Annotated in this window: 92 protein-coding genes and 1 pseudogene; 80 read left to right on the forward strand and 13 right to left on the reverse strand. The window is 39.1% G+C overall.

The window, feature by feature from the left end:
- Positions 1 to 263 precede the first annotated feature (263 nt).
- From D8Q48_RS04745 to D8Q48_RS04760, 4 genes are all read left to right on the forward strand, one after another.
- Positions 264 to 1,517, forward strand: a complete 1,254-nt coding sequence (locus tag D8Q48_RS04745; protein WP_121055616.1) for an ATP-binding protein — start codon at positions 264 to 266, stop codon at positions 1,515 to 1,517.
- 19 nt (positions 1,518 to 1,536) lie between these two features.
- Positions 1,537 to 2,295, forward strand: coding sequence for a site-specific integrase (locus tag D8Q48_RS04750; RefSeq protein ID WP_243116228.1), 759 nt, complete (start codon positions 1,537 to 1,539; stop codon positions 2,293 to 2,295).
- 204 nt (positions 2,296 to 2,499) lie between these two features.
- Positions 2,500 to 3,078: an ATP-binding protein gene (locus D8Q48_RS04755; protein ID WP_243116229.1), complete on the forward strand. Its 579-nt coding sequence runs from the start codon at positions 2,500 to 2,502 to the stop codon at positions 3,076 to 3,078.
- 531 nt (positions 3,079 to 3,609) lie between these two features.
- Positions 3,610 to 4,452 (forward strand): type II CAAX endopeptidase family protein, encoded by an 843-nt coding sequence (locus tag D8Q48_RS04760; protein ID WP_121055724.1) that lies wholly within the window; start codon positions 3,610 to 3,612, stop codon positions 4,450 to 4,452.
- A 173-nt stretch (positions 4,453 to 4,625) separates the two neighbouring features.
- Here the strand turns inward: D8Q48_RS04760 and D8Q48_RS04770 are convergent, their stop codons facing one another.
- Positions 4,626 to 5,138 carry a GNAT family N-acetyltransferase gene (locus D8Q48_RS04770; RefSeq protein ID WP_330514376.1) on the reverse strand — a complete coding sequence of 171 codons (513 nt, stop codon included), beginning with the start codon at positions 5,136 to 5,138 and terminating at the stop codon, positions 4,626 to 4,628.
- Positions 5,139 to 5,236: 98 nt separating this feature from the next.
- Between D8Q48_RS04770 and D8Q48_RS04775 the strand changes: the two genes are divergently transcribed.
- The 8 genes from D8Q48_RS04775 (at position 5,237) to D8Q48_RS04805 (ending at position 11,658) form a co-directional block, all read left to right on the forward strand.
- Positions 5,237 to 6,064, forward strand: coding sequence for an RNA methyltransferase (locus tag D8Q48_RS04775; RefSeq protein ID WP_118688690.1), 828 nt, complete (start codon positions 5,237 to 5,239; stop codon positions 6,062 to 6,064).
- 230 nt (positions 6,065 to 6,294) lie between these two features.
- Positions 6,295 to 7,053 (forward strand): EFR1 family ferrodoxin, encoded by a 759-nt coding sequence (locus D8Q48_RS04780; protein ID WP_117990284.1) that lies wholly within the window; start codon positions 6,295 to 6,297, stop codon positions 7,051 to 7,053.
- Positions 7,054 to 7,385: 332 nt separating this feature from the next.
- Positions 7,386 to 7,796 carry a peptide deformylase gene (locus D8Q48_RS04785; RefSeq protein WP_117990283.1) on the forward strand — a complete coding sequence of 137 codons (411 nt, stop codon included), beginning with the start codon at positions 7,386 to 7,388 and terminating at the stop codon, positions 7,794 to 7,796.
- 27 nt (positions 7,797 to 7,823) lie between these two features.
- Entirely contained in the window at positions 7,824 to 8,192 is a 369-nt protein-coding gene (locus D8Q48_RS04790; RefSeq protein ID WP_118688691.1) for a VOC family protein, read from the forward strand.
- Between the two features lie 79 nt (positions 8,193 to 8,271).
- The gene (locus D8Q48_RS04795) at positions 8,272 to 9,798 is read left to right on the forward strand and encodes a DNA methylase (protein ID WP_121055726.1); all 1,527 of its coding nucleotides are present in this window, start codon (positions 8,272 to 8,274) and stop codon (positions 9,796 to 9,798) included.
- Between the two features lie 15 nt (positions 9,799 to 9,813).
- Positions 9,814 to 10,233 (forward strand): hypothetical protein, encoded by a 420-nt coding sequence (locus D8Q48_RS04800; protein ID WP_121055620.1) that lies wholly within the window; start codon positions 9,814 to 9,816, stop codon positions 10,231 to 10,233.
- 50 nt (positions 10,234 to 10,283) lie between these two features.
- The gene (locus D8Q48_RS17780; protein WP_279230729.1) at positions 10,284 to 10,418 is read left to right on the forward strand and encodes a hypothetical protein; all 135 of its coding nucleotides are present in this window, start codon (positions 10,284 to 10,286) and stop codon (positions 10,416 to 10,418) included.
- Positions 10,419 to 10,491: 73 nt separating this feature from the next.
- Positions 10,492 to 11,658: a glycerate kinase gene (locus D8Q48_RS04805; RefSeq protein WP_121055622.1), complete on the forward strand. Its 1,167-nt coding sequence runs from the start codon at positions 10,492 to 10,494 to the stop codon at positions 11,656 to 11,658.
- Positions 11,659 to 11,826: 168 nt separating this feature from the next.
- On the opposite strand, the pseudogene D8Q48_RS04810 reads toward D8Q48_RS04805, so the two are convergent.
- Positions 11,827 to 12,075, reverse strand: a pseudogene (locus D8Q48_RS04810) (Lrp/AsnC ligand binding domain-containing protein); the annotation flags it as partial.
- Between the two features lie 174 nt (positions 12,076 to 12,249).
- Between D8Q48_RS04810 and D8Q48_RS04815 the strand changes: the two are divergent.
- The 9 genes from D8Q48_RS04815 to D8Q48_RS04855 all read left to right on the forward strand — a co-directional run bounded on the left by D8Q48_RS04815 (position 12,250) and on the right by D8Q48_RS04855 (position 20,378).
- The gene (locus D8Q48_RS04815) at positions 12,250 to 13,602 is read left to right on the forward strand and encodes an MATE family efflux transporter (protein ID WP_117990279.1); all 1,353 of its coding nucleotides are present in this window, start codon (positions 12,250 to 12,252) and stop codon (positions 13,600 to 13,602) included.
- 263 nt (positions 13,603 to 13,865) lie between these two features.
- Positions 13,866 to 15,287, forward strand: coding sequence for an alanine/glycine:cation symporter family protein (locus D8Q48_RS04820; RefSeq protein WP_121055624.1), 1,422 nt, complete (start codon positions 13,866 to 13,868; stop codon positions 15,285 to 15,287).
- 294 nt (positions 15,288 to 15,581) lie between these two features.
- Complete coding sequence (locus D8Q48_RS04825) at positions 15,582 to 16,904, forward strand: MATE family efflux transporter (protein ID WP_121055626.1); 1,323 nt, start codon at positions 15,582 to 15,584, stop codon at positions 16,902 to 16,904.
- A gap of 77 nt (positions 16,905 to 16,981) precedes the next feature.
- Positions 16,982 to 17,857 carry a YitT family protein gene (locus D8Q48_RS04830; protein ID WP_117990265.1) on the forward strand — a complete coding sequence of 292 codons (876 nt, stop codon included), beginning with the start codon at positions 16,982 to 16,984 and terminating at the stop codon, positions 17,855 to 17,857.
- Positions 17,858 to 17,965: 108 nt separating this feature from the next.
- Positions 17,966 to 18,652 carry an MBL fold metallo-hydrolase gene (locus D8Q48_RS04835; RefSeq protein ID WP_117990264.1) on the forward strand — a complete coding sequence of 229 codons (687 nt, stop codon included), beginning with the start codon at positions 17,966 to 17,968 and terminating at the stop codon, positions 18,650 to 18,652.
- The gene (locus D8Q48_RS04840; RefSeq protein WP_117990263.1) at positions 18,649 to 19,005 is read left to right on the forward strand and encodes a VOC family protein; all 357 of its coding nucleotides are present in this window, start codon (positions 18,649 to 18,651) and stop codon (positions 19,003 to 19,005) included. Before D8Q48_RS04835 ends, D8Q48_RS04840 begins: the two co-directional genes overlap by 4 nt.
- Before the next feature lie 70 nt (positions 19,006 to 19,075).
- Positions 19,076 to 19,342 (forward strand): heavy-metal-associated domain-containing protein, encoded by a 267-nt coding sequence (locus D8Q48_RS04845; protein WP_117990262.1) that lies wholly within the window; start codon positions 19,076 to 19,078, stop codon positions 19,340 to 19,342.
- Between the two features lie 154 nt (positions 19,343 to 19,496).
- Positions 19,497 to 19,694 carry a helix-turn-helix domain-containing protein gene (locus D8Q48_RS04850; RefSeq protein ID WP_022075193.1) on the forward strand — a complete coding sequence of 66 codons (198 nt, stop codon included), beginning with the start codon at positions 19,497 to 19,499 and terminating at the stop codon, positions 19,692 to 19,694.
- 129 nt (positions 19,695 to 19,823) lie between these two features.
- Complete coding sequence (locus D8Q48_RS04855) at positions 19,824 to 20,378, forward strand: hypothetical protein (protein WP_121055628.1); 555 nt, start codon at positions 19,824 to 19,826, stop codon at positions 20,376 to 20,378.
- A gap of 153 nt (positions 20,379 to 20,531) precedes the next feature.
- On the opposite strand, the gene D8Q48_RS04860 is transcribed toward D8Q48_RS04855, so the two are convergent.
- Complete coding sequence (locus D8Q48_RS04860) at positions 20,532 to 20,735, reverse strand: hypothetical protein (RefSeq protein ID WP_118725021.1); 204 nt, start codon at positions 20,733 to 20,735, stop codon at positions 20,532 to 20,534.
- Between the two features lie 95 nt (positions 20,736 to 20,830).
- Here D8Q48_RS04860 and D8Q48_RS04865 point away from each other — a divergent pair, with 95 nt between their 5' ends.
- The 4 genes from D8Q48_RS04865 to D8Q48_RS04885 all read left to right on the forward strand — a co-directional run bounded on the left by D8Q48_RS04865 (position 20,831) and on the right by D8Q48_RS04885 (position 24,629).
- Positions 20,831 to 21,376 (forward strand): SprT family zinc-dependent metalloprotease, encoded by a 546-nt coding sequence (locus D8Q48_RS04865; protein WP_121055630.1) that lies wholly within the window; start codon positions 20,831 to 20,833, stop codon positions 21,374 to 21,376.
- Positions 21,377 to 21,562: 186 nt separating this feature from the next.
- Entirely contained in the window at positions 21,563 to 22,495 is a 933-nt protein-coding gene (locus D8Q48_RS04875; RefSeq protein ID WP_121055632.1) for a DUF4349 domain-containing protein, read from the forward strand.
- Positions 22,492 to 23,829, forward strand: a complete 1,338-nt coding sequence (locus D8Q48_RS04880) for an L-serine ammonia-lyase, iron-sulfur-dependent, subunit alpha (protein ID WP_330514384.1) — start codon at positions 22,492 to 22,494, stop codon at positions 23,827 to 23,829. The genes D8Q48_RS04875 and D8Q48_RS04880 overlap by 4 nt, the downstream gene beginning before the upstream one ends.
- Positions 23,830 to 23,846: 17 nt before the next feature.
- A complete protein-coding gene (locus tag D8Q48_RS04885; RefSeq protein WP_117990257.1) occupies positions 23,847 to 24,629 on the forward strand; it encodes a hypothetical protein in 783 nt (260 codons plus the stop codon).
- A gap of 10 nt (positions 24,630 to 24,639) precedes the next feature.
- On the opposite strand, the gene D8Q48_RS04890 is transcribed toward D8Q48_RS04885, so the two are convergent.
- Positions 24,640 to 25,053, reverse strand: coding sequence for a potassium channel family protein (locus D8Q48_RS04890; protein WP_117990256.1), 414 nt, complete (start codon positions 25,051 to 25,053; stop codon positions 24,640 to 24,642).
- 171 nt (positions 25,054 to 25,224) lie between these two features.
- Between D8Q48_RS04890 and D8Q48_RS04895 the strand changes: the two genes are divergently transcribed.
- From D8Q48_RS04895 to D8Q48_RS04925, 7 genes are all read left to right on the forward strand, one after another.
- Positions 25,225 to 26,241, forward strand: coding sequence for an acyltransferase family protein (locus D8Q48_RS04895; RefSeq protein WP_117990255.1), 1,017 nt, complete (start codon positions 25,225 to 25,227; stop codon positions 26,239 to 26,241).
- A gap of 115 nt (positions 26,242 to 26,356) precedes the next feature.
- A complete protein-coding gene (locus D8Q48_RS04900; protein ID WP_243116230.1) occupies positions 26,357 to 27,595 on the forward strand; it encodes a chloride channel protein in 1,239 nt (412 codons plus the stop codon).
- Positions 27,596 to 27,939: 344 nt separating this feature from the next.
- The gene (locus tag D8Q48_RS04905; RefSeq protein ID WP_121055634.1) at positions 27,940 to 28,407 is read left to right on the forward strand and encodes a hypothetical protein; all 468 of its coding nucleotides are present in this window, start codon (positions 27,940 to 27,942) and stop codon (positions 28,405 to 28,407) included.
- Positions 28,397 to 28,747, forward strand: coding sequence for a hypothetical protein (locus D8Q48_RS04910; protein WP_121055635.1), 351 nt, complete (start codon positions 28,397 to 28,399; stop codon positions 28,745 to 28,747). The genes D8Q48_RS04905 and D8Q48_RS04910 overlap by 11 nt, the downstream gene beginning before the upstream one ends.
- 62 nt (positions 28,748 to 28,809) lie before the next feature.
- Positions 28,810 to 29,349 (forward strand): DUF308 domain-containing protein, encoded by a 540-nt coding sequence (locus D8Q48_RS04915; protein ID WP_243116231.1) that lies wholly within the window; start codon positions 28,810 to 28,812, stop codon positions 29,347 to 29,349.
- A gap of 156 nt (positions 29,350 to 29,505) precedes the next feature.
- Positions 29,506 to 30,378: an NAD(P)/FAD-dependent oxidoreductase gene (locus D8Q48_RS04920; RefSeq protein WP_121055637.1), complete on the forward strand. Its 873-nt coding sequence runs from the start codon at positions 29,506 to 29,508 to the stop codon at positions 30,376 to 30,378.
- Positions 30,379 to 31,038, forward strand: a complete 660-nt coding sequence (locus D8Q48_RS04925; RefSeq protein WP_121055639.1) for an HAD family hydrolase — start codon at positions 30,379 to 30,381, stop codon at positions 31,036 to 31,038.
- A 145-nt stretch (positions 31,039 to 31,183) separates the two neighbouring features.
- Here the strand turns inward: D8Q48_RS04925 and D8Q48_RS04930 are convergent, their stop codons facing one another.
- Positions 31,184 to 32,635: a sodium:solute symporter family protein gene (locus D8Q48_RS04930; protein WP_121055641.1), complete on the reverse strand. Its 1,452-nt coding sequence runs from the start codon at positions 32,633 to 32,635 to the stop codon at positions 31,184 to 31,186.
- Positions 32,636 to 32,936: 301 nt separating this feature from the next.
- On the opposite strand from D8Q48_RS04930, the gene D8Q48_RS04935 reads away from it, so the two are divergent.
- From D8Q48_RS04935 to D8Q48_RS05000, 14 genes are all read left to right on the forward strand, one after another.
- Positions 32,937 to 34,010 (forward strand): FAD:protein FMN transferase, encoded by a 1,074-nt coding sequence (locus D8Q48_RS04935; RefSeq protein WP_118687845.1) that lies wholly within the window; start codon positions 32,937 to 32,939, stop codon positions 34,008 to 34,010.
- Positions 34,011 to 34,028: 18 nt separating this feature from the next.
- Entirely contained in the window at positions 34,029 to 35,795 is a 1,767-nt protein-coding gene (locus tag D8Q48_RS04940) for an FMN-binding protein (RefSeq protein WP_117991821.1), read from the forward strand.
- A 2-nt stretch (positions 35,796 to 35,797) separates the two neighbouring features.
- On the forward strand, positions 35,798 to 36,226 hold the full coding sequence (locus tag D8Q48_RS04945; protein WP_117991820.1) for an FMN-binding protein: 429 nt from the start codon (positions 35,798 to 35,800) through the stop codon (positions 36,224 to 36,226).
- Position 36,227: 1 nt separating this feature from the next.
- Positions 36,228 to 37,100, forward strand: coding sequence for a 4Fe-4S binding protein (locus D8Q48_RS04950; protein WP_243116232.1), 873 nt, complete (start codon positions 36,228 to 36,230; stop codon positions 37,098 to 37,100).
- Position 37,101: 1 nt separating this feature from the next.
- Positions 37,102 to 37,491: a NusG domain II-containing protein gene (locus D8Q48_RS04955; RefSeq protein ID WP_121055643.1), complete on the forward strand. Its 390-nt coding sequence runs from the start codon at positions 37,102 to 37,104 to the stop codon at positions 37,489 to 37,491.
- 83 nt (positions 37,492 to 37,574) lie between these two features.
- Positions 37,575 to 38,090: a Gx transporter family protein gene (locus tag D8Q48_RS04960; protein ID WP_121055645.1), complete on the forward strand. Its 516-nt coding sequence runs from the start codon at positions 37,575 to 37,577 to the stop codon at positions 38,088 to 38,090.
- Between the two features lie 110 nt (positions 38,091 to 38,200).
- Positions 38,201 to 42,013 carry a penicillin-binding Tp47 domain C-containing protein gene (locus D8Q48_RS04965; protein ID WP_121055647.1) on the forward strand — a complete coding sequence of 1,271 codons (3,813 nt, stop codon included), beginning with the start codon at positions 38,201 to 38,203 and terminating at the stop codon, positions 42,011 to 42,013.
- A gap of 226 nt (positions 42,014 to 42,239) precedes the next feature.
- Positions 42,240 to 43,583, forward strand: coding sequence for an ABC transporter substrate-binding protein (locus D8Q48_RS04970; RefSeq protein WP_118725201.1), 1,344 nt, complete (start codon positions 42,240 to 42,242; stop codon positions 43,581 to 43,583).
- Positions 43,584 to 43,616: 33 nt separating this feature from the next.
- On the forward strand, positions 43,617 to 44,459 hold the full coding sequence (locus D8Q48_RS04975; RefSeq protein ID WP_117991816.1) for a sugar ABC transporter permease: 843 nt from the start codon (positions 43,617 to 43,619) through the stop codon (positions 44,457 to 44,459).
- Complete coding sequence (locus D8Q48_RS04980; RefSeq protein ID WP_118687851.1) at positions 44,459 to 45,298, forward strand: carbohydrate ABC transporter permease; 840 nt, start codon at positions 44,459 to 44,461, stop codon at positions 45,296 to 45,298. The genes D8Q48_RS04975 and D8Q48_RS04980 overlap by 1 nt, the downstream gene beginning before the upstream one ends.
- A 124-nt stretch (positions 45,299 to 45,422) precedes the next feature.
- The gene (locus D8Q48_RS04985) at positions 45,423 to 46,967 is read left to right on the forward strand and encodes a response regulator (protein WP_121055649.1); all 1,545 of its coding nucleotides are present in this window, start codon (positions 45,423 to 45,425) and stop codon (positions 46,965 to 46,967) included.
- Positions 46,939 to 48,648 carry a sensor histidine kinase gene (locus tag D8Q48_RS04990; protein WP_243116233.1) on the forward strand — a complete coding sequence of 570 codons (1,710 nt, stop codon included), beginning with the start codon at positions 46,939 to 46,941 and terminating at the stop codon, positions 48,646 to 48,648. Before D8Q48_RS04985 ends, D8Q48_RS04990 begins: the two co-directional genes overlap by 29 nt.
- Positions 48,649 to 48,668: 20 nt before the next feature.
- Positions 48,669 to 50,384, forward strand: a complete 1,716-nt coding sequence (locus tag D8Q48_RS04995; RefSeq protein WP_121055652.1) for an extracellular solute-binding protein — start codon at positions 48,669 to 48,671, stop codon at positions 50,382 to 50,384.
- A gap of 28 nt (positions 50,385 to 50,412) precedes the next feature.
- Positions 50,413 to 51,855, forward strand: coding sequence for a D-alanyl-D-alanine carboxypeptidase family protein (locus D8Q48_RS05000; RefSeq protein ID WP_243116234.1), 1,443 nt, complete (start codon positions 50,413 to 50,415; stop codon positions 51,853 to 51,855).
- Positions 51,856 to 51,920: 65 nt separating this feature from the next.
- Here D8Q48_RS05000 and mtnA read toward each other — a convergent pair whose 3' ends face one another.
- Positions 51,921 to 52,970: an S-methyl-5-thioribose-1-phosphate isomerase gene (mtnA, locus tag D8Q48_RS05005; RefSeq protein WP_121055654.1), complete on the reverse strand. Its 1,050-nt coding sequence runs from the start codon at positions 52,968 to 52,970 to the stop codon at positions 51,921 to 51,923.
- Positions 52,971 to 53,491: 521 nt separating this feature from the next.
- Between mtnA and ileS the strand changes: the two genes are divergently transcribed.
- The 5 genes from ileS (at position 53,492) to D8Q48_RS05030 (ending at position 61,785) form a co-directional block, all read left to right on the forward strand.
- Complete coding sequence (ileS, locus tag D8Q48_RS05010; RefSeq protein ID WP_118725207.1) at positions 53,492 to 56,647, forward strand: isoleucine--tRNA ligase; 3,156 nt, start codon at positions 53,492 to 53,494, stop codon at positions 56,645 to 56,647.
- A 4-nt stretch (positions 56,648 to 56,651) separates the two neighbouring features.
- A complete protein-coding gene (locus tag D8Q48_RS05015; RefSeq protein WP_117991810.1) occupies positions 56,652 to 59,126 on the forward strand; it encodes a glycogen/starch/alpha-glucan phosphorylase in 2,475 nt (824 codons plus the stop codon).
- 17 nt (positions 59,127 to 59,143) lie between these two features.
- Complete coding sequence (locus D8Q48_RS05020; RefSeq protein ID WP_121055656.1) at positions 59,144 to 59,917, forward strand: hypothetical protein; 774 nt, start codon at positions 59,144 to 59,146, stop codon at positions 59,915 to 59,917.
- A gap of 55 nt (positions 59,918 to 59,972) precedes the next feature.
- Positions 59,973 to 60,959: a SpoIID/LytB domain-containing protein gene (locus D8Q48_RS05025; RefSeq protein ID WP_121055658.1), complete on the forward strand. Its 987-nt coding sequence runs from the start codon at positions 59,973 to 59,975 to the stop codon at positions 60,957 to 60,959.
- 61 nt (positions 60,960 to 61,020) lie between these two features.
- Positions 61,021 to 61,785 (forward strand): M23 family metallopeptidase, encoded by a 765-nt coding sequence (locus tag D8Q48_RS05030; protein ID WP_121055660.1) that lies wholly within the window; start codon positions 61,021 to 61,023, stop codon positions 61,783 to 61,785.
- 967 nt (positions 61,786 to 62,752) lie between these two features.
- On the opposite strand, the gene D8Q48_RS05035 is transcribed toward D8Q48_RS05030, so the two are convergent.
- From D8Q48_RS05035 to D8Q48_RS17500, 4 genes are all read right to left on the reverse strand, one after another.
- On the reverse strand, positions 62,753 to 63,589 hold the full coding sequence (locus D8Q48_RS05035; protein ID WP_117991806.1) for a formate/nitrite transporter family protein: 837 nt from the start codon (positions 63,587 to 63,589) through the stop codon (positions 62,753 to 62,755).
- A gap of 186 nt (positions 63,590 to 63,775) precedes the next feature.
- Positions 63,776 to 64,705, reverse strand: coding sequence for a redoxin family protein (locus D8Q48_RS05040; protein ID WP_330514393.1), 930 nt, complete (start codon positions 64,703 to 64,705; stop codon positions 63,776 to 63,778).
- A 70-nt stretch (positions 64,706 to 64,775) separates the two neighbouring features.
- Positions 64,776 to 65,669, reverse strand: coding sequence for a 4Fe-4S binding protein (locus D8Q48_RS05045; RefSeq protein WP_117991804.1), 894 nt, complete (start codon positions 65,667 to 65,669; stop codon positions 64,776 to 64,778).
- Positions 65,662 to 65,823: a CD1871A family CXXC motif-containing protein gene (locus D8Q48_RS17500; protein WP_347562282.1), complete on the reverse strand. Its 162-nt coding sequence runs from the start codon at positions 65,821 to 65,823 to the stop codon at positions 65,662 to 65,664. The genes D8Q48_RS05045 and D8Q48_RS17500 overlap by 8 nt, the downstream gene beginning before the upstream one ends.
- An 81-nt stretch (positions 65,824 to 65,904) precedes the next feature.
- On the opposite strand from D8Q48_RS17500, the gene D8Q48_RS05055 reads away from it, so the two are divergent.
- The 7 genes from D8Q48_RS05055 (at position 65,905) to D8Q48_RS05085 (ending at position 75,469) form a co-directional block, all read left to right on the forward strand.
- Entirely contained in the window at positions 65,905 to 66,582 is a 678-nt protein-coding gene (locus tag D8Q48_RS05055) for a response regulator transcription factor (RefSeq protein ID WP_117991802.1), read from the forward strand.
- Complete coding sequence (locus D8Q48_RS05060; protein ID WP_121055662.1) at positions 66,579 to 67,709, forward strand: HAMP domain-containing sensor histidine kinase; 1,131 nt, start codon at positions 66,579 to 66,581, stop codon at positions 67,707 to 67,709. The genes D8Q48_RS05055 and D8Q48_RS05060 overlap by 4 nt, the downstream gene beginning before the upstream one ends.
- Before the next feature lie 140 nt (positions 67,710 to 67,849).
- Positions 67,850 to 69,424, forward strand: a complete 1,575-nt coding sequence (locus D8Q48_RS05065) for an AAA family ATPase (RefSeq protein ID WP_121055664.1) — start codon at positions 67,850 to 67,852, stop codon at positions 69,422 to 69,424.
- 39 nt (positions 69,425 to 69,463) lie between these two features.
- Positions 69,464 to 70,519 carry a LacI family DNA-binding transcriptional regulator gene (locus D8Q48_RS05070; protein WP_121055666.1) on the forward strand — a complete coding sequence of 352 codons (1,056 nt, stop codon included), beginning with the start codon at positions 69,464 to 69,466 and terminating at the stop codon, positions 70,517 to 70,519.
- 271 nt (positions 70,520 to 70,790) lie between these two features.
- The gene (locus D8Q48_RS05075) at positions 70,791 to 72,659 is read left to right on the forward strand and encodes a beta-glucoside-specific PTS transporter subunit IIABC (protein WP_121055668.1); all 1,869 of its coding nucleotides are present in this window, start codon (positions 70,791 to 70,793) and stop codon (positions 72,657 to 72,659) included.
- Between the two features lie 114 nt (positions 72,660 to 72,773).
- The gene (locus D8Q48_RS05080; RefSeq protein WP_121055670.1) at positions 72,774 to 74,051 is read left to right on the forward strand and encodes a DUF4038 domain-containing protein; all 1,278 of its coding nucleotides are present in this window, start codon (positions 72,774 to 72,776) and stop codon (positions 74,049 to 74,051) included.
- Positions 74,052 to 74,062: 11 nt separating this feature from the next.
- Positions 74,063 to 75,469 carry a 6-phospho-beta-glucosidase gene (locus D8Q48_RS05085; protein ID WP_121055672.1) on the forward strand — a complete coding sequence of 469 codons (1,407 nt, stop codon included), beginning with the start codon at positions 74,063 to 74,065 and terminating at the stop codon, positions 75,467 to 75,469.
- Positions 75,470 to 75,611: 142 nt separating this feature from the next.
- On the opposite strand, the gene D8Q48_RS05090 is transcribed toward D8Q48_RS05085, so the two are convergent.
- A complete protein-coding gene (locus D8Q48_RS05090) occupies positions 75,612 to 76,805 on the reverse strand; it encodes an AraC family transcriptional regulator (protein ID WP_121055675.1) in 1,194 nt (397 codons plus the stop codon).
- 228 nt (positions 76,806 to 77,033) lie between these two features.
- On the opposite strand from D8Q48_RS05090, the gene D8Q48_RS05095 reads away from it, so the two are divergent.
- The 5 genes from D8Q48_RS05095 to D8Q48_RS05115 all read left to right on the forward strand — a co-directional run bounded on the left by D8Q48_RS05095 (position 77,034) and on the right by D8Q48_RS05115 (position 83,641).
- A complete protein-coding gene (locus tag D8Q48_RS05095) occupies positions 77,034 to 78,467 on the forward strand; it encodes a glycoside-pentoside-hexuronide (GPH):cation symporter (RefSeq protein WP_121055677.1) in 1,434 nt (477 codons plus the stop codon).
- A gap of 168 nt (positions 78,468 to 78,635) precedes the next feature.
- Positions 78,636 to 79,562, forward strand: a complete 927-nt coding sequence (locus D8Q48_RS05100) for a nucleoside hydrolase (RefSeq protein WP_121055679.1) — start codon at positions 78,636 to 78,638, stop codon at positions 79,560 to 79,562.
- Positions 79,563 to 79,607: 45 nt separating this feature from the next.
- A complete protein-coding gene (locus D8Q48_RS05105; RefSeq protein ID WP_121055681.1) occupies positions 79,608 to 80,534 on the forward strand; it encodes an ROK family protein in 927 nt (308 codons plus the stop codon).
- On the forward strand, positions 80,531 to 81,940 hold the full coding sequence (locus tag D8Q48_RS05110; protein WP_279230730.1) for a glycoside hydrolase family 1 protein: 1,410 nt from the start codon (positions 80,531 to 80,533) through the stop codon (positions 81,938 to 81,940). Before D8Q48_RS05105 ends, D8Q48_RS05110 begins: the two co-directional genes overlap by 4 nt.
- A 129-nt stretch (positions 81,941 to 82,069) precedes the next feature.
- The gene (locus D8Q48_RS05115; RefSeq protein WP_121055685.1) at positions 82,070 to 83,641 is read left to right on the forward strand and encodes a family 78 glycoside hydrolase catalytic domain; all 1,572 of its coding nucleotides are present in this window, start codon (positions 82,070 to 82,072) and stop codon (positions 83,639 to 83,641) included.
- 98 nt (positions 83,642 to 83,739) lie between these two features.
- Here D8Q48_RS05115 and D8Q48_RS05120 read toward each other — a convergent pair whose 3' ends face one another.
- Positions 83,740 to 84,744 (reverse strand): LacI family DNA-binding transcriptional regulator, encoded by a 1,005-nt coding sequence (locus D8Q48_RS05120; protein ID WP_121055687.1) that lies wholly within the window; start codon positions 84,742 to 84,744, stop codon positions 83,740 to 83,742.
- Between the two features lie 179 nt (positions 84,745 to 84,923).
- Here D8Q48_RS05120 and D8Q48_RS05125 point away from each other — a divergent pair, with 179 nt between their 5' ends.
- The 13 genes from D8Q48_RS05125 to D8Q48_RS05185 all read left to right on the forward strand — a co-directional run bounded on the left by D8Q48_RS05125 (position 84,924) and on the right by D8Q48_RS05185 (position 102,516).
- Entirely contained in the window at positions 84,924 to 86,456 is a 1,533-nt protein-coding gene (locus D8Q48_RS05125; protein WP_121055689.1) for a DUF5605 domain-containing protein, read from the forward strand.
- An 18-nt stretch (positions 86,457 to 86,474) separates the two neighbouring features.
- The gene (locus D8Q48_RS05130) at positions 86,475 to 87,152 is read left to right on the forward strand and encodes an aspartate/glutamate racemase family protein (protein WP_121055691.1); all 678 of its coding nucleotides are present in this window, start codon (positions 86,475 to 86,477) and stop codon (positions 87,150 to 87,152) included.
- Between the two features lie 17 nt (positions 87,153 to 87,169).
- The gene (locus D8Q48_RS17505; RefSeq protein WP_172696956.1) at positions 87,170 to 90,508 is read left to right on the forward strand and encodes a beta-L-arabinofuranosidase domain-containing protein; all 3,339 of its coding nucleotides are present in this window, start codon (positions 87,170 to 87,172) and stop codon (positions 90,506 to 90,508) included.
- A 17-nt stretch (positions 90,509 to 90,525) separates the two neighbouring features.
- The gene (locus D8Q48_RS05140; protein ID WP_121055693.1) at positions 90,526 to 91,323 is read left to right on the forward strand and encodes a 3-keto-5-aminohexanoate cleavage protein; all 798 of its coding nucleotides are present in this window, start codon (positions 90,526 to 90,528) and stop codon (positions 91,321 to 91,323) included.
- Positions 91,324 to 91,336: 13 nt separating this feature from the next.
- Positions 91,337 to 93,979, forward strand: coding sequence for an alpha-L-rhamnosidase (locus tag D8Q48_RS05145; RefSeq protein ID WP_121055695.1), 2,643 nt, complete (start codon positions 91,337 to 91,339; stop codon positions 93,977 to 93,979).
- Positions 93,980 to 94,083: 104 nt separating this feature from the next.
- Positions 94,084 to 95,835 carry a sensor histidine kinase gene (locus tag D8Q48_RS05150; RefSeq protein WP_121055697.1) on the forward strand — a complete coding sequence of 584 codons (1,752 nt, stop codon included), beginning with the start codon at positions 94,084 to 94,086 and terminating at the stop codon, positions 95,833 to 95,835.
- Between the two features lies 1 nt (position 95,836).
- Positions 95,837 to 96,898 (forward strand): response regulator, encoded by a 1,062-nt coding sequence (locus D8Q48_RS05155; RefSeq protein WP_121055699.1) that lies wholly within the window; start codon positions 95,837 to 95,839, stop codon positions 96,896 to 96,898.
- 140 nt (positions 96,899 to 97,038) lie between these two features.
- Entirely contained in the window at positions 97,039 to 98,409 is a 1,371-nt protein-coding gene (locus D8Q48_RS05160; RefSeq protein ID WP_121055736.1) for an extracellular solute-binding protein, read from the forward strand.
- 248 nt (positions 98,410 to 98,657) lie between these two features.
- Complete coding sequence (locus tag D8Q48_RS05165; RefSeq protein ID WP_121055701.1) at positions 98,658 to 99,539, forward strand: sugar ABC transporter permease; 882 nt, start codon at positions 98,658 to 98,660, stop codon at positions 99,537 to 99,539.
- A gap of 12 nt (positions 99,540 to 99,551) precedes the next feature.
- Complete coding sequence (locus D8Q48_RS05170; RefSeq protein ID WP_121055703.1) at positions 99,552 to 100,379, forward strand: carbohydrate ABC transporter permease; 828 nt, start codon at positions 99,552 to 99,554, stop codon at positions 100,377 to 100,379.
- Between the two features lie 2 nt (positions 100,380 to 100,381).
- The gene (locus D8Q48_RS05175) at positions 100,382 to 101,677 is read left to right on the forward strand and encodes a trehalase family glycosidase (RefSeq protein WP_121055705.1); all 1,296 of its coding nucleotides are present in this window, start codon (positions 100,382 to 100,384) and stop codon (positions 101,675 to 101,677) included.
- 43 nt (positions 101,678 to 101,720) lie between these two features.
- Positions 101,721 to 101,972 carry a VOC family protein gene (locus tag D8Q48_RS05180; protein WP_121055706.1) on the forward strand — a complete coding sequence of 84 codons (252 nt, stop codon included), beginning with the start codon at positions 101,721 to 101,723 and terminating at the stop codon, positions 101,970 to 101,972.
- Positions 101,973 to 102,333: 361 nt separating this feature from the next.
- Complete coding sequence (locus D8Q48_RS05185) at positions 102,334 to 102,516, forward strand: hypothetical protein (RefSeq protein WP_121055708.1); 183 nt, start codon at positions 102,334 to 102,336, stop codon at positions 102,514 to 102,516.
- Positions 102,517 to 102,716: 200 nt separating this feature from the next.
- Here the strand turns inward: D8Q48_RS05185 and D8Q48_RS05190 are convergent, their stop codons facing one another.
- Positions 102,717 to 103,730 carry a LacI family DNA-binding transcriptional regulator gene (locus tag D8Q48_RS05190; protein WP_121055710.1) on the reverse strand — a complete coding sequence of 338 codons (1,014 nt, stop codon included), beginning with the start codon at positions 103,728 to 103,730 and terminating at the stop codon, positions 102,717 to 102,719.
- A 311-nt stretch (positions 103,731 to 104,041) separates the two neighbouring features.
- On the opposite strand from D8Q48_RS05190, the gene D8Q48_RS05195 reads away from it, so the two are divergent.
- The 4 genes from D8Q48_RS05195 to D8Q48_RS05210 all read left to right on the forward strand — a co-directional run bounded on the left by D8Q48_RS05195 (position 104,042) and on the right by D8Q48_RS05210 (position 108,843).
- The gene (locus D8Q48_RS05195) at positions 104,042 to 105,442 is read left to right on the forward strand and encodes an L-fucose/L-arabinose isomerase family protein (RefSeq protein ID WP_121055712.1); all 1,401 of its coding nucleotides are present in this window, start codon (positions 104,042 to 104,044) and stop codon (positions 105,440 to 105,442) included.
- A 43-nt stretch (positions 105,443 to 105,485) separates the two neighbouring features.
- Entirely contained in the window at positions 105,486 to 106,310 is an 825-nt protein-coding gene (locus tag D8Q48_RS05200; RefSeq protein WP_121055714.1) for a transketolase, read from the forward strand.
- Positions 106,310 to 107,239 carry a transketolase C-terminal domain-containing protein gene (locus tag D8Q48_RS05205; RefSeq protein ID WP_121055716.1) on the forward strand — a complete coding sequence of 310 codons (930 nt, stop codon included), beginning with the start codon at positions 106,310 to 106,312 and terminating at the stop codon, positions 107,237 to 107,239. Before D8Q48_RS05200 ends, D8Q48_RS05205 begins: the two co-directional genes overlap by 1 nt.
- Positions 107,240 to 107,352: 113 nt before the next feature.
- On the forward strand, positions 107,353 to 108,843 hold the full coding sequence (locus D8Q48_RS05210; protein ID WP_121055718.1) for a glycerol kinase: 1,491 nt from the start codon (positions 107,353 to 107,355) through the stop codon (positions 108,841 to 108,843).
- Positions 108,844 to 109,020: the final 177 nt, after the last annotated feature.

The raw sequence follows: 109,020 nt of genomic DNA on the forward strand, positions 1-109,020 counted from the left end.
CAGCAGTGTCAAATTGCTGTCCTTAACGAACATATTTAATGAAATATCGGAACCATCTTCTTTTTGTTGTCTACCTATAATAATGATTGGAGTAATCGATTATAGACACTGCAATCAAAAAAATCTGAAAATATATTTATCAACATTACATAAAAATGTGTAGATGCACATAAAATGGGAATACATATTGAAATTCAGGTCGTTCTGTGATAGAATCTCATTACTAAAAAGTGTGTAGGTGCACGGAAATGGGGAGTGTAACGATGGAGATTAAAAGAGACGCTTACCTACAGCAGCTGATCGAGCGAAAAGATAATGGAATGATAAAGGTGATTACCGGCATTCGTAGATGTGGCAAATCCTTTTTGCTGTTTACCATCTTTAATAGATACTTACTGGAGAACGGCGTTGATGTTGATCATATTATTGAAATTGCATTGGATGGTATTGAGAACGAGGAATTAAGAGATCCCAAGGTATGCTTCAAGTACATCAAGGATGCCATGAAAGACGACGGGAAGTATTATCTCCTTTTGGATGAAGTGCAGTTCATGCCACGATTTGAGGAAGTGCTGAACAGCCTGCTCCGCATGAGCAATATTGATGTGTATGTCACCGGAAGTAATTCCAAGTTCCTGTCCAGCGACATTGTGACCGAATTCCGTGGCAGAGGTGATGAGATTAGAATCTACCCTCTCTCCTTTGCAGAGTTTTATTCTGTCTATGACGGCGATTATGATGATGCCTGGGATGACTACATGATCTACGGAGGATTGCCGCAGATCGTAAGTTTCCAGAGCGAACGACAGAAAGCGGACTATCTGAAGAACATCTTTGCAAATGTCTATCTGAAGGATGTTATTGAAAGAAATAAGATTCAGAACGTGGATGAGATTGGGATTCTGGTTGATGTGCTTGCATCTGCAATCGGCGCACCGACCAACCCTTCAAAGATTGCCAATACCTTTGCCAGTGAGCGCCAGATGACTTATGCTAATAAAACCATCTCCAAGCATATCGACCATTTGACAGATGCCTTTTTGATTTCCAAGGCAAGCCGATACGATATTAAGGGCAGAAAGTATATCGGTGCAAATCTGAAATACTACTTTACTGATCTGGGACTGAGAAATGCACGTCTGAATTTCAGACAGCAGGAGCCTACTCATATCATGGAGAACATTGTTTATAACGAGCTGCTGATCCGTGGCTACAATGTTGATGTGGGTGTCGTGGATATCTTCGATAAGGATAAAGAGGGCAAACGTGTTCGCAAGCAGTTGGAGGTTGACTTTGTGGTGAATCAAGGAAACCAGAGATACTATATCCAGGTTGCATATGACATGACTTCGGAAGAAAAACAGACGCAGGAGTTCAATTCTCTGCGTAATATCCCGGACTCTTTCAAGAAGATCGTCATTGTAAATGGCAGCAAAAAGCCTTGGAGAAATGATGAAGGTTTTGTCATCATGGGAATGAAGTATTTCTTGCTGAATGCGAATAGTCTGGAATTTTAAGTCGATTTGAGTTGTTGCTGTGGTGTTGTTCTATTTCAAAAAAGAGTGGGATTGTGTAGATATCTCTCCTGAGGCAATTGAAGAAAATCGTGCATATGTCTTCATCAATAAAGAATCACAGCGTATAAGAAAAGAATCTTTGAACGCACTGGATGGAAAAGATGTGTTGTTGGTATTCCCGACAAATCATAAGAAGAATTCTACGGTACGTATTTTGAAAACACCGAAGACAGAAAGCAGTGTACGTAAAATTTTCTTACCGAAAAATGTTGCTAATATGCTGGTAGACTGGAAAGCTGAACAGGATGAAATGAAAGAAGTCCTTGGTGACGAATATATGGACTACAACCTGGTTATGGCAAGTACCTTTGGTCTGTCTCTTGGTGATGGAGCAATCCGTGGTCCTTTAAAGAAATTGATCGAGGATTATAATCGCCCACCGGTTGTATTTCACAGTTTCCGTCATAGCAGTGTTACTTATAAGCTGAAATTGAATGGTGGAGACATCAAGGCGGTACAGGGTGATTCCGGCCATGCTCAGGTCAATATGGTTACGGATGTGTACTCTCATATTCTGGATGATGACCGAAGGAAAAATGCAGAGCTTTTTGAAGAAGCATTTTATGAGAAGAAGAATCTGAATCCACAGATGCATGTACAGCAGGAAAATAATAATGCACCTGTTGCTGATGAAGTCGATCCGGAACTTCTGGCAAAAGTATTGGCTAATCCGGAGATGCGAGCGTTGCTCAATTCACTGGCGAAGACGATGAAGTAATGAAAAATAGTGAAAAAATAGTGTAATTTTAGTGGAAATAAGAAACCCCTTCACAAGCGCTTTGAATCAATTCTAATAATAAAGATAGACTGACGAAGATATATTACAATAAAGATATTTTTTATATCAAGAATGTAAAAGAAAGTTAGGGAAGTACTTGTAAATGCATTAATTCATAGAGATTATCAAATTGTTGGTACAGAGGTGCATGTAGATATTTATGATGATCGTTTAGAAATAACATCTCCTGGTGGTATGCTAAATGGCAGTAGGATTCAGGATCTGGACTTAAAAAGAGTACCATCCATGAGGAGAAATGAAATAATATCTGATATATTTGGTAGATTACATTACATGGACCGAAGAGGAAGTGGTATTGGACGAATAATTAATTCGTATACAGATTTTACCGAAAAACCTGTCTTTTATTCAAATGAGTTTTATCTTCAAGTTGTATTACCTAATCGAAGTGTAGCAGATCCGGCTCAGCTAAATTTAGATTTATATTCTGAAAGTCAATTTAATGATGAGAAAACTCAATTCAGTAATGAGAAAACTCAACTGACAAATAGAAAACTCAACTCAGATAAAGATTGGGAATTGATTTACTTCAAAGAAAAATTAATTGAACAAATTGATAATGCGTTTCGAAACAAAACTATTAATCAGATAGAGCAACTATTTAACAGATATAGATATGATTATTCATTTAATAGAAGAAATATTGCAGAAATGTTTTGTATATCTGAAAATGGAGCCTCTGGATTTATAAAAAATGTTTAGAAAAAAACATTATTAAAAAAGAAAAAATAGATTCCTATAGATTTGTCAATAAACAAAATGAATAAAAAAGTAGCCAGTCAAAAACGCATGGACAAACCGTCTCGTATGCGGCATATTAATTGTAGACAAGAAAATATCTTGTACTTACGATAGGAAGTTTAATTGAATACTGTTTACCATGATCGAACGTACGAAGCATGGTGGTCATATAATAGATGTCGATGGGTAATATCAAGGCATTCCCCGATTATTAGCTGGAGCAAACAATCAGCTAACTTTCAGAGCTTTACAGAGCTTGACAGAGGGGGTATTCAGAATAACTCAAATTGAATCGGAAACAGTTTTATATAGTGTCCCGCTTGGGTTTACCTTACCTCAGATTGACAGAGAGTGTTTTACAGTGGGGAAAAGAAAAAATATCAAAAAATGATGATTAATGGTGAGCTTGTGATAGAATGGAAAAAAGAGAAATCGGAATTTGTTAAGTTGGTAGTAAATTTTTACAATAATGAAGGTAAAGGAGAGCATTTTATGAGTACAAGAAAGACGATAGGAGGGGCTTTGGGAGCCATCATTGTATTGATAGTAGCTCAAATATTAGCTCAGTTAGTGGCAAGTTTGTTTGTTTTGATTAAAATTCCAGAAGGTATATGCAATATTATAGCAGGAATTATATATGTTGGATTAGCCTTTGTTTTAAGTGAATTATTTTCAAAAAGACTACTTAAAATAAAAATGGAAAATTTGGGAATGCCAAAATTTTCAATTAAAGCTAAATGGATTATTGTAGGTGTATTATTACCTGTGACAGTAAAAGCAGTTTATCTTTTTTTCTTTTCTGGAAAGTACGTTTCTTCTGGAATGAATAGTAATCAGATTTTTTCAACACTGAGTGCTGGTATTGTTTTTACAGGCATAGCCGCTGGTTTTGTTGAAGAAATGGTTTTTCGTGGAGTTATTCTAAATCTGTTAAAAGAGAAATGGAATATTAAAGTAGCTGTATTAATTCCATCAGTTTTATTTGGATTAGTACATATTATAGGAATGGATTTTTCCATTATAAGTAGCCTGTTGGTTCTTATTGCAGGAACAATGGTGGGAATAATGTTCTCAATGGTTGCTATTGAAAGTGGTTCTGTTTGGAACAGCGGAATTGTCCATTCACTTTGGAATATTTTAATTATTGGCGGCGGTTTATCAATAAGCGAAAAGGCAGATGAATATTCGGTTATGACATATGTACTTGATTCAAAAGTCTTTGTTTTCACTGGTGGAGAATTTGGAATTGAATCATCAATTATTGCACTATTAGGTTATATTATAGTTACTTTAGCAGCAATATGTATGATTAAGAAAAAAGCAAAAGTGCAATAAGTATCAAAAAACAATTCTACGGTACGCATTCTGAAAATACCGAAGACAGAAAGCAGTGTGCGTAAGATATTCTTGCCGAAGAGTGTCGCTAATATGCTGGTAGACTGGAAGGCTGGCAAATACACGAAATATTGCCCTTGAAAAAACGGAATTGCTGCGCCGCCCAATCTACTTCATCTAAGCTGACGGCTCATCTCATACCACTGCTCCCCGCCCCAGGAGGATGCGGCAATGCCGTCATTTTGAAATCCCATCTTCTCATACATCATAACCTTCGATTTCAGACAGGTCAGAATCAACTTCTTCCTGCCTTTCTTCCTTTCCCTCTGCGCATATAGGGACATAATCTCCTTTGCCAGTCCCTGTCCACGGTATTCAGGCAGAACGTCAAGCCCCAAAAGCATAACATTATCTCCCTTAGGATTATACAGACCGGCATCTGTAAAGAACTCATCTCTGAAAAGTTCTTCCTCTGTGGATAAGCCATTCAAGAATCCTGCTATCTTTCCTGTCTCCCTGTCAACTGCCACCAGAAATAACTCCGGCACCTTTGTTACTCTCTCCCGCATCATAGTCTCAGAACATGCTTCATTAGGTGGAAAACAAATCTGCTCAATCTGCACAGCCTGATCTACCTCCTCCGGGAGAATATTCCTGAATTCAAATTTTTTATTCATTGTATCCATTTATTCCTCGCTTTTTTCTAACTCATGTCTATTTATTATAGCGCATTTCCCGTAAAACTACTATAATATCTTTATATCAAATTACAAAGGAGTGTCTTATGCCAAATATTATAGAAATTACGGATTTTCTTGCACCGGAACTGGATCCTTATGCAAGGCTTACGGAGCATCAGCTTCTAAACAGAGATGAACCAGAAAAAGGACTCTTCATTGCTGAGAGTCCAAAAGTAATCGAACGTGCCCTGAACAGTGGCTGTATTCCCGTCTCCCTTTTACTAGAACGCAGACACATCACCGGAGAGGCTAAATATATTATTGAGCGCTGTGGTGATATCCCTGTATACACCGCTGATTTTGCACTTCTGACAAAACTTACCGGATTTAAACTGACCCGGGGAGCACTCTGCCTGATGCACCGCCCGCACCTTCTTTCGGCAGAATCTGTCTGCGCCGGAGCGCATCGTATTGTCATTCTAGAAAATGTGATGAACCCCACCAATATCGGTGCTATCTTCCGCTCTGCAGCAGCACTGAATATGGATGCGGTTCTTCTCACAGCGGGATGTTCAGACCCTCTCTATCGTCGTGCCATCCGTGTCAGCATGGGTTGCGTATTTCAGATTCCGTGGACATTTCTGGAAAAAGAAGAAGCCTGCTGGCCTGAGCCTGTGATCACGTCTCTTAAAACCGCCGGGTTCAAAACCGCAGCCCTTGCGTTAAACGACGACTCTGTAAGCATTGATCACCCTGATCTTATATCCGAAGAAAAACTTGCCATTATTCTTGGAACCGAAGGCGATGGTCTTGCTGCCAGTACGATCGCTAACTGTGATTATACTGTAAAAATACCCATGGCTCACGGCGTAGATTCATTGAATGTCGCAGCTGCCAGCGCAGTTGCGTTTTGGCAACTTGGAAAGCACTGAGCTAGACAGATTCTCTCTCAATCTGAACTGAGGCAATGGCGCCGTCTGCCACTGTCGTCACCACCTGCCTCAGACTCTTAATGCGATCTACAATTATTACAACTAATAGTCCGTTTTCAAAATGGGCAGATATTTTCCGGGAGCAGGCACAGCAGAGTTTGCAAGTAAGACTATTGATATATATTTATATGAGCAGAAGATAAATCGAAAGTCGTGGAGGTGATTTTATCATGATTTTGTGCTTTTCAGGAACCGGCAACAGCCGTTATATAGCGAAAAAAATTGCAGTTGAATTGCAGGACGAGATTGTAGATGTGAATGTGAAAATCAAGGCAGTAGATTATTCGCCAATAAAAACAGGTGAGAATGTAGTCGTTGTAACTCCGACTTATGCGTGGCGTATTCCCCGAATTGTGTCGGATTGGCTTTCCAAAACGAAATTGCTTTCTGCAAAACGTATTTGGTTTGTTATGAACTGCGGCAGTGAAATTGGCAATGCGTCAAAATATAATCGTAGTCTTGCTGAGCAAAAGCACTTATGTTATATGGGTACATCTCAAATTCTTATGCCGGAAAACTATATTGCCATGTTCGATGCACCCCAAGCAGAGGAAGCAAGAAAAATTGTAAAAAATGCTGAGCCTACTATTGTGGATACCATTGCCTGTATTAAGACAGAACAACCTTTCCCTGCACCACGAAACAATCTCTACGACCGTTTTATGAGTGGTCCGGTAAATCCGATTTTTTATCAGTTCTTCGTGAAAGCTACTGCATTTCAGACAGATGATACTTGTATCGGATGCGGTCAATGTGTTAAAAACTGCCCAAAGAATAACATTGCACTTGAAAACGGAAAGCCGATATGGGGGAATCAATGTACTCACTGTATGGCATGTATTTGTTATTGCCCCACAGAAGCAATAGAGTATGGCAAAAAGAGCATAGGAAAACCGCGTTATCATTTTGAGCAGTTAAAGATAAAATGATCACGATCAATAAAGCAATTAAAAACGCCGATACAGGATTTTTATAATCCTATACCGGCGTTTGTTGGTTACAAGAGAATGTGTTTTACGCTTACTTTCCAAATGTATTGCTGGATTTAGAGATGTTGGAACAAATGAAGGGAAAGTAAAAAAGAATGGGAAGAAATTTTGTTTTGTAGGAAAGACTCACTATAGGAATTGCATTTATGTTATACTTGAGTTGATATTGCGTGAGAGTATTTGATTGATGTTGTAAAATTAATCTTGAGTCGATGAGAAAGATTTCCACTCAAGATAAATAAGAATAATAAATGGAATACAGGAGAAAGTAAATGGTAAAACAAATTGTAAGAGATGTTTTCTTCTTAGGTCAGCCATCTGAACCTGCCACGAAAGCAGATATCCAGGTTGGGAAAGACCTGCAGGATACGCTGCAGGCGAACCGGGAGCGGTGCGTGGGTATGGCGGCGAACATGATTGGTGTAAAGAAGAATATCATCATTGTAAATATGGGATTCATAGATGTTGTGATGTTCAATCCGGTGATTGTTTCAAAACGTGACATGTATGAGACAGAAGAAGGCTGCCTATCCCTGGACGGTGTTCGCAAGACAACCAGATATCAGGAAATTGAAGTGGAATATTATGACTTCAACTGGAAAAAACAGCGTCAGAAGTTGTCCGGATGGACGGCACAGATTTGTCAGCATGAAATTGATCATTTGTCTGGGAAGATTATATAACCGAATGCGGATTGTGAGGTGGCCGGCATGTTAAAAAATGTACTGATTGTAGTAGATGATATAGAAAAATCCATAGAGTTTTATAGGGATTTATTTGGTCTGCAAGTGATCCTTCAGAACGAAGGGAATGTGATATTATCGGAGGGGCTTGTTTTGCAGGATGCCGATTTATGGGGAAAGACGTTGGATGAGATTTCTACTCCATTCAATAACAGGATGGAACTGTATTTTGAGGAATTTGATATAGATGGATTGCTTGCAAAATATGAATCCGGTAAGTATTTCGTCCGATATGCTACTGAACTAGCAGAAATTTCAGGTGGGCAGAAACTTGTAAGGCTGTATGATCCGAGCGGTAATCTCATCGAGGTTCGTACACCATTTATGTGTAATTAAAGGAGAAGATATGCAGCTTTTTGGTCAGGATAAATAAGAATTAGAAACGAAACATAGGAGAATCGGGAGGTGTAGAATGATGGAAAAGAAAAGGACCTATATTGCAATCGATCTTAAGTCATTCTACGCATCTGTGGAATGTAAAGAACGAAAAAGGGATCCTTTGACGACTAATCTTGTGGTTGCGGATAAAAGCAGAACAGAAAAAACGATCTGTCTTGCGGTATCGCCAGCTTTAAAGTGTTATGGGATACCCGGAAGGGCTCGTTTATTTGAGGTTGTCCAAAAAGTAAAAGAAGCCAACAGCACCCGCAGGTGGAAAGCGCCGAACAGAACTTTTATCGGAGCTTCTGATGACAGCAGAGAATTAGATAGCAATCCGGCACTGGAGATTGATTATATTGTTGCTCCACCCCGAATGGCTCTCTATCTGGAATACAGCACCAGAATTTACAGCATTTATCTGAAATACATTGCGCCGGAAGATATTTTCCCTTATTCGATCGACGAAGTATTTATGGATGTAACGGATTATCTGCATACCTATCAAATGACAGCAAGAGAACTTGCCATGACCATGATACAGGATGTGCTGAAGACGACAGGTATAACGGCAACTGCAGGAATTGGAACGAATATGTATCTGTGCAAGATTGCGATGGATATTGTGGCGAAGCATATTAAAGCAGATAAAGATGGTGTACGAATTGCGGAACTGGATGAAATGTCATACCGAAGGAAACTTTGGGGTCACAGACCGCTTACTGATTTCTGGAGAGTAGGAAAAGGATACGCAAAGAAGCTGGAAGAATACGGGCTTTATACAATGGGTGATATTGCAAGATGTTCCATCGGAAAAGCGAATGAATTATACAATGAAGATCTGTTATATAGGTTGTTTGGTGTTAATGCAGAGCTGTTGATCGATCATGCCTGGGGGTACGAACCCTGTACCATGGAAATGGTCAAGGCCTATAAACCAGAAACGAACAGTGTCTGTTCCGGACAGGTACTTCATTGTCCTTATGATTTTGAAAAAGCAAAACTGGTTGTAAAAGAGATGACGGACCAGATGGTTTTAGATTTGGTGGATAAGAAGCTTGTCACAGACCAGATCGTGTTGACAGTTGGTTATGATATTGAGAATCTGAGCAATACCGACAGGAGAAAACAATATCATGGAGAGGTTACGATCGATCGTTATGGAAGAAAAATCCCGAAACACGCACATGGAACGACCAATCTGAAACGGCAGACTTCCTCAACAAAACTGATAATGGATGCAGTAATAGAGCTATATGACAGGATCGTTGACAGAAACCTGCTTATCAGAAGAATCAATATCACAGCGAACAGGCTTGTGGATGAAAGTTCTGTAAAGAAAGAAGAAGTGTATGAGCAGCTGGATCTTTTTACGGATTATGAGGTGCAAAGGAAAAAGCAGGAAGAGGAAGAAGCCGCGCTGGATCGCGAAAAACGTATGCAGGAAGCAATGCTCAGTATCAAAAAGAAATTTGGAAAAAACGCGGTACTGAAGGGGATGAATCTTCAGGAAGGCGCAACCGCTAAGGATAGAAATGAACAAATTGGCGGACATAAGGCGTAAAGGAGTTGGAAGAGGATGAAAAATAATTCTTATGACGATATCATCAATTTACCCCGTCCGGTCTCTAAGAATCATCCGCAAATGCCGCTTCAGGATCGGGCAGCGCAATTTGCTCCTTTTGCAGCCCTGACTGGACATGAAGCCGCGATAAAAGAAACGGCAAGATTAACCGATGAACGATTGGAACTGAGTGAGGAAGCGATTGCTCAGCTGAACGAAAAAATTAATATAATCAGAAATAATATCGGTATAGAACAGAAAGTATCGATAACTTATTTTATTCCTGATGCAAAGAAAACTGGTGGATCCTATGTTACGTGCTCTGGTATTGTAAAAAAGATAGACGAATACGAGCATACCATCAACATGACAGATCAAACGGTCATTCCAATCGAGCAGATAAGTGATATTAAATGTGAAGAGTGGAAAATTTGAGAAAAAATAAAGAAGACAGGTAACTATTCAGAAAGTGGAGGTGGCAAGCCATGATGGAGGTAAATAAAAGCGCTATCCAGTCTATGTATACTGTCGATGATAATCTGATGATGGTATTCGCTTTTGAAAGCGGTAGTGCAACTATTTATTCCTTCACAGAAGAACCGAAGGTTATCAATCTGTAAAATTTAGAGTATTTGTAACTTTCAGTTTGAAGAGCAGATGAGTAATTGGTATTTGATGAAAGGAAATATGAAAATGAAAGTAGTTATTGCTATTGATTCTTTTAAAGGGAGCATGTCTTCGATTGAAGCAGGCGAGAGTGCTGCAAAGGGGGTAAAAAGAGTATTCCCTGATGCCAAAACATATATAAGACCGTTGGCAGATGGAGGAGAAGGTACAGTTGAAACACTTACAGCGGGAGGTGGCGGCAGATTTATTCATGTAAATGTTACAGGACCTCTTGGAAAGCCTGTTTCTTGTCAGTATGGGATAGTCGACAAGACACATACAGCAATTATAGAAATGTCGGGAGCAGCTGGGATTATGCTTGTGTCTGAAAGTGAAAGAAATCCACTGTACACTACTACATATGGAGTCGGGGAAGTTATTAAGGATGCCATAAAAAAAGGCTGTCGTCATTTTATTGTAGGAATAGGCGGAAGTGCAACTAATGACGGCGGAATCGGTATGCTTCAGGCATTAGGTTTCGGCCTTCTCGATAAAGACGGAAATGAGGTGTGCTTTGGTGCAGAAGGTCTTAAATATCTTGACACTATTAAAGATGACAATGTTATTCCAGAGCTTTCACAGTGCACATTCAGAATAGCATGTGACGTTACTAATACTCTTTGTGGAGAGCAGGGGTGCAGCGCTATATTTGGACCACAGAAAGGTGCGACACCAACCATGATTATGCAGATGGATAAGTGGCTTGCATACTATGCAAAGTTGGCAAAGGAGAAATATCCGAAAGCCAACCCAAAGCATGCGGGAGCAGGAGCAGCAGGCGGACTTGGTTTTGCTTTCCTTACATTTTTAAATGCTACACTGGAATCAGGAATCAAAATTGTGCTTGAGGAAACCCATCTTGAGAAATATGCAAAAGATGCAGACGTAGTGATTACAGGTGAAGGCAGACTTGATGGACAGACTGTTATGGGTAAAGCACCTATAGGAGTTGCAAAGATTGCCAAGAAATTTAATAAGCCGGTTATTGCATTCTCAGGCTGCGCTACTAAAGATGCAATACTCTGTAATAATGAGGGAATAGATGCATTTTTTCCGATACTAAGAGGCGTTGTCACATTAGAAGATGCCATGAATACAGAAAATGCAATGAATAATATGGCAGATACAGTTGAACAGGTATTTAGGGTTATACAAACATTTTCTAAAGAAAAATATACAGGAATGGAGGAATAGTATATCTTATAGGCTCAGAGTAGGAACCATTCCATCTGGGCCTTTTGCTATAGATTTCACAAAAATAAGCAGGAATTTTTATACCTCACCTATTGATATACACTGTAACCATCAAAGAAGATTAAATCATAAAATTCAAAGAAATTTTGATTCTTTTCATGCAGGCTTCTATAGCCGTAATCCTTTAATATCTTTAATACGTGATAAAATCATATTGCAGCTGCAGCTGATAACTCCGGGAAGTGTATCAATGACTGTGTGCAGGAAGTGTTCCATTTCATCACTTGATGAAGCAACGGCATGTACATGCAGCTTGTCTCTTCCTGTGACACGGTAAATCTGCGTGACGGTATCATTATTATGTAATATATCTGTCACCTGCGACAGATGGTCTGGTTTTGTCTCGATTTCAAAATAGCGAGATGCGTTGCTGGTCGCACATCGTGTGAACAGTAACAGATTGACTTAGCAGCTGTAACTACATATAATTATTTCGTAACGTAATTTAAAACTTGCGTTTTGAATGCATGGGATAAATTCTGGTGAAGGAAAGAATAAGTGAAATTATAAAGGCTGTGGAGGAATATGATAATGTCAAAAGATGAATATTTGATCACAGATACGCCTCTTAAAGCGTTGACGGTTTTTGCAATGCCTATGATTCTGGGCAGTTTTTTTCAACAAATATACAATATGGCTGACTCTATCATCGTCGGCCAATTTGTTGGCTCCTCTGCACTTGCAGCTGTCGGGGCCTGTGCAGCGCTGACTAATGTTTTCATTTGTGTGGCACTGGGGGCAGGTGTCGGTGCCGGTGTGCTCGTGAGCCGCTATTTCGGTGCCAGGGAGTATGGAAAAATGAAGACCATCGTGTCAACGTCCTTGTTTAGCTTTTTAATTCTAAGCATAGTCCTCGGTGTTTTTGGCTTTTGCTTTTCCCACTCGATGATGAGGGTATTACAAACCCCTGACGATATACTGAATGATGCAGTGTTATATCTGCGGGTCTATTTTGTGGGCTTTCCGTTTCTGTTTATGTATAACATTCTTTCCAACATGTTCACTTCCATTGGTGAATCAAAAATCCCATTGGGACTCCTGGTATTCTCGTCAATCTTAAATATTTTTATGGATCTTTGGATGGTGGCTGGACTTGGTCTCGGTGTGTTTGGTGCAGCCCTTGCGACTCTTATAGCACAGGGGATTTCTGCGGTGTTTTCACTTTTTCTTTTCCTTAGCCGGATGCGTCGATATAAAAGTCACTTTGATTGGTTTGACAGGCAGGAGTTATATTCTATGCTTCAAATTGCCGTACCTTCGGTTCTTCAGCAGTCCACAGTGTCAATTGGTATGATGATCGTACAGGCGGTTGTAAATCCATTTGGTACACAGGCACTAGCAGGTTATTCGGCAACGATGAGAGTAGAGAATGTATTTTCACTGATATTTGTATCTATTGGAAATGCAGTTTCGCCGTATGTTTCTCAAAATCTTGGTGCAAAGAAAATTGAACGGATCAAAAAAGGATATCACGCTGCCCTGGTGTTAGATGTATGTTTTGCAGTTCTTGCTTTTATAGTCATTGAAACATTGCATACTCAGATTTCCTCGCTATTCCTTGGTAAAGATGGAACTGCCCTGGCTTATCAGGTATCCGAGGGTTATATGAGATGGCTCGGTTACTTCTTCATCTTTATGGGAATCAAAATGGCAACCGATGGGGTTCTTCGTGGTCTTGGAATCATGCGCCCGTTCCTTATTGCAAATATGGTGAACCTGGCGATCCGCCTGTCAGTTGCTTTGATTTGTGCACCGCGTTTTGGCATTGTATTTGTCTGGCTTGCTGTACCAGCAGGTTGGCTTGCAAACTTTTTAATATCCTATGTGGCTCTTCGGAGATCATGGCCGACTATAAAGAGGGTTGGTTCCTATTCTGGCAGATAATATAAAGCAGTTTATGGAAGGAAATCCAATCAATGTTGTATCAGGTCTATAGTATCTGGCAGACAAAGTTTGTCTCAATATAAATAATAAATAAATTGGAAAAAGTGGAATGAAAGCTATAGGAGAAAATAAATGGTAAAGCAAATTGTAAGAGATATTAACCATAAATATATTGGAGTAGAAAGAAGGAGCTGATAAAAAAGCTTGCAAATCCATCTTCTTTCAGTTAATATATTGAAAAAAATATGGAAAGGGAAGAAGGCATGTTTCAAACAATTATTGGTACAATAAGTTCGTTTATGTATAGCAAACTACTGGTCATTATACTGATTGGTGCGGGAGTGTATTTTACAGTCCGTACAAGATTTCCGCAGGTAAGATTATTTAAGAGAGCTTGTGGATCCGTAATGGAAAAGCCGGAGGATAAAGGGGCGATTTCCTCTTTTCAGGCACTTATGGTTTCAACAGCATCCCGTGTGGGAACGGGAAATATTGTCGGGGTTTCATCGGCAATTTGTATAGGGGGATTTGGTTCTGTATTCTGGATGTGGGTGATTGCAATCATCGGAAGTGCATCTGCTCTGATCGAGAGTACATTGGCACAGATTTATAAGAAAAAAGGGAAAGATGGAAGCTGTTATGGAGGACCGGCTTATTATATTGAAGCGGCACTTCATTGTCGCCCGCTGGCAATTGTTTTCTGCGTTGCAATGATTTTAACCTATGCATTTGGATTTAATATGCTGGCATCTTATAATCTGCAGTCTACATTTTCAGTATTTTCTTTTTATAATGCAGAGATGAGTCCCTGGATCATCGGTGGGATTTTAGCAGTGCTGACAGGTTGGTGCCTGCTTGGCGGCGGCTCACGTATTGTAAAAGTAACTTCAATGGTTGTGCCAGTAATGGGGATTGCGTATATCGGAATTTCACTTTTGGTAGTAATTATCAATATTCAGAATGTGCCGGCAATGTTTGCGCGCATTTTTGAAGAAGCATTTGATTTTAGAGCAATTTTCGGAGCATTTTCCGGTTCGGCCATGATGCAGGGAATCCGCCGGGGACTCTATTCTAATGAGGCAGGTATCGGTTCTGCTCCGAATGCATCGGCTTCGGCAAATGTCAGCCATCCGGTAAAACAGGGGCTGGTACAGATGTTGTCCGTATTTATTGATACTTTGTTGCTTTGTACAGCAACAGCAATGATGTGTATGTCATCTGGGATTGATCCGGCAAAAGAATTGCAGGGAGCACCATGGGTGCAGGCATCTCTTCAAGAATCACTTGGTTCCTTCGGTCCGGTCTTTATTACAGTTGCAATGGTATTTTTTGCATTTACAACTCTGCTCGGAAACTGTTTTTATTGTGACAATCTTTTAATATACATTCACAAAAAACAGCCGGGAAAAGCTTTTATGAAAGGCTTCAGACTGGTATCGGCACTTGCAATCTTTCTGGGAGCAGGAATGGAGATGTCTCTTTTATGGGATCTTTCCGATGTATTGATGGGGGTTATGGCGCTCATTAACATTCCAGTTATCCTGATTTTATCAGAGATTGCATTTAAAGCGGTCCAAGATTATGAAGCACAGTTAAAGCAAGGAATTAACCCGGTTTTTAAAAGCGCAGACATCGGGCTTAGTCAAAAAACAGATTTCTGGAGAAATGATTGTAATATAGACTAAAAGCAGATGGCAGTAGTATGGACAAGGCATACGAACGCGAAACAGAGAGGTGGAATTACATTTTCTTCGTTTTGATATATAATTTGACAAAACAGCCGTTTCTCTATATAATAAAAACTCCAAAACACGATGTGGATTTTTCTAGAGTAGATCTATTTTTCGCCACATGACCGCCTTTTTGGCAGTCATGTGGCTATTTTTATCTCAGTCGAGAAGACTCCCAACTCTTCAGGTGGTGACGTTCGACTTAAATATTTAAACACAACGAGAAAAATTAGAGAAAAGGATGAAAAAATGGAACAGACATATATGAAAGAACAACCTGTGTTGAAGTTGTTATTGACAATGGCTATTCCGATGGTTATATCTATGTTGGTGAATGCATTGTATAACATTGTGGATAGCTTTTTTGTTGCAAAGATAAGTGAAGATGCGATGACGGCGTTATCTTTAGTGTATCCTATGCAGATTTTAGTTAATGCAGTGATGATTGGATTTGGAATTGGTATTAATGCGGTAATTTCTTTTTATTTGGGAGCGCAGGATCAGGAGAAAGCGGATAAGTCGGCAACGCAGGGATTAATTTTAAATACAATGCACGGAATCGTCCTGACTGTAATCTGCATTGTCGGAGCAAGCACATTCCTGCGGTTTTTTACAGAGAATGAGACGGTATTAGCTATGGGAATAAGATATTCGAGAATCGTTTTTTTATTTTCTGTATTTCTGGCATGGCAACTGCTACTGGAGAAAACATTTCAGGCAGTAGGAATGATGGCAGTTTCTATGATCTGTATGATGGGAGGATGCATTTTCAACATTATTCTGGATCCGCTTCTAATCTTTGGGGTAGGTTTTTTCCCGAAACTAGGAATTGAAGGTGCAGCACTTGCAACCGGATTAGGACAGATAGTCGGTTTTGCGATGTATTTTGTATTTTATAAATTTAAAGCTATGCCGGTTCATTTCAGAAAGAAAAATATGCGTTTGGAAAAAGATGTTTGTAAAAAGATGTATTCTATTGGAATTCCGGCATGTCTGAGTCTGGCATTGCCATCGATGCTAATTTCTGCATTGAATGTAATACTTGCATCGTTTGGTCAGACATATGTATTTGTCTTGGGAGTATATTATAAATTGCAGACATTCTTATATCTTACAGCAAATGGTGTTATTCAAGGAATGCGCCCATTGATTGGATATAACTATGGAGCGGGTGAGAAAAAGAGAGTACGCAAGATTTATACAACTTCACTGATACTTGTTCTGATTGTTATGGCAGTTGGAACGGTGATTTGTCTTATGATTCCAAATCATCTGATTGGAATGTTCACAACAGAATCTAACACAGTAAAAGCAGGAGCAGAGGCACTTCGAATTATTAGTGGGGGATTTATTATTTCTTCCCTATCACTTGTAACAAGTGGTGCACTGGAGGGGCTTGGAAAAGGAAAAGAATCCTTAATTATCTCTCTTTGCAGATATGTGCTGATTATCATACCAGCAGCATGGATTGTCAGTAGGATTGTGGGAGTTACAGGCGTATGGCACAGCTTCTGGATTACAGAAGTATTGACTGCGGGGATTTCTCTGATTATTTATAAAAACTATTATTGAAAAAAGGAAGTGTTTCTCAGTATAATAGTCTGTATGGGGAATGTTAGTTAAAAACATATAGGTAATCGGAGGTATTTATGGATCAAGCACATTTAAAGAGAGCAGGTACAGTTGCAACGGTTATTTTGGGAAATGTTTTCTATGCCTTTGTAATTAGACTTTTTCTTTTGCCGGGGAATCTGATGACGGGAGGAACAACCGGTATCGGTCTGGTAGTGAAGCATTTTACAGGAGCATCAATTTCTGGGTTTGTCTTAGTGTTTAATATTGTGATGCTGATAGTTGGATGGACGCTTCTTGGCAAGAAATTTGCACTGACGACAGTTATTAGTTCTTTTACTTATCCAATCGCATTGGAGGCGGCTAATCATATTTTCGGTGATCTGGTGATTACGACTGATCCAATGCTGAATACCATATTTGCCGGACTTGGAATAGGTATTGGTCTGGGGATTGTGATTCGAACGGGAGCTTCTACAGGAGGTATGGATATTCCGCCGTTGGTGTTGAATAAGTATTTTCGAATCCCAGTATCGGTTAGTTTGAATGTATTTGATCTATTGATCCTGGTTCTGCAGATTGTATATAATCCTCCGGAGCGTGTTTTATACGGTGTATTGCTGGTTATGATTTATACGACAGTGTTGGACAAAGTACTGATGATGGGAAATACCAAGACGGAAGTGAAGGTTATTAGTAGTCAGGTGGAAGAAATACGTCAGGCGATTCTTGCACAGGTAGACAGAGGTGTGACGATGCTGTACGGAGAAGGCGGATATCGGCAGGAACAAACGCAGATTGTGTTAAGTATTGTATCTAATCGTGAGCTTCCACAGGTTGAGAAATTAATCAGACATATTGATCCAGAGGCTTTTATGATTGTTAGCAGAGTTACAGAAGTACGCGGAAGAGGGTTCTCGTTGAGTAAACATTACGGAGAAGAGGAAGTGTGATGAATATAGAAGCATATTAAGAAATCTATTATACTAAAAGTAAGAATTAAAGGTAACAATGTACAATAATAGCGAATTTGAAACATGTCATTTTTAGCAGGTGATATCATGAAAATAACTTATATTAATCACAGTGGATTTTTGGTTGAGACCAAAGATTGCTACTATATCTTTGACTATTACAAGGGTGAATTGCCACCTCTCGATAAGAAGAAAGAAGTGATTGTCTTTTGCAGTCACTTTCACGAGGACCATTTTAATCCGAAAATTTTTGAAATCCTTGATGATATGGGGATGACCTATCAGGCTGTTTTATCGAAGGATATACGCAAGAAGAATAAGCGGTCGGATATGAAAATTACATATGCTTATCACGACAAAGCATATACTTTGGATAATGATACCGAAGTTGATACATTGCTTTCTAATGATAGCGGTGTTGCATTTATCGTAAAAACAAGAGAAGGAACGATTTACCATGCCGGCGACTTAAATGACTGGTATTGGGAGGGGGAGCCGGAGACTGATAACCAGAGGCTTACATCGGCATATCGTGCAGAGATTAGAAAAATTAAGGGGATGCATTTTGATGTTGCATTTGTTCCGCTTGATCCAAGACAAGAAGAACACTATGCCGACGGGATTCTATATTTTCTTGAAAAGGTAGATTGCAATGCCATTTTTCCAATGCATTATTGGGGTGATGCCAGTGTAATCAAGCGGTTTATTACTGAACACCCACAATATAAGTCACGTATTAAAAACACAGAATGTACAAAAGGAGAAGTATTATGAATTTTAAAATGATCCATGAAAATTATAACGTATCAGATTTAGACAAATCTATTAAATTTTATAACGAAGCCCTCGACTTACATGAAGTAAGACGAAAGACGACAGATGATTTTATTATTGTATATTTGAGTAACGATGCCAGTGATTTTGAGCTGGAACTTACTTGGCTGAAAGATCATCCACAGCCATATGATCTGGGCGAATGTGAATTCCATCTGGCATTTCGAGCAGATGATTATGAGGCTGCTTATAAAAAGCACAAAGAGATGGGATGCATTTGCTTCGAAAATGAAGCGATGGGAATTTATTTCATCGAAGATCCGGATGGATACTGGCTTGAGATTCTGCCGTAAATCCGTTTACAGCAAGTAGAAGAGGGACACAATAACGGGTATTGCTTTCAACATGAAAGGAGGATTCAACATGATTAAGACAACAGTAAAGGTTTCTGGTATGGCTTGCACTATGTGTGAAGCTCATATTAACGAAGCAATCAGAGGTGCATTTTCGGTGAAAAAAGTAAAATCAAACCATTCTAAGGGAGAAACAATTATTTTATCCGAAGAGCCTTTAGAGGAAGCTGCAATTCGGAGAACGATTGAAGCTACGGGTTATACTATAGGCGAAATTACGAGCCAGCATGTCGAGAAGACAGGTGGTATTGTTGATTTTATAAGAAGAAAATTGTAGATTTTTTGTTATGGACAGGACGAAAAGCCTTGATTTACAAGGAATTCGGGCCTGTCTTTTCTATTTTAGGTGAAAATATAGCGGGTTGACAATATAGCATATATCGGGTACTATCAAGTAACGCAATGCGTTATAATAATAGGAGAGATTGATCATGAGTAGAGGAAAAGAAGTAAAAAAATTAAGAGAAAAAATGGGAATGAACAGACGTGAATTTAGTGATTACTATGGTATTCCGTATCGTACCATTCAAGATTGGGAAGCAGAGAAAAGAGAACTTCCGGATTATTTACTGCGATTGTTGAAATACAGAGCGGAAATAGAGCGTCGAATCAATAGTGAAGATAATTAAAAAGTGGTACTGATGATTTCTAGTCCAAGAATTAGTTCAAAGAAGGGTTATCAGGTATTATAGTATTCTTTGTATATTTTTTTACCATAAACATAACGCAATGCGTCAGACTGGAAAGGAGGATATTTAGTGGATAAGAAAATAAGTGTAATATCAGATTTGGATGGAAAGAAAATTGTTGTAATCAGTGATATTCGTTTTAAAGGAAAGAGGAATATCAATTGGGAAGAAGTTGAGCAGTATTTAAAAGAATACATAGGAGATTGCTATGAAGTAGTCGAAACCTCGGATCAAGTCTATATTGGTTCAGATTTTCCAGGAGAATTAAAAGGATCTGGAGATACCAAAAGATTATATGGAGCGAATGCGAAAGCAAAGGCTAATGCTACTCAGGGAATTCCTATGCTTCTTCAATGTGCTACGAATAAACGATGGCAGGAAAACTTTAAAGGAAAGCATAATGTTGATGCAAAGTTTGGCTGCTATAGATTTACGACAAGGTTTGCACTTCCAGTATATAACAATGATACTGGAGATCTTGAACGGTTTAATATATTCAGGATAGAAATGTTGATACGACATGCTGCAGACGGAAATTTATATCTGTATGACATGGTGAACATAAAAAAAGAAACGAGCACCCCGCTTGAGCAACAGCTGTACGGTAACAAACCCATTTCTTGATTATATGATACATTGAACAGTATTAAATGTCAACGAAAAAGCATAAGAAATCTCAATGAAAAGCCAGCCAAGCTATTCATCGGAAAGACCATAGAAAAGACAAGTTCAGATACACTGATTACACTCAGTGCGTCCGGACCTGTTTTTTTGTTGCTATCGTTTCTTTCGGTTACCTTTGCCACGCTTGCTTCCGGGGAATTTTAGCATATCAGATTTACGAAGAATGCCCATCAAAGTGACAAATTCATCTTTGGTGATTTTGCTATATTTGATTCCTAATTGTTTTAGGAACATGGCAACTTGGACTTCTTCAGCAGCGAAAGAAAAACAGTTAGGGTAAAACTGCTCAATCCGCACACTTTATTCTCACAGACAAAGGTATGTATGATATAATTTGAGTTAATACGTTAAATGATAATGTTGAAATTATAAATGATTACAGAGGAGGCATTATGGAAGTTACAGTGATTAAATCAAATAGAAAAACAATGGCGATTCAGGTGGATTTTAATCAAAATGTCACTGTAAGAACCCCATATAGTGTTTCAGAAAAATACATTGAAGAATTTCTAAAAAAGAATGAGGCTTGGATTAATAAAAAACTTGAAGAAATAGCAGAAAAGAAGAAACATATTAAACCGAAAGCATCAGAAAAAGTAACGTTTGAACAAATAAGGGAGCTGGCAGATAAAGCTTGTGTGACAATTCCGGCGAGAGTAGAATATTTTGCAAAAATAATTGGAGTTACTTATGGAAGGATAACAATCAGAAATCAGAAGACAAGGTGGGGGAGTTGTAGCAGCAAGGGAAATTTGAATTTTAACTGTCTGTTAATGTTAGCTCCTCCGGAAGTTTTAGATTATGTTGTAGTTCACGAATTGTGTCACAGAAAACAAATGAATCATTCGAAAGCATTTTGGGCAGAAGTAGAGAAGGTATGTCCGGACTATAAAGTCGCAAAAAAGTGGCTTAAAGAAGAAGGAAGTCAGCTCATTTAAGAAGAAGTTGTGGTAAAATATAGAAAAAGACCTTGTATATCGGCTGGGAGTCAATCCCCCAGCTGATATAGCCTCCGGCAGGATTGAAGAGGTGCGCAGTAGAAGTATGTCATGCAATTGCACGACGCGCACCTCGCAGCAAGAATGCCGAGGCATTCTTGAATTATTAAGCAAAGGAGGGATTCCATGAAGAAATTGGCAGTGTTTTTAATGACAGTTATGTTAGCAGTGATGACCGCCGGATGTGGCAATAGCTCAAAGATGGCCGCGGAAGATCGTGCAACTGTAAGTTCGGGTGCAGAATTGGATAGCGAATATAATTGGGATACGGATGAGGCCGCAGATACGGGTGTTACTTCAGAGAATGGGTTGGAAGCGCAAGTAGAAAATGGACGAAAATTGATTCGAACAGTTTCCCTATCTTTAGAGACAAAGGAATTTGATTCTGTTCTTACTAACCTAAGCACAAAGACTACAGAGTTGGGCGGTTATATTGAGCTGTCTACTGTTAGTGGGAATAGTTATGCACATCATTCTACTCGATACGCAAGTTATGTTATCCGGATTCCTTCGGATAAGTTAAATGAGTTTGTAGAAGTGGTCAGTGAACTGGGAAATGTGACTCAGAAAAATGAATCTGTGGAAGATGTAACACTTCGCTATATAGATGTGGAGAGTCATAAAAAGGCATTAGAAACCGAACAGGAGCGTTTATTAGAATTACTTTCTAAGGCAGAGAATATGGAAGAGATTCTAACTATTGAAAGTAAATTGTCGGATATTCGTTATGAGATAGAGAACTACGAAAGTCAGCTCAAAACAATGGACAATCAGATTGATTATAGTACAGTGAGTGTGTATGTAGACGAAGTGGAACGTGTGACAGAGACTGGTGAGAAGGGATTTTTTGAAGAAATCAAAGAACGATTTGGAAATAGTTTATATGTAGTGGCGAGGGGAATCAGAGGACTGGTAATTGGAATACTTGGTTCATTGCCAATTCTCATTGTATGTGGAGGTGTTATTGCGGTTGTTGTAATCGTAGTTAGAAAGATTTTAAAGAAAAGAAACGTGAGAAAAGAAGATAGAACACAAAATAATGAGATAGAAAAGCAGTGAAAAAATATAAAAGTAAAAATGTAGAAAAGGAACAAAATATTAAAATGGACTCGATACTATATAAAAATTATTTAAACATTCTTAGGCAGGAGTTGGTACCTGCACTGGGATGTACGGAGCCGATAGCAATTGCTTATACAGCAGCAAAAGCACATCAGGTTCTTGGAGAATTTCCAGATTCTGTAGAGATGAAACTGAGTGGAAATATTATTAAAAATGTAAAAGGTGTTACGGTTCCGAATTCCGATGGGATGAAAGGAATTGAGGTTGCGGCAGTGCTTGGCATTGTAGGTGGAAATGCGGATAAGGCACTTGAGGTTTTGAGTGAGGTTACGGAGGAAGATATTTCCAGAACCCGTGAGTTGATCAACCGGAACATCTGTACATGCTCATTGGTTGAAGGTGTTGATAATCTTTATATTACAGCGAAGCTGATTAAAGGAGAGCACTTTGCTTCGGTAACAATTGAACATCAACATACGAACATTACCAGAATTGAAAAGGATGGAGATGTGCTTCTGGATAATCCTTATTTATCGGAAAGTGAGACTAGTGTAGATAAATCTAAGCTTACAGTTAAAGATATTTTAGATTTTGCAGATCAGGTTCGTATGGAAGATGTTCAGCCAATCATTGATCGCCAGATTAAATTAAATTCTGCAATAGCACAGGAAGGCCTTGACAATAACTATGGTGCACAGATTGGAAAAACGTTGATGCATGTATGGGGAAAAAGTGTTATCACGAGAGCTTGTGCCAGAGCAGCAGCGGGAAGTGATGCACGTATGGGTGGCTGTTCTATGCCGGTTGTGATTAATTCAGGAAGCGGCAATCAGGGAATAACGGTGTCTCTTCCGGTTATCGTATATGCGGATGAGTGGGAAGTATCTCACGAGAAGCTTTGTCGTTCTTTAGTTGTCAGCAATCTGATTGCAATTCATCAGAAATACTATATAGGAAGTCTTTCAGCATACTGTGGTGCAGTCAGTGCAGCTTGTGGTGCGGGAGCGGGTATCACCTATATGTATGGCGGTACATACCAGCAGATTTCATTGACTATTATTAATACGCTTGGAAATATTGGCGGAATCGTTTGTGATGGGGCAAAGCCATCCTGTGCCGCGAAAATAGCATCTTCCGTCGATGCTGCACTCATGGCTTTTCAGCTTAGTATCCGGAACAAAAGCTTTCTTCCGGGAGAAGGTATTATCAAAAATGATATTGAGGAGACAATTAAGAGTATGGGATATATCGGGCGAGTTGGTATGCGTGCCACAGATACAGAAATTTTAAATGTTATGATAGATCGTGCTGATATCGAACAGGAATGTTAAAAGAGGAGGAAAATGAGATGAGTATAAACATGAAAGCAAGAAAAAATAGAACAAAGATACAGATGGTACTTACGCTGTTAGTAGTACTTTCGGTTATACGACAATTTTTCTTTGGAAATTATCACAACATGTTCTTAGGAATATTAACGCTGATATTATTCATGGTTCCACAATTTCTAGATAAGAAATTGAGTGTTACAATACCGGTAGGGTTGGAAACAGTTATTTTGATCTTTATATTTTCAGCAGAGATTTTAGGAGAAATTAACGCTTTTTATGTAAAAATACCGATTTGGGATACCATTTTACATACTACGAATGGATTTTTAATGGCGGCGATAGGATTTGCATTAATCGATCTCTTTAACCGAAGCGAGAAATTCTCAATTAAGATGTCACCATATTTCGTTGCATTTTTTGCATTTTGTTTTTCTATGACAGTTGGAGTGCTGTGGGAGTTCTTTGAATTTAGTATGGATCAGTTTTTCGGTTTAGATATGCAGAAAGACTGGATTGTTACAGCAATTAATTCTGTTAAATTAAATCCTACAGGTGCAAATGTTCCGATTCACGTAGATGTTCAATCTGTAGTGATTAATGGGGAGCAGTGGAATCTTGGCGGATATCTTGACATCGGTCTTATAGATACAATGAAAGATTTGATCGTGAACTTTATTGGGGCGGTTGTTTTTTCAATTATTGGTATTTTATATTTGAAAAACAGAGGAAGAGGAAAGCTTGCAGCTTCTTTGATCCCACAAGTTAGAAATGAAGACAAAATAGAAGCAGAAGACAAATAAGAGTCTTCTGCTAACGGAATTCCCGTACTTTTTTAGAAATACTTTCCAGCTCTTCTTTTGAGAGTTCGGGAAGTCTTTCTAGTTTATCCATAAACATAGTGAGTGTTTCTTTTCTTTGCATCTCTACCATCTGTGTATAAAAATTGACAACAACTCCAGTGACAATGGCAATTACAAAAATAGCATAAATCGTAAGTAATACGGAACATATTTTTCCGATAAATGTAACAGTAACGAAATCGCCAAATCCGGCAGTGGAAATTACAGCATAGCAATACCAGAGGGCATCTCCGTAGCGGTTAATATTTGGTTCGACCAACTGGATAACCGCAGCATTGGCAAAAAGGAAGAGAACGAAACCAAGGATTACTTGTGTAGCTTTTGTCCGTTTTAAAATCATCCATAATAATTTTAATCTTTTCATAATTAAAATCCTCCGAGAAATAAAGGTAAGTACTAAGAAGCACAGGTTACGTTAATTAAAGTATAGTATAAATTTAACGGAAATAACAACAGAAAACAATATTGCTGTTTAAATATACCTGTGATATCATGAAAAAATGTAAGTAATATAAGGAAAAGGTGGAATTTCTTAATGGAAAAAAATTATAATCTGGAACTGCTCCGGATCATTTCGTTTGTCTCCGTTATAGTGATCCATGTGACAAACTATTACTGTCGTGCATATGGCGAGATCAGTCAGGGAGAATATATATTTTCTATGATTTTAGATGTTCTGGCAAGAGTAAGCGTTCCGTGTTTTTTTATGATTACAGGTGCACTCCTTTTAGGGAGAGAAGAACCTCTGAGAAAACATCTAAAAAGATTATGGCGCTTTATAATTGTGCTCGTCGTGTGGAGTCTGATTTATATCATCTGGAATGATTTTTATATGAAGACACCATATGATATACGCAAGATATTATTTGAACCGGCGGAAGCACATCTTTGGTATTTATATGCAATGATTCCGATTTATATGGTTCTCCCGTTTTTTCAGGTAATGTGTAAGCACATGAATTTGAGATTGGAACAGGCATTTCTTGGCGTAATCACATTAGCAATCATTTTTAATTATCTGTCTTCTTTGGGAAATCAAGAAGCATATTACGATCTGCCATTGATCGGGGACCGCGTTTACATGTATTACGTGTTTATTGGATATTATATTTATAAATATAGAAAACATGTGATTCGAGATCAACGAATACCGGCGATAACATTTGTTGTGTGCATGTTAATAAACATAGGATTAACATGGATCGGAACGATAAAACAAGGTGTTCATTGTGAACGATTTATGGAGTATGGAAACCCAATACTTGTATTGGCAGCTACAATGTTCTTTATGTATATTATTCGGTTAAAGAAAAGCGAATTTTCTCCCGGACCAAAGGCAAAAAAAATCATGGATACATTTTCGGGATGTTCGTTTGGCATTTATCTGATACATATTCTATTTTTGGATAATTACAAGAAACATATGGAAGCGGCAGAGGCATCAGCATGGATTGTAGTTCCGGGGCTGACATTGGCGATCATTATCGTTTCTTTTGGCTGCATATGGTTGATGAAAAAGACCTTTGGGGACAGGGTTAAGTGGCTTTTTTAGACCTTTGGGGACGGGGTTAAGTGGCTTTCAAAAATCAGATTAAGTGATAGAGGCTTTTTTAGGGCTGCATATGTGGAAAGGCTGGAAGATAAAGCATAAGAATGGGAGAAGAATTATGAAGAACACAAAGATGAGAAATCAATTAGAGCTTTGGCTGTTTTGTGCAATTATCGGTGCATTTGCCGGTGGACTGGTGTGGGCGCTTTTAAAAGTTCTGGCAGTTGGAACGGAAGTGATATGGGAATGGATTCCAGGCAGGTTTTCAATTCCGTTTTATACGATTGCTGTGTGTACGATAGGAGCAGCAATTATCGGGCTTTTCCGTAAAAAATACGGGGACTATCCGGAAGAAATGGAAACCGTAATGGGGAAGGTGAAAAAAGAAAAGCATTATGAATATAAAAATATGCTGGTTATGATAATTGCAGCATTGCTTCCGCTTTTGATAGGAAGTAGTATCGGTCCGGAGGCTGGGCTTACAGGGATTATCGTCGGTCTGTGCTATTGGGCGGGAGACAATCTGAAGTTTGCAAAGCAGCATACAAAGGAGTATTCGCAGGTCGGAGTTGCAGCGTCTTTGAGTGTGTTATTCCATGCGCCACTGTTCGGAATTTTCGAGGTAGAAGAGAGCGAGTCGGAGGAAGCGATATTAGAAATGTCAGGTACTTCGAAAGTATTTATTTATGGTATCGCACTGGCAGCGGCAACAGGAGTTTATGCCGGTTTATCTGCACTGTTTGGAGCGGGGCTTTCCGGTTTCCCGGCTTTTTCGGTAGTTGAAGTTGGAAGAATCGACTATGTATTGATGATTATATATATCATTTGCGGTTGTATTTTGGCAGTATTTTATGAAAAGACACATCAGCTTATGCAAACAGCAACGAAAAGAATACCTGCAGTCTTAAGGGAAACATTAGCAGGCTTGATTCTTGGTGTATGCGGTACGTTGATTCCGGCAGTGATGTTTTCGGGTGAAGAGCAGATGGGCATACTTATGAAAGAGTATATGAATTATCTCCCACTTGCATTGATCGGAGTTGCATTTTTGAAAATTCTGCTTACCAATCTTTGTATACAGTCAGGATTAAAAGGAGGACATTTCTTCCCAATCATTTTTGCAGGAGTATGCATGGGATATGGTATTGCAATGCTGCTCTGCGGAAATGTCGAGAGTCATATGGTGTTTGCGACAGCAATTGTTACGGCAGCATTACTCGGTGGAACGATGAAAAAACCATTGGCAGTTACGATGCTTCTGTTTTTGTGTTATCCGGTCAAATGGTTCGTCTGGATATTCGTGGCGGCAGCCGCGGGCAGTAAGGGAGTATCCGTTTTAGAAGGGAAAAAAGAATAAGAGTAGAGCGAAATAGAAAAGGCTGTGATTTCAAGATGTAAAGAACACATTTTGAAATCACAGCCTCTTTGATTACAGAAAAATAGTTTTGTAATCGCATGCGCCAAATAGCAGAAAATTAAGATGGAATCAACACACATGCACAATACCCCGGAGCAGGTTGAAAACAGTAGATGGTCAGAGTCTTGTCGATTTCCGGACTATAATCATGCAGGATATGTTTATTGCCGTTTAATGCTACATCCGCATAAGTAACAAGCCTTCTTCTGTTTGGTATTGCTGTTGCGGCAGGTATTGTAGCAGGTGGAGTTATTTACTGGAGAAAAAAGAAAGCAAAAAATAAGATGAAAAAGAAGACAAAGATAATAATAGGAATTCTGATTGCGGCTGTGATAGCGGCCGCAGGAATTACCTGGTATGTTATGAATCAAAAGAATCAGAAAACCGGAAATTCGTCTGCAGAAGTAGTAGCCTGGGATGTGGATATCGAGGAGGAAGAACCTTCCCAGGAAAAAGGAATCCTGATTCCGGGATATACAAGTATGGTAATGAAGGCAAATACAAAGGAGCAGACAGTAAGCATTGGTAATCCGGCAGATAATGATTGCATTTTTGTAATTGTATTGAAACTGGAAGACGGAACGAAACTGTTCGAATCACAAGAGCTGAAACCGGCAGCAGGTCAAGAAGCAACTGACCAATTAAGACTGAACCGTAACCAGTTATATAATAAAGATCTTTCTGTCTGGGGTGGACAGTACACCGGTACGCTTAAGTTCTATACCAAGATTGTAGATATATATGCAAATTAAAAAAGAGTGGAATAATACAAGAAAAAGCTTGCTTAGAAAATTTTTTATGTCGCTCGTTCTTGTATGTATTTGTACTTTATCAGTTCCGGGCAAATCTCTGGCTCAGGAGACAACAGATCATGTGACTTATGCGGGAAGTACCAGCGTAAAAGCGTATGTGACAGGAAGTTCTGAAAATGAGAAGGAGAACCATCCCGAAGAAGAGGAACATTTGCAAGATAAAAGAACAACAAATGCGAAAACAGGAGATGAGAGCAAAGCTACAATGTGGATTACGATAGTGATATTCTCAATGCTTGTATTTGGATGTGGAATAAAATATAAAAAAGGTAACAAGTAAATAAAAATTTGTGTTATTATAGACAAAACAAAAGAAATGCAGAAGCGAAAGGGGCGGCAAAAATGAAGGAGAATAAAACAATTAAAATTATCACAATGATCACGGGAATCCTGACAGTGCTGTTAGGTTTTTATGCAGTAGTTCGACCTATGAGAACATTTTTAGCAATCGGATGGATTCTTGGAATGCTTCTCTTAGTGAATGGTATTGAACTTGTGATACTTTCATTGTCTAAAGAGAAGAAAGATATTGGAGCATGTATTCTTGGAGTTCTGGAAGGACTTGGCGGTATTATTTTATTATTTAGTGGCGTACAAAGATTCCTGACCGATATCATGGCAACTTATTTGGTTGGAGGCAGCGTACTGATTTATGGTATTTTCCAGATTGTAGCCGGAGTGAAGAAGTTTAAAGATTCTAAAGGAAAAGGAATTCTGGCGATTATCTGTGGTGTATTATCGATTATTGTAAGTATTATTACTTTTACACATCCAATATTGACGATGTTCTCAGTTGGATATATGATTGCATTTTCTGTTTTGATGCAGGGAGTTAATATGATCGTACTTGCTGTGAATTTTGGAAAAGCGAGTGAGGAATAAAAAGATAATAGAATAGTAACAACTGAAAAGAGAATATAAAAATGATGATGCCATCTCCCTTGTATGGCATCATCATTTTCGTTATAATAAAAAAATACTGCGAGATGATTTGATCAAAACGATAAATTAAAAAATTATACGAGAGGAGATAAGCAAATGGAGAGATATGATATTGCAATTATCGGAACCGGTCCAGCAGGATTATCTGCTGCAATTACAGCCACAGTCCGTAATAAAAAAGTGTTGCTGTTGGGACCGGCAAATCTGAGCGAAAAAGTGCAGAAAGCACATTTGATACAGAATTATTTGGGCTTACCGGAAATAAGTGGAGAAGGGCTTGTTAAAGCCTATCAAAAGCATTTAGAAGCAATGAATATTTCCGTCACAGATGCAAGGGTAAATGCAATCTATAACATGGGAGACTATTTTGGAATCCAGGCATCGGGTGAAATCTATGAAGCAGATACAGTTATTCTGGCGACAGGTGTTGTGACAGGTAAGATGTTGGAAGGAGAAAAAGAATTTCTGGGGCGTGGCGTGAGTTATTGTGCTACGTGTGATGCAATGCTCTATAGAGGAAAAAAGGTTGCAGTAATCGGTTATAGTAAGAGAGAAGAAGCCGAGGCAGAATTTCTTGCAGAAGTTGTGGATAAGGTGTATTATTTCCCAATGTATAAAGACGAGCCGCAGCTTTCTGAAAATATTGAAATCGTCAGGGAAGTGCCGAAGAAAATATTTGGTCCGGATTTAGTAGAGGGCTTGCAGACAAATAAAGGAGAATGGATTGTAGACGGGATTTTTGTTTTACGTGAAAGCATTTCACCGGAGCAGTTGCTGAGCGGAGTAGAACTGGACGGGGTACATGTGAAAGTAAATTTGAAAATGGAAACAAGTATTTCCGGATGCTATGCGTGTGGAGATATAACAGGAATGCCATATCAGTATATTAAGGCGGCAGGTCAGGGAAACGTGGCAGCACTATCTGCGGTTGAATATTTGGCAAAAAATAAAGCGAAAAAGGTGAAATAGATGAAATCATATGAAGTAATATTATTTGATCTGGATGGAACGATAACAGATTCGTCAGAGGGTATTACCAATTCTGTAAAATATATGTTGAAACAGTATGGTATTGAAGAAAATGATATGGATAAACTGTGTCAGTTTATAGGTCCTCCGTTGGTAGAACCTCTGCAGGAAATGTATGGATTTTCGGAGGATGAAGCAATAAAAGCAGTAGCCCAGTACAGAGTGTATTATAAAGATAAAGGGATCTTTGAAAACAAGGTTTATGAAGGTTTTGAAGATGTGCTGAAGGTATTGAAGAAAAAAGGAAAAAAGGTACTTGTTGCAACTTCAAAACCGGAGTTATTTGCAAGAAGAATAATGGACTATTTTCATCTTACACAATATTTTGATTATGTGGCAGGAGCAGGGATGGATGAACGCAATGGTTCTAAGGCTGCAGTAATCGAGCATGCATTTGAAGAATGCAATATCACAGATAAATCGCAGGTGCTTATGGTTGGGGACCGTAAGTATGATGTGAATGGTGCAAAGAAGATGGGCGTTGACAGTATGGGTGTTTTATATGGCTTTGGCTCAAGAGAAGAATTAGAAGAAGCAGGGGCAACATATATTGTTGATACGGTGAAAGATCTGGAAGAAACATTTTGTGAGATGGAATAAAAATATTCACAGTAATATGTGTGGATAACAAAATAAAATGTGAAAAAACATGGAGAGAATCCAACTGGTTGTGGATAACTCTCCATGTTTTTCGTTTAAAGAAAACTGTTTATTGGATCGTGGGGCTCCAATATGTATTTAATAATTATTCTTCTGCAGGAAGTTCGGTTGTTTTCTCTTTTGGTGGCATAACCAGTGAGAAAATTAAAAATGCGATTAATGCAGCAACTAAGCCAGGTACGATTGGCTGGTTGAAGTGAAGACCGAATAAGTTTCCACCGGAAATATGCTCAAGGTAAACAACTACGATAGTACCTGCAATTAATGATGCAATAGTACCAGCTGGAGAAGCACCTTTCCAATAATGTCCGAGAATATATGGGAAGAAAGCACCAGCGGCACGCAGAGTAAATGCAAACATCAAGATAGACACGATGCTTGATGTATTAAACAATGCGATCAATGTGGCACCAACACCAACAGCTGCCATTGTGACACGAGTAACGATCATAACTTCTTTGTCGGAAGCTTCAGGTTTGATTACGATTTTGTAAATATCATTTGCAAAAATAGCACCCGCACCAAGAAGGTCTGAGTCAGCACTTGACATTGTAGCAGAGATGACACCTGCAAATAATAAACCGCAGATAAGAGCAGGCATAGCTTCCATAGCTAATACAGGAAGTGCGTAACGGGCACCGATATCCTGGAAATCAGCTGCATTAAATTTACCCATGTTAATCAAAGCAAGAACGATGATTCCCATAATAGTAGGAACAAATGCGTAAATAAAGTTTACGATTGCTGCAAGGATAGAACCCTGTCTTGCAGCTTTACCATCTCTTGCGGCATAGTATCTGGATACAGCCTCCTGTCCAACAGTAAATGTAGCAACGTACATAATTGTTAAGCTGATAACATCCATTACATTATATCCTTTAAAGATATCAAATGTTTCAGCCGGAACATTTGCAACAACGTTATTCCAGCCACCGGCAAGATTCATGCCGAATGGCAATGCGATGATCATACCAACTACGATCAGAAATACCTGAACGAAGTCTGTAAGAGTTACGCTCCAGAGACCACCCATGATGGCATAAATTGTTACAACAATACCTACGATCAGAACAGCTGTCTTGTAGTTCATGTTCAGCATTGTAGATAAGATAACAGAAGAAGCAATAAACTGTCCGGCTGTCAGTCCGATTAATGGTACAAACATAATTAATGAAGTAATGATTCCAGATGGCTTTCCATAACGGCGACGGAAATACTCAGGAACAGTTTTAACCATGGCAGCGCGGAATTTTGGTGCCAGGAATGTTAAAATAACAAAGGCAAATCCCATAGTGATGATGTACCATGCAGCACTTAAGCCATGGCTTTCCATACCCTGCTGAACAACACCGAGAGAGCTTCCACCGCCGATTTCTGTTGCGGCGAGAGTACCGGCCATCAGAAGTGGTCCTAAACGTCTTCCGGCAACAACAAAGTCTGTGTTGGATTCAATTTTCTTGGATGATAAATAACCAATCAACAACATTACCAGAAGATATACAACAACAACGCTGGTTACAATAATATTTGACTGCATATGCAATCCCTCCTCTTTTCTCATTATAACAAAAAGGTATCAGACTCCCACGAACCCTGACACCCTTGTCTTTCTGTATTATAACATATAAATATAAATTGTGCCAGATAGGGACGGAGTTTAGTGCCGGATAGGGACGGGGTTTGGTGGCTCTTTCGCTCGCGAAAGAGCCACACAACCCCCGTCCCTATCCGGCACTCTAAATGAGAATGTTTCTCGATTATGAAGTTTTGGATTGACTTTTTTCTGATATATCCAATATAGTATAAAATGTTAGATTAAGGCAACAAAGGTGAGTATAATGAAACTTAAAATGGTATTAGCATGTGTCTGTCTTAGTACATCACTGATGTTAAGCGGATGTAGTAATACAAAACAGACTACGACAGCAGAAACAAAAAGCGTTCAGACAGAAGAAAAATCTGTATCAGATGAAGAAGCGTCGAAAGATATATTTGCAATGGATACATATATGACGGTAACGGCATATGGAGATCAGGCACAAGAGGCAGTTGATGAGGCTGAAAAAGAGATTCAGAGATTGGATGAACTGCTCTCCACAGGAAATGAAGAGAGTGAGATTGCAAAATTAAATCAAACAGGAAGTGCTACGTTATCTGAAGATGCAGGCTATCTGGTAGAACGTGCATTAGAGTTGAATAAAGAAACAGATGGTGCATTTGACATTGCGATTTATCCGATCATGGAAGCCTGGGGATTCCCAACGCAGAACTATCAGGTTCCAACGGAAGATACATTAAAATCACTGATGCAGCTTACAGATGCGTCAAAGATTACATATAACGAAGACAGCCGGAAAATTTCTTTTGGTCAGGAAGGCATGAAAATTGATCTCGGGGGAATCGCGAAAGGATACACGTCATCCCGGATTATGAATATTTTCAAGGAAAATAATATTTCCAGTGGTCTGGTAAACCTTGGCGGTAATGTGCAGGCACTTGGAACAAAAACAGATGGCAGTAAATGGCGCGTCGCAGTGCAAAGCCCGGATGACACAGAAGATTATCTTGGAATCCTGAGTGTGCAGGATAAAGCGGTTATCACATCGGGTGGATATGAGCGATATTTTGAACAGGATGGTAAGACGTATCATCATATTATTGATCCGAAAACCGGATATCCTGCGGAAAATGGATTGACGTCTGTCACGATTGTAAGTGAAGACGGAACATTGGCAGATGGATTGTCTACTTCTCTTTTTATCATGGGAAAAGAGAAAGCGATAGAATTCTGGAAAGCACATAGTGATGAGTTTGACACCATTATGCTGACAAAGGATGGAACACTTTATGTAACGGAAGGAATTGGGGACGATTTCTCAACGGAATTGAATGTGGAAATTGTCAAGCGATAAAAGTGAAGGAGAAGGAAAATGGATATAAAAGATAAGGGAAAGAAAATAAAATCATTTGCACCGGCTCTTTCTGTTGCGTTGGTTACTGCCTGTGTGGCCGGTTCTTTGAGCGGATATGAGGCACCGGTCTATGCCGCACAAGAATCGAAAGCAGAAGCGGTGGGTAATAAAGGGAAAAATGTAACAACGGATAACAAAGAAAAAACGAATGCAGCGAAGGGGAGTTTTGATCTGGCAGATGGTGTTTACAAGGGAACTGGAACAGGATATGCAGGAGACATCACAGTGTCTGTCCAGATAAAGGACAAACAGATTGTAGCAATCGATATTTTGAGTACATCAGATGATGCGGCATTTTTCAATCGTGCAAAGGCAGTAATTGACCGAATCATAGAAGGCCAGACGTTAGATGTTGATACGGTGTCTGGAGCAACATTTAGTTCAAACGGAATTATCAGTGCGGTGAAAAATGCATTGACAGGGGAAAAGGACAGTGGTGAAACTGGAAAGTCACAATCGGGCGGAACTGCCGCAGCAGGAAGCGCAACGTCCGTGGCGCAGGTAGAAGACGCATCGGCATATAAAGACGGAACGTATTATGGAACCGGTACAGGTTTTGGCGGAACTTTGAAGGTGCAGGTGGACATCAGCGGAGGGAAAATTGCTGCGATTCAGATACTGGAAAATAATGATGGAAGTGAGTATATTTCCAAGGCATCATCTATTATCAACGCAATTATTTCCAGTCAGAGCACAAATGTTGATACAGTGTCCGGAGCAACGTACAGTTCAGTTGGAATTATTCAGGCAGTACGCGATGCGCTTAGTCAGGCAGCGGTTAGTGGTTCGGATAACAGCAGTTCAAACAGCAATACAAATCAGTCAGAAAAGAGTGATCAGGCGACAGATGTAATTACTGGAACGGTTCCGTATAAAGAAGGAATTTATTATGGAACAGCGGAAGGATATAGTGGAGATGTCAGGGTTGCAGTTGTTATTCAGGAGCATACGATCAAGGCGATTTTGATTACAGATACGTCGGATGATGAGAGCTTTTTCAATCGAGCAATGGATGTTGTGAAAAATGTCATAAAAAAACAGAACACAGATGTAGATACCGTATCCGGTGCGACATATAGTTCCAAGGGGCTGATAAATGCCATTAAAAATGCATTAAAACAGGCTGAAAAAGTGACGAATGGAGAGTCGACAGAAGAAAAGATCGATACATCGAAACTAGCAGATGCGATTGAAAATGCAAAACAGTTGGATGAGGCAGAATACACAGATGCAACCTGGGCAGTTCTGAAGATTCGATTGCAGGAAGCTGAGGAAGCAATGGAAGCAAAGGAGCAGGCAGCGATTGATAAAGCACTGGACAATCTGAATCAGGCGGTTATATTACTGGAGAAAAAAGATTCGGAAGATGATGACAGCAGTATCTATATCAACGGCACTTATACAGTGATGGTACCATGTGAACCGGATGAAGATGGAGATTTTGATGCATATAATCTGACGATGAATGTAACGATTCGTGATGATAAAATTGTGGCGATTACAGATATTTATGGAGATGGTTCATCTTCAAATAACAGTTATATCAAAAAGGCGGCAAATGGTACTTCAACAAAAGAAGGAATTGTTTCGAAAATCATAAATAAAGGATTGCCGAAAGATATCGATGCGGTATCTGGTGCGACTTGTTCTTCTGATGCAATCATAGCAGGATGTGAAAAAGCTCTGGAAGAAGCAAAACGTCCGGAAAAGACGGAGGCAGAATAAAGATGAGAGAGTTTTGGATCAGAGTGGTAAGCCTGGTTGCTGTTGTTGGAATTCTGATGGGATATAATTCTGTATTGGATGCAAGAGCAAAGGATGAAGAAATTGCCAAATTGCAGGCGAAGGTAACAGAAACTAAAGTTTCAGAAGACGAAGACAGTGCAAAATATAAAGATGGCACCTATCAGGGCGAGGCAGAAGGTTTTGGAGGACCTGTTGCGGTTGAAGTAAAGATAGAAAAAGGAAAAATCGCAGGAATTGATATTACAAGTGCAGAAAAGGAAGATGGAGCATATCTTTCTATGGCAAAAGATATCATTCCGGAAATTATAGAAGCACAGAGTGCAGATGTAGATACGATTAGTGGAGCGACATTTAGCTCAACTGGAATTAAGAATGCTTCACAGGAAGCTTTAGAAAAGGCGGTGAAGTAAGATGAAAAGGTTAGAACTACAATCTATGTCAGCAAAGCAATTGAAAAAAATACATACATGGATAAGAGCGGCAATTCAGCTTCTGTACTTTCTTTTTATTCCTTCCGTGTATACTGCGGCATTTGCCGGAGTGAAATACATATTTACACAGATTGGTGCAGGTGAACAAATTGAACTCACTTCGTTTGTAACGGTTCTTGTTGTAGTCTGTGTATATACGATATTGTTTGGCAGATTTTTCTGTGGATTTGCGTGTGCATTTGGAACTTTGGGAGATGCAGTATATGCTTTGTACAAATATATTTGCAAGAGGTTAAAAAAGAAGCCGCTTCAGATTTCTGATGAATGGGCAGGATGGCTTGACAAGTTGAAATATGCAGTACTTACTTTAATCGTATTATTGTGCTTTGCAGGTGTGTATGGAAAAGCGAAGGGAACAAGCCCATGGGATGTATTTTCTATGATAAGGGCTGGGAACTTTAAGTTGGGCGGTTATATTGTCGGTTTGGTTATATTAATTGTAATTCTTGTGGGAATGTGTCTGGAAGAGCGGTTTTTCTGTAGAAATTTGTGCCCGATGGGAGCAGTATTTTCATTACTTCCGGTGTTACCATTTTTTGCATTGCATCGTACTCGTGAAAACTGTATTAAGGGATGTAAAGCCTGTACAAAGAAATGTCCGTCTGGAATTGGACTTCCGGAGGATGGTTCGCCGAGAGTGGAAGGAGATTGTTTCCAATGTCAGAAGTGCATCGATACTTGTCCGAAAGGAAATATCCATACCGGAATTCAAAGCCTCAAAGGAAATGAAATCTGGTTCACACTTTTTAGAGCTTTGTTACTTGCTGTGATATTAATCTGGTCAGGAGTGTAGGATGAAGAAAAATGATGTCATACTTGGTGGTGGTATTCTCATCGCCGCGCTTCTTTTATTTCTGGTCATGCATTTAACCAGAGGAGAAGAGGGTAATCAGATACAGATTACAGTTGATGGAAACGTATATGGGACCTATTCTCTTGCAAAAGATCAGGTGATTGAAGTAAAAGAGAAGGATTTCTACAATTGTATTCGCATTCAGGACGGAAAGGCATATATGGAAGAAGCAAATTGTCCGGATGGATATTGCGAAGAACAAGGAAAAATCAGTGGACGTACACAGACGATTGTCTGTCTGCCGCATAAACTGGTTGTGGAAGTGTTGGATGCAGAGGGGCTGGAGAATGACAGTGCATCGGAACAGTTACCGGATACCATATCAAAATAAATAAAAGAATTACTGGCCAGTAGTTCTTTGGATAACGCATAGAATGTACAAAACAGATACGATTGGAAAGGAAAACGAAGAGAATGAATCGAAATAAAAAGATTGCAAATATGGCAATGCTTGTTGCAGTTGCAATGATATTCAGTTATGTGGAAAGCCTGATTCCAATCAACTTTGGAGTGCCGGGGATGAAGCTTGGAGTTGCCAATCTGGTTACCGTGACCGGAATTTATTTTCTGGCACTTCCGGAAGTACTGCTGGTAGTAATAATGCGGGTGCTTTTAATTGGATTCCTTTTTGGAAATGGAATGTCGATCATATACAGTCTCGCAGGTGGAATACTAAGTGTTCTGGTCATGGAACTTTTGAAAAAGACAAAAGTATTTTCGGAAGTGGGAATCAGTATAGCAGGAGGAATCACACACAATATCGGGCAACTGATCGTTGCATTGATTGTTGTTGAGAATATAAAACTGGTGTATTATCTTCCGGCACTTTTGATTGCAGGAACTGTAACAGGATTTTTGATTGGAATATTAAGTAAGAAATTGCTTCCGGTTGTAAAAAAGGAAGCGGTAAAATCATTGGAAACAATTTAAATTAGCGTAAGAATGTGTGAATTCACATTCTTTATTTAATGATTATAGGTTAGCAAAAACTAACTTAATAATAAATTTTATCAATAATATCTTTTTAAAAGGAGGAACCTATGAAAAAGAAAAACATAACAACAAAAGCAATGACAATGGCAGTCGCAATGTCAATGGTTGCAGGAATGTGCCCGTCTACGGTATTTGCTGCGACAGGAAGCCAGGTTGCAAAGGATGGGGTGTATACGAGCACAAAACATGTTGTGAACAATCCAGATGATGAGAATGAGTGGACAGAATATGATGTTCAGGTTAAATTGACAGTAGAAAATGGAAAATTTTCAGACATTGTGGTAGAACCCCTCGATGGATATAATGCTGGAGAAAGTGCAAGTTATTTTTCAAAGGCATATGACAAGTCAAAAGGAATAAAAACAAAGTTAGTAGGTCAGGCGGCAACAGAAGACACCATTAAATCCTGGGATACAGTAGGCAGTGCAACACGCACTTCGGAGGCTGTAAAAGCAGCAGCACTAGAAGCGATTCAGAGTGCCGAAGTAGCTACAGCTATAGACGCATCAGCACTGGAACAGGCAATTGCAAGCGCAACCGCATTAAATCAGTCAGATTATACAGCAGATAGCTGGCAGGCAATGCAAGCAGCTTTGACAACAGCACAGAGTGTACTGGCAGCAAAAGAAAGCCAGGAGGCTGTGAATCAGGCAGCAAAATCATTGAATGATGCAATTGGAGCACTGAAAAAAACAGAGGCAGCGGTTGAGAATGAATATTCATATGTTTACGTAGGAATGACATGGGCAGAGTATTGGGCAAATGAAGGAATATATCAGGCAGGAAATACAACATCATCTGACGTACAGGATTCACATGGTGAGTATGATAAAGGTGCATTCGATACAGTAACAAGAGCAACGACAAACCATGGACTTCACAGAGGAAGTTTCCAGTGCGCAGCAACAATATATGATACAGAAGGAAACAGTTATGCTATTTCAAACTGGAATTCATCGACAGAAATTGTATTGACAGATGGAAGCAAGGCTGTATTTACACCGTCAGACAGAAAGACAGGAGAACCTGCAAAAATTAATGGGATTACATTAGATCACTATGATGTTACAGGACTTAAATATGTACCGGTAAAAGTAAAGACAGCAGATCTTTCTACATTAAAAGAAAACTATGCAGTTGTAGAAAATGGTGGAACACTTTCAGGAGGATATGCTGAAAATAACTTGAAGTCATATTCAGTAACAGCAAATGTAACAGAAAATACCTATGGCTTGAAAGAAGCAGAAAAATCTGCGGATGGAAATACATTCACATTCTCTGCTAGAAAAAATGAAGGAACAGAATCCGGAATTAAAGATCAGGCATTAAAAACAGCAACTGGAATTAAGCCAGAAGTAAAAACAGCAAGTGGATCATATGGAGAATTTCTGAGAGTAGACCTCAATGGAAATTATGGTGATCTTGGTTCTAATATGCAGGCAGTAACATGGACATATTATGGAAATGACAGCACATATACAACAGCAATTGGCACATATGGAACAAAATTCGCAGCGGATAACTGGATGCACAAATCAATGGGAATCCAGCTTGGACTGACAGATTCCATCCGATGCCAGTTACCGGAAGGAACAGACGGAACAGGATACTGGAAACTGACGGTACGTGCACTTGGATATGAAGATTATACTTATGAATTCCATGCAACAGCGGATAATATTGTTGCAAAAGAGCAGGACGCAACAGAAGAAGAAAAAGCACAATTGCAGGCAAAAGTAACAGAGGCAGAGGGGCTGAAAGAGACGGATTACACAGCAAGCAGTTGGAGTAATCTGCAGACAGAACTCAAGGAATCAAAGGATCTGCTTACAAAAGATAAACCAACAGAATCAGAGGTAAAAGAGCAGATAAAACATTTGACAGATGCTATCAATAATCTTGAAAAAGCTACCTACGTTCTGATGAACATTCCGTATGATGAATTTTACAAAGCAGAGACAACAAATAATGATGTAAAAGTTGATGCATTTACTTCAGCTACATTGAATAAAACACGTACAACAGGACTTGCAGGCGGTTCTTATCATGCAAATGAAGATGGTTCAAAGATTGATGGTATTACATATGCAGTAAAAGTGGATTCTTCTGTAGATCTTACAAAATATAAAGAAGTAAAAGATACAGATAAGGTAGAAATCACAGTAACCAATCGTGGACAAACATCTACAACAACGCTGGAAGGAAAAGATACGTTATTCCAGAATGAAACATATGCTTATTATCCATTAACAGAGACTCCTGCAAACTACAAAGAAGTTTCACTTGATGAAAATGGCAATCTTGTATTCAGTGAGGTAAAAGGACAGGAAGCAAAAGCTCTGACAGGAGTTACAGCAGAATTATTAACACAGTCTTCTTATGGTGATTATCAGCTTAATCTCGATGGACTTCCGAAAGATGAAATCACATCTTCCAATGTAAATGCGGTTGTTGTAAAAACAACTGATGGAACAGCATATGGTATGCGTCATCTTGAAAATATCTGGAGAGGAAACGAGCTTGCATGGAGCACAGGATACACAGATGCAGTACATGGTTGCCCGACATCTTCAGAACATTATAAATCCATGATGGGCAAGACCATCGATAGTATTGAATATTACACAACAAATGGTGTGTATACAATCGATATTGAAGATATTTATGTTCCAGTAAAATTTGCAAAAGCAGAGGATGCAGTTAAAGTTGCAGATGCTGATATTTCAGCAGGTAAGACAACAATAGACTTGAATCTTCAGGATGATTTTGATCCAGAGTATATTGTAGATGGATTGGATGTCACAGTAGAAGGTAATGTACTGACATATAAGAAGGCTACAACAGGCAGAAAAGCAGCTTCAGTTGATCCGGGAAAATATACACTTACTGTAAAAGACAAAAATGGTAAATATGCGGATATTGCAACATCATTCCTTCTTACAACAGCAGATATGCCAGCAGCTTATGATACAGAAAATAAGAAACTTGTAGAGGCAGAAGGCTTTGAGGCAGATGCGTTAAGTGCGTATATCGGAAATATTTCATCTGTAAATGTAGATGGAACAGATTATAAAGCAAGTGGAAGAGGCGCTGTACAGATTATTGATAAGGATGGAAAAATTAAGACAGATGCTGCACCATTCAAGGATGCTGAAGCAGGAAAAGAGTTCCAGATTACAGTAACAGCAACAGGATATACAACACCGCTTACATTTACATATAAAGTAGCCGGCGAAACTCCAGCCCCTTCAGTAGTAGATACATCAGCTCTGGAAGCATCTATTGCAGAGGCAGACGGATTAAAAGAAGCAGACTACACAGCAGATAGCTGGAAAGCATATCAGGCGGCGCTTGCAAATGCAAGAAGTGTAGCAGAAGCAAAAGAAAGTCAAGAAGCAGTAGATCAGGCAAAAGCAACATTAGATGCAGCAAAAGCGGCACTTGTAAAAGCAGAGCAGCCAGCAGAAATTGATACTTCATCATTGGCAAAAGCAATCTCTGATGCAGAAGCATTAAAAGAAGCAGATTATACAGCAGATAGCTGGAAAGCACTGCAGAGTGCACTTACAAATGCTAAGAATGCATTAGAAGCAAAAGAAAGCCAGACAAAGGTAGATGATGCAGCAAATACATTGAATAATGCGATCAAAGGATTGGTTAAGAAGTCTGCTCAGACAACACAGACAACAAATAAGACAAACAATACAACTAATAAAACAGGCACTACAGGAACTACAACAAAAGCGAGTGGAACGAAAACAGGAGATGTAACAAGTGTGCTTGGTTGGTTAGGTCTTGCGGTATCTTCACTTGGTGCAGGTGTCGGCGGAGTGACATGGAAGAGAAGAAAACGCAAATAAGAGTGTAGTTATTACTACTCATTCATGCCAGATAGGTGCCAGATAGGGACGGGGTTTGGTGGCTCTTTCGCGAGCGAAAGGCCACCAAACCCCGTCCCTGTCTGTTTTTTTTATTATTTTCATGGAAATTGAACATGTTTCTGGAATTTTTATCATATCTTAAAAGTGTAGTTTTTTTTATAATGTAATTATCAAATTGAAAGCGATAAAAAGGAGGACAAGAACTATGAAAAAGAAAAAAATAATTGCTATGCTTCTTTGTACAGCAATGGTTGGTGGAATGGTCGCAGGATGCGGAAGCACAGGAAGTAGCGACGAAGGTTCAAAAAGTGCAAAAGGCGATGCAAAAGGAAAAGTTTATTATTTGAATTTCAAACCAGAGCAGGCAGATCAGTGGGTAGACCTGGCAGAGAAATATACAGAAGAGACAGGTGTACAGGTAGATGTACAGACAGCAGCTTCTGGAACATATGAGTCACAGTTAAAATCAGAGATGGCAAAAGACGAAGCTCCTACACTGTTCCAGGTAAATGGACCGGTTGGACTGGCTACATGGAAAGATTACTGCTATGACTTATCAGACAGTGCAATTTACAAAGACCTCCAGAGCGATGATTATGCACTTAAAGATGGTGATGAAGTAAAAGGTATTGCATACGTAATCGAGACATATGGTCTGATTTACAACAAAGCATTATTGAATAAATATTTCGAGTTACCAGATGCAGAGATTACATCAATTGATGATCTGAATAACTTCGATGCATTGAAGAAAGTTGCAGATGGAATCCAGGCACATAAAGATGACCTTGGAGTAGAAGGAGCATTTACATCAGCAGGTATGGATTCTTCTTCTGACTGGAGATTCAAAACTCATCTTGCAAACCTTCCAATTTACTATGAATACAAAGATGAAGGAATTTCATCAACAGATGCAATCAAAGGAACTTACCTTGATAATTACAAACAGATTTGGGATCTGTATCTGAAAGATTCTACTTGCGATCCAAGCATGATCTCATCTAAGACAGGTGATGATGCAGCATCTGAGTTCGCACTTGGTGAAGCAGTATTCTATCAGAATGGTACATGGGCTTACAATGATATCAAAGATAATGAAGTAGCTGACGAGGATCTTGGAATGCTTCCAATCTACATTGGTGTAGACGGAGAAGAAGATCAGGGACTTTGTACAGGATCTGAGAACTACTGGTGTGTAAATAAAAACGCATCTGAAGAAGATATCCAGGCAACACTTGATTTCTTACAGTGGGTAGTAGAAAGTGATGAAGGAAGAGATGCTATAGCAAATGAAATGGGATTTGTAACACCATTTACAACATTTGATGAGTATCTTCCAGCTAATCCACTCGTAGAAGCAAACAGCGAATATACAAAAGCAGGAAAAACACCTGTAAGCTGGAACTTCACAACAATGCCATCAGAACAGTGGAAAAACGACCTTGGAAGCGCACTTCTTGAGTATGCACAGGGAACAGGACAGTGGGATGCAGTACAGAAAGCATTCGTAGATGGCTGGGCAACAGAATATGCAGCAGCAAACGAATAGGTAGTAATATTAGAAAATGAGCAGTAGAAAATTATGGAAAAAGCAATAAAAAAATATTTTCCGGTTTTTGTACTCCCGACATTGGTTGCATTTACAATTGGATTTATAGCACCATTTCTTTTGGGAATCTATTTATCCTTTTGTAAATTCACAACCGTGACGGATGCAAAATTTATGGGATTTAAAAACTATACGAAAATTTTAGAAGACTCAACATTTTTCCATGCCACATGGTATACGGCACTATTTACAATTGTGACAGTGCTTTTGATCAATGTGATTGCATTTGCGGTAGCATTGTTATTGACCAAGGGAATTAAAGGAACAAATATTTTCAGAACAGTATTTTTCATGCCGAACTTAATCGGTGGTATCGTACTTGGTTATATCTGGCAGCTTCTGTTAAATGGTATTCTGGCAATTGTTGGAAAAACATTGACATATTCTTCAGTGTATGGATTTTGGGGATTAGTCATTCTGATGTGCTGGCAGCAGATAGGTTATATGATGATCATTTATGTATCCGGTATTCAGAATATCCCGGGAGAATTGATCGAGGCTGCAAAAATTGATGGGGCAAGTCCAAGTCAGATATTAAAAAGTGTAACAATTCCGATGGTAATGCCATCTATCACAATTTGTACATTTTTAACTTTGACAAATGGATTTAAACTGTTTGACCAGAACCTGGCACTGACAAATGGTGCTCCGTCAAAAATGTCAGAAATGCTTGCACTGAACATTTACAATACATTCTATGGAAGAACAGGATATGAAGGTGTTGGACAGGCAAAAGCAGTTGTATTCTTCATTATTGTAGGCCTTATTGCACTCATTCAGAATAAGATGACAACTTCGAAGGAGGTGCAGCAGTAATGGGAACAAGAAAAGCAAAACACGGATGGCTGTTGACCATCATTTTCACAATCATTAGTCTGGCATACCTTTATCCGATAGCACTTGTATTTATTAACTCTTTTAAGAAGAAAGCATATATTAGTAAATTTCCATTTAAAATTCCAACTGACAAAATGTTTGTCGGACTGGAGAACTATACACGAGGAATTGAGAAGACAGGTCTCATTCAGGCATTTGGATGGAGCTTGTTTATCACAATCGGTTCGGTGGCAGTGATTATTCTTTGCTGTTCTATGTGTGCATGGTATATCAGCAGAGTACATACAAAGGTTACAAAAGCAATTTATGTAATGTGCTTATTTGCAATGGTAGTACCATTCCAGATGGAAATGTATACATTGTCAAAAATTGCAAATATGTTAAAGCTTGGAAATCCTTGGGGAATCATTATTATTTATCTGGGATTTGGAGCCGGATTGTCGGTATTTATGTTTACCGGATTCATGAAATCGATTCCGCTTGAAATTGAAGAAGCAGCTATGATTGATGGCTGCACACCAATCCAGACATTCTTTAAAATTGTACTTCCAATTACAAAACCTACTTGTGTGACAATCACAATTTTGCAGGCAATGTGGATTTGGAATGACTATCTGCTTCCATCACTTGTGCTGGATGCAAGAAAATATAAAACAGTTCCGATGGCTGTTCAGTATCTGAAAGGTGGATATGGTTCAGTTGATATGGGAGCTATGATGGGTACTTTGGTACTCGCAATCGTTCCAATTATTATCTTCTATTTATTCTGTCAGAAATACATTATCGAAGGTGTTGTTGCAGGAGCAGTTAAAGGTTAAACCTTGTAAAAAGAAGATGGATAAACTAAAATAAAAGAGAGAAACTTTATTATATGATAACAGCAGTATTTTTTTGGGAATAAGAAATACTGCTGTTTTCGGACGTTAAAAAGGAATAGTGGGTATGGTTACAATATTAATTGCAGATGATGAAAAACTGGAACGCAACGGAATAAAATTATTGTTGAAAAGAGAAGGGGCAGAGTGTGAAATTCTGGAAGCTGAAAATGGAAAAGTGGCACTGGGGATTTTGATGGATCGGAAAGTGGATATTCTGTTTTCTGATATTAAAATGCCATATATGAATGGGCTTGAGCTTACAGAAAAAGCGAGAGAGTTATATCCAGATCTGGAGATTATTATTTTCAGCGGGTATAACGATTTTACTTATGCAAGAGATGCTTTGCGTTATGGGGTGGTTGATTATGTGCTAAAGCCTGTCAATCCGAAAGAATTTCACAAGACATTTGAACGTGTGCAAGGAAAAATCCAAAGCAGGATTGAAGATGAAGAAAAACAGACAAGACAGGGGGATTATCTGAAAAAATATTTTCTTCAAAATTATCTTTACAAAGGAAATGTTGAAGATTACCAACAGGTCCAGGCGTATGCACAGGAAATGACAGATGAGAAGAATCCATATATCAGAATGATAATAGCGAGCAGTACCAATCATTTCTTTGAAACAGAGGAAGAACATTTTGTTGAAAGCTTAAAAGAAAAGTTAAAAAGAGACTTTTTTTACCTGAATCTGAATTCAAATGAGTCACTATTTTTATTCAGAGAAAAATATACAGATTATGAAGAACTGGCAAATCAATTAAATCATTTTTTTCAACAGCACTATGATACAAACTGCTATTTTGCGGTAAGCAGGGAAGTAAGCGGTATTCAAGAAATGCCAGAGGAATTTCAGCAGTTAGAACAGTTGCTGGAAGAAAAATTTTATCAGCCGAAGCAACATATATTTGTACATGGAAAAAAGGTGGAGTCAACAGAAGATGTTATTGTTGAAGACTCAGAGATATTAAATAATATTTCAGAGGATATTAAGTTCAAAGATATTACACATTTATGGCAGGATTTCCATCGGTTGGAGCAGAAATATACGACAGATAAACCTTATTCGGAAATGTACGCAAAATTTGTTTTTTCAAGCATTTTAAAGGAAGTTTATGAAGCAATGTCTTCATCGGAAGAAAAAAGATTATCAAAAAAAGTAGATCAATTATATCATTGTAAGACAATACAGGATGTGCGTTCCATCACATCCACTGCGATACAGGAGCTGGAGAATTATTTACAAGAACAAAATGAAGGGTTCCGAAGTGAAATCACAGAAGTTAAGAGTTATATTTACCACAATTATGAAAAAGAATTGAATGTTGAGATACTGTCAGAAAAGGTATACTTGTCGGCTGGATATTTAAGTGCGATTTTTAAAGAAGCGACGGGGATGAACCTGAATCGATTTATACGAGAGGTGCGAATGAACAAGGCAAAAGAGTTGTTGGAAAATTCGACAAAGAAGATTACACAGATTGCAAGAGAAGTAGGATTTTCAAATACATCATATTTCTGTCGAAGTTTTAGAGAATTCTTTGGAAGTACACCTGAGTCATGTCGAAAAGGAGAGATGGATGATAAGGAAACTGAAGCAGAAGTATAAAGACTTAAAATATCGTTATAAGACTACACTTATAATTGTACTGGCGGGAATACTTCCGGTAGTGATTAGTGTCATATATATGCAGATTGGAATTCTGAAATCTCTTAGAGAGCAGGAAACAGGCAGTATGCAGAGTTCATTGAATCAGGCGGTTGATACGCTGGAAGGACAGACTCAGATATATGAGAATCTGATTAATTATTTGTCATATTCTCAGAACCTGAGAAATGTTTTAAGTCAGACTGGAGAGAGTGATTACGAAAAGTATGTTCAGTATAAAAATATAGTAGATCCGTTGTTGGAAATGCCACAGGTATATCACAAGGAAATTCAGGGAATAACAATTTATTCAGGGAATATTGATGTGGCACATGGTTCATCACTTATTCCGATGGAAGAAATAAAAGGAAAAGAGTGGGCCAAACATTTAACTGACAGTTCAATACTTGAATGGTTTGTGCAACGAGGTGCTGATAAGGAGATTGTTGCAGCAAGAAAATTTTATGATAATGATGATATCACAGCAGTGCTTGCGATGAATCTGGACTATTCGGCGATGCTCGAGCCATTTACTTCGTTATTGAAGAATAATGCAGGAGGGATTATTCTTGATGAAGCTGGAAAAGTGATATATTCCGGTTATTCTATGGATGAAGCATATAGACCAAAATCTCCGGAGTCGTTGGAGTATTTACAAAAGAACTATGTATGCATGGGGCGTGAGATGGAAAGTATGGGATGGTATTTTTATTTGTATCGTCCTGAAGAAATTATTACAAAGTCAGCATATATACTTGTTTTGCGTAATATTCCGATTATATTATTATGTATCGTTTTACTGATTGTTTTAGGGTATGCATTTTCAAAACGATTGGTTTCTTGCCTGGAACGATTGACAGAGAATATGAATCAGGTCCATCGTGGATTTCGTAAAGTAACAGTGGACAGTGATTCTAAAGATGAGGTCGGAACGCTAATCCGTTCTTTCAAACGAATGATGGAAGAATTAAATAAATTAATATCGGAAGTGTATGAGGCTAAAATCGAGCTTCAGCATACGGAGATGAGAGCGTTGCAGGCGCAGATCAATCCACATTTTTTGTATAATTCACTGTCTATTATTAACTGGAAAGCAATAGAGGCAGAAGAGGATGAGATCAGTAAGGTGACGTTGGATTTGTCTACATATTATCGAACCAGTTTGAATCGTGGTGAGACAATGACAACTGTTGAAAATGAAATCCGAAATATCAGGGCATATTTGAATATTCAATTAATCATGCATGATAATAGTTTCCGGGTTGAAGAGGAGATTGATGAAAGCTGTTATCAGATAATGACACCAAAATTGATTTTACAGCCCCTTGTAGAAAATGCGATAGATCATGGACTTGATCCTCTTGAAAAAGAAGAAAAAGTTCTTACGATTCGTGTACGAAAGGAAGAAAATCAGGTTGTATTCCAGGTTCAGGATAATGGAAATGGAATGCCGCAGGAAAAAGCAGAACAAATACTGGGAATTCAGTCTCCTGGATATGGCGTTCATAATGTGTATGAAAGAATTAAACTGCTATATAAAGAAAATGGAGAAATGAGAATTGTGAGCGAAGAAGGAAGAGGAACTATGGTAGAAATTCGGATTCCGGAAAAACAGGAAAAGGAATACGAAGACAGAATTTAGGATGAGAAGGGAAGAATATAATGAAATACCATAGATACAATAAAAAAACAGCGAGAAAACGATTCCCGATTAAACAAAGAATCAAAGCAATTGCAGGATGCATGGTATTGTGTATCACCTTAGTAGGAGGAAACTGTCTGGAGGTGTCAGCAGTTCAAAAGGAGAAAAAATTAAAAGAGAGAGTTCTTGAGCGAGCAGAACATTCTGCATATGGAGCATATCCGGAGACGATTACATATACGCTTGGGAAAATAGCCGGGGCAAAAAATGCAAACCTTCCGTTGGGAGATACTTACGAGGATAATGCATACACAAGATATTTAAAAAAGCTGCTGAATATTCAAAACCGGGATGTTTTTGAACTGGAAGATGGAACGACCTATGAACAGGCTGTGGAAATGGCAATACAGGATAAAGAAATTCCGGATGTTCTTGTTGTAAAGGGTTTGGATACGTTAAAAGAACTGGTAGAACGGGGGATGATAGAAGATTTGTCTTCTGTGTACGAAGAATGTGCAACAGACCGAATTAAGGAAATGTATGCCAGTTACGGAACAAGTGTCCTGGATTCAGCTACATTTGACGGGAAGTTATACGCATTTCCAGATACGGTGATCGATCATGGCTCAATGCTTTTATGGCTCAGAAGTGACTGGATGGAAGAACTGGGACTGGCAGAACCGAAAACAATGGATGAGGGGATGGAGATCATTCGTCAGTTTGTAGAACACGATATGGCAGGAGGTCATAAAACAATCGGAATTGCATGTAGTACAGAAATGATATCAGAGAGCAGTTCAACTTATGGTGTGGATCCGATTTTCATAGAAATGGGTTCCATGCCGGGCAAATGGATTTTACAGGACGATGGAAGTGTGGTATACGGTTCTGTGACAAGTCAGACAAAAGATGCGTTGGCATATTTACATGAACTATACGAAAACGGAATAATTGACTCGAGGTTTCTTCTTAGAAAGACAGAAAATCTGGATCAAATGATTGCAGATGGTACTTGCGGGGCTGTTTTTGGAAAATGGTGGGCACCGAATAACCCGTTGAGCAGTACAAGCCGGGCAAATGAATCCGCTGTATGGAAGCCTTATTTGCTGACAAATAAGAAACAGTTACAAACTTTGGAATCTTATAAAGACTGGCAGTATGTGGTGGTGAGAAAAGGATATGAACATCCGGAAATTGTAGGAAAATGTATAAGTGTATTATTTGATTATACAAGGTATCAAGACCGGAATGCATCTGAGATTAATGATTATTTCTCGTTAAATGTAGACCCGACAGCCAGACCGATGAATATAAATGTAGATTATTGGGATGCCCTATATCGAACAACAGAGCATATACAACAGGCTTTGGATGGAACCATAAAAGTAAACAGCCTGACAGGGATTGAAAAGGCATATTATCAGACGTGTAAATCTTATATGAAAGGATATTTGACGACAGCAACTGCCTGGGCATCTTATGCATCCCGTATGCAGGCAGTACCTCTGTTGGCAAAATCAGAATCAGGACGAGGAAACCAGCCATTGTCTATGGGAGATGCAGATGGAGAAATTCCGCAGTCATTGCAGGAACTGGAACAGGCAACATTTTTACAGATTGTCTGTGGAGAAAAGCCACTCTCGTATTTTGACGAATTTGTTCAGGAATGGTATAGTTCTGGAGGGGACAAATTGACTCAAGAAGTACAAAAAGGATATGATGAAAAGAATAAATAAAAGTTCTCAGATTTAACAGGAGTGGGAAATGAAGGGAAAAGTAATATTGAAAAAAATTGGGATAGGAATAATCACGACAGCATTATTATTATCTAAGCCAATGCAAATGGTGTATGCGGAGGAAGGAAATAATCCAGAGGCAACAGAAGAAGCCGCAGATGCGAATCCGGAAGAGAAGACAAAAGGGCAGATCGCAGCCGAGGAGGCTGCAAAAAAACAGGCATCCTATGACACACCGGTAGATACAAATGCCTTGGAAAACTGGCCGACAGGGCCGAATGTATATGCGGCATCAGCAATTGTCATGGATATTGATAGCGGTGCAGTCCTTTACGGAAAACAGATAGATGAAAAACGATATCCTGCAAGTATTACAAAACTGCTTACTGTATTAGTTGCATTGGAAAATGCAAATCTGACAGACAAGATTACATTTACAGATGAATGTTTAAATTTTTTAGAGTGGGATGATGCAAATATCGGAATGCGTGTCGGAGAAGAGATTACGCTCGAAGAGGCACTTTATGGGGTGTTACTGGCATCAGCAAATGAAGTTTCTTATGCTGTTGCAAAGAATGTCGGGGAAAATCTTGGCATAGGGTATGATGGATTTATTGAATTAATGAATGAACGTGCACAGGAGCTTGGATGTAAAAATTCGCACTGGGTTAATGCAAATGGTCTTCATGACGAAAATCATTATACAACGGCTTACGATATGGCACTGATTGCATCAGCGGTCTATCAGAAAGAAGATTTCCAGAGAATCGAGCAGACCTTGGAGTATAAACTGGGCAAGACAAATCTGGTAGAGGAAGAACGTATTCTGGATCAGAACCATAAGATGCTCTGGCCGGAAAACTATTATTATTATCCATATGCAAAGGCCGGAAAAACAGGATATACAGACCAGGCAAAGACAACGCTTGTGACGATGTCAGATAATGGAAATATGAGACTGGCAGTGGTTGTGCTAGGGGATTATGGCGTGGATGCATATGAAGATACAAGAAATATATTTGAGGATGGATTTGGAAATTTTCGGAAAGTTATGTTGTCCGAACTATCAAAGTCGGAGGATATTGAAAGTTTTGCAGATAATAACGCCTATGTAGTCTTGCCGGAAGCAGTTGATTTTACAAATGTGGACTGTGAAATTCAGTTGTCGGACAGTGATGTTAATAATGCCGATATGGCAACAGCAGTATATACTTACCAGGGAAATATTGTAGGAAAAGCAGAAGTTAAGGTAAGTGATATTTACAAAGCAAAACAGAGTGCAGCGGTGACAGAGAAAAAGGATTCGAAGAAATCGACCCAGACAGGAGCATCAAAAGACGAGGAAATTTCATGGAAAGGGTACCTGCCATTGATTGTAATGGGAGGCATTACAGTAGCAATATTGTTTGTGTTTTTACCAATTTGGCTACATCTTCAGAGGAAGAGAAGGAAGAACCGAAGAAGAAGGTAAAACGAATAAAGAAATAATCAGGGGCAGGTATGAGTGGTGTCATATCTGCCCCTGATGGGTATGTGCTACTTTGCATTTACTACTTGTGCAACCTTCTCTTTGTCAGGATTTGCTATGATTCCTTTGTCAGTTATGATTGCAGTAATTAATTCATGAGGAACAACATCAAATGCCGGATTATATACTTTTACTCCTTCCGGAACTGTTCGCTTGCCAAAACCACAAGTTATTTCCTCCGCACTTCGCTCTTCAATCGGGATATCGTCTCCGGTTGGTGTGTTCATATCAATTGTTGAAACCGGACCTGCAATATAAAATGGAATATTATGATGTTTTGCTAAAACAGCAACGGAATATGTACCAATCTTATTCGCGGCATCTCCATTCGCTGCAACTCTGTCACAGCCAACAATTACGGCGTCAATTTTTCCTTGTTTCATTACCATTCCAGCCATATTATCTGTAATAACCGTAACATCAACACCGGCTTGATTTAATTCCCAAGCTGTTAAACGTGCACCTTGTAATAAAGGTCTTGTCTCATCTGCGTATACCTTGAAATGAATGTTTCTTTCTTTTCCTAATAACATTGGAGATAATGCTGTTCCATAATGTACAGTTGCCAGTCCACCGGCATTACAATGCGTCAATAATGTCATTCCGTCTTTTAACAATGTCAATGCATTTTCGCCAATTGATATGCATGCATTCTCTTCGTATTTCTCAATGTTTATAGCTGTTTCTTCCAATGCCTTCTGGCACACATCATTTGATCCATTAGCATATTTTTCTCCGGTTTCTTTCATCCTGTCTAATGCCCAAAACAAGTTTACTGCCGTAGGTCTGGAAGTTGCCAGATATTCGATAGTTTCTTTTAAGTTTTTATGATATTCAGCAGTACTTTCTTTGACATGTTTCTGCATTTCTATTGCAACACCATAACCTGCTCCAACCCCGATCGCAGGTGCTCCTCTGACACAGAGCATTTTAATAGCATCCCACATTACCTGTGCGTCTCTGATTTCCATAAATTTCACTTCTTCAGGTAATAAAGTTTGATCTAATACTTTTACATAAGTTTCTTTCCATTCTACTGGTTTGATCATACCACTCATCTTTTACTCCTCCTAATGTTTTTGTGACCGACAAGATATCCTGTATTTTTCTCCCATTAATTAAGATAATTCTAGCATAAAGGTTTTGAAAATAGAAGTGCGTGGGTTGGTAATAGAAAAAATTGTCGAGGAAAACAACAAATATCCTTGTCAAGCCCTTGACGAAACCTTGATTTCTCCGTATAATTTACACTGTGAAATTTATAAAAACTATGAAAAACGATGACGAAGACAGTAGGGAATACCCGAAAGTTACAGCGAGCCGGAGATGGTGTAAGACCGGTACGAGTAAGACATTCTTGAATATCACTTCCGAGTTGCAATTGATGAAACAGCGGATTGATCAATAGATTAGATGGAGTAGCAATTGCCGGAGTTCCACCGTTACAGGAACGCATATGAACATAGCAGAAAAGCTTTGGAGTATGTTGTAACAGGTGGTTTATAAACGAAGATTTAACCCTTCGTCCTATTACAAGGACGGAGGGATTTTTTCATTATTAAAAGAAAGGAAGAATAACATGTATCAGAAAGTTTCTACAGACATGAATTTTGTCGAGCGTGAAAAAGAAGTTGAAAAGTTCTGGGAAGACAATCAGATTTTCCAGAAGAGTATGGAAGAAAGAGAAGGAAGTCCAATGTATACATTTTACGATGGACCTCCGACAGCTAATGGTAAACCACATATCGGTCATGTGTTGACTCGTGTAATCAAAGATATGATTCCTCGTTACCGTACAATGAAAGGTTATGAAGTTCCTCGTAAAGCAGGATGGGACACACATGGTCTTCCGGTAGAATTGGAAGTTGAAAAATTGCTTGGACTGGATGGAAAAGATCAGATTGAAAAATATGGTCTGGAGCCATTTATCAACAAATGTAAAGAGAGTGTCTGGAAATATAAAGGAATGTGGGAAGACTTCTCAAGTACAGTTGGATTCTGGGCTGATATGGAGAAACCATATGTCACATATGACAATAATTTTATCGAGTCTGAATGGTGGGCATTAAAAACAATCTGGGATAAAGGACTTCTTTACAAAGGATTTAAGATCGTACCTTACTGTCCTCGTTGTGGAACACCGCTTTCAGCACAGGAAGTTGCTCAGGGATATAAAGATGTCAAAGAACGTTCAGCAGTTGTTCGTTTCAAGGTAAAAGATGAGGACGCATATATTCTTGCATGGACAACAACACCTTGGACATTGCCATCAAACCTTGCACTTTGTGTGAATCCAAAAGAGGATTATGTAAAAGTAAAAGCAGCAGACGGATATACTTATTATATGGCAGAGGCATTGCTTGACACAGTACTTGGACGTCTGGCAGAAGAAGGTCAGGCAGCATACGAAGTACTTGAGAGATATAAAGGTAAAGACCTGGAATACAAAGAGTATGAGCCATTGTATCAGTGTGCAGCAGATGCAGCAGAAAAACAGCGCAAAAAAGCATTTTTCGTTACATGTGATGAATATGTAACATTGACAGATGGTACAGGTGTTGTTCATATCGCACCAGCATTTGGTGAAGACGATGCGAATGTAGGAAGAAATTATGATCTTCCATTTGTACAGCTTGTAACAGAAAAAGGTGAGATGGCTGACAGCACTCCATTTGCAGGATTATTTGTGAAAAAAGCAGACCCGGAAGTACTCAAAGATCTGGATGCTAAGGGATTGCTGTTCGATGCACCAAAATTTGAGCATAGCTATCCTCACTGCTGGAGATGTGATACTCCACTGATTTACTACGCTCGTGAGTCTTGGTTTATCAAGATGACAGCTGTTAAGGATGATTTGATCGCAAATAATAATACAATCAACTGGATTCCTGAAAGCATTGGAAAAGGACGTTTCGGTGACTGGCTTGAAAATGTTCAGGACTGGGGTATCAGCCGTAACCGTTACTGGGGAACACCACTGAATATCTGGCAGTGTGAATGTGGACATATGCATTCAATCGGAAGTATTGAGGAACTGAAGTCTATGTCCGACAATTGTCCTGATGATATTGAACTGCACCGTCCATATATTGACGATGTAACAATTAAGTGTCCAAAGTGTGGTAAAGAAATGCACCGTGTACCGGAAGTAATTGACTGTTGGTTTGACAGCGGATCAATGCCTTTCGCACAGCATCATTATCCATTTGAAAATAAAGAGATTTTTGAAAAACAGTTCCCGGCTCAGTTTATTTCAGAGGCTGTAGACCAGACTCGTGGATGGTTCTATTCGCTGCTGGCAATTTCTACATTGTTGTTCAATAAAGCACCTTACCAGAATGTAATCGTACTTGGACACGTGCAGGATGAGAACGGCCAGAAGATGAGTAAATCTAAGGGAAATGCGGTTGATCCGTTTGATGCATTACAGCAGTACGGAGCAGATGCGATCCGTTGGTATTTCTACGTTAACAGTGCACCATGGCTGCCAAACCGTTTCCACGGAAAAGCTGTTATGGAAGGACAGCGTAAATTCATGGGAACATTGTGGAACACATATGCGTTCTTCGTATTGTATGCAAATATTGACGAATTCGATGCTTCAAAATATACATTGGAATATGACAAATTATCAGTTATGGATAAATGGTTATTGTCAAAACTGAACACATTGATTAAAACAGTGGATGACAATCTTGCAAACTACAAAATTCCAGAGAGTGCAAGAGCACTTCAGGATTTCGTAGATGATATGAGTAACTGGTATGTAAGACGCAGCCGTGAGCGTTTCTGGGCAAAAGGAATGGAGCAGGATAAGATCAATGCATACATGACATTGTATACAGCACTTGTAACTGTTTCAAAAGTTGCTGCACCAATGATTCCATTTATGACAGAGCAGATTTATCAGAATCTGGTAAGAAGCGTAGATCAGACAGCTCCAGAAAGTATCCATCTTTGTGATTATCCTGTTGTAAATGAGGATTACATTGATACAGAGCTTGAAGCAAATATGGAAAATGTACTCAAACTTGTTGTAATGGGACGTGCCTGCAGAAATACATCTAACATTAAGAACCGTCAGCCAATCGGACAGATGTTTGTGAAAGCAGAATTCACATTACCTGAATTTTACCAGGAAATCGTTGCAGATGAGCTGAATGTAAAGAATGTTAAATTTACAGATGATGTAAGAGACTTTACTTCATATAGCTTTAAACCACAGTTAAAGACAGTTGGACCAAAATATGGTAAAATGTTGGGTGGAATTAAGAAAGCTCTCGATGCAATAGATGGTAATGCAGCAATGGATGAATTAAATGCGAGTGGTTCATTAAATCTGGATGTAGATGGTCAGGAAATTACATTGTTCAAAGAAGATTTGTTGATTGATACAGCTCAGATTGAAGGATATGTATCAGAAAATGATAATGGAATTACAGTAGTTCTTGATACAAACCTGACTGAAGAACTTCTTGAGGAAGGATTTGTAAGAGAGATTATCAGTAAAATCCAGACAATGCGTAAAGAAGCCGGATTTGAAGTTATGGACAAGATCCGAGTTACTTATACAGGAAGCGAAAAAGCAGAAAGCATTTTTGCTAAATACGCAGAAAGCATTAGCAGTGAAGTGCTTGCTGAGGAAGTTACAAAAGCAGAACCAGCCGGTTATGTAAAAGAGTGGAAGATAAACGGCGAGCAAGTTACAATGGGAGTTTGGAAAGAGGGGATGTAAAACCATGTACAGCAAAAGATTTGAGAAGGAAGCATTTAAAGCGGCTGTAAAAGAGAATGTAAAAACATTATATCGTAAGAAGATTGAAGAAGCTTCAAAGCAGCAGATTTTCCAGGCAGTATCATATGCAGTAAAAGATATTATCATGGATGATTGGTTTGAGACACAGAGCAAGTACGAAGAAGAGAATGTAAAAACAGTATATTACATGTCAATGGAATTCTTGATGGGACGTGCGCTGGGTAACAACCTGATCAATATGACAGCATATACAGAAGTAAAAGAAGCTCTGGATGAGATGGGAATCGATCTGAACGTGATTGAAGACGAAGAACCAGATGCAGCTCTTGGAAACGGTGGTCTCGGTAGATTGGCTGCCTGCTTCCTGGATTCTCTTGCAACATTGAATTACCCTGCTTATGGATGTGGAATCCGCTATCGTTATGGAATGTTCAAACAGAAAATTAAAGACGGATATCAGGTGGAGACACCAGATAACTGGTTAAAAGAAGGAAATCCATTTGAACTTCGTCGTGAAGAATATGCAAAGGAGGTTCGCTTTGGCGGAAATATCCGTTTTGAGAAAAATCCTGAGACAGGACGTGATGAGTTTATTCAGGAAAATTATGAATCAGTACTTGCAATCCCATACGATATGCCAATCATTGGATACGGAAACCATGTAGTAAATACATTACGTATCTGGGATGCACAGGCAATTGTTGATTTCCAGCTTGATTCATTTGACCGTGGAGACTATCACAAAGCAGTAGAACAGGAAAATCTGGCAAAAACAATTGTTGAAGTACTTTATCCTAATGATAATCATTATGCAGGAAAAGAGCTTCGTTTAAAACAGCAGTATTTCTTCATTTCTGCAAGTTTGCAGGAGCTGATTGCAAAATATAAGAGAACAAATAGTGATGTTCGTAAACTTTACGAAAAAGTTGTTATTCAGATGAATGATACACATCCAACAGTTGCAGTACCTGAACTGATGCATCTGCTCATCGACCAGGAAGGTCTGACATGGGAAGAGGCATGGGATGTTACAACTAAGACATGTGCTTACACAAACCATACAATTATGGCAGAAGCATTGGAAAAATGGCCAATCGACCTCTTCTCTAAACTGCTTCCACGTATTTACCAGATTGTGCAGGAGATTGATCGCCGTTTTGTAAATGAAGTAAGAGCAAAATATCCTGGAAATGAAGAAAAAGTACGTAAGATGGCAATTCTCTGGGATGGTCAGGTACGTATGGCTAACATGGCAATCATCGCAGGATTCTCTGTAAATGGTGTTGCAAAACTTCATACAGAAATTTTGAAAAACGAGCAGCTGAAAGATTTCTATGAAATGATGCCAGAGAAATTTAACAATAAGACAAATGGTATTACACAGAGACGTTTCCTTGCTCATGGTAATCCGCTTCTTGCTGACTGGGTAACAGATAAGATTGGTGACGGATGGATTACAGACCTTGCACAGATTTCAAAATTGAAACCATATGCAGAAGATGAAAAAGCAAGAAAAGAATTTATGGATATCAAATATCAGAATAAAGTCCGTCTTGCAAAATATATCAAAGAACACAATGGAATCGATGTGGATCCACGTTCTATCTTTGATGTACAGGTAAAACGTCTGCATGAGTACAAACGTCAGTTATTAAATATTCTGCATGTTATGTATCTGTATAATCAGATCAAAGAGCATCCGGAGATGTCATTCTATCCAAGAACATTTATCTTTGGTGCAAAGGCAGCGGCAGGATATCAGCGAGCAAAAGAGACAATCAAACTGATCAACTCAGTTGCAGATGTTGTAAACAATGACAGAAGCATCAACGGAAAGATCAAGGTCGTATTTATCGAAGATTATCGTGTATCAAACGCTGAGTTGATTTTTGCGGCAGCAGATGTCAGCGAACAGATTTCTACAGCATCAAAAGAAGCTTCAGGTACAGGAAACATGAAGTTTATGCTGAATGGTGCTCCAACACTTGGAACAATGGATGGGGCCAATGTGGAAATCGTAGAAGAAGTTGGTATTGAAAATGCATTTATCTTCGGATTGAGCTCAGAAGAAGTTATCAACTATGAAAACAATGGCGGATATAACCCAACAGATATTTATTTCAATGATTGGGAGTTGAAGCGTGTTATTGATCAGCTGATGGATGGAACATATGCAAAGGGTGATCATGAGATGTATAAGAACCTTTACAATTCACTTCTGAATACACAGTGTACAGACAGAGCAGATACATACTTTATCCTGAAAGACTTCAGATCTTATGCAGATGCTCAGAAGAGAGTGGAAGAAGCATATCGTGATCAGGACAGATGGTCAAAGATGGCAATGTTAAATACTGCATGCAGCGGTAAATTTACATCAGACCGTACAATTGAAGAGTATGTAAAAGATATTTGGAAATTGGAGAAAGTAACAGTTCCGTCCGGACAGCCTGAATAAAAGAAGAGGCGATTTATATGTATAATAATATTTATGGTTACAGCTACAGCATACCGGCAGAAGATCCATTTACAGGAATCGGAATGGGAATAATGATGTTTTATATCATTGTAATGCTGTTGATTGGGATTATTTCTCTTACAAGTTATATCCTTCGTGGTATAGGATTATATACAATTGCAAAGCACAGAGGATATGAGTATGCATGGCTTGCATTTATTCCGTTCTTTAGAATATATCTGCAGGGAAAATTGAGCGGAGACATCACATTTAAGAACAAAACAATGCGTGATACAGGAATCTGGCTTGCAGTCATTCCGCTTATGTACGGCGTTGTGGTTTCGGTCATCTATGGAGTGATCTGTTTATGCGGAATGCTTGCAATATTTAGCATGACGATGCATGTAAGTGCAGGAAGAATTTTAATTCTCATTATGCTGCTCATACTGGCACTTGCTATAGGTTTGGGATACGAGGTCCTTTATAAGACTTTGCGAGTAATGGTCAATTATCAGATTTACTGCAATATGACATCAGGAAATATGGCTGTAGCACATGCAGTGCTCGGAGCACTTTTACCATTGTATGAGTCTATTTGTTTCTTTGTGATGAGAAATCGTGAACAGAGCAACAATAACGAGACTCATGATGCAGATTCCACAGAGGATACAGAGGAAGAGCAAAAGACAGAAGAACCGCAAGAGGAAATGCCGATTGCAAATGAAGCAGTATCATTAGATACGGGAGATTCTGATGAGGTCGCATCAGACAATGAAATAACAGAACTTTAAATATGGAATATATTAGGACAGCCCTTCATATCATATGATATGGAGGGCTGTTCTGATGAAAAAAGAAGAAATACAACGGAAAATAAAATTCTGGGTATATTTCCTCATAATCCTTATTTTATTTCCTTATGTTATGACGGTGTTTATTCATGGGTCGGATATGAAAACAAAATGGAAGCAAAATCAAAATTTTGTAAAAGTAAAACAGGAAGATATAAAAGGCGAGGAAGAAATCATAGAAGTTCCCTGGAATGAATACTTCACAGGAGTGCTATCAGCAGAAGTACCGGTTTCGGCAGAAAAAGAATTTATAAAGGCGCAGGCGGTTGTTGTGCGAACAAAATTGTGTCAGATAAATGAGGATGCAAGACAAAATGGAAGAGAAGCTGTATTTGAGGAACAATATTTAACAACGAAAGAAATAGAAAAAAAGCAGATGAATGCTCAAGATGATTCTTATTATGAGAGGCTTATACAAGCTGAGGAAGAAACAAAAAAGCAAGTGTTGTATTATCAGGGGACATATGCATATGTACCGTTTCATCGGTCTAGTAACGGAATGACGAGAAGTTATCAGGAAGTTACAGGGCAAGAAGCATATCCTTATTTGACGGCAAAAGAGTGCCCGGAAGATAAAGAGGCAGAGGATGAATTACAAGTACGGACTATATCGTATCGTGAGGTACAGAAAAAATGTCAGCCATTTTTGAAAGCGGTAGAAGAAAAGGATGCAGATAAGCTCTATAAGTTTTCGGATTTTAAAATAGAAGCTTATGATTCTGCCGGATATGTGTTGCAGATGAAAATAGGAAATACCATTTGCAGCGGAGAACAATTTAGAGAAGCACTGTCACTCCCATCGAGTTCATTTTCTATAAAAGAGGTAAAGGGAGAGTTACAGATTAAAACAAGCGGCAATGGACACGGTTTGGGAATGAGCCAGTGGACAGCGAATCAGATGGCAAAAGAAGGAAAATCGTATAGGGAAATTTTGCAGTATTTTTATGAAGGGACAGAAGTTGTGGAGCAGACACCGGAATAAAATCAGTAAATAGGTATAAGAATTCATTTATCTGGTAAAAATATAGCCAGAGGTGATGAATATGAATAATAAAGAGAAACCTTCATTCTGGAAAGAAAGAAGTGTAGCAGTTGCAGTTGTCATCTGTTTTGTTGCAGTGATTGCAGGTATTGGTACGTATACATTTCGCAATTCTGAGGACAAAATAAAGCAGCAGGTGAAGAATGCTCAGGAGGAAACAAAAGGGACAGAAGAAAAAAGTCAGTCAGTAGGAACAAGTGATATTGTGCTGCCTGAACAAGAAGCAAATACATCTGATACAGAAGAGGATACAGATGAAAATGCGACAGATAATAATGAGAATACAGCAGATAATAATGAGGATGCTTTGCAGGAAACAGAAACATCGGCAAGTACGTATAATGTCTGGTTTGATGAAAATAGTCTTCTGGAATGGCCTGCAAGTGGCGCAACATTAATTGGTTATAGTATGGATCAGACGGTATATTTTCCAACGCTGGAGCAATATAAATATAATCCGGCAATAATCATAGGCGGACAAGTTGGAGAAGAGATTGGGGCGGCAGCACCAGGGATTGTAAGTAATATCGAACAGACTGCCCAGACCGGTATTACGGTAACGTTGGATATGGGAAATGGGTACACAGCGGTTTATGGACAGTTGAAGGAAGTGCCGCTACAGATTGGAGATTATGTGGGAGCAGGAGAACTGATCGGGTATGTGAGTGAACCTACAAAGTATTATTCGGTGGAAGGAGCAAATTTGTATTTTGAAGTGCAAAAGGATGGTGTTCCGGTGAATCCGTTGGATTTTATGGAGGGGTAGGGATTATTGATTCACTTGGGTGGCCTCCGCAGTCCTTTTGAAAATTATTATATATGGACTTCTTACTCAAGTTCCGTTCGTTAAGAAGTAGATAAGAGAGCTTATATTTGCTAAGAACAAAGAAATTGAATTCAAACTCGGCTCTGTGAGCCTCAAACATGTTCATTCAATTTCTTTAACGCAAATATAAGCTCTCCAACTACTTCTAAAACTCTCTCCAAATTCGCACGAAGTCCATATATAATAATTTTCGAAAGCCGTGTAACGGCACAGGTAGTGAATAGATAGAAAGAAGATACTAGAAACTAGATGAAGTTGGAGTTGTAGTTTTCTAGCGTCTGATGTATCTATATCCTGAGGTTATTTGCTTGTACAGATACCTTTGTGGCAACCGTTGTATCTGCACTGACTTAATATTCGCTGTCGCAGATGCCTTTTTTTGAGATCGATGTATCCGCAACTTACTTTTCTTTAAACTTGCAGATACTTTTCAGCCTGTCTGTCATGTACAATTGCATCTATATCTTGCTTTTTCTATGCCTTGCAGATACTCTCTAGTAAAAATGTGCATCCTCAATTTGCTTTTTCTATGCTTCACAGATAATCCTCATCAAAATTTTGCATCTTCAATTCCCAAAATCCATTATCTCAGAGATCTTCCCCAATATCCTTTGCGTTGCTAGTTATTTTACAACTTGAGCCAATACATTACTTACCAAAAAATTGATATAAGAAATTCGAGCGAATATGGAGTGAGCGTTGCAGATACTTAGAGCGTAAATTTTTGTGTTAATGAATTTGAACGAACATGTTCGAAGCTGCGTAGCAGCAAGTTTGAGTTCAAATTCATTTGCTTTTAGCAAAAATCTACGCTCTTATGTGTCTCCCGCTCATGGAATCTGAGCAAGAGTTCTTATACCAATTTTTTGTAAGGACCGTATCCCACCCAATGAACTAAACAGCAACTTTAGTCCCACTTCTTCTTATAAATCAAGTACAATGGCAATCCCACAAACACCATTCCGCCAATCATATTTCCAAGTGTGACAGGAATAAAATTATGCAGACTGTTTAGTGGCGTGAGAGCGGAAATCTGCTCGGCCGTGATGCCGTAAGCATCTTTAGCCTTTGCAACGTAGTCCGGGTTAGCAGCTGCCATAATACCAGCTGGAATATAAAACATGTTTGCAACGCAGTGTTCGAAACCGCCAACAACAAATGCACATATTGGGAAGAAAATTGCCCATACTTTTCCGGCAATATCTCTTGCAGAAGTAGCCATTAAGACTGCAAGACAAACAAGGATATTACACAAGATTCCGGATGTGATTCCCTGAACTGGTGAAATAGCAAGTTTGCCGATTGCAACTTTAATTGTGTAAGCACCGAGCAGACCGCCAGAGTAATTTAAGTTTCCGCTGAATACGATCAGAATGTCAATGCATAGAGCACCAATCAGATTACTGAAAAATACAATAATCAGGTCACGGAAAAGTCCTCCCCAAGTTACACGTTTGTCGAAAACATCCATAACAATAAGACAGTTTCCGGTAAAAAGTTCTCCGCCGAGAAAGACAATGAGCATCAGTCCTACAGGGAAAATAGTACCAGCAAGAGCTCTGGCAACTCCGACATTTTCTACAGCGTGTGCAGCGGTGCTGCTTGTTGCTCCGCCGAATGCAATAAATGCACCGGCCATGATGCCGAGAAGAATCATCTTGCCAAGTGGAAGGCGGGTTTTATTTTCACATGCCTTGATACTTAGGTCGATGACTTCGGCAGGGGTATTAAAGTGATTGTCCATCAGTATTTCCTCATTTCTTCAGTTTTTTATCAACCATATGTTAAATAATTAACGGAATTATTCTATACTAGAAAATACTGGAACGCAAGTGTTTGGCACAATGTTTCCCGATAGATACAAAATAAAGTTAGTATTCTGATGGACATAAAGCAAAACTATTATTTCGATAGATACAAAGCAAAGTCATTATTTTGAAGATGCAGCGTCAGCATCAATAACAGACTGGATTTGCTTCATAAGACTATCGTAGTTTTTCTGCTCGTTGATACCGCCAAGTAATGGCTCTCCAACAATATTTCCATTTCTGTCAACGAGGATAGTAGTTGGGAAAGCTACAATATTTCCGGCATATTTTCCGAGTTCAGAATTTGAATCAAATGTGAGGTTGCGGTAAGAAGCCCCCTGTTTTTCTAAGATTTTTTTAGCTTCTTTTATTCCATCCTGATTGTCATCCAGAGTTTCTGTGTTGATGCCAACTACTTCTCCGCCCATTTCCTTAAGTGTTTCGTTTAATTTGTTAAGCTCAGGAAGTTCTGCTACGCAAGGTTTACAACCGCTGAACCAGAAGTTTACAACTGTAACAGCATTTTTTGAGAAAAGACTTTCATCAACATCGTTTCCGTCAAGATCTTTTCCGGCGAAACCACTGAAGACACTTGAAGAAGAATCGGATTTATCAGAAGCAGATTTATCGGAAGCGGAAACCTCTTTTTCAAGTTTCGCAATTTCTTCCTCGATGCCACGAATTTGCTCAATATCTTTATTTAATATGTCAAGTTCTTCTTCAGTGAAGCTATCCTTGTTTGCTTCAACTGTTTTAGCAAGAAAATCCCCATAGTTTTCATCCGTTTCGCTGGCAGCAGCATCCTTATTCATAAGACCAAAGAATTTGTTCCAGGCATCCTGATGCTTGGCAAAAAGCTCATTTTCCTGCTGATAAAGAGCATCCAGGCGTGCGTTGAGGTCATCGGAAGAATCTTCTTTTGTAGTAGCTGCTGTGCTGCTCTGAGTAGATGAACTGTTTTTGCCTGCATCAGAGCTTTTACTTGTGCATCCTGAAAATGTTAATACCATTGAAAGTGCCATTGTTGTTGCAATAAGTTTTTTGAATTTCATAATTAAAATCTCCTTGTTTTTTATATTATTATTTTGAACCGAAATGTTTTTGTATCGGTTGTTTTAAAAGTTAATTGTTTGTATTCTTTTCTGTCGACTTAGTACTAAATCCGTATTTATAACAAAGTGCGTCTGTAGGACATGCTTTGATACATTCCCCACATCGGATACATTCCGGATGATTTGGGCTTTCGACTACATTTACATCCATTTTGCAGACCTTACTACATTTCTGACATCCTACACATTTATTATTGTCCACGTTTATTTTAAGGAACGAAACTTTGTTAAAGAGAGAATAAATCGCTCCAAGAGGGCAGATCCATTTACAAAATGGACGGTAAAATAAAATACTAAGGATGATAACAATTGTAAGGATAGAAAATTTAAATGTAAAAAGTTTTCCAAGTGCACTTCGGATGCCGGCATTTGTGATAGAAAGCGGAAGTGCTCCTTCTAATACGCCCTGAGGGCAAATGTATTTGCAGAAGAATGGGTCACCCATGCCAAGCGAGTTTGTTACAAGTGCAGGGAGCAGTATAACAAAAACGACAAGAATAATATATTTTACATATCGTAAAGGTTTTAATTTGGCTGTGGAAAATTTCTTGCCGGGGATTTTGTGGAGCAGATCCTGAAACCATCCGAACGGACAGAGGAAACCACAAATAAATCTTCCAAGCAGAACGCCCATTAATATAAAAAATCCTGTTATATAATAGGATATTTTAAATTTGGATGAACCGATCACTGCCTGAAAAGCGCCGATCGGACAAGCTCCTGTAGCCGCCGGACAGGAGTAACAATTCAGACCAGGTACACAGGCTGTCTTGACATTTCCCTGATAAATAGTTCCTTTGAAAAGGTTTGGCAGATGAATGTTGGTAAGCAGTGTTGCAGCTGCTTGTATCCATCCGCGGAAGCGGCTTAAAGTTTTTGAGATTATATTTTTGTTCTTATCCAATTCCGACACACTCCAAACATAATTTTATTGCTTTGCTAAGTACAACTGCGGCTTCACCACGGAAAATACCATAGAGAAACATGATAATACCGACACAAAATAAACCGAGCTGCGACCATTTTACTGACTTCAAAATAAAACTCCTTCCTTTCATTTGATGATTTATTGACCTTTCGATATTCGCATTATACAATAGAGGGTGTAAAATTTCTGTTAAGAAAATGGAGAAGTTAAATTGAGAATATTAATAGTCGAAGATGAAAAGAATTTGTGTGATATGATAGGAAAAAGCTTGCATGATGCAGGGTACGAAGTGGATCTGTGTTACGACGGTGAGGATGCATTGGAGATGATTTATGCAGAAAAATATGATCTGATCGTATTGGATCTGAACTTGCCGGGAGTGGATGGGATGGAGATCCTTAGGGAACTTCGTAAGGAAAATGAGGAGACAAAAGTATTGATACTTTCTGCAAGAAGTCAGATTGCGGACAAGGTGGACGGGCTCGACGCAGGGGCAAACGATTATATGGAAAAGCCATTTCATTTACAAGAATTAGAGGCGCGTGTAAGAAGTCTGACCAGAAGAAAATTTATACAGAAAAATGTTTGCCTGGAATGTGATGGGGTGAAGTTTGATACGCGGGAACGAATGGCGTATGCGAATGGAGAGAAGGTAGCACTTACCAGAAAAGAGAACGGGATCCTGGAATATTTGTTGCTGAACCAAGGCAGACCGGTGAGTCAGGAAGAGTTGATAGAGCATGTATGGGATTCTTCGGTGGATAGTTTTAGTGGCTCTATTCGTGTGCATATGTCTTCTTTAAGAAGAAAGCTAAAGGCGACGCTTGGGTTTGATCCGATTGTAAATAAAATCGGTGAGGGCTATAGGATAGGAGGAAATTTTAAATGAAAAAAATGTCACTCCAGTGGAGACTTACAATCATTACAACACTGTTGATTGCTATTATATGCGGATGCCTGACGCTTCTTTTATATAAGAATGGAATTTATTATATTGATTCATTGCAGGATACGGTAAATAGTCAAAGTACAAATTCGGATGAATTATATATCGATATTGCGGACGATGAGTGGGATGATTTTGCAGCGAAATTTTCCATGAAGGTGTACGACAGCAAAGAAGATTATAGGAAGAGAAGTCTTTTGATCACAGTGCTCATAGCAATGTTTGGCGGAGCTGTGACTTATTTTATAAGCGGACGTGCATTGAAGCCACTTCGGGATTTCTCGAAATCTGTTGAAAAAGTGCAGGCTCAGAACCTTACAGACTGTACGATTGAAGGTGGGACGGTTCCTGAGTTGGACAGGCTGAGCGTATCATATAATAAAATGCTCTTAAGATTGTCAGAAGCTTTTGAAGTGCAAAGACAGTTTACCGGAAATGCAGCGCATGAGCTTCGAACACCGTTGGCCCTTATGCAGGCACAGCTTGATATTTATAATTCAACAGAGCATCCGGATAGTGATGAGCAGACGAAAGAAACAATAAAAATGATGACAGAGCAAAATGAGCGTCTTAGTAAATTGGTAAGAACTCTGTTGGATATGAGTGAACTTCAGACGGTGGCACGTAAAGATGAGATAGAACTCAATTCTCTTATCGAGGAAGTGTTAGCGGATCTTGAGCCACTGGCACAGGAAAAAGAAGTAAAGCTGGTAGAGGAAAGCGAAGAACTCGTTATGACAGGGAGCGACATTTTGATTTATCGCATGATCTATAATCTCGTGGAAAATGCGATTAAATATAATCGTGTTGGTGGGCAGGTACTGGTTAAAGCAGTTCAAAAAGATACGAATATCGTGATTGAGGTTGAAGACACAGGAAATGGGATATCCGAGGAGTTTAGAGAAAGAGTATTTGAGCCATTCTTTCGAGTAGATAAATCAAGAAGCCGCGCATTAGGCGGAGTCGGACTTGGACTTGCAATGGTGCGGGAGATTGTGCGCGTACATGATGGGAAGATATCGATAAAAGAAAATGAACATGGCGGGACAACGTTTGAAGTTGTGCTGTAGCGGCGAGAGCCGGTAGGGACGGGGTTAATGGCTTTTTTGCATGAGCCGGATGGGGAAGACGGAAAACATTGCCTGTCATCTTTTGATGCCGTATAATAGATGGAAGAAGAAACGAAGATAGTATGGAGGTGGACCAGAAAATGGGAAATTATTTAAATCCCGATATAATTACATTTACAGAGGCAGTAGAGTCAGATATATACGTAGATAAAACAGAACTCTTGAAATACACAAATTCTATATTGCGGACAACGCAAAAATATATTTGTATCAGTCGTCCAAGACGTTTTGGAAAGTCCATCACAGCAAATATGCTTGCAGCCTATTACGAATGTGAGCAGGATTCAAAAGAATTGTTTTCAAAATTTAAAATTTCTGCCAGTGAAAATTTTGAAAAACATTTAAACCAATATGATACGATTTTCCTGAATATGCAGGAGTTTTTAAGTCAGACAAAAAACATAGAGGAAATGATTGAACTGGTTAAAAAAAGTGTAATCTGGGACTTGCTTGATAAATATCCGGATTTCCGATATTTTGACAATACCAATTTAATGAGAACGATGCAGGATGTCTACAGCAAGACAAAACGTCAGTTTGTAGTTATCATTGATGAATGGGATTGTGTTTTTAGAGAATACAAAATAAATAAAGAGGCACAGGAAAAATACCTCGATTTCCTAAGAGATTTGTTAAAGGATAAGGGATATATCGCGCTTGCCTATATGACAGGGATTCTTCCAATAAAAAAATATGGAACACATTCTGCGTTAAATATGTTTGATGAATTTTCAATGATCGATCCCGGACCATTGGCAGAATATGTAGGATTCACGGAAGAAGAGGTGCAGAAACTGTGTGATAAATACAGAATGGATATGGGGGAAGTGAAAAGCTGGTATGACGGATATTCTTTTGAAAAAGCACCTTCTGTTTACAGTCCTCGTTCAGTTGTGAGTTGTATGAGATTTGGAAAGATTGGAAATTACTGGAATCAAACAGAAACATTTGAAGCTTTGAAATTATATATTGATATGAACTTTGAAGGCCTTAAAGATGATGTGCTAAGTATGATTGCGGGAGAATGCGTTCCGGTTAATACGGGAAGCTTTGCAAATGATATGACGACATTTCACACAGAAGATGATGTTCTTACTTTGCTGATTCATTTGGGATACCTTGCTTATGATTATGATAATAAGACAGTTAAAATTCCAAATAGTGAGGTACGATCAGAATATGTAAACAGTATTGTGGTATCTGACTGGGGAGAGGTTTCTCGAGCATTAAAAAATTCAGCAGACACACTGAATGCAATCTGGCAGAGACGACCAAAGCAGGTGGCAGAAGGAATCAGACAAGCCCATTTTGAGACATCCTATATACAGTATAACGATGAAAATGCATTAAGTTACACGATTTCTCTTGCACTGTATGCAGCCAGGAATTTTTATACAATATATCGGGAAATGGCTGTTGGAAAAGGAATTGCGGATTTGGTGTTTATTCCACGAAAAAAGTTCAGTGAAAAACCGGCATTGGTAGTAGAACTCAAGTGGGATAAAAGTGTAGAGGGAGCAATTGAACAGATTAAAAAGAAAGAGTATTGCCATAGTCTGAAAGAATATCATGGAAATCTCCTTCTTGTTGGGGTGAATTATGATAAAAAGACAAAAGAGCATGAATGTGTGATAGAGGAATTTAGAAAAGAATAGAAAATTTAACGTACCATTTATTTTACGAGGAACAGATTAATGCGTTTAAAAGCAAAGGAAATAGCGAAAGAATTGGGTGTTTCTCCGGCAACTGTGTCATTGGCATTGAATGACAGACCGGGGATTAATCAGGAAACAAAACAGAGAATACTGGACTATATTCAGGAGCGGGAAGAGGAGATTCGTCAAGAGAAAGAGCAGGAACATCAGGGTTCTAAAGGCAGTATTTTGATGCTAAATTATGTGAAGAACGGCATTATAATGAATCAAAAGACACGTCAATCTAATAATCAACCCACATTTAATGGGGAGATTGAGAAGCAGGTAAAAAAAGCAGGATATCAATTCTGTTTTCGAAGTTTTCAGGAGTCGATTCAGGAAGTAGATGAAATTCTGGATGAATGTAGAAAGCTCGATGTAAAAGGAATCTACATTATAGCGGCAGAGATGAATCAAGGAGACATCTATCCATTTTTACAATTGCAAGTTCCAATCGTGACAGGAGATAATCTGTTTTATGAAGAAGGGATAGATAGTTTCCTGATTGATAACCGAGAAGGAATCGAAAGGGGGGTAGACTATCTGATAGATAAAGGGCACAGTCATATTGTTTATCTTGCGGAAAATGTGGATATTTTTAATTTTGTGGAACGAAGGACAGCATTTGTACTGGAAATGGCACGGAGAGAGTGTGGAGACGCCTCTCACAGAATACGACATCTGGGAAGCAATGTAGATGAAGTATATGAAAGTATGCTTCGATATTTAGATGAAGGGGTGAAAGGAACAACTGCGTTTGTGTTGGAAAGTTCTGTAGTCTCGCTCGGTGTGAGCAAAGCATTGCTGGAACGACAAGTGCGAATCCCCAGGGATATTTCATTGATTGGATTTGATGCATTACCACCGATAAGCCTGCTAGGAGTGAATCTGACGCTGATAAAAGGAACCCATACAAAACGGCATCTGGCGGCAATAAAACATTTGATGAGACATATAGAAGACGAAAACGAAGAAATCGTGAAAGTATACTATAAGACGAGATTACTAGAGGGAAACAGCGTATTTGATAAGACAAAATATATTTATTCGAAGTAAAAGAATGATACGAAAATCAGATAAGGAAAGTAAGGAAAAGAGATTTTTTATGCGATACAACCTTGGGCGTAAAAAATCTCTTTTAAATTTTCTTTAAATAAAATTGGATATTTTGTATAAAAAGCAAAAGTAAAAACTCAAAATCAGAAAGAAAAACATATGTAAATTTAGAAAAATGGAAAGGGGATTGAGAGGGTTGATAATTGATGATAAGGTAAATACAGATAAAGGAAGCGCGCTTTAAATAGACAGAAAGGTTGAGAAGGGTATTATGGCAAAGAAAAATTATGATCAGTTATCAAAAGACATTGTCAAGTACATTGGCGGAGAAGAAAATGTGATTTCGTTATTTCATTGTGCTACAAGACTTCGATTTAAAGTGAAGGATGAAGCGGGGGTAGATAAGAAACGTTTGGAACAGCTAAAAGGCGTTATTACAGTAATCAACAGCGGTGGACAGATGCAAGTGGTTATTGGAAATGATGTGGCAGATGTGTATGAAGCAATTTTTGCAAACACAGGCTTGAAACCGGAAAACAAAGAGAATGACAACAAGAGTCAGGAGAAGAAAAATCTTCTTAATACATTTATGGAAACAATATCCGGAATTTTTGCACCAGTACTTGGAGCAATGAGCGGAGCCGGTATGTTAAAGGCTCTTCTGATTTTGTGTACAACGTGTGGATTGCTTACTTCAGACATGGGAACCTATCGTATTCTCTACGCAGCAGCAGATGGGGTGTTTACATTCATCCCAATGTTTCTTGCGATTACAGCGGCACGTAAATTTAAGGCAAATGAATTTGTATCGCTTGGTATTGCAGCAGCATTGGTATACCCGGATATGACAGCTGCATTTAGCGCAGGAGAAGCACTGACCTTTTTGAAGATACCAGTAGTTTTAGTAAGCTATACTTCTTCGGTAATTCCGATTGTTATTTCAATTTATGCATTATCAAAATTAGAAAAAGGATTGAAAAAAATCGTTCCGTCCGTATGTAAGACATTCCTGACACCAATGCTAAGTTTGATGATCATGGTTCCGGCTACATACCTTGTAATTGGACCAATTTCAGATACAGCAGGAAAACTTCTGGCATCCGGATATACAGCATTGGTAGGTTTCAATCCAATGATTGCAGGCGGAATTCTTGGTTTGATCTGGCCGGCAGCAGTTATGTTCGGTTTACATTGGGGATTTGTTCCGATTGTTATGAACAATATTGCAGAATATGGAAGAGATACTTTGTTTGTTATTACAGGACCAAATAACATGGCACAGGCAGGAGCTACATTGGGTGTATTCTTGAAAACAAAGAATAAAGAGATCAAAGAACTGGCAGGACCAGCGGCATTGTCTGCGGTATTAGCTGGTATTACAGAACCTGCAATTTATGGAGTGACATTACGTTTTAAAAGACCATTCTTTATTGGGGCTGTGTTCTCAGGAATTGCCGGTGCAATCGTAGCTGTTGCAGGAACCGGAGCTCCGACATTGCTTGGAACAAGTATTCTGACATTACCTGGATATATCGGAGTTGGATTTGTTGGATTCTTGATCGCGTGTGCAGTTGCATATTTTGGCTCTGCAATTGTAACATACTTATTTGGATATAGTGATGATATGCTTCCGAATGATAATGAGGAAGAGCAAGAAAACAAAACAGAGAAAATTGTAGAAAAAGATGTAGAAATTAAAGCACCGGTAAATGGAAAAGCAATTGATCTTTCAGAAGTTAAGGATGAAGTATTTGCGGGTGGAGCACTTGGAAAAGGTGCTGCGATTATTCCAGAAGATGGAAGAATCTGTGCCCCGTGTGATGGCGTCGTATCACTTGTATATCCAACAGGACATGCGATTGGCATTCAATCTGAAAATGGAGCAGAGTTGTTGATCCATATAGGAATGGATACGGTAACATTGGAAGGAAAATGTTTTGATATCAAAGTAAAACAAGGACAAGCGGTAAAGGCAGGAGAGCTTTTAATCGAAGCAGATTTGGAAGGAATCCAAAGTGCTGGACTTGATACAACAACACCAATCGTAGTGACAAATGTAGATGATTATGTTGATATTACAGCGGAAAATATGGGAAATATAAAAGCAGGAGACAGACTGTTGTATTGTATTTCAAAATAAATCAGAGATCCAAAAAGATATGACGGATTTTCATGAGATTGTATAAAAATAAGCAGAGAGTCTGCCAGTGGCAGAGTCTCTGTATTTGAATTAGAGTAGTTGGAGGAAACAAGAATGATCTGGTTGCAAGTTAATGAAAGTAAGACCAATTTTATATTAGACGGGAAACCATTTTTCTATCTGGCAGACACCATATGGAGTGCATTTACAAATGTAACCGATGAAGAATGGGAATATTATTTGAAACGAAGAAAAGAACAGGGATTTACTGTATTGCAGATTAATACAATGCCACAGTGGGATCGTTGTATGTCAGATATTGGATTATATCCGTTTGCAACAGAAGATGGGCAGGTATTTGATTTTACAAAATGGAATCAGGAATATTATGAACATGCAAAACAAATGTGTCAAAAAGCGGTAGATATGGGATTCCAACTTGCATTGGTTGTATTATGGTTAAATCATGTGCCGGGAACGTGGGGAAGCAGAATGAATGACAGCAATGTGATGCCGGAAACATTTGTAAAAGAATATGTTGAGAAAATAGTATCTGAATTTGACAGGTTTCATCCAATTTATGTAGTAAGCGGAGATACAGATTTCGATACACCGGAAGCTGTTTCTTACTATCGGACAGCATTGGACATCGTATGTAAAAAAAGTCCGCACTCTCTCAAAAGTTTACATATCAAACGCGGGTATGATGTAATACCGGAGAAATTTCTGGATAAAATTGATTTCTATATGTTTCAGTCGGGACATAATAAGGATGGACAGGATATGGCGTATCGGTTGCCACAAATGATATTGGAAAAATATCCGAAAAAACCGGTGATAAATTCAGAGCCGTGTTATGAGCAAATGGGATTCAGCCGAAAGGTATACGGAAGATTCCTTACAAAAGATGTTCGAAAAGCAGCATGGAGCAGCATTCTTTCTGGTGCATGTGCGGGCGTGACATATGGTGCACATGGAATCTGGAACTGGCAGAAAATCAACAAGCCTGTTAATCCAATCATGGGAGAAGGATTTGATACGGCACAGCCATGGCAGGAAGCAATACAATATGCCGGGGCATGGGATTACGGATGGATTCGTCAGACTCTAAAAGACTTGCATATTCAAAAGCTGATTCCACTACAGGAGCAGCTGATAGGAGCAGCGGAAGAAATTCGAATGGCACAGACAGAAGATGGAAGATATCTGATTTATTTACCACATAGTACAAAAATAAAAATAAATGGAAGCTTAAAAGGATACTCTGCGAGAGCAATTGATTTGGAATCAAAACGCGTTGCGCAGGTAGGAATGACATTGAAAAAAGATATTATGCAAATTGAAATGCATCCGTTTGAGGGAGATGCTTTAATTATAATAGATAAAGAATAGGAGTATAAGAGATGAGTAAATTTCCAGAGACATTTTTATGGGGAGGCGCCGTAGCTGCCAATCAGTGTGAAGGAGCTTACTGCGAAGACGGAAAAGGACTGAGCGTTCAGGATGTATTGCCTCACGGCATCCGAGGAAAAAGAACAGAAGAACCGACAGAAGAGAACATGAAACTTGTCGGAATTGATTTTTATCACCGATATAAAGAAGATGTGCGTCTCTTTGCAGAGATGGGATTTAAAGTATTCCGTATATCGATTGCATGGAGCAGAATTTTCCCAAGAGGAGATGAAAATGAGCCAAATGAGGCAGGATTGGCATTTTATGATGACTTATTTGATGAGTGCCACAAATACGGAATTGAGCCATTGGTTACAATTTCACATTACGAGACACCTCTGTATCTGGCAGAGCACTATAATGGATGGACAAATCGAAAACTAATTGGATTTTATGAGAACTATGTTCGGACAATTTTTGAACGATATAAAGGAAAAGTAAAATATTGGCTTACATTTAATGAAATCAATTCTATTTTACATGCACCATTTATGAGTGGTGGGATCAATACGCCGAAGGAAGAACTCACAGAGCAGGAGTTGTATCAGGCGGCTCATCATGAGCTGGTGGCAAGTGCATTAGCTACAAAAATCGGACATGAGATTATGCCGGATGCAAAAATCGGATGTATGATCCTAAGTATGCCTACATATCCATTAACTCCAAGTCCAGATGATATGATTCAGGTGATGGAAGATGAACATAAGAACTATTTCTTTGGAGATGTTCATGCACGTGGAGTATACCCGGGATATATGAAACGATATTTCAGAGAACATGAAATTGAGATCCACTTTGAATCGGAGGATGAAGAGATTCTGAAAAATACAGTTGATTTTATTTCATTTAGTTATTACATGAGTACTTGCGCAACAGCTGATGAGACAAAGAAGAAACAAGGAGAGGGAAACTTACTGGGTGGAGTACCGAATCCAATGTTAAAAGCAAGTGACTGGGGGTGGCAGATTGATCCAAAAGGGCTTCGTTATGTGCTCAATATGTTTTGGGATCGTTATCAGAAACCATTGTTTATTGTAGAAAATGGATTGGGAGCAGCAGATGTTCTTATAGAAGATGAGAATGGAAACAAGACGGTAGAAGATGATTATCGTATCCAATATCTTCACGATCATCTGGAGCAGGTTGCAGAGGCGATTCAGGATGGAGTAGACGTGATGGGATATACATCGTGGGGATGTATTGATGTAGTCAGTGCTTCGACGGCAGAATTACGAAAACGATATGGATATATTTATGTAGATCGTAATGATGACGGAACTGGGACGCTGGAGAGATATAAGAAAAAGTCGTTCTACTGGTATAAGAAGGTGATTGAAAGCAACGGAGAGGCACTTTAGAAAATGTAATCAGGGTGCTTGATAGTGAGCCGGTAGGGATGGGGTTAGTGAGCCGGAGGGACGGAGTTTAGTGGCTCTTGCGCGAGCGCGAGAGCCACTAAACTCCGTCCCTATCCGGCTCACTAACCCCATCCCTACCGGCTCACTCGTAAAACTCCTTTTGTTTATTTTTCTCGCGATATTGTCGTGGGGTCATTCCCATATATTCTTTAAATACACTTCCAAAATGACTTTGTGAATTAAAGCAAACGTAATCACTGATTTCGGAGAGTGATGCATCGGAATATTTTAATAAGTTTGTTGCACGCTCAATTCGGAATTTTAAAATATAATCTTGTATTTTCATTCCGGTATCTTTTTTAAATACTCTTGATAAATGTCCCTGGCTGACACCGATTGCTCCGGAAATATCTTCCAGATAAATTTTATGATGATAATTCTTGGAAATATAATCTTTACATTGTTCGGTATAGTTTGACAAACGAGGCTTAAGTTTGTTGTCAGCAACCAGTTTGGTAAATTGATAGAGACTTTTGTGGCTTAGTTCTACAACTTCTTCTATTTTTGTACAGGAGTCAATTTGATTAATTAAAAGGTCGCTCAACTTATAAGCTTCAGCCGGGGACACACCACCGGCAATTGCCTCACGGGTTGCCATTGTTGTTGTGACAATAGCAAGATTTCGCTGGTCATTAAATTTATTTTTGGAAAGGACACCTGCTCTTTCAAATAGTGCATCTCCGCGTTCGTTTATCTCAGCAACATTTCCCTCACGGATTGTATCCATAACAAAGCGTTCATCCATGTAAGTATGGTGATATGCCGCCTCTTCTTGAACGTTGATATCTATTAGAACAGAATCAGACGTATTCTCTGTTTTACTATCAGTACTTAGATGATTCACTTGCAGAAGTTGTTCAATTTGAATCTCTTTTTTTTCAAGAAATTCATAGAGAAAACTGACAAAAGTTAATAGTTTGATCAAATTCATTTTAACAGGATGGTGTTCATTTTGAATTGTCATATTACAACTTTTGTAAAATTGGTGAATCTCTACATAACTGAGCTGCTCTACACATATAGGTCCGGATAAATAGTAAGTGCCACCGCTATAAATGCATATGAAATAAATTTTGTTTAATATTTTGTAAATAACAGGGATTTTTTGTGAATTGGCCCGTTCTATTAATGACTGTGTAAGTTCAACAGAGGTAGCCAGTGGATTTTCTTTCTCTGAAAATGTACCAAAACTTTGAATTTTCTTAGAATTGTTATTTGTATAGAAAATAGGAATGCCCCATAGCATTTCTAATTTTTTTAATAATGTGTATTCCATAGTAGTTAACCTCCGTCATTTTATCTTAAATATATCTGGAAGGATATAAAATGTAAAGAAAAATGTTAGAAAAATAATAAAAACATCAAAATTATGATAGTTAATTCGAAAAAAATATGATTATAATAAGTTAGTCGATGAGACATGAATAACTGGTTCAGTCGAGGCAGAGCGCGCCAAGAATTTAATGCATTGATTAGAACTATAAAAACATGGAGGGAAAACCAAATGCAAAAATTGAAACACGAACCGGCTTATTATGAAACAACGAAATTTAAATGGAGACAGCGTATAGGTTTTGGTATTAGCGATTATGCCTGTAACCTTGCGTACTTACTGGCGAATACATATCTGTTATTCTATTATACAAACTGTGCAGGACTTGCTGCAGGAGCAGTAGGATTTATGTTTGTTGTAACAAAATTTATAGATGCGTTTACAGATTACATGGTAGGAGCCATGATTGACAGAACAGATACAAAGATGGGACGTTATCGTCCATGGATGCTTTACGGAGCACCGGTTTTGGCAGTTGGAATGGTTCTTTTATTCTCTGTTCCGACAGGATGGAGTGCAGGTGCAAAACTGGCGTGGGCATATATTACATATATTATATTCTCATTTGGATACACACTTGTAAATATTCCAATGGCACCAATTGTTTCATCATTATCACCATCAGCAACAGAACGTACAAAGATTTCCACAACACGTACTGTATTTTCAAACCTGGGTTCACTGACATCATCACTGTTTGTTCTTCCAATGGTATATTTCTTCTCAGGTTCTAAAGATGCAACCGGAGCAGCATTAGCAGCAGGATATCGTAATACAAATATTGTACTTGGCATCATTGTTATTATTATCATGGCAATTTGTGTATTTTCAATTGTTGAAATCAACCCGCCTACACAGTCAGCAGGTAAGAGCTCACTGTTAAAAGATATTAGGAGTCTTGTAAAAAATAAATACTACATTATGTTCCTCGGAGAAGTTTTCTTCCTCTTCCTCGGATATCTGAGCATGTACGGAGCAATGCAGTATTATTACAGCTACATCGTAGGCAACGTAAGTGGTATGTCTCTTGCATTGACATTGTTAACATTACTTGCGATTCCAACAATGATTCTTGCAGCTTACTTAAATGGTAAAGGAATTGCAAAGATTAAATTGATTCAGTTTGGAGCAATCGTAGATATCGTTGGATATGCAATTTTATTCTTTACATCAAATGGAACAATTGCAACAATGGCTCTTGGACTTATCGGACTTGGTTTTGGATTCCGTTCAAGTATGTTCTTCTCTATGATGCCTGACATTTTCGATTACACAGAGTGGCAGGTTGGAAGAAGCCTTGGAGGTACTCAGAATGCAATTCAGGGATTCGTAAATAAAGTTTCTTCGGCAGCAGCATCAGCTATCGTTTCAGCACTGCTTGTATGGGGAAATTATGATGCGGCAAAATTGGATAAGGCAATTGCTGATGGTGTAAATATTGCACAGGCGTTCCCAAAAACACACACAGCGATTAATTTTGCATTTGGCGGTTTGGCATTAGTTTCAACAGTACTTGCAGTACTCGTACTTGTGCCATATGATCTGGATAAAAAATATCCTCAGATTCGTGCAGATTTGAATAAACGTCAGGGAAAAGCTGAGTAAATAGAAACTAGTGGTAACTACAAAGGAGCATCGATAGGTGCTCCTTTATGTGAATAAGGAAACACGCTCGACCATCGACTCGAAAAGACCTCGTCTGATGTCGAGGTGTGTGCAAACGCTAAGCTCGAAAGGACTTCGCAAAGCGTTTACAACAGGAGGATATAGATTATGTGGAATTATGAATATACAGTACCGGAAAATAAAAAAGTAAGAGTAATCGTACATACAGATTGTAAAAATGAAGCGGATGACCAGTATGCAGTCGCTCATCATTTAATGACACCAAGATTTGATGTGAAGGGGCTGGTGGCAGGACATTTTTGGAAGAACCCACAGCAGTACGGTGAACTTGGAACAGCAAAGGCAAGCTATGATGAGATTATCAAAGTGATGGATCTGATGGGTGTAAAAAATCAGTATCCGGTTAAACTGGGAGCACCAAGAGAACTTGAAGATGAGAAGACACCAATTGATTCAGAGGGTGCAAGATTTATTATTGAAGAAGCAATGAAGGATGATAAAAGACCACTGTATATCGCATGTCAGGGTGCGGTGACAGATGTGGCTTCAGCACTTCTTATGAAACCTGAAATTGCAGACCGAATGACAGTTATCTGGATCGGTGGTGGAGATTATCCAAAAGGTGGCTTTGAATTTAATTTAATGATGGACATTCATGCTGCAAATGTTATTTTTTCTTCAAAAGTTCCGGTATGGCAGATTCCGATGAGCCTTTACAAAGTGATGGCAGTCTCACTGGCTGAGTTACAGCTGAAGGTTCGTCCATGCGGAGAGATTGGAAAATATTTATTTGAACAGATGGTAGATTTTAATCATGTTGCAGCAAAATATGATATGGCATGGCCTCATGGAGAAATTTGGGGACTGGGTGACCAGGGAACAATCGCAGTTCTGATGGAGGAACTGGAAAAGGTAAGCTATGATTTAGTTCCAGCACCAAGAATTGCAGAAGACATGACTTATATCCATGGACAAAATAACAGAGAAATCCGAGTCTATAATTACTTAGATGCAAGACTGACACTGGAAGATTTCTTTGCAAAGCTTCAGCTTAATTTTGGAAAACAGGCATAAAGACAAAAGAAAAACAGACAGAACAGAAAATTGTGAGGGAGTGTTATGAAGAAATATCTGGTTTTTGACGCAGGAGGAACATTTACCAAATATGCGTTGATGAATGAAAATGCAGAAATTCTGGAAAAAGATAAAGTGGCTACACCAGATTATCGTACTCATACAAAAGAAGAGTATTATCAAGTATTAGATGGTGTGGTTTCAAAATATAAGGATCAAGTAGAAGGTATTGCAATCAGTATGCCGGGAATGCTGGACAATAAAAATGGATACTGTGTGACAGCCGGATATCTGGCATATCTTGCAGGAAGTACAGTGGGAGATGAATTATCTGAGCGATATGGTCTTCCAGTTTCTGTTGAAAATGATGGAAAATGTGCGGCACTTGCAGAGTATTGGAGAGGCAGTCTGAAAGGCTGTGAGAATGGTGCAGTGGTTGTACTTGGTTCTGGTGTTGCCGGAGGAATTATTATAAATGGAAAAATCTACAGAGGAAACCATTTTACAGCCGGAGAATACAGTTACGTGTGTACAGATGTGGAAAATCCAGAAGAGATGAACAGCTATTTGGGACTTGTCAATGGAGCAGAAGGGCTTGCGAAAGCTGTGGCAAAATATACAGGAGAAGACTGGAAGAGTTACAACGGAGTAAAAATATTTGAGCGTGCAAATGCAGGAGATAATCTGGTGCAAGAAGGGTTAAAAGAGTTTACACATCAGTTGGCAGTACAGATTTACAACTTAAATATTTACCTGGATCTGGATGTCATTGCAATTGGTGGGGGAATCAGTCAGCAGCCTCTTTTACATGAGTATTTACAGAAGAGTCTGGATGAATATCTACAGAAAATTCCACTTCGGAAAATAACACCATATGTTCCGCAACCGAAGCTTACGCATTGTAAATTTTACAATGATGCAAACTTGATCGGGGCATTATATCATTTTATAAATTCGAAAGGAGAACAATAATTATGGCATTTCCAAAAAACTTTTTATGGGGTGGCGCAGTTGCGGCAAACCAGTGTGAGGGCGCTTACAATGAGGACGGAAAAGGACTGTCTACACAGGATGTGACACCACATGGAATCGTCGGACCAAGAACGGAAGAACCGACGGAAGATAACATGAAACTCATCGGAATTGATTTTTATCATCGTTATAAGGAAGATATTAAACTTTTTGCGGAAATGGGATTCAAAGTATTTCGTCTCTCAATTGCATGGAGCAGAATTTTCCCAAATGGAGATGAGGAAACACCAAATGAAAAAGGTCTTCAGTTTTATGATGATGTATTTGATGAGTGTCACAAATATGGAATTGAACCACTGGTAACAATCTCGCATTATGAGACACCATTACATCTCTCTAAGACATATGATGGTTGGGTAAACCGCAAGATGATTGGATTTTATGAGAGATATGTCAGAACTATTTTTGAAAGATATGGGAAAAAAGTAAAATACTGGCTGACATTTAATGAGATTAACTCTGTTCTTCATGAGCCATTTTTAAGCGGTGGGATTTATACAGCAAAAGAAAATTTATCGCAGCAGGATCTTTATCAGGCAGTTCATCATGAATTAGTGGCAAGTGCATTGGCAACAAAAATTGCACATGAGATGATGCCGGAAGCAAAAGTGGGATGCATGATTTTAAGTATGCCGACTTATCCACTCACACCATGTCCGGATGACGTGATTAAAGTGATGGAGAGTGTACATAAAAATGACTTCTTCGGGGATGTTCATGTGAGAGGATATTACCCTGGATATATGAAACGCTATTTTAGAGAAAATGGAATTGAAATTCAGTTTGCACCGGAAGATGAGGAGATTCTGAAAAATACAGTTGATTTCGTCTCATTTAGTTATTATATGAGCATTTGTGATACAGCAGATCCGGAAAAACAGACAAAAGGAAAAGGAAATCTAATGGGAGGAGTTCCAAATCCATATCTGGAAGCATCCGATTGGGGATGGCAGATCGATCCAAAGGGACTTCGTTATGTTTTGAATTATTACTGGGATCGTTATCAGAAGCCATTATTTATCGTAGAAAATGGTCTTGGAGCAGTGGACGAACTGGTCGAAAAGGATGGGGTTCTGACAGTAGAAGATGATTATCGTATCGATTACTTGAAGAAGCATTTACTGCAGGTGGAAGAAGCTGTAGAAGATGGCGTTGATGTGATGGGATATACCTCTTGGGGATGTATTGATCTTGTTAGTGCATCAACAGCAGAGTTAAAGAAACGTTATGGTTATATTTATGTTGACAGAAATGATGATGGAAGTGGTACATTGAATCGTTATAAAAAGAAATCGTTTAATTGGTACAAAGAAGTAATCGCAACAAACGGAGCAGCACTTCATTAGCACAGACCAATTGGGGAGACCAATTGGGGACGGAGTTTAGTGGCTCTTGCGCGAGCGCGAGAGCCACTAAACTCCGTCCCCATCTGGCTCCCGTCCCGGTTGGAAATCGGATATGTAAAGGAGAAAACTATGAGTGACGCAGTAGTAAGTATTATTCCAGAAATGAAACGTAAGACAATTGAAGCATTTGTTGAGAAAGCACAGGAAAATGATGTTGAGTTAAAAGAAGTAAAAGTAGCTCCAATCTCACTTGTTACAATTGGAAAAGATGAGATTGGGAATGCAGTTGTGACGGAGCGTGAAGATATTGCTCATATGAGTGAGAAACGTTTAAAAAAAGGTGACAGCATTTGTCTTGATTTTGGTGATCATCATGTAGGATATGTAACTTTGAAATTGAATTCTGCAGGAAGTCCACAAGATGCACCGGCATTTTTGAGATTGAAATTTGCAGAGATTCCACAGGAAATTTTAGATGACTCAAACACATATGAAGGATGGATTAGTAAGGGATGGATTCAGGAAGAATTTATCCATATCGATGTATTGCCATGTGAGTTGAAATTGCCGAGAAGATATGCATTTCGCTATTTGGAAGTTCTGGCGATTGATACTTCGCAGAAATTTCAGGTAGTAGTAGAAGCAGCAGAAACAACGGCTGTATCTGCGGTATCTATGGAAGATGTTGCACCTCTTACTGAGTTACCAGAAGATCTGCAGAAAATTGACAGAGCAAGCTTGAAGACATTGCAGGATTGTATGCAGCATGTATTTGAAGATGGTCCGAAGCGTGACCGCCGTCTCTGGATTGGGGATTTGCGTTTACAGGCGAAAGCAAATTATGCAACATTTAAAAACTTAGATTTGGTAAGAAGATGTATCTATCTTTTCGCAGGTCTGACAAGAGATGATGGAAAAATCAGTGCATGCCTATTCACGGAACCGGTGATGCAGGCCGATGATACATTCTTGTGGGATTATTCGTTGTTCTTTATTTCAATTTTGTACGACTACTATAAAGAAACAAAAGATATTAAGACGGTAGAGGAATTATGGCCGGCAGCATATCGTCAGATTGAGCTGGCACTGGAAGATATGCAAGATGGTGTTTTGCGAGACGATGAGCCATTAACAGCTTTTATCGACTGGAAAGAAGGTCTGGATCGTCAGGCGGCAGCGCAGGGAGTCTGGATCTATTGTCTGAGACAGGGAAAAGAACTGGCAGAATTGCTGGGAAACAAAGAGGAGATTGCATATATTCAGAAACTCTTGGATCAAGCATTAGTAGATGCGGTTCGTGCATTCTGGGATGAAGAACAGGAAGTATTTGTAAGTGGAAAAGAGCGTCAAGTATCGTGGATCAGTCAGGCTTGGATAGTACTTGCAGATGTATTTGATAAAGAGAAGAGCAGAAAATTAATGCTTGGTATTTTAGAAAATAAAGAGGCAGTTACAGTTTTAACACCATATGCTTACCATCATGTGATTGAGGCGTTACTTCATGTTGATGAGAAGGAGAAAGCATTGGAAATGATGCGTACATATTGGGGTGGCATGATTGAGCTCGGCGCAGATACATTCTGGGAGGCATTTGATCCGGAAGATCCGTTAGCTTCACCATACGGAAATATGCAGGTAAATAGTTTCTGTCATGCATGGAGTTGTACACCGGCGTGGTTGTTGAGAGAATATTTTAAATAAAAGAAATCCTTTACAAAAAGATCTGATGGACTTTTATAAGGGGTGGCAGGTGAGCCGGATGGACTTTTGTAAGGGGGGCAAAAAGAAAGAGTGTATCGCTACAGCGATACACTCTTTCTTTCTATCAGTTTCGGTGCCACTTCTGTTTTTGTAATCGTCTCATCCTGTAGTGTGATTTTCTGAATAAGGCGTTCTACTGCAAGTTCACCCAATCTGGAACGAGGAACTTCCATGGATGTAAGTGGTGGATCTAGTACGTTACCGATAGAACTGCCATCAAAACCGATGATGGAGATATCTTCAGGAATTCGATATCCGTATTCTTTTAATGCACGAACAGTTCCGGCTGCAATCAGATCATTGTCTGCAAAATATGCCGGGACCGGTTTTAAACCATTTTCCAAAAGTAATTTCATGTCATGATAAGCTCCATCAAGAGATGGTTTTAGCAGATGGGTATATGGATGATCAAAGGATACACCGTGATGCCTTAATGCTTTGTAATAACCATCAGCACGTTCTTCAAAATTCCCAATAGAGTAAGAAGAGTGAAGGTATCCTATTGTTGAAAAACCATGATCAAAAAGATAAGAGGTGGCAGCATAAGCACCTCCGACATTGTTGATCAGGACGCAGTCACAGGAAATCCCTTCAAAATAGGTATCCAATATTACAATAGGAATATGCAGTTTTGAGAAAGGTTGGAAATATTGCGCATCTAATTCTGTTCCAAGTAAAAGAATTCCACTGCAATTTTTTGAAGCGAGAAGTTGAATCTGTTCATCAATATTATCATCTTCATGAAAATAAGTGACTAATAATTCATAACCGGCTTTTTTACAGCCGGATTCTACTCCTTCTGTTAACCAGAAAGGAGTGTCTTCTACGATCATTCCATGTTTTTTATATGCTACAAATTGAATCTGGCCTTTTGTAGGGGACGCATCTATATGTTTAGAAAAATCATAACCATATTCATTTGCTGCATCTAAAACCAACGCACGTGTCTTTTCGCTGATGCCGGGTTTGTTATTTAAAACCATGGAAACGGTGGACTGTGAAATATGTAGTTTTTGAGCAAGTTCTTTTGCTGAAATCGACATATATACCTCCCGAAAATAAAGTATTTATAGAATGTACTATACAGTTTTTCGGAATATTCGTCAAGTGCATATTGTTCGTAATTTAGTAAATTAAAATTGACAATTTAATAAATATTCAATATAATAAAACTAACTTATTTAATAAATTTTGTTGAAATTTAATAGAGAGGGAACAGAAAATGAGCTCAATTTATTATGAAAAACAGACAGAACGATGGGGAATCCAGGGAGTTGTCTGTAATGGTCCAAAAGAAGGTAATCCATTTCAGGAACAATGGGTAAAGGCTGTGTTTTCATCAAAGAACGAAACAGTTGAAGCAGAAGGCTTCTACGATGGAGACGGTATTTATAAAGTGCGGTTTATGCCGTCTTTTGAAGGTGAATATCATATAAATCTCATGGGAAGCTTTATGGACGAACAGGAGGGGACTTTTCAGGTAACAGCACCGGGAAGGGAGAATCATGGACCGGTTCGTGTGGTAAATACATGGCATTTTGCGTATGAAGACGGAACTCCGTATTATTCGGTTGGAACTACCTGTTATGTATGGGAACTGCAGTCGGATGAGAGAATCACAGAGACATTGAAGAGTCTGGAAGAAGCAAGATTTAATAAAATCAGATTCTGTATATTCCCAAAACATTACGATTATAATCTGAGCGAGCCGAGAAGTTATCCATATGAAGGAACACCGATGGACAGCAGCGTGCTAACTAAGGAAAATTTCAGTGAGTATACGGGAAAAACAGAAGGAAATCATTGGAATTTTACAAGATTTAATCCAAAGCATTTTCAACATATTGAAAAATGCATTTTAGAGTTACAGAAAAGAGGAATTGAAGCTGACATTATTGTGATGCACCCATATGACAGATGGGGATTCTCAAGTATGACCAAGGAGCAGGATGACAGATATTGGAATTATGTTCTCGCGAGATTTTCGGCATATCGGAATGTCTGGTGGTCTCTGGCCAATGAATACGATCTGATGGAGCATAAGACGCTTGAGGACTGGGAACGATACGCATCGATCATATGTGAAAAGGATCCGTATAATCATTTGCGTTCTATTCATAATTGCCATGGATTTTATGATTATCATCGTCCATGGATCACACATTGCAGTATTCAGAGACAGGAACCATATTTGTCAGCGGAGCATGTGACAAAATGGAGAGAAGAATACAGAAAGCCGGTTGTGTTAGATGAGATTTGTTATGAAGGAAATCTTCAATTTGGCTGGGGAAATATTATAGGCGAAGAATTGCTCCGCCGTTTCTGGGAGGCGACTTGCAGAGGGGGATATGCCGGACACGGAGAGACTTTATTAAATCCGGAAAATGTACTGTGGTGGTCACATGGCGGGAAACTTCGTGGTGAAAGTTATAAACGTTTTGGATTCTTACATGACATTTTGTGTGAGACACCGGGGATCGGATTAGCTCCTTATGAATTGAAATGGGATTGTGTATGTGCAGTACCAGAACAGGAATGGATGTTGAGAGTTAAGAGCTATTATCTGATTTATTTTGGATTTACCAGACCTGCATTTAAAGAATATTATTTTGATGATGAGACGGAATTTGGGATTGAAGTAATTGATACATGGAATATGACGATTGAGAAGCAGGGGACCGGAAAAGGAAAATTTAAAGTCGAGCTTCCAGGCAAACAATATATGGCAGTCAGATTAAAAAAAGTGCAAAAATAAGAAAAGAGGAAGAAAAAAATGAAAGCAGGAATTGTTTATACAAGTACAACATCGGAACTGATCGAGATGGTAAATGATGAGATTAAAAAGAATTTAGGAGAAGATGTGGAAATCCAGAGCTACGAAGATCCTTCGATTTTAGCAGAGGTCAGAGAAGCAGGATATGTGACAAGTGGTGCAGCGGCAAGACTGGTAGGAATGTTCATGCAGGCAACGTCCGATGGGGCAGATGCCATCTTAAACTGTTGTTCTTCTGTCGGAGAAGTAGCAGATGCAGCAGTTGATATCGGAAAATATATAGGAGTACCGATCGTGCGTATCGATGAAGAAATGTGCAGAGAAGCGGTCCGTTTAGGTAAGAGGATCGGAGTCCTTGCAACGCTTCCTACAACATTGGAACCAACAAAGAATACCATTCTTCGTGTTGCACGCGAGATGAACAGAAAAGTGGAACTCAAAGATGGATTGATCGATGGTGCATTTGGTATTAATCAAGATCAGTTCCGTCAGATGATGAGAGAAAAAACAGCAGAAATTATTGATGAATGTGATGTGATTTTGTTGTGCCAGGGCTCTATGGCTTATGTAGAAGAATATTTACAAGAGGAATTTAAGAAACCAGTTGTATCCAGTCCAAGATTTGGAGCTGCAGCGATGAGAGCTGCAATGGTACAAAAGGGTCTGATAACAGAATAAAAGAGGAGGAGAATAAGATGCTGACAGATACAAGAAATTCTGTAAATGCAAAGGTACATCCGGTAGACGGTCTTGATGTAGAGTGGACAGGCGGACTCTGGAAAGAGCGATTTGATACATGTGCGGCAAGCACAGTACCGCAGTTACAACATATGTTTGAGAGTAAAGATATCAGTCATGTTCTGGAGAACTTCCGAATCTGTGCGGGTGAAGCAGAAGGTGATTTTGACGGAACGGTATTTGGAGATGGAGATTTTTATAAATGGATGGAGTCTGCAATTTACACGGCTGGGAAACAGAAAAATCAGGAAATGCTTGATAAAATCGAGGAGTATGTTGCATTGATTGAAAAGGCTCAACAGCCGGATGGGTATATTTCTACAAAACAGATCATCGGAGAGCGCCAGAACAACGGTGTGAAACGTATGGGCGATATCGATGACTTTGAAGTATATAATTTTGGACATTTATTTACAGCAGCCTGCCTGCATAAAAGAATTACAGGTAAGGACAGTTTCATGAATATCGCGATTAAGACAGCAGATTATCTGGAACATCTGTATGAAGAGGCTCAAAAGACTGGTGATGTCCAGACTGCGGTGTGTCCGTCTCATTATATGGGACTGGTTGAAATGTACCGTACAACCGGAGATAAACGTTACTTACATCTGGCAGAGCTGGCAGTTCAATTACGAGATGGTGTGAAAAACGGTTTGGATGATAACCAGGACAGAATCCCATTAAAACAACATGATAAAATAATCGGCCATGCGGTACGAGCAAATTATCTCTATGCCGGTGTTGCGGATCTGTGTCTGGAAGAATCGGATGAAGATTATATAAATGTACTTCATAAAGTATGGAGAAGTCTGGTAGATAAGAAGCTTTATATTACAGGTGGATGTGGAGCTTTGTATAATGGAACCTCTCCATATGGTAATTTCTTTGTGGATCAGAAGGTACATCAGGCATACGGTTATGAATATCAGTTGCCGAACATTACAGCCTACAATGAGACATGTGCATCATTAGGCGGGGTGTTCTGGGCATACAGAATGTTTCAGTTAGAGCCAAAGGCAGAGTATTTTGATATCATTGAACGAATGATGTTAAATACTAATCTGGCAGCACTTAGTATGGATGGAAAAAAATTCTTCTATGAAAATATGCTTCGTCGTGCAAAGAAACTGGATTATGAATTAATCTGGCCTCTGACAAGAAGTGAATATATCTTAAGCTACTGCTGTCCTCCAAACCTTGCGAGAACGATCGCACAGTCCAGTGAGTATGCATATACCGTATCGAAGGGGGCCGTATGGACTGGAATGTATGGAGCAAATAAAGCAAAGATCCGACTTGAAAACGGAGCTGCATTTACATTGGTGCAGAATACGGAATATCCATATGATGGACGAATTCATTTTACTGGAGAAGAAATAGAAAGCGAGCAGGGATTTGCATTAAAACTTCGTATACCTGGATGGGCATCAGAAGGATATGTAGAATACGATGGTAAAAAGACAATGCTTGGAAAAGCAGACGCAGGTACATATTTTGAGGTAGAAGTGAAGGATCCTAAAAATCTGGATGTTGTATTATATCTGGATATGGAAGTCCGCTATACAACAGCACATAACATGGTAGAAGAAACGGTTGGACAGGCAGCAATCGAAAGAGGTCCGTTGGTATACTGCTGTGAAGGTGTCGACGTAGATGTGAAAACATTGGAGGATATCTGGTTAAATTTAAATACAAAATATAAAATAGTACCGGCAAAAATCGATGGCAGAACAGTAACAGCACTGGAAGCAGAAGAGTATTGCATGAATCGGGAAGGGTATGACAGAAACGTATTATATCAGCCACTTGAATATAAGGGCATGGATAAGCAGAAGGTTCGTTTTATTCCGTATTTTGCATGGGATAACCGTGAATTCGGGGAGATGAGAATCTGGTTCCCGGTTGCATATATACAGGAAAAGAAGGAAGACGAAACAGAAACAAAATTAGACGAAGTAAGAAATGGATATGATGAGAAAATCATCGTATTGGATGATGACCCGACGGGCGTTCAAACGGTACATGACGTATCAGTGTATACGGACTGGAGCGAGGAATCGATTCGTCAGGGCTTTGCGGAAGAAAATCAGATGTTCTTTATATTGACAAATTCGAGAAGCTTTTCTGTTGAGGAGACAGAAAAGGTACATCGCGAGATCGCACAGCGTATCTGTAAAATTGCAAAAGAGACGGGAAAAAAATTTCAGATCATTTCAAGAGGTGACTCTACACTTCGCGGTCATTATCCACTTGAGACAGAGGTGTTAAGACAGGAGTTAGAAAACGACGGAGAAGTCATAGATGGAGAAATTATCTGTCCATTCTTTCCGGAAGGTGGAAGATACACAATCGGTAACGTACATTATGTAAAAGACGGCGCACTGATGATTCCGGCAGGAATGACAGAATTTGCAAAAGATAAGACATTTGGATATCAGTCATCGGATTTAAGAGAATATGTTGAGGAAAAGACAAAGGGCAAATACAAAAAAGAATCTTGCATTTGTATCAGCGAAGAAGAACTGGAAGAAAAAAATGTAGAGTCTGTATTACAAAAACTGTTTCAGGCAGAAGGATTTAATAAGGTGATCGTAAATGCAAGAACTTACGGGCAGCTAGAGGTATTTTGCACAGCGTATATCGAGGCTGTAAAGGCAGGAAAACATTTTCTTGCAAGAACTGCAGCGGCATTTCCAAAGGTGCTTGGCGGGGTTACAGACCAGCCGTTACTTGATCGAACTACACTTAGAGGAACCGAGAAAAACGGTGGAATTGTTCTGGTAGGATCGCATGTACAGAAAACAACAAAACAGGTGGAATGTCTGAAAGAATCAAAAGCAGATATGGAGTTTATGGAATTTGATGTAAATACCTGTTTTGAAGAGGGCGGACTGAAAAAAGAAGCAGAGCGTATCATAGCAGAGGCAGAGCGTGTGATATCAAAGGGAAGAACAGCGGTTGTCTACACAAGCAGAAAACTTTTGACACCAGATACAACGGACAAGGATAAAATATTAGAGTTATCGGTACAGATTTCAGATGCGGTGACAAGTATCATAGGAAAACTTAAAGTAAAACCGGCATTTATTATTGCAAAGGGTGGCATCACTTCATCAGATGTAGGTACAAAAGCGTTGCATGTAAAGAAAGCAAATGTAATGGGACAGGTTCAAAAAGGAATTCCGGTATGGATGACAGGGAAAGAAAGCAAATTCCCGGGAATGCCATACATTATTTTCCCAGGAAATGTAGGAGAAGTTTCAACATTACGTCAAATCGTGGAAGAACTGGCATAAAATCAGGAGGAAAAAACATGAGAAAGGTAATTATTTCACTGGCTCCGGTACAGGCCGGAACACTGGTAGATGCAGTAAAATTAGCAGAGGATGTAGAGAAAAGTGTGCAGGCAGGTGCAGCGATGTGCCATCTGCACTGTAGAAAACCGGACGGAAGTCTGACACCGGACATTTCCTATATGGTAGAGTGCTTTGAAGAAATTTTGAAGCGTACGGATGTGGTTGTCCAGGCTTCCACAGGCGGTGTGTCAGATATGAACATTGAAGAACGATGCAGACCATTGGATTATGAAAAAGTAGAAAGCGCATCGTTAAACGGTGGAAGTACAAATCTAGGAGAAGCGGTTTATATTAATTCCTTTGATGATATCCGTTATTGTGCAGATGCAGTATATAAACGAAATATTTTACCGGAAACAGAAGTGTTTGACATCGGAATGTTATATAATATGAAGCTGGTAAAGGATGAACAGCCATTTGCAGATCCGATGCTGTTTAACCTGGTATTCGGACACAAAGGAGGCATGCAGCCGACATCAGAAATGTTAAGTGCGTTTCGTTCTTTTGTTCCGGAAGATGCAATGTGGGGGGTAACTCATTTCGGAAGAGATAACTGGACATTCCTTGCGGCAGCAATTGCGATGGGAGCAACCGTTGTAAGAGTTGGATTTGAGGACAGTGCTTATCTGGATGAAAATACACAGGCAGAATACAATTATCAGGTGGTTGAAAAGGTTGCCGCATTGATCCGTGCGATGGGATTGGAGACGGCAACTCCGGATGAAGCCAGAGAAATTTTAAATTTGAAGAGATAGGGAGGCGGAAAATATGCTTACGATTGCAAGAATTCAGATTGATTATCAAATAAATCCGGTCGGAATCGAAAAGGTTCCTCAATTTGGATGGGAGATTGAAAGTGACAGAAAAAATGTATTTCAGAAAACATATTGTTTGCAGATAGCAAAGGATGCCTCTTTCGAGAATCTGGTATATAACAGTAATGTTGTAGAATCAGGTGAATCTGCACATATCATTCCGGATGGGTTTGAGATGGAATCTTTGACCAAATATTATGTCCGTGCAAAGATTTCAGATGGTGTGGAAGAATCAGAGTTTTGTGACACCTGGTTTGTTACAGCATTGGTCAATGAAAATGAATGGAAGGCTCCATTTGTATCAGCAGAAAACGAAGATTCTTACAAAGAGTGCTCCAAAGGAACTTATGTACGTGGTCTTGTGAGAATCGAAAAGCCGGTAAAAGAGGCATTTGCATGCACGACAGCGCTGGGATTATACAATTTCTTCCTAAATGGAAAAAAAGTCGGAAAAGACGAGATGACCCCGGGGTGGACATCTTACCGGAGACATTTGTTATATCAGACGTATGATGTGACAGAATATCTGGTGCAGGGAGAAAATGTAGCGGGAGCAATGCTGGCAGCAGGATGGTACAAAGGTGTCATGGGGTTGACAAAAGCCAGAAATAACTATGGTGATCAGACTGGATTTGCAATGCAGCTTCTTGTTCGTTACGAAGATGGAAGCGAAGAGATTATTTGTACAGACGGTGGATGGAAAGGCGCAGATTCACCGATTATTTTTTCAGAGATCTATAATGGAGAAACGTATGATGCTTTATTGGAAATTCCAAAATGGTCGGAGCAGATAGAGACACCAAAAGAATTCCATGATGTGGTGGAAGTTCCGTTTGACTGCTCTGTATTACGTGCGCAGAGTGGTTCAAGAGTGACAGAGATGGATGAACTGCCATGTAAACGAGTATTCCAGACGCCAAAAGGAGAGACAGTACTGGATTTCGGACAGAATATGGCAGGCCGGATCAAGGTTACAGCAACTGGAAAACCGGGAGATGTGATTGAATTACACTGCTTTGAAGTGCTGGATTCAGAAGGAAATGTATATCTGGATAATCTAAGAAAAGCAAAGGCGACGATGAAATACATCTTCGCAGAAGAAAAGACAGTGACCTGGTATCCTAGATTTACATATATGGGATTCCAGTATGCATGGGTTGTGACTTATCCTGGAAAACCGGAAAAAGAAAACTTTACTGCTTATACGCTGCACTCTGAGATGGAGCAGACAGGACAGATTACCTGCTCTAATCCATTACTGAATCAGTTGCATCACAATTATCTGTGGGGATTAAAAGGAAACTTCTTAGATGTCCCGACAGACTGTCCGCAGAGAGATGAACGTCTCGGCTGGACTGGTGATGCACAGATATTCTGCAGAACAGCTTGTTATTTGATGAACACATATACATTCTATAAAAAATGGCTGCGCGATGTAGAGGTGGATCAGACTGAAGAGGGAGGAGTTCCACATGTAATTCCAAACATTGAAGAGGGAAGAACAGATGGAAACTGGCTGCTTTCACAAGGACCGCATTCAGCGGCTGCATGGGCAGATGTGGCAGTAATCAATCCATGGACGATGTATCTGATGTACGGAGACAAAGAAATCTTACGAAAACAGTACAACAGCATGAAAGGCTGGATCGATTTTATGCGTGCGCATTCCAATGACTATATTTGGAATTACAAACTGCAGTTTGGTGACTGGGTAGCGTTGGATGCAGAAGAGGGAAGCTATTTTGGAGCAACACCAAATGATCTGACATGTACAGCTTATTACGCATATTCGACCGGACTTTTTGCGAAGATTGCGAAGGTGCTTGATAAGTCGGAAGCAGGAGAATATGAGGAGTTATATCATAAGATTGTAAATAAATTCCAACAGACATTCTTTGACAAAGATGGTAATATGACAGCACAGACGCAGACAGCTCATATTGTTGCACTATATTTCAAACTTACGCCGGAAGAATATATAGAAAAAACAGTACAAGGTTTGAAAAAACTTTTAGATAAAGAGAATGGACATCTTGTAACAGGATTTGTAGGCACTCCATATTTTTGTCATGCATTGAGCCAGAATGGTTGTGTAAAAAAAGCTTACGATTTATTATTAAAAGAGGACTTCCCATCATGGCTGTATCAAGTGAAGAAGGGTGCGACGACAATCTGGGAACACTGGGATGGACTAAAACCGGATGGAAGTATGTGGAGTGCTGATATGAATTCTTTCAATCATTACGCATATGGAGCTATTGGAGAATGGATGTATCGCGTTATGGCAGGTCTGGAAGTAGATGAGGCAGCAACAGGATTTAAGCATGCGGTATTTTATCCGCGAATTGGCGGCAATCTGACATATACAGAAGGAAGATATCATTCAATCTATGGCGAGGAGTATATTCGATGGGAAGTAGAGCAAAATGAAGTCAAAATGAAAGTAAAAATCCCGGCAAATACAACCGCCTCTATTCGTCTGGATATGGCAGAGGAAATAGTAGACGATGCAGGCCTGGATTTTGAGAAGAAAGACGGATATATGGAAGCACAGTCAGGATCCGGCGAATATATTATTTGTTACAGAAGAGCATAGGAACAGATTGGTATCGGTGTGTAAAAGGTATGTTTTACACACCGATATTGCCGCATAAAAAGTGTGAAGCTACAGATTAAAAGAGGAGTATAGGAGAAAAACGAATGAAGAAAAGGCGATGTTTTGAAAGAATTCGTAGATGGTGGGGACAGCAGAGTATCAGGCAGCAGATATTACTTTCTCTTTTTATAGTCTCCATGTTAGGAATATGGGGACTTGGGATGAGCTCTTATTATATTTCAAAAAGTACAGTCGAACAAAATTATAAAAAATCTCATGAGACAACATTAAAAAATTCCAGAAAAGTGCTGGATATGAATATGGAATCGATCATTGATGTAACCCGATCGTTTTTAAACAGCTCCGGTCTGCAGAAAGTGATGGCAGAACGGGAGAAGGATGGAAGCTATACTTTTTCTATGGAAGAACAGAAAGTGTTAAAACGAGTTGCAGAAGGACTGTCGAGTCAGGAGAGATGGGTGAATTTTGTCGCTTTTATGGACTTGAAAGGGCATTATTATATGTTGAGTAATATTAACGTTGGAACCTATGATTTTTATCAATATTATTCACAACATGATTTTCAGGAAGATGAGTGGGCAGAAGAAGTACGCTCAGAAAATGGAAAAGAGGTCTTTTTTGGAGATGTGATTCTGAATGGTGTAGATAATAAAGGATTTAGTATTGCAAAATACATGATCAATCCAACGACAGGAGAGCCGATGGGATATGTGGTAATTAATGTCAGCAGTTCTTTACTTGCTAGATCCTTTGTAAATGAAAATGAAGGATATGAGACAAATGAATATATTGTTGTTGACAGAAATCGTGGAAATAAGTTGGTTTACCACAGTCAGACTTTAAAAAATACAAAGGAAATCATGGAGGCATATCAAAACGAGGAGAAACAAGAGAAGTATGTATTTTCCAGTGTTTATGACGATGTTACAAACTGGGAGCTGGTAAATGTAGTAGAGAGAAGTGAATTAAGTCGTGAGAGCAAGCTGATTCGAAACTTTGTACTTTTATTTGGAGTGATATTGCTTGGTTTGTCGTTCTTATTTGCCAGATTGATATCAAAAAATATTACTCGTCCGTTGACACAGCTAGAGCAGGTGATCGACAAGGTGGGAGATGGAGAAAGGCATATTACCGAAGAATTTGATGATAGTGAAGTGGGACAGATTGGACAGAAGTTCAAAGAGATGGTTAATACCAATCTGGAGCTGTCGGAACATTTACTGAGTGCAAAATTAAATGAGCGCGAGGCAGAATTGTTGCTTTTACAATCACAGATCAATCCACATTTTCTGTATAACACACTGGATTCTTTGTATTGTATTGCGATCATACATGGGGATGATCAGATTGCGGATATGGCACTTGCGCTATCAAATCATTTTAAACTGGCGTTGAATAATGGACAGAAATTTTGTAAAGTTTCGGATGCAGTTATGCAGATTCAGGAATACATGAAACTACAAAATATACGTTTTCGTGATCGGTTTGAACTGGAACTTGATGTGGATAAAGAGATAATGGAGGAGCGGATCCTTACATTTATTTTACAACCGTTTGTGGAAAATGCATTATATCATGGTCTGGAACCAAAGATAGGAAAAGGAAAAATTGTTGTCCGGGGTTGGAAGAACGAAGAAAATCTGATTTTTACGGTTACAGATGATGGGGTTGGAATGGAAGATATTTCTGTGTTAAAAACAGGGTATGCGATACAGAATGTACGGGAACGAATTCATTTGAATTATGGTGAAGCGTATGGTTTTACGGCAGAAAGCGGAAGAGGAAAAGGCACAAAAATTACAATTACATTGCCTGTAAAACAAGGAGGAAAATGAGATGTACCGGTTGGTTGTGATTGATGATGAATATATAGTAGTAGAAGGAATCAAGGCAATGATTGCCAGAAAAAAGTTGAATTACGAAGTAGTTGGCTGTGCATATGACGGAATTCATGGTCTTGAAGTTGTACAGAAGGAAAAACCGGATCTTGTGATCACAGACATTCGTATTCCGGGACTGGATGGACTATCCCTGATAGAGGAGGCAAGAGAGTCCTGCACAGATACTGTATTTGTTGTGATCAGCGGTTATACAGAATTTGAGTATGCGAGAAGGGCATTAAGATTAGGGGTAAAGGGTTATATAGATAAACCGATAAGCATTGAAAAGCTGACAGATGTTCTGGATATGGTAGAAAAAGAATGTTTTCAGGCAAGAGAAGAGAATTCACAGCTGGAAAGAAAAAGAATCGGGCAGGAAAAAATCAAGAACCTGTTTGATCAGAGTGTCCGTGCAATGACGAAAGGAAGCGGAAATGTCGGTGATTTTCAGAAATATGCAAATGCGGCTGTGGAAACAATTTTAGAAGTATATCCGGATGTAGAGGATTTCAACAGAGAGGTAGTGAAATATCTCTGTGTATTGTGCGATATATTATCAGAAAGCATGAAGCAGGTACAGAGAGATTCGCTTTTTTCTTATCAGGAAATGGAAAGAAAGACAACGGTAGAGGAAATACAGGAATATGCAAGAAAAGTGATCGTAGATCTGTCCAGATACATGGAAGCAGATAAGACAGGCAGCAGTCATGCGGTGATCTTGGAAGTACTGGCATATCTCGAGGAGCATTATCAAGAAGACATTGGATTGAATGAACTGGCTGAAAAGGTAGGAATGAGTACAGCATATTTAAGCGTCCTATTTAAAAATGAAGTCGGAACATCTTATGTAAAATATCTGACCAATATGCGCATTACACAGGCTAAAAAGCTCTTGAAAGAAGGGCATAAGGTCAATGAAGTAAGTGAAATGGTAGGGTATAGTAATTATCGATATTTTAGTGATATTTTCAAGAAACATGTCGGGTTAACACCAAATGAGTATAAACACAATTACTAAAAAACAATATACATACATAAAAAAAGTGTACAAAATAGTAAAAATTACACACTTATTGAAAATTGAGAAAAATGATAATATAAATGCATAAAGAAAAACGTTCCGGAACAACAAGAGAAAAAATAATGGGAGGATTAAGAATGAAAAAGAGAGTATTAGCTGTATTGTTATCTGCTTTTATGGTAACTGGTATGGTAGCAGGATGCGGATCTTCAGGATCTGATAAATCAAGTGATTCGAGTGATACAAAGAGTGAGAGCTCAGCAAATCTTTCAGATGTAGATTTCTCAGGGAAAGATCCACAGCTTACAAAGAAAATTAAGATTTTAACAATTTGGGCAGAGGATAACGACAACGGAATTCTGTTAAATAAAATCTGTGAGGATTATCAGAAAAATGTAAATCCAAACTTTGACTGGGAATATGAGATGGTTTCATCTGATAACTTACAGCAGAAGATCGCTACATTAGCTGCATCCGATGATTTGCCAGATATCTTCGCATATGAAGCAGGAGCACCACTTACAACATTGATCGATTCAGACAAAGTGGTAAATGTTTCTGAAGCACTTGATCAGATCGGTGAGACAGATAAGCTGAATGAAGGAGCTGTAGAACTTTTGAAAGGTCTTTCAGGAACGGACGACTTATATGACCTTCCATTAGGGCTGAACGTAGAGGGATTCTGGTACAATAAAGAATTATTCAAACAGGCAGGATGTGAAGTTCCTACAACATGGGATGAATTCGAAGATGTACTTAAAAAATTAGATGATGCAGGAATTCAGCCACTGACAACAGGTGGATCTGATAAATGGCCTGCAACAAGACTGGTTAACGCATATGCTGTAAGAACAATGGGAAATGATGTTATGACAAAAGCAGCAAACGGCGATATTGATTACACAGACAAAGGTCTTGTAGAAGCAGCTGATAAGATTGCTGAGTGGGCTGACAAAGGATATTTTGGACAGGGTGTTACAACTGTAGATGCAAATACAGCAGGTTCTATGCTGATGAGCGGAAAAGCAGCAATCTTCTATAATGGTTCATGGTTTACACAGAATCTAACAGATGACAGCCAGAATCCTGCAGGTCAGGATGGAATCGGATTCTTCAATATTCCGGTAGCAGACGAATCAGTAAGTTCTGCAACATCTTACTCAATGAACTGTGGTAACATTCTTACATTAGATAAAGGCAAATACGATGAAGCAACAGCTTGGTTCCTGAAATATTTCTGTGAGAATATGGGTGACCTTGCTATGAACGAACTTTCAACAGTAAAAGGTTATACATATTCAGTGCAGCCAGAAGATATGAATCCATATACACAGCTTGTTTTGGATGAAATCGATAAAGCTTCTGAAGGATTCGCATGGTGGGAAGCTAAGATGCCAAGTGAGATTTCAAAAGTTGCTCAGGAAAATATTCAGCCATTATTAAATGGTGAAATGACAGGAGAAGAATATATGCAGTCCATCCAGGATGTATATGATCTGAATCAGTAAGACTTGATTTAGAATGAAGCGGGGAGGAGTGTTTGAGGTGTCAGCCTCCGAGACACTCCTCCCTTTATATATATCAGGAAAGTCCTTTCCTGATATATATATAACGCTCTGCTGAGGATACGCACTGCAGCGTACAAGGTAGATGTCGCAAGCGACCGCTGCAGGCGTCAGAATGTGTCAGGGCACGGCACATTCTTTGTTCAAAAAAAGCACCCGGAAGGGGCACAGGAAGAGAGGATGTAGGCAATATGAATAAAGTATTGGGCAATAAAAAGGCAATTGCACTTTTTGTAGCTCCCGCACTGGTTTTGTATACAGCATTGGTAATAGTTCCGGTCATCTGGTCGCTCTACTATTCATTGTTTTCAGGCAGTCCGGGGCTTCAGTGGGAATTTGTTGGATTTGACAATTATTTAAAATTGTTCCATGACAAAAACTTTTTGAATGCATTGCAAGTAAACTTCAAGTATATAGCAGTCGTAATGATCGGTCAGGTTGGACTTGGTTTGATGCTGGCATTGATGTTTAAATTCTGGTTGAAACGTTGTAAGGCATTTGTTCGTACACTGGTATTTTTCCCGGTAGTACTTCCAACTGTTGCAGTTGGTCAGTTGTTTGCCAAGATTTATGAAATTCAGCCAAACTACGGACTGTTAAACAGTTTCTTAAGTGCGATCGGACTGGAAAAATTGGTTCAGCCTTGGATCGGACAGGCAAGTACAGCACTCTGGGCATTGTGTATCATGGATATCTGGGTTGCAATGGGATTCTATTCTGTAATCTTTTACGGAGCATTGCTGGATATACCGGATGACATTCTGGAAGCAGCAAGAATTGATGGAGCATCAAGCTTTAAACTGTTCAGACACGTATTGCTTCCATTGCTTCGTCCAATGGTGATCACATGTCTGGTATTTAGTTTTTCAGGTACTGTAAAGATGTTTGAATCTTCTATGGCATTGACAAATGGTGGACCTGGTACAGCAACAAAATCATTATCAATGTACATGTATGATGTTTCATTTACTTATAATAAGGTTGGTTATGGTAGCGTTATTGCGATTGTCATATTCTTGATCTGTATCTGCGGATCTATGATTATCAACCGGTTTGATGTAAAAGATGATTAAGGGGGCAATAAGATGAAAAAAGCAAAATCAGGAATTCGTGGGATCATCATTTTTCTCATCTGTGTCATTGAAATTTATCCATTGTTCTGGATGCTGACAGCATCTATGAAACAGCAGTCTGAGTGGAGTGAAAAACCGGCGTATGCATTAAATAAAGGGTTCTACCTTCAGAACTTTGTCGATGCATGGACAAGAGGCCATATGGCAACATACTTTAAGAACAGTTTGATCACTACAGTAGTCTCATTGATCTTTATCGTGATCTTTTCTGTAACAGTAGGATTTGCAGTAACAAAAATGCAGTGGAAATTAAGAAATGCGGTAGCAAAATACTTCACACTTGGAATTATGATTCCGGTTGCAGTAGCATTGATTCCATTGTTCCAGATTTACAGTAAAACAAATCTGTTAAACACAAGAATCTGTTTGATATTGACCTACATAGCATTTGGATTGTCGCTATCTATTTATCTGGTGCAAGGCTCCCTGCGTTCGTTCTCAGATGAGATTATGGAAGCAGCAGTGATCGATGGTTGCGGTATTTATCGTATGATGTGGTACATTGTAGTTCCACTTATGAAAAATGCGATTGTTACAGTATTGGTATTGCAGTTCTTCTTCAAGTGGAATGACTTGCTGTTCTCAATGACATTTATCAGTGATTCCTCACTGAAGACAGTACAGACAGGACTTCTGTACTTCTCAGATGAGTTTGGTTCAAAGAACTGGGGGGCAATTTTTGCATCTGTATCAATGAGTGTATTCCCAATGCTGATCTTATATACAGCATTGAATAAGAAAGTTATGGAAGGTATGACAGCAGGTGCTGTAAAAGGTTGATTATGGAAAAGCAGTACGATGATAAAACAATACAACAGTATTATCATGAGCTGAAAGATTTTGTTATGGCACATACAGAAGACGTCATGAAAAATCCGAGGGCATTTATACGCTATCCATTTATTGATCCGGGATCTGTATATGATGGAAATGTATGGGACTGGGATACATTCTGGTCAGTATATGGTTTTCTGAATCTGGCAGATGAGTACGAGGATTCTTCTGTGAAAGAAAGGCTTGTTGAGCACGCCAAAGGAAATGTCTACAATTTCTTTGATCATCAGTTGGAAGACGGTTATATTCCAATGATGATCGAGGTTGCAGACTGGCCGGAACCATACTTGAACATGAAGCACAAAGAAGGTGTAATGATGAATATGCATAAACCTTTTTTGTGCAGACAAATTTGTCTGATAAGCGAGTATATTCAGGATTATAGTTGGGTAGAAACGTATTTAGATAATATTGAAAAATATTTTTCCTGCTATGACAAGAACTATTATTTTGAACATTGCGGATTGTATGTCTGGTGTGACGATATCATGATCGGAATGGACAATGATCCGGCAACGTTTGGCCGACCAAAATTCTCGACTGCAAATATATTTCTGAACAGTTTTATGTGTCTGGAATTAGAGGCGGCAGCGGTAATATTTGAAAAGTTTGGAAAACAGGAAAGAGCTTCCTATTATCGCGATAAAAAGGCGTGCCTTGAAAAAGCGATTCAGGAAGAATGTTGGGATAAAAGAGACAAGTTTTTCTACTCCGTTGATGTAGATATCAAAACAAGAAAATTTGAATGGTTCCACCAGGGACTGGGGGTATTCTGGAAAACACTTCCGATCAAGATTCGGGTATGGTCCGGATTTATCCCGATGTATGCAGGAATTGCGACAAAAGAACAGGCAGAAGAAATGGTAAAACATATCTTTGATAAGGATACCTTTGACTCAGATTATGGTCTGACAACACTGGCAAAGGATGAGAAGATGTTTGATCTATCTGTCACAAATAATCCATCTAACTGGCTTGGTCCAATCTGGGGCGTTGCAAATTATGTCGTGTTCAGAGGATTACTGAATTATGGATTCCGTAAAGAAGCCGAGCTGATGTATAAGAGAATGATTACATTGCTTGGAACAGATCTGGAAAAGACAGGAAGTATCCATGAATATTATAATCCATTTAATGGAGAACCGATCATGAATGGTGGATTTATTAATTGGAACGTGCTTGCATTGAATATGGAAGCCGAGTTGAACGGAAAAGAGCCAATGCTCAAATCAGAAACACTTTAAAGGTTGCTAACTAAATAACATAAATGATAAAGAGTAGAGAATCATGAGTTTAGTAAAAGGCATTCACCACATAGCACTGAAGTGCTGCAGCGAACAGGAGTATGAGAAAATCCGACATTTTGCACTTGCAACAGACGATGTAGATGCATGCGTCAAAAAAGTAAAAGAGGTTGGATATGAAGTGTTCATAGAGCCAAACGATATTGTAATTTCGTCAACACCGGAGTTCTCTGCAAGAATTGCTTTCTGTAGAGGACCGATTGGAGAAGAGATTGAGTTTTTCAAGGAAAGATAGAGGGCTGATTGCGTGTAGAATAGATACACTCAATATAATTGGAAATATGAGTGCTGTTGCATATTGCGAATAATAGAATTCGTGAAGTGACAGCACATTTTCATTGTAATGTGCCAGCTTATATGCTATTCTAAATCAACACAGATGACATTCGTCTATCTGTAAAAAATCTATAAATCAAATCGGTATTTCAATTCATAAACTCAAATATTCGAGTAGATAATCCGATGAAATGAACAAGACAAAAACTGAAAAAAATATACGGGGACTTTCATAAGGAAAATCTATGTGAGCAAAATGTATACCGAACAGCTAAAAGTATGAAGCTCGACAAAAAGCAATTCGAGATTATAATTCTTATATGCATAGCGCAGAGAGAAAAGGACGAAATGAAGGGATTAAACTTGGAAAAGAAGAATTATTGAAACAGCAAGTTAAAAAGAAGCTTGCTAAAGGTAAAAGTTTGGAAGCGATTGCAGATGAATGTGAGGAGGAAACTTCTGTTATTCGGACAATTATTAATGAGATAGGAGAAGCAGAGTGAATTTGTGTGTATTCTGAGTTGCCAAGCATTCGATAAAAAGGTTCGGTGGATCTTTTTTAGTGAAGAAAGCAGGGAAAACTAAGGCTAGAGGGGAGATTATATCATTATATTGTTCATATAGATATAAATCTCCTCTCATCTTTTAATTGTCAGGCATACGACAAAAAGAAGGGAGGAGATTTTTTAGTATAAGCAATTTCTTACAAATCCGTACTTCGTCTCTCCACCAATGCCGTTCCAACTTCGATTTTTACCGGATTGGCACTTGGTGATTTTAACAACTCTACAAGTCTTGCTGCCGCCATTTCTCCCATGTAAAGTTTCGGTACATTTATCGTAGTAAGTGCCGGTTCAAAGACTTTGCTGAATGGAAGATTATCAAATCCGGCAATGGCAATATCCTGAGGAATTCGGTAGCCAGCTTCTTTCAGTGCTTTCATAGCCCCCATGGCAATCAAGTCATTATCTGCAAAATAGCATGGGGCCAGTTCTTCTCCCTTTTCAATAATTTCCTTCATATCTGCATAAGCACCATCCATGGAAGGCGTCAGGCGGTGAACAATGCTTTTGGCAGAGGACATGCCATGTGCCCGCACTGCTTTAAAAAAGCCGGAATTGCGTTCAACAAAATTGCCAATATCATAGGAGGAACGTAAATATCCAGGTTGCTTTTTTGTTTTACGGATTAAGTGCGAGGCAGCGAGATAAGCTCCTTGTACATTGTTGATCAGTACACAGTCACAGGATACGGTCTCAAAGTAGCTGTCTACGAGAACAAACGGAAGTGGGATTTTCTGAAATGGCTTTAAATCCTCCGGACGCATCTCTGTTCCAAGGACAATCATCCCGATACAGTCAGAATACTGAATCTCTTCCAGCTGACTTTCTACCATATCGTCATCTTCGTATATATAACTAATTTTTAATTTATAGTCTGCCTTCTTACAACCGATGGCAATCCCTTCGGACAATTCAGAGAAGAATGGAGAATCCCCCACGACAGCACCATGTTTTCGATAAATAACAAAATAAATGGTTCCTTTTATATTGTGCTTTTCGGCAAGTTTTGAGAAATCATATCCATAGCGGTCAGCTGTTTCTATGACCAGTTTCCGGGTGGCAGTACTGACTCCTGGTTTGTTATTGAGCGCCATAGAAACTGCGGCAGGGGACAGATTCAGAATTTTTGCCAGTTCTTTCGATGTGATTGACATAACATATCTCTCCTGTTTATTAATAGAATTCTTTGTACCTGTTAGAAACGATGTTACTGTTCACACTACGTGTGCCCAGTAACGATTACATTTCCTATAATTAACTGAATCATCTTATGAATTTATTATGAATGAAGGCTGAAGAAATAACAATAGTTAAGTTGAAAATTAAGTAAAACTTACTAAATTCTGTACTGTAATTAAGTAATACAGGAGCTATACTGAGCTCATAAACAAGAGAGAAACAACTTGGTACATAACAGTAAAAAGTGTACGAAAACAAGGATAATAACAAAGAGGAGGTCATTTAAATGGCAAATGTAAAATTGGGGTTTGTACCTACAAGAAGAAGTATTTTCAGTGCACCGGATGCGATCAAATATCGTGGATTAACAGCAGACAGATTTAGAGAATTAGGAATTGATTTTGTTGATATTACAGATATTAATCAAGAAGGTCTTCTTTATGATGATCAGGATGTAGATAAAATTGTTGCGAAATTTAAAGCAGAGGGTGTAGATGGAATTATGCTTGCACACTGTAACTTCGGTACAGAGTATGTCTGTGCAAGACTGGCAAAGAAGCTTGGGTTGCCGGTGCTTCTCTGGGGACCGCTGGATGAGAGACCTGAACCGGATGGAGTGAGACTTCGTGATACACAGTGCGGTTTGTTTGCGACAGGTAAAGTGCTTCGAAGATTTCAGGTACCATTTACATACCTAACAAACTGCCGTTTGAATGACCCAGTATTCGAGCGTGGAGTAAGAGATTTTCTTGCAGTCTGTAATGTAGTTAAGAGATTCAGAAACATTCGAATCCTTCAGATTTCTACTCGTCCGTTTGACTTCTGGACAACAATGTGCAACGAAGGAGAGTTGCTGGAAAAATTCAATATTCAGCTGGCACCGGTTCCGATGACAGAACTTACAGAAGAAGTAAAAGCAGCGAAAAAAGACAAAGAAAAGATGGATGCGACACTTGCCTACATTCATGAAAATATGGAAATCCAGATCAAAGATAAGGAAGTGGAAAATGTAGCTGCACTTGCTGTTGCAATGAAAACACTGGTAAAGAAATATGGATGTCAGGCAGCAGCGATCCAGTGTTGGAATGCACTTCAGACGGAACTTGGAATTATGCCATGTGCGGCAAATGCAATCTTAAATGACGAAGGAATTCCTGTTGTATGTGAGACAGATATTCATGGTGCGGTTACAGCGCTTATGGTAGAGGCCGCAGGTATGGACGAGACAAGAGGATTCTTTGCAGACTGGACGATCCGTCATCCTGATATTGAGAACGGAGAACTGCTTCAGCACTGTGGACCATGGCCGGTATCTGTTGCAAAAGAAAAAGCAAAACTGACATATCCACTTGCATTTGATCATCCGGGAAGTCTGACAGCAGAAGCAAAACATGGAGATGTTACACTGTGTAGATTTGATGGAGACAACGGAGAATACTCACTGCTTCTTGGACGTGCAAAAGGTGTAGAAGGACCAAAATGTATGGGAACTTATCTCTGGGTTGAAGTTGAGAATATCAAACGTCTGGAAGCTAAGATCGTAGAAGGACCATACATTCACCACTGTGTAGGTATCCACAAAGATGTAGTACCGGTGCTCTATGAAGCATGTAAATACATCGGTGTAAAACCAGATTTATACGATCCGATTGAGGAAGAAGTAAGGGCTTACTTAAGAGGAGAATGACTATTTTATTAAATAAAAATCCGAGATAGAAAGGTGAATGATTATGAATTTAAAATTACTTGCATATAAGCTTCGTAAAGACACTGTAGATTTGATCTGTGCCGGAAAAGCAGGACATATCGGAGGAGACATGAGTGTGATGGAGGTTCTTGTAGAGCTGTATTTCCATCAGATGAATATCAGTCCGGAAAATATGGACGATCCAGATCGTGATCTGTTTGTTCTCAGCAAAGGACATTCTGTAGAGGCATACTATTCTGTTCTTGCAGAAAAAGGATTTATCCCAAAAGAAGAGTTACACAGAGAATTCAGTAAATTTGGTTCAAAATATATCGGACATCCAAATAACAAACTTCCAGGTATTGAGATGAACTCTGGTTCTTTAGGACATGGGCTTCCGGTTTGTGTTGGTATGGCGAAGGCAGGAAAGATGGATAACAGAGATTATCGTGTCTATACAGTTATGGGTGATGGAGAGCTGGCAGAAGGCTCTGTATGGGAAGGTGCAATGGCAGCCAGTCATTACAAATTGGATAATTTATGTGCTGTAGTAGACCGAAACCGTCTGCAGATTTCAGGAAATACAGAAGATGTGATGCACCACGACGACCTTCATGAGAGATTTAGGAGTTTTGGATGGCATGTAATTGATGTGGCAGATGGTAATGATATCGACCAATTGGAAGCTGCATTTAACGAAGCCAAAACAGTTAAAGGAAAACCAACTGTATTGATTGCAAATACGGTTAAAGGAAAAGGTTCAAAAGTGATGGAAGATAAGGCAAACTGGCATCATAAAGTTCCGACGGAGGAAGAATATGCACAGATTATGGCAGATTTCAAAAAAGCAGAGGAGGCACTTCAATAATGGGAAAAATTGCAAATAAACAGATGATATGTGAAGTATTGATGGAAGCGGCAAAGACAGATAAAAGCATTGTAGCTCTTTGCAGTGATTCAAGAGGAAGCGGTTCTTTTACACCATTTGCAGATACATACCCGGAGCAGTTTGTTGAGACAGGCATTGCAGAACAGAACCTTGTAAGCATTTCCGCAGGGCTTGCAAAATGTGGTAAAAAAGCATACGCAGTTTCTCCGGCATGTTTCTTATCTACAAGAAGTTACGAGCAGTGCAAAGTAGATGTAGCTTATTCAAATACAAATGTAAAATTAATTGGTATCAGTGGTGGAGTCAGCTATGGAGCACTTGGAATGAGCCATCATTCTGCACAGGACATCGCTGCAATGAGTGCGATTCCAAATATGAGAGTATACCTTCCAAGCGACCATCTTCAGACAAAAGAACTTATGAAGGCATTATTAAAAGATGAAAAACCTGCTTATATCCGCACAGGAAGAAATGCAGTAGATCCGATTTACGAAGAAGGAAATGTTCCATTTGAAATGGATAAAGCAACTGTTGTAACAAAAGGTGAGGATGTTTTAATCGTTGCCTGTGGAGAAATGGTAAAACCTGCAAAAGATGCAGCAGAGCTTTTGAAAGCAGAAGGAATTACAGCAACTGTTCTTGATATGTATTGTGTAAAACCGCTGGATAAAGAAGCAATTGTAAGAGAAGCTGTAAATGTAAAAGCAGTTGTTACAGTGGAAGAACATGCTCCATTTGGCGGACTCGGTTCTATGGTTGCACAAGTCGTTGGAAGTGAGTGCCCGAAAAAGGTTGTAAATATGTCATTGCCGGATGCTCCTGTTATCACAGGAACTTCACAGGAAGTGTTCGATTATTATAAATTGAATGTAGAGGGAATTGCTGAGAAAGTGAAAGAAATTCTGTAGATAACCACTGGGGACGGAGTTAATGGCTCTTTATCTGTCCCCACCAGTGGATTAGAGCCAGCAGGGACAGCTAAAGAGCCATTAACTCCGTCCCCGTTTGAAAGGATATAAAAATGGAAGAGAAATATATTATCAGTATCGACCAGAGTACACAGGGAACAAAGGCGCTTCTCTTTGATGCAGAAGGGCATTTGCTTCGAAGAACAGATGTGCCACATCGTCAGATTGTAAACGAAAAAGGATGGGTTTCACACGACCCGGAAGAGATTTACAGAAACACCATTCGGGTTGTAAAAGATCTTGTAGAAGAGTCCGGAATTGACCATTCACTTGTTCAGGGAATAGGAATAAGTAATCAAAGAGAGACAACATTAATCTGGGACAAAGAAACAAATAAACCAATCGCAGATGCAATTGTATGGCAATGCTCCAGAGCAACAGAAATTTGTGAACGTCCAGAAATTAAAAATGCAGCAGAAATGATTCGCAAGAAAACAGGACTTCCCCTATCACCTTATTTCCCGGCAGCAAAAATGGCATGGCTTTTGGAAAACCTTCAATGGGAAGAGAGCCAAAGAGGTCAGGAACTAATGGCTCAACATCAACTTTGTTTTGGAACAATTGATACATGGCTTGTATATCGTTTGACAAAAGGCCATGATTATAAAACAGATTATTCCAATGCGTCAAGAACACAGTTATTCAATATCTTTACCTTAAAATGGGATGAAGAAATATGTAAATTGTTTGGAATTTGTCCTGAAGATTTACCGCAAGTATGTGATTCGGACAGTGAATTTGGGTGGACAGATTTTGAAGGACTTTTTGAAAAACCTATTCCAATTCATGCGGTACTGGGAGATTCTCACGGAGCATTATTTGGTCAGGGGTGTCTTAGGCAAGGAGACATCAAAGCGACTTATGGCACGGGATCTTCTATTATGATGAATATAGGAGAAGTACCGGTTGTTAGTACACATGGTGTTGTCACATCGCTTGCATGGGGAATGGATGGAAAAGTAAATTATGTTCTTGAAGGAAATATAAATTATACCGGAGCGGTTATTTCATGGTTAAAAGACGATGTCAGACTGATTGATTCGCCGGCAGAGACGGAAAGCTTGTGCAGAGAAGCCATTTCCGATGATGAACTTTATTTTGTGCCTGCGTTTACCGGGCTGGGAGCACCACACTGGAAGAGTAATGCAAAAGCATCCCTATCTGGAATTACCAGAACAACCGGAAAAGCCGAGATTATTCGTGCAGGAATCGAGTGTATCGCTTATCAGATCACAGATGTTGTGAGAGCAATGGAGGCAGATGCAGGAGTAAAAGTGAAAGAACTCCGCGTGGATGGAGGACCAACAAAGAATCGTTATCTGATGCAGTTTCAAAGTGATATCCTTGGAGGAAATGTTTTAGTGCCGGATGCGGAAGAACTTTCCGGAATCGGAGTGGCATATGCAGCAGGTATCGCAATGGGAATCTATACGATGGATTTGTTCAAACTTATGAAGAGAAAGACATATTCAAAAAAAATGGATGAGAATTTGAGAGAGAAAAAGTACCGGGGATGGTCGAAGATAATTCAGGGGCTGAATTGAATTCTGTTGTTGAGTAAGTAAGAAGAGTTTCCCCTCAAACTCCTCACGGAACCATACGTGAAGGTATTCATTCATATGGCTTTTGTCGTTGCCGGATAGGGACGGAGTTTAGTGGCTTTTTTCGATTCAAAAATCCAAGAAAAGAAGACACAAACAGGGTCGACCCCAAAAAAGAAT

The sequence above is a fragment of the Ruminococcus sp. B05 genome, assembly GCF_003628495.1.
Classification (GTDB): domain Bacteria; phylum Bacillota; class Clostridia; order Lachnospirales; family Lachnospiraceae; genus Schaedlerella; species Schaedlerella hominis.

What these genes read in the sequence shown, in the direction of transcription:
- D8Q48_RS04745 (WP_121055616.1), top strand. Translation starts at nt 264, where the DNA reads ATGGAGATTAAAAGAGACGCTTACCTACAGCAGCTGATCGAGCGAAAA.
- D8Q48_RS04760 (WP_121055724.1), top strand. Translation starts at nt 3,610, where the DNA reads ATGAGTACAAGAAAGACGATAGGAGGGGCTTTGGGAGCCATCATTGTA.
- D8Q48_RS04770 (WP_330514376.1), bottom strand. Translation starts at nt 5,138, where the DNA reads ATGGATACAATGAATAAAAAATTTGAATTCAGGAATATTCTCCCGGAG.
- D8Q48_RS04775 (WP_118688690.1), top strand. Translation starts at nt 5,237, where the DNA reads ATGCCAAATATTATAGAAATTACGGATTTTCTTGCACCGGAACTGGAT.
- D8Q48_RS04780 (WP_117990284.1), top strand. Translation starts at nt 6,295, where the DNA reads ATGATTTTGTGCTTTTCAGGAACCGGCAACAGCCGTTATATAGCGAAA.
- D8Q48_RS04785 (WP_117990283.1), top strand. Translation starts at nt 7,386, where the DNA reads ATGGTAAAACAAATTGTAAGAGATGTTTTCTTCTTAGGTCAGCCATCT.
- D8Q48_RS04790 (WP_118688691.1), top strand. Translation starts at nt 7,824, where the DNA reads ATGTTAAAAAATGTACTGATTGTAGTAGATGATATAGAAAAATCCATA.
- D8Q48_RS04795 (WP_121055726.1), top strand. Translation starts at nt 8,272, where the DNA reads ATGGAAAAGAAAAGGACCTATATTGCAATCGATCTTAAGTCATTCTAC.
- D8Q48_RS04800 (WP_121055620.1), top strand. Translation starts at nt 9,814, where the DNA reads ATGAAAAATAATTCTTATGACGATATCATCAATTTACCCCGTCCGGTC.
- D8Q48_RS17780 (WP_279230729.1), top strand. Translation starts at nt 10,284, where the DNA reads ATGATGGAGGTAAATAAAAGCGCTATCCAGTCTATGTATACTGTCGAT.
- D8Q48_RS04805 (WP_121055622.1), top strand. Translation starts at nt 10,492, where the DNA reads ATGAAAGTAGTTATTGCTATTGATTCTTTTAAAGGGAGCATGTCTTCG.
- D8Q48_RS04815 (WP_117990279.1), top strand. Translation starts at nt 12,250, where the DNA reads ATGTCAAAAGATGAATATTTGATCACAGATACGCCTCTTAAAGCGTTG.
- D8Q48_RS04820 (WP_121055624.1), top strand. Translation starts at nt 13,866, where the DNA reads ATGTTTCAAACAATTATTGGTACAATAAGTTCGTTTATGTATAGCAAA.
- D8Q48_RS04825 (WP_121055626.1), top strand. Translation starts at nt 15,582, where the DNA reads ATGGAACAGACATATATGAAAGAACAACCTGTGTTGAAGTTGTTATTG.
- D8Q48_RS04830 (WP_117990265.1), top strand. Translation starts at nt 16,982, where the DNA reads ATGGATCAAGCACATTTAAAGAGAGCAGGTACAGTTGCAACGGTTATT.
- D8Q48_RS04835 (WP_117990264.1), top strand. Translation starts at nt 17,966, where the DNA reads ATGAAAATAACTTATATTAATCACAGTGGATTTTTGGTTGAGACCAAA.
- D8Q48_RS04840 (WP_117990263.1), top strand. Translation starts at nt 18,649, where the DNA reads ATGAATTTTAAAATGATCCATGAAAATTATAACGTATCAGATTTAGAC.
- D8Q48_RS04845 (WP_117990262.1), top strand. Translation starts at nt 19,076, where the DNA reads ATGATTAAGACAACAGTAAAGGTTTCTGGTATGGCTTGCACTATGTGT.
- D8Q48_RS04850 (WP_022075193.1), top strand. Translation starts at nt 19,497, where the DNA reads ATGAGTAGAGGAAAAGAAGTAAAAAAATTAAGAGAAAAAATGGGAATG.
- D8Q48_RS04865 (WP_121055630.1), top strand. Translation starts at nt 20,831, where the DNA reads ATGGAAGTTACAGTGATTAAATCAAATAGAAAAACAATGGCGATTCAG.
- D8Q48_RS04875 (WP_121055632.1), top strand. Translation starts at nt 21,563, where the DNA reads ATGAAGAAATTGGCAGTGTTTTTAATGACAGTTATGTTAGCAGTGATG.
- D8Q48_RS04885 (WP_117990257.1), top strand. Translation starts at nt 23,847, where the DNA reads ATGAGTATAAACATGAAAGCAAGAAAAAATAGAACAAAGATACAGATG.
- D8Q48_RS04890 (WP_117990256.1), bottom strand. Translation starts at nt 25,053, where the DNA reads ATGAAAAGATTAAAATTATTATGGATGATTTTAAAACGGACAAAAGCT.
- D8Q48_RS04895 (WP_117990255.1), top strand. Translation starts at nt 25,225, where the DNA reads ATGGAAAAAAATTATAATCTGGAACTGCTCCGGATCATTTCGTTTGTC.
- D8Q48_RS04900 (WP_243116230.1), top strand. Translation starts at nt 26,357, where the DNA reads ATGAAGAACACAAAGATGAGAAATCAATTAGAGCTTTGGCTGTTTTGT.
- D8Q48_RS04905 (WP_121055634.1), top strand. Translation starts at nt 27,940, where the DNA reads ATGAAAAAGAAGACAAAGATAATAATAGGAATTCTGATTGCGGCTGTG.
- D8Q48_RS04910 (WP_121055635.1), top strand. Translation starts at nt 28,397, where the DNA reads ATGCAAATTAAAAAAGAGTGGAATAATACAAGAAAAAGCTTGCTTAGA.
- D8Q48_RS04915 (WP_243116231.1), top strand. Translation starts at nt 28,810, where the DNA reads ATGAAGGAGAATAAAACAATTAAAATTATCACAATGATCACGGGAATC.
- D8Q48_RS04920 (WP_121055637.1), top strand. Translation starts at nt 29,506, where the DNA reads ATGGAGAGATATGATATTGCAATTATCGGAACCGGTCCAGCAGGATTA.
- D8Q48_RS04925 (WP_121055639.1), top strand. Translation starts at nt 30,379, where the DNA reads ATGAAATCATATGAAGTAATATTATTTGATCTGGATGGAACGATAACA.
- D8Q48_RS04930 (WP_121055641.1), bottom strand. Translation starts at nt 32,635, where the DNA reads ATGCAGTCAAATATTATTGTAACCAGCGTTGTTGTTGTATATCTTCTG.
- D8Q48_RS04935 (WP_118687845.1), top strand. Translation starts at nt 32,937, where the DNA reads ATGAAACTTAAAATGGTATTAGCATGTGTCTGTCTTAGTACATCACTG.
- D8Q48_RS04940 (WP_117991821.1), top strand. Translation starts at nt 34,029, where the DNA reads ATGGATATAAAAGATAAGGGAAAGAAAATAAAATCATTTGCACCGGCT.
- D8Q48_RS04945 (WP_117991820.1), top strand. Translation starts at nt 35,798, where the DNA reads ATGAGAGAGTTTTGGATCAGAGTGGTAAGCCTGGTTGCTGTTGTTGGA.
- D8Q48_RS04950 (WP_243116232.1), top strand. Translation starts at nt 36,228, where the DNA reads ATGAAAAGGTTAGAACTACAATCTATGTCAGCAAAGCAATTGAAAAAA.
- D8Q48_RS04955 (WP_121055643.1), top strand. Translation starts at nt 37,102, where the DNA reads ATGAAGAAAAATGATGTCATACTTGGTGGTGGTATTCTCATCGCCGCG.
- D8Q48_RS04960 (WP_121055645.1), top strand. Translation starts at nt 37,575, where the DNA reads ATGAATCGAAATAAAAAGATTGCAAATATGGCAATGCTTGTTGCAGTT.
- D8Q48_RS04965 (WP_121055647.1), top strand. Translation starts at nt 38,201, where the DNA reads ATGAAAAAGAAAAACATAACAACAAAAGCAATGACAATGGCAGTCGCA.
- D8Q48_RS04970 (WP_118725201.1), top strand. Translation starts at nt 42,240, where the DNA reads ATGAAAAAGAAAAAAATAATTGCTATGCTTCTTTGTACAGCAATGGTT.
- D8Q48_RS04975 (WP_117991816.1), top strand. Translation starts at nt 43,617, where the DNA reads ATGGAAAAAGCAATAAAAAAATATTTTCCGGTTTTTGTACTCCCGACA.
- D8Q48_RS04980 (WP_118687851.1), top strand. Translation starts at nt 44,459, where the DNA reads ATGGGAACAAGAAAAGCAAAACACGGATGGCTGTTGACCATCATTTTC.
- D8Q48_RS04985 (WP_121055649.1), top strand. Translation starts at nt 45,423, where the DNA reads ATGGTTACAATATTAATTGCAGATGATGAAAAACTGGAACGCAACGGA.
- D8Q48_RS04990 (WP_243116233.1), top strand. Translation starts at nt 46,939, where the DNA reads ATGATAAGGAAACTGAAGCAGAAGTATAAAGACTTAAAATATCGTTAT.
- D8Q48_RS04995 (WP_121055652.1), top strand. Translation starts at nt 48,669, where the DNA reads ATGAAATACCATAGATACAATAAAAAAACAGCGAGAAAACGATTCCCG.
- D8Q48_RS05000 (WP_243116234.1), top strand. Translation starts at nt 50,413, where the DNA reads ATGAAGGGAAAAGTAATATTGAAAAAAATTGGGATAGGAATAATCACG.
- mtnA (WP_121055654.1), bottom strand. Translation starts at nt 52,970, where the DNA reads ATGAGTGGTATGATCAAACCAGTAGAATGGAAAGAAACTTATGTAAAA.
- ileS (WP_118725207.1), top strand. Translation starts at nt 53,492, where the DNA reads ATGTATCAGAAAGTTTCTACAGACATGAATTTTGTCGAGCGTGAAAAA.
- D8Q48_RS05015 (WP_117991810.1), top strand. Translation starts at nt 56,652, where the DNA reads ATGTACAGCAAAAGATTTGAGAAGGAAGCATTTAAAGCGGCTGTAAAA.
- D8Q48_RS05020 (WP_121055656.1), top strand. Translation starts at nt 59,144, where the DNA reads ATGTATAATAATATTTATGGTTACAGCTACAGCATACCGGCAGAAGAT.
- D8Q48_RS05025 (WP_121055658.1), top strand. Translation starts at nt 59,973, where the DNA reads ATGAAAAAAGAAGAAATACAACGGAAAATAAAATTCTGGGTATATTTC.
- D8Q48_RS05030 (WP_121055660.1), top strand. Translation starts at nt 61,021, where the DNA reads ATGAATAATAAAGAGAAACCTTCATTCTGGAAAGAAAGAAGTGTAGCA.
- D8Q48_RS05035 (WP_117991806.1), bottom strand. Translation starts at nt 63,589, where the DNA reads ATGGACAATCACTTTAATACCCCTGCCGAAGTCATCGACCTAAGTATC.
- D8Q48_RS05040 (WP_330514393.1), bottom strand. Translation starts at nt 64,705, where the DNA reads ATGAAATTCAAAAAACTTATTGCAACAACAATGGCACTTTCAATGGTA.
- D8Q48_RS17500 (WP_347562282.1), bottom strand. Translation starts at nt 65,823, where the DNA reads ATGAAAGGAAGGAGTTTTATTTTGAAGTCAGTAAAATGGTCGCAGCTC.
- D8Q48_RS05060 (WP_121055662.1), top strand. Translation starts at nt 66,579, where the DNA reads ATGAAAAAAATGTCACTCCAGTGGAGACTTACAATCATTACAACACTG.
- D8Q48_RS05065 (WP_121055664.1), top strand. Translation starts at nt 67,850, where the DNA reads ATGGGAAATTATTTAAATCCCGATATAATTACATTTACAGAGGCAGTA.
- D8Q48_RS05070 (WP_121055666.1), top strand. Translation starts at nt 69,464, where the DNA reads ATGCGTTTAAAAGCAAAGGAAATAGCGAAAGAATTGGGTGTTTCTCCG.
- D8Q48_RS05075 (WP_121055668.1), top strand. Translation starts at nt 70,791, where the DNA reads ATGGCAAAGAAAAATTATGATCAGTTATCAAAAGACATTGTCAAGTAC.
- D8Q48_RS05080 (WP_121055670.1), top strand. Translation starts at nt 72,774, where the DNA reads ATGATCTGGTTGCAAGTTAATGAAAGTAAGACCAATTTTATATTAGAC.
- D8Q48_RS05085 (WP_121055672.1), top strand. Translation starts at nt 74,063, where the DNA reads ATGAGTAAATTTCCAGAGACATTTTTATGGGGAGGCGCCGTAGCTGCC.
- D8Q48_RS05090 (WP_121055675.1), bottom strand. Translation starts at nt 76,805, where the DNA reads ATGGAATACACATTATTAAAAAAATTAGAAATGCTATGGGGCATTCCT.
- D8Q48_RS05095 (WP_121055677.1), top strand. Translation starts at nt 77,034, where the DNA reads ATGCAAAAATTGAAACACGAACCGGCTTATTATGAAACAACGAAATTT.
- D8Q48_RS05100 (WP_121055679.1), top strand. Translation starts at nt 78,636, where the DNA reads ATGTGGAATTATGAATATACAGTACCGGAAAATAAAAAAGTAAGAGTA.
- D8Q48_RS05105 (WP_121055681.1), top strand. Translation starts at nt 79,608, where the DNA reads ATGAAGAAATATCTGGTTTTTGACGCAGGAGGAACATTTACCAAATAT.
- D8Q48_RS05115 (WP_121055685.1), top strand. Translation starts at nt 82,070, where the DNA reads ATGAGTGACGCAGTAGTAAGTATTATTCCAGAAATGAAACGTAAGACA.
- D8Q48_RS05120 (WP_121055687.1), bottom strand. Translation starts at nt 84,744, where the DNA reads ATGTCGATTTCAGCAAAAGAACTTGCTCAAAAACTACATATTTCACAG.
- D8Q48_RS05125 (WP_121055689.1), top strand. Translation starts at nt 84,924, where the DNA reads ATGAGCTCAATTTATTATGAAAAACAGACAGAACGATGGGGAATCCAG.
- D8Q48_RS05130 (WP_121055691.1), top strand. Translation starts at nt 86,475, where the DNA reads ATGAAAGCAGGAATTGTTTATACAAGTACAACATCGGAACTGATCGAG.
- D8Q48_RS17505 (WP_172696956.1), top strand. Translation starts at nt 87,170, where the DNA reads ATGCTGACAGATACAAGAAATTCTGTAAATGCAAAGGTACATCCGGTA.
- D8Q48_RS05140 (WP_121055693.1), top strand. Translation starts at nt 90,526, where the DNA reads ATGAGAAAGGTAATTATTTCACTGGCTCCGGTACAGGCCGGAACACTG.
- D8Q48_RS05145 (WP_121055695.1), top strand. Translation starts at nt 91,337, where the DNA reads ATGCTTACGATTGCAAGAATTCAGATTGATTATCAAATAAATCCGGTC.
- D8Q48_RS05150 (WP_121055697.1), top strand. Translation starts at nt 94,084, where the DNA reads ATGAAGAAAAGGCGATGTTTTGAAAGAATTCGTAGATGGTGGGGACAG.
- D8Q48_RS05155 (WP_121055699.1), top strand. Translation starts at nt 95,837, where the DNA reads ATGTACCGGTTGGTTGTGATTGATGATGAATATATAGTAGTAGAAGGA.
- D8Q48_RS05160 (WP_121055736.1), top strand. Translation starts at nt 97,039, where the DNA reads ATGAAAAAGAGAGTATTAGCTGTATTGTTATCTGCTTTTATGGTAACT.
- D8Q48_RS05165 (WP_121055701.1), top strand. Translation starts at nt 98,658, where the DNA reads ATGAATAAAGTATTGGGCAATAAAAAGGCAATTGCACTTTTTGTAGCT.
- D8Q48_RS05170 (WP_121055703.1), top strand. Translation starts at nt 99,552, where the DNA reads ATGAAAAAAGCAAAATCAGGAATTCGTGGGATCATCATTTTTCTCATC.
- D8Q48_RS05175 (WP_121055705.1), top strand. Translation starts at nt 100,382, where the DNA reads ATGGAAAAGCAGTACGATGATAAAACAATACAACAGTATTATCATGAG.
- D8Q48_RS05180 (WP_121055706.1), top strand. Translation starts at nt 101,721, where the DNA reads ATGAGTTTAGTAAAAGGCATTCACCACATAGCACTGAAGTGCTGCAGC.
- D8Q48_RS05185 (WP_121055708.1), top strand. Translation starts at nt 102,334, where the DNA reads ATGCATAGCGCAGAGAGAAAAGGACGAAATGAAGGGATTAAACTTGGA.
- D8Q48_RS05190 (WP_121055710.1), bottom strand. Translation starts at nt 103,730, where the DNA reads ATGTCAATCACATCGAAAGAACTGGCAAAAATTCTGAATCTGTCCCCT.
- D8Q48_RS05195 (WP_121055712.1), top strand. Translation starts at nt 104,042, where the DNA reads ATGGCAAATGTAAAATTGGGGTTTGTACCTACAAGAAGAAGTATTTTC.
- D8Q48_RS05200 (WP_121055714.1), top strand. Translation starts at nt 105,486, where the DNA reads ATGAATTTAAAATTACTTGCATATAAGCTTCGTAAAGACACTGTAGAT.
- D8Q48_RS05205 (WP_121055716.1), top strand. Translation starts at nt 106,310, where the DNA reads ATGGGAAAAATTGCAAATAAACAGATGATATGTGAAGTATTGATGGAA.
- D8Q48_RS05210 (WP_121055718.1), top strand. Translation starts at nt 107,353, where the DNA reads ATGGAAGAGAAATATATTATCAGTATCGACCAGAGTACACAGGGAACA.